The organism is Agrobacterium radiobacter (genome assembly GCF_040801995.1).
Taxonomy (GTDB): Bacteria; Pseudomonadota; Alphaproteobacteria; order Rhizobiales; family Rhizobiaceae; genus Agrobacterium; species Agrobacterium radiobacter.
Map to the genome: position 1 here is coordinate 551,731 of NZ_JBEGHX010000001.1, position 109,875 is coordinate 661,605.

General features: G+C 60.9%; 109 protein-coding genes and 1 pseudogene (2 of these 110 cut by a window edge). 75 read left to right on the forward strand and 35 right to left on the reverse strand.

Annotation, left to right across the window (positions count from 1 at the left end; genetic code table 11):
* Both MRBLRC7O_RS02730 and MRBLRC7O_RS02735 read right to left on the reverse strand, forming a co-directional pair.
* A protein-coding gene (locus tag MRBLRC7O_RS02730; RefSeq protein WP_080865994.1) for an ABC transporter permease crosses the window boundary here: on the reverse strand, positions 1-85 show its 5' portion. The gene continues 824 nt to the left of window position 1, outside the view; 85 of the gene's 909 nt are visible here — the first part of the coding sequence; its start codon is at positions 83-85; the stop codon falls past the left edge of the window.
* A gap of 253 nt (positions 86-338) precedes the next feature.
* A complete protein-coding gene (locus MRBLRC7O_RS02735) occupies positions 339-1,349 on the reverse strand; it encodes an ABC transporter substrate-binding protein (protein ID WP_080865995.1) in 1,011 nt (336 codons plus the stop codon).
* Positions 1,350-1,367: 18 nt separating this feature from the next.
* Between MRBLRC7O_RS02735 and MRBLRC7O_RS02740 the strand changes: the two genes are divergently transcribed.
* The gene (locus MRBLRC7O_RS02740) at positions 1,368-1,628 is read left to right on the forward strand and encodes a hypothetical protein (RefSeq protein ID WP_162706271.1); all 261 of its coding nucleotides are present in this window, start codon (positions 1,368-1,370) and stop codon (positions 1,626-1,628) included.
* 214 nt (positions 1,629-1,842) lie between these two features.
* Here MRBLRC7O_RS02740 and MRBLRC7O_RS02745 read toward each other — a convergent pair whose 3' ends face one another.
* Positions 1,843-3,942, reverse strand: a complete 2,100-nt coding sequence (locus MRBLRC7O_RS02745) for a S9 family peptidase (protein ID WP_111820528.1) — start codon at positions 3,940-3,942, stop codon at positions 1,843-1,845.
* Positions 3,943-4,165: 223 nt separating this feature from the next.
* Here MRBLRC7O_RS02745 and MRBLRC7O_RS02750 point away from each other — a divergent pair, with 223 nt between their 5' ends.
* From MRBLRC7O_RS02750 to MRBLRC7O_RS02765, 4 genes are all read left to right on the forward strand, one after another.
* Positions 4,166-4,567 (forward strand): DUF930 domain-containing protein, encoded by a 402-nt coding sequence (locus MRBLRC7O_RS02750; RefSeq protein WP_003509289.1) that lies wholly within the window; start codon positions 4,166-4,168, stop codon positions 4,565-4,567.
* Between the two features lie 105 nt (positions 4,568-4,672).
* Positions 4,673-5,581: a dihydrodipicolinate synthase family protein gene (locus MRBLRC7O_RS02755; RefSeq protein WP_020812986.1), complete on the forward strand. Its 909-nt coding sequence runs from the start codon at positions 4,673-4,675 to the stop codon at positions 5,579-5,581.
* A gap of 51 nt (positions 5,582-5,632) precedes the next feature.
* The gene (locus tag MRBLRC7O_RS02760; RefSeq protein ID WP_080865997.1) at positions 5,633-6,358 is read left to right on the forward strand and encodes a polysaccharide deacetylase family protein; all 726 of its coding nucleotides are present in this window, start codon (positions 5,633-5,635) and stop codon (positions 6,356-6,358) included.
* A gap of 198 nt (positions 6,359-6,556) precedes the next feature.
* A complete protein-coding gene (locus tag MRBLRC7O_RS02765) occupies positions 6,557-7,636 on the forward strand; it encodes a bifunctional transcriptional activator/DNA repair enzyme AdaA (protein ID WP_080865998.1) in 1,080 nt (359 codons plus the stop codon).
* A gap of 27 nt (positions 7,637-7,663) precedes the next feature.
* Here MRBLRC7O_RS02765 and MRBLRC7O_RS02770 read toward each other — a convergent pair whose 3' ends face one another.
* A complete protein-coding gene (locus MRBLRC7O_RS02770; RefSeq protein ID WP_080865999.1) occupies positions 7,664-8,860 on the reverse strand; it encodes an AI-2E family transporter in 1,197 nt (398 codons plus the stop codon).
* 84 nt (positions 8,861-8,944) lie between these two features.
* Entirely contained in the window at positions 8,945-9,805 is an 861-nt protein-coding gene (locus tag MRBLRC7O_RS02775; RefSeq protein WP_080866000.1) for a VOC family protein, read from the reverse strand.
* 278 nt (positions 9,806-10,083) lie between these two features.
* On the opposite strand from MRBLRC7O_RS02775, the gene MRBLRC7O_RS02780 reads away from it, so the two are divergent.
* From MRBLRC7O_RS02780 to MRBLRC7O_RS02795, 4 genes are all read left to right on the forward strand, one after another.
* Positions 10,084-10,494 carry a universal stress protein gene (locus MRBLRC7O_RS02780; protein WP_003509277.1) on the forward strand — a complete coding sequence of 137 codons (411 nt, stop codon included), beginning with the start codon at positions 10,084-10,086 and terminating at the stop codon, positions 10,492-10,494.
* Positions 10,495-10,555: 61 nt separating this feature from the next.
* A complete protein-coding gene (locus MRBLRC7O_RS02785) occupies positions 10,556-10,876 on the forward strand; it encodes a TraR/DksA family transcriptional regulator (RefSeq protein ID WP_003509276.1) in 321 nt (106 codons plus the stop codon).
* Positions 10,877-11,158: 282 nt separating this feature from the next.
* Positions 11,159-11,827 (forward strand): PAQR family membrane homeostasis protein TrhA, encoded by a 669-nt coding sequence (gene trhA, locus MRBLRC7O_RS02790; protein WP_003509275.1) that lies wholly within the window; start codon positions 11,159-11,161, stop codon positions 11,825-11,827.
* A gap of 118 nt (positions 11,828-11,945) precedes the next feature.
* A complete protein-coding gene (locus MRBLRC7O_RS02795) occupies positions 11,946-12,443 on the forward strand; it encodes a GNAT family N-acetyltransferase (protein WP_003509274.1) in 498 nt (165 codons plus the stop codon).
* 19 nt (positions 12,444-12,462) lie between these two features.
* Here MRBLRC7O_RS02795 and MRBLRC7O_RS02800 read toward each other — a convergent pair whose 3' ends face one another.
* Together MRBLRC7O_RS02800 and msrB are read right to left on the reverse strand one after the other, a co-directional pair.
* On the reverse strand, positions 12,463-13,089 hold the full coding sequence (locus MRBLRC7O_RS02800; protein WP_080866002.1) for a LysE family translocator: 627 nt from the start codon (positions 13,087-13,089) through the stop codon (positions 12,463-12,465).
* A 117-nt stretch (positions 13,090-13,206) separates the two neighbouring features.
* Positions 13,207-13,614 carry a peptide-methionine (R)-S-oxide reductase MsrB gene (gene msrB, locus MRBLRC7O_RS02805; RefSeq protein ID WP_003509266.1) on the reverse strand — a complete coding sequence of 136 codons (408 nt, stop codon included), beginning with the start codon at positions 13,612-13,614 and terminating at the stop codon, positions 13,207-13,209.
* Positions 13,615-13,817: 203 nt separating this feature from the next.
* Between msrB and MRBLRC7O_RS02810 the strand changes: the two genes are divergently transcribed.
* The 10 genes and pseudogenes from MRBLRC7O_RS02810 (at position 13,818) to MRBLRC7O_RS02855 (ending at position 22,172) form a co-directional block, all read left to right on the forward strand.
* A complete protein-coding gene (locus MRBLRC7O_RS02810) occupies positions 13,818-16,187 on the forward strand; it encodes a putative monovalent cation/H+ antiporter subunit A (RefSeq protein ID WP_080866003.1) in 2,370 nt (789 codons plus the stop codon).
* Entirely contained in the window at positions 16,184-16,603 is a 420-nt protein-coding gene (locus tag MRBLRC7O_RS02815; protein ID WP_003509264.1) for a Na(+)/H(+) antiporter subunit B, read from the forward strand. Before MRBLRC7O_RS02810 ends, MRBLRC7O_RS02815 begins: the two co-directional genes overlap by 4 nt.
* Positions 16,603-16,980 carry a Na+/H+ antiporter subunit C gene (locus MRBLRC7O_RS02820; protein ID WP_003509263.1) on the forward strand — a complete coding sequence of 126 codons (378 nt, stop codon included), beginning with the start codon at positions 16,603-16,605 and terminating at the stop codon, positions 16,978-16,980. Before MRBLRC7O_RS02815 ends, MRBLRC7O_RS02820 begins: the two co-directional genes overlap by 1 nt.
* A gap of 19 nt (positions 16,981-16,999) precedes the next feature.
* Positions 17,000-18,577 carry a Na+/H+ antiporter subunit D gene (locus tag MRBLRC7O_RS02825; protein ID WP_080866004.1) on the forward strand — a complete coding sequence of 526 codons (1,578 nt, stop codon included), beginning with the start codon at positions 17,000-17,002 and terminating at the stop codon, positions 18,575-18,577.
* Positions 18,574-19,053, forward strand: a complete 480-nt coding sequence (locus tag MRBLRC7O_RS02830; RefSeq protein ID WP_020812977.1) for a Na+/H+ antiporter subunit E — start codon at positions 18,574-18,576, stop codon at positions 19,051-19,053. The genes MRBLRC7O_RS02825 and MRBLRC7O_RS02830 overlap by 4 nt, the downstream gene beginning before the upstream one ends.
* Positions 19,050-19,436, forward strand: coding sequence for a cation:proton antiporter (locus MRBLRC7O_RS02835; RefSeq protein WP_003509260.1), 387 nt, complete (start codon positions 19,050-19,052; stop codon positions 19,434-19,436). The genes MRBLRC7O_RS02830 and MRBLRC7O_RS02835 overlap by 4 nt, the downstream gene beginning before the upstream one ends.
* Positions 19,433-19,765 carry a monovalent cation/H(+) antiporter subunit G gene (mnhG, locus tag MRBLRC7O_RS02840; RefSeq protein WP_020812975.1) on the forward strand — a complete coding sequence of 111 codons (333 nt, stop codon included), beginning with the start codon at positions 19,433-19,435 and terminating at the stop codon, positions 19,763-19,765. Before MRBLRC7O_RS02835 ends, mnhG begins: the two co-directional genes overlap by 4 nt.
* A 433-nt stretch (positions 19,766-20,198) precedes the next feature.
* On the forward strand, positions 20,199-20,627 hold the full coding sequence (gene ros / locus MRBLRC7O_RS02845) for a MucR family transcriptional regulator Ros (RefSeq protein ID WP_003509257.1): 429 nt from the start codon (positions 20,199-20,201) through the stop codon (positions 20,625-20,627).
* Between the two features lie 334 nt (positions 20,628-20,961).
* Positions 20,962-21,384 (forward strand): helix-turn-helix domain-containing protein, encoded by a 423-nt coding sequence (locus MRBLRC7O_RS02850; RefSeq protein WP_080866005.1) that lies wholly within the window; start codon positions 20,962-20,964, stop codon positions 21,382-21,384.
* A pseudogene (locus MRBLRC7O_RS02855) lies at positions 21,377-22,172 on the forward strand (DUF6456 domain-containing protein). The gene MRBLRC7O_RS02850 and the pseudogene MRBLRC7O_RS02855 overlap by 8 nt, the downstream one beginning before the upstream one ends.
* A gap of 3 nt (positions 22,173-22,175) precedes the next feature.
* Here MRBLRC7O_RS02855 and MRBLRC7O_RS02860 read toward each other — a convergent pair.
* Positions 22,176-22,592 carry a SufE family protein gene (locus MRBLRC7O_RS02860; RefSeq protein ID WP_065694910.1) on the reverse strand — a complete coding sequence of 139 codons (417 nt, stop codon included), beginning with the start codon at positions 22,590-22,592 and terminating at the stop codon, positions 22,176-22,178.
* 197 nt (positions 22,593-22,789) lie between these two features.
* Complete coding sequence (locus MRBLRC7O_RS02865; protein WP_003509252.1) at positions 22,790-23,215, reverse strand: DUF5330 domain-containing protein; 426 nt, start codon at positions 23,213-23,215, stop codon at positions 22,790-22,792.
* 488 nt (positions 23,216-23,703) lie between these two features.
* Between MRBLRC7O_RS02865 and MRBLRC7O_RS02870 the strand changes: the two genes are divergently transcribed.
* The 3 genes from MRBLRC7O_RS02870 to MRBLRC7O_RS02880 all read left to right on the forward strand — a co-directional run bounded on the left by MRBLRC7O_RS02870 (position 23,704) and on the right by MRBLRC7O_RS02880 (position 26,729).
* The gene (locus tag MRBLRC7O_RS02870; RefSeq protein ID WP_080866007.1) at positions 23,704-25,236 is read left to right on the forward strand and encodes a sensor histidine kinase; all 1,533 of its coding nucleotides are present in this window, start codon (positions 23,704-23,706) and stop codon (positions 25,234-25,236) included.
* Positions 25,208-26,116: a peptidoglycan-binding domain-containing protein gene (locus tag MRBLRC7O_RS02875; RefSeq protein WP_003509248.1), complete on the forward strand. Its 909-nt coding sequence runs from the start codon at positions 25,208-25,210 to the stop codon at positions 26,114-26,116. Before MRBLRC7O_RS02870 ends, MRBLRC7O_RS02875 begins: the two co-directional genes overlap by 29 nt.
* A gap of 259 nt (positions 26,117-26,375) precedes the next feature.
* The gene (locus tag MRBLRC7O_RS02880) at positions 26,376-26,729 is read left to right on the forward strand and encodes a DUF1491 family protein (protein ID WP_003509247.1); all 354 of its coding nucleotides are present in this window, start codon (positions 26,376-26,378) and stop codon (positions 26,727-26,729) included.
* Positions 26,730-26,804: 75 nt separating this feature from the next.
* On the opposite strand, the gene MRBLRC7O_RS02885 is transcribed toward MRBLRC7O_RS02880, so the two are convergent.
* Positions 26,805-27,740 carry a DUF2336 domain-containing protein gene (locus MRBLRC7O_RS02885; RefSeq protein WP_223567265.1) on the reverse strand — a complete coding sequence of 312 codons (936 nt, stop codon included), beginning with the start codon at positions 27,738-27,740 and terminating at the stop codon, positions 26,805-26,807.
* A gap of 561 nt (positions 27,741-28,301) precedes the next feature.
* Between MRBLRC7O_RS02885 and MRBLRC7O_RS02890 the strand changes: the two genes are divergently transcribed.
* The gene (locus MRBLRC7O_RS02890; protein ID WP_003509245.1) at positions 28,302-28,490 is read left to right on the forward strand and encodes a hypothetical protein; all 189 of its coding nucleotides are present in this window, start codon (positions 28,302-28,304) and stop codon (positions 28,488-28,490) included.
* A 19-nt stretch (positions 28,491-28,509) separates the two neighbouring features.
* Here the strand turns inward: MRBLRC7O_RS02890 and MRBLRC7O_RS02895 are convergent, their stop codons facing one another.
* The 3 genes from MRBLRC7O_RS02895 to MRBLRC7O_RS02905 form a co-directional block, all read right to left on the reverse strand.
* Positions 28,510-29,058, reverse strand: coding sequence for a DUF1254 domain-containing protein (locus MRBLRC7O_RS02895; protein ID WP_003509243.1), 549 nt, complete (start codon positions 29,056-29,058; stop codon positions 28,510-28,512).
* On the reverse strand, positions 29,051-29,638 hold the full coding sequence (locus tag MRBLRC7O_RS02900; RefSeq protein WP_003509240.1) for a DUF1214 domain-containing protein: 588 nt from the start codon (positions 29,636-29,638) through the stop codon (positions 29,051-29,053). Before MRBLRC7O_RS02900 ends, MRBLRC7O_RS02895 begins: the two co-directional genes overlap by 8 nt.
* Positions 29,639-29,747: 109 nt before the next feature.
* Entirely contained in the window at positions 29,748-30,356 is a 609-nt protein-coding gene (locus MRBLRC7O_RS02905) for a LysE/ArgO family amino acid transporter (RefSeq protein ID WP_020810355.1), read from the reverse strand.
* Between the two features lie 373 nt (positions 30,357-30,729).
* Between MRBLRC7O_RS02905 and MRBLRC7O_RS02910 the strand changes: the two genes are divergently transcribed.
* Positions 30,730-31,629 (forward strand): LysR family transcriptional regulator ArgP, encoded by a 900-nt coding sequence (locus tag MRBLRC7O_RS02910; protein ID WP_080866009.1) that lies wholly within the window; start codon positions 30,730-30,732, stop codon positions 31,627-31,629.
* 236 nt (positions 31,630-31,865) lie between these two features.
* Here MRBLRC7O_RS02910 and MRBLRC7O_RS02915 read toward each other — a convergent pair whose 3' ends face one another.
* Positions 31,866-34,058 carry a transglycosylase domain-containing protein gene (locus tag MRBLRC7O_RS02915; RefSeq protein ID WP_003509229.1) on the reverse strand — a complete coding sequence of 731 codons (2,193 nt, stop codon included), beginning with the start codon at positions 34,056-34,058 and terminating at the stop codon, positions 31,866-31,868.
* Between the two features lie 254 nt (positions 34,059-34,312).
* Between MRBLRC7O_RS02915 and MRBLRC7O_RS02920 the strand changes: the two genes are divergently transcribed.
* Both MRBLRC7O_RS02920 and blaOXA read left to right on the forward strand, forming a co-directional pair.
* On the forward strand, positions 34,313-34,792 hold the full coding sequence (locus MRBLRC7O_RS02920) for a YcgN family cysteine cluster protein (RefSeq protein WP_003509227.1): 480 nt from the start codon (positions 34,313-34,315) through the stop codon (positions 34,790-34,792).
* 168 nt (positions 34,793-34,960) lie between these two features.
* Entirely contained in the window at positions 34,961-35,785 is an 825-nt protein-coding gene (blaOXA, locus tag MRBLRC7O_RS02925; protein WP_003509224.1) for a class D beta-lactamase, read from the forward strand.
* Between the two features lie 27 nt (positions 35,786-35,812).
* Here the strand turns inward: blaOXA and MRBLRC7O_RS02930 are convergent, their stop codons facing one another.
* Both MRBLRC7O_RS02930 and MRBLRC7O_RS02935 read right to left on the reverse strand, forming a co-directional pair.
* Positions 35,813-36,148: a type II toxin-antitoxin system YafQ family toxin gene (locus MRBLRC7O_RS02930; RefSeq protein ID WP_031234113.1), complete on the reverse strand. Its 336-nt coding sequence runs from the start codon at positions 36,146-36,148 to the stop codon at positions 35,813-35,815.
* The gene (locus tag MRBLRC7O_RS02935) at positions 36,145-36,420 is read right to left on the reverse strand and encodes a type II toxin-antitoxin system RelB/DinJ family antitoxin (protein ID WP_020811442.1); all 276 of its coding nucleotides are present in this window, start codon (positions 36,418-36,420) and stop codon (positions 36,145-36,147) included. Before MRBLRC7O_RS02935 ends, MRBLRC7O_RS02930 begins: the two co-directional genes overlap by 4 nt.
* Positions 36,421-36,632: 212 nt before the next feature.
* Between MRBLRC7O_RS02935 and MRBLRC7O_RS02940 the strand changes: the two genes are divergently transcribed.
* The 5 genes from MRBLRC7O_RS02940 (at position 36,633) to MRBLRC7O_RS02960 (ending at position 40,585) form a co-directional block, all read left to right on the forward strand.
* Positions 36,633-39,212 carry a heavy metal translocating P-type ATPase gene (locus MRBLRC7O_RS02940; RefSeq protein ID WP_162690758.1) on the forward strand — a complete coding sequence of 860 codons (2,580 nt, stop codon included), beginning with the start codon at positions 36,633-36,635 and terminating at the stop codon, positions 39,210-39,212.
* Positions 39,209-39,631, forward strand: a complete 423-nt coding sequence (gene cueR / locus MRBLRC7O_RS02945; RefSeq protein ID WP_003509219.1) for a Cu(I)-responsive transcriptional regulator — start codon at positions 39,209-39,211, stop codon at positions 39,629-39,631. The genes MRBLRC7O_RS02940 and cueR overlap by 4 nt, the downstream gene beginning before the upstream one ends.
* Before the next feature lie 52 nt (positions 39,632-39,683).
* Entirely contained in the window at positions 39,684-39,884 is a 201-nt protein-coding gene (locus tag MRBLRC7O_RS02950) for a heavy-metal-associated domain-containing protein (RefSeq protein ID WP_060723954.1), read from the forward strand.
* A gap of 76 nt (positions 39,885-39,960) precedes the next feature.
* Positions 39,961-40,230: a ribbon-helix-helix domain-containing protein gene (locus MRBLRC7O_RS02955; protein ID WP_003509217.1), complete on the forward strand. Its 270-nt coding sequence runs from the start codon at positions 39,961-39,963 to the stop codon at positions 40,228-40,230.
* On the forward strand, positions 40,220-40,585 hold the full coding sequence (locus tag MRBLRC7O_RS02960; RefSeq protein ID WP_060726102.1) for a hypothetical protein: 366 nt from the start codon (positions 40,220-40,222) through the stop codon (positions 40,583-40,585). Before MRBLRC7O_RS02955 ends, MRBLRC7O_RS02960 begins: the two co-directional genes overlap by 11 nt.
* Here MRBLRC7O_RS02960 and MRBLRC7O_RS02965 read toward each other — a convergent pair.
* Positions 40,582-40,830 carry a hypothetical protein gene (locus MRBLRC7O_RS02965; RefSeq protein ID WP_003509215.1) on the reverse strand — a complete coding sequence of 83 codons (249 nt, stop codon included), beginning with the start codon at positions 40,828-40,830 and terminating at the stop codon, positions 40,582-40,584. The genes MRBLRC7O_RS02960 and MRBLRC7O_RS02965 overlap by 4 nt on opposite strands.
* Positions 40,831-41,006: 176 nt before the next feature.
* Here MRBLRC7O_RS02965 and MRBLRC7O_RS02970 point away from each other — a divergent pair, with 176 nt between their 5' ends.
* The gene (locus MRBLRC7O_RS02970) at positions 41,007-42,395 is read left to right on the forward strand and encodes an MFS transporter (protein WP_233284497.1); all 1,389 of its coding nucleotides are present in this window, start codon (positions 41,007-41,009) and stop codon (positions 42,393-42,395) included.
* Positions 42,396-42,475: 80 nt separating this feature from the next.
* Here MRBLRC7O_RS02970 and MRBLRC7O_RS02975 read toward each other — a convergent pair whose 3' ends face one another.
* Together MRBLRC7O_RS02975 and MRBLRC7O_RS02980 are read right to left on the reverse strand one after the other, a co-directional pair.
* Complete coding sequence (locus MRBLRC7O_RS02975) at positions 42,476-42,649, reverse strand: hypothetical protein (protein WP_020009686.1); 174 nt, start codon at positions 42,647-42,649, stop codon at positions 42,476-42,478.
* Positions 42,650-42,716: 67 nt separating this feature from the next.
* Positions 42,717-44,432, reverse strand: a complete 1,716-nt coding sequence (locus MRBLRC7O_RS02980) for a glycoside hydrolase family 32 protein (protein WP_107675294.1) — start codon at positions 44,430-44,432, stop codon at positions 42,717-42,719.
* 169 nt (positions 44,433-44,601) lie between these two features.
* Between MRBLRC7O_RS02980 and MRBLRC7O_RS02985 the strand changes: the two genes are divergently transcribed.
* The gene (locus tag MRBLRC7O_RS02985; protein WP_060726105.1) at positions 44,602-46,062 is read left to right on the forward strand and encodes a protein adenylyltransferase SelO; all 1,461 of its coding nucleotides are present in this window, start codon (positions 44,602-44,604) and stop codon (positions 46,060-46,062) included.
* Positions 46,063-46,233: 171 nt separating this feature from the next.
* Here MRBLRC7O_RS02985 and MRBLRC7O_RS02990 read toward each other — a convergent pair whose 3' ends face one another.
* Positions 46,234-47,334, reverse strand: a complete 1,101-nt coding sequence (locus MRBLRC7O_RS02990; protein WP_080866011.1) for a saccharopine dehydrogenase family protein — start codon at positions 47,332-47,334, stop codon at positions 46,234-46,236.
* A gap of 145 nt (positions 47,335-47,479) precedes the next feature.
* Between MRBLRC7O_RS02990 and MRBLRC7O_RS02995 the strand changes: the two genes are divergently transcribed.
* Complete coding sequence (locus MRBLRC7O_RS02995) at positions 47,480-47,911, forward strand: Lrp/AsnC family transcriptional regulator (RefSeq protein ID WP_003509206.1); 432 nt, start codon at positions 47,480-47,482, stop codon at positions 47,909-47,911.
* Positions 47,912-48,028: 117 nt separating this feature from the next.
* On the opposite strand, the gene MRBLRC7O_RS03000 is transcribed toward MRBLRC7O_RS02995, so the two are convergent.
* Positions 48,029-48,397, reverse strand: coding sequence for a winged helix-turn-helix transcriptional regulator (locus tag MRBLRC7O_RS03000; protein WP_080866551.1), 369 nt, complete (start codon positions 48,395-48,397; stop codon positions 48,029-48,031).
* 142 nt (positions 48,398-48,539) lie between these two features.
* On the opposite strand from MRBLRC7O_RS03000, the gene MRBLRC7O_RS03005 reads away from it, so the two are divergent.
* Entirely contained in the window at positions 48,540-49,379 is an 840-nt protein-coding gene (locus MRBLRC7O_RS03005) for an SDR family oxidoreductase (protein ID WP_060726107.1), read from the forward strand.
* A gap of 23 nt (positions 49,380-49,402) precedes the next feature.
* On the opposite strand, the gene MRBLRC7O_RS03010 is transcribed toward MRBLRC7O_RS03005, so the two are convergent.
* Positions 49,403-51,043 carry an alpha/beta hydrolase gene (locus tag MRBLRC7O_RS03010; protein WP_162690773.1) on the reverse strand — a complete coding sequence of 547 codons (1,641 nt, stop codon included), beginning with the start codon at positions 51,041-51,043 and terminating at the stop codon, positions 49,403-49,405.
* Positions 51,044-51,491: 448 nt separating this feature from the next.
* On the opposite strand from MRBLRC7O_RS03010, the gene MRBLRC7O_RS03015 reads away from it, so the two are divergent.
* The 11 genes from MRBLRC7O_RS03015 to MRBLRC7O_RS03065 all read left to right on the forward strand — a co-directional run bounded on the left by MRBLRC7O_RS03015 (position 51,492) and on the right by MRBLRC7O_RS03065 (position 60,086).
* Positions 51,492-52,004 carry a hypothetical protein gene (locus MRBLRC7O_RS03015; RefSeq protein WP_080866012.1) on the forward strand — a complete coding sequence of 171 codons (513 nt, stop codon included), beginning with the start codon at positions 51,492-51,494 and terminating at the stop codon, positions 52,002-52,004.
* Between the two features lie 3 nt (positions 52,005-52,007).
* Positions 52,008-53,267 carry a DNA-packaging protein gene (locus MRBLRC7O_RS03020; RefSeq protein WP_162690759.1) on the forward strand — a complete coding sequence of 420 codons (1,260 nt, stop codon included), beginning with the start codon at positions 52,008-52,010 and terminating at the stop codon, positions 53,265-53,267.
* Positions 53,268-53,712: 445 nt separating this feature from the next.
* Positions 53,713-54,351, forward strand: coding sequence for a lysozyme family protein (locus tag MRBLRC7O_RS03025; protein WP_060723964.1), 639 nt, complete (start codon positions 53,713-53,715; stop codon positions 54,349-54,351).
* Positions 54,352-54,410: 59 nt separating this feature from the next.
* The gene (locus tag MRBLRC7O_RS03030) at positions 54,411-54,719 is read left to right on the forward strand and encodes a Dabb family protein (protein ID WP_031233658.1); all 309 of its coding nucleotides are present in this window, start codon (positions 54,411-54,413) and stop codon (positions 54,717-54,719) included.
* Positions 54,720-54,974: 255 nt separating this feature from the next.
* Positions 54,975-56,141 carry a phage portal protein gene (locus tag MRBLRC7O_RS03035; RefSeq protein ID WP_003509188.1) on the forward strand — a complete coding sequence of 389 codons (1,167 nt, stop codon included), beginning with the start codon at positions 54,975-54,977 and terminating at the stop codon, positions 56,139-56,141.
* 195 nt (positions 56,142-56,336) lie between these two features.
* Positions 56,337-56,657, forward strand: coding sequence for a DUF6107 family protein (locus MRBLRC7O_RS03040; protein ID WP_003509186.1), 321 nt, complete (start codon positions 56,337-56,339; stop codon positions 56,655-56,657).
* Positions 56,658-56,685: 28 nt separating this feature from the next.
* A complete protein-coding gene (locus MRBLRC7O_RS03045) occupies positions 56,686-57,294 on the forward strand; it encodes an HK97 family phage prohead protease (RefSeq protein ID WP_003509185.1) in 609 nt (202 codons plus the stop codon).
* A 30-nt stretch (positions 57,295-57,324) separates the two neighbouring features.
* On the forward strand, positions 57,325-58,593 hold the full coding sequence (locus MRBLRC7O_RS03050) for a phage major capsid protein (RefSeq protein ID WP_003509184.1): 1,269 nt from the start codon (positions 57,325-57,327) through the stop codon (positions 58,591-58,593).
* A gap of 192 nt (positions 58,594-58,785) precedes the next feature.
* Entirely contained in the window at positions 58,786-59,355 is a 570-nt protein-coding gene (locus MRBLRC7O_RS03055) for a head-tail connector protein (RefSeq protein ID WP_080866013.1), read from the forward strand.
* Between the two features lie 3 nt (positions 59,356-59,358).
* Positions 59,359-59,694: a phage head closure protein gene (locus tag MRBLRC7O_RS03060; protein WP_003509836.1), complete on the forward strand. Its 336-nt coding sequence runs from the start codon at positions 59,359-59,361 to the stop codon at positions 59,692-59,694.
* Positions 59,691-60,086 (forward strand): DUF3168 domain-containing protein, encoded by a 396-nt coding sequence (locus tag MRBLRC7O_RS03065; protein ID WP_003509835.1) that lies wholly within the window; start codon positions 59,691-59,693, stop codon positions 60,084-60,086. The genes MRBLRC7O_RS03060 and MRBLRC7O_RS03065 overlap by 4 nt, the downstream gene beginning before the upstream one ends.
* 7 nt (positions 60,087-60,093) lie before the next feature.
* Here MRBLRC7O_RS03065 and MRBLRC7O_RS03070 read toward each other — a convergent pair whose 3' ends face one another.
* Positions 60,094-61,293 (reverse strand): MFS transporter, encoded by a 1,200-nt coding sequence (locus MRBLRC7O_RS03070; protein WP_003509834.1) that lies wholly within the window; start codon positions 61,291-61,293, stop codon positions 60,094-60,096.
* A 90-nt stretch (positions 61,294-61,383) separates the two neighbouring features.
* Here MRBLRC7O_RS03070 and MRBLRC7O_RS03075 point away from each other — a divergent pair, with 90 nt between their 5' ends.
* The 21 genes from MRBLRC7O_RS03075 (at position 61,384) to MRBLRC7O_RS03175 (ending at position 81,142) form a co-directional block, all read left to right on the forward strand.
* A complete protein-coding gene (locus MRBLRC7O_RS03075; RefSeq protein ID WP_003509831.1) occupies positions 61,384-61,791 on the forward strand; it encodes a phage major tail protein, TP901-1 family in 408 nt (135 codons plus the stop codon).
* Positions 61,791-62,150, forward strand: coding sequence for a gene transfer agent family protein (locus MRBLRC7O_RS03080; protein WP_003509829.1), 360 nt, complete (start codon positions 61,791-61,793; stop codon positions 62,148-62,150). Before MRBLRC7O_RS03075 ends, MRBLRC7O_RS03080 begins: the two co-directional genes overlap by 1 nt.
* Positions 62,147-62,356, forward strand: a complete 210-nt coding sequence (locus MRBLRC7O_RS03085; RefSeq protein ID WP_003509827.1) for a rcc01693 family protein — start codon at positions 62,147-62,149, stop codon at positions 62,354-62,356. Before MRBLRC7O_RS03080 ends, MRBLRC7O_RS03085 begins: the two co-directional genes overlap by 4 nt.
* A 68-nt stretch (positions 62,357-62,424) precedes the next feature.
* Entirely contained in the window at positions 62,425-63,006 is a 582-nt protein-coding gene (locus tag MRBLRC7O_RS03090; protein WP_020809574.1) for a phage tail tape measure protein, read from the forward strand.
* Between the two features lie 48 nt (positions 63,007-63,054).
* The gene (locus MRBLRC7O_RS03095) at positions 63,055-63,693 is read left to right on the forward strand and encodes a TIGR02217 family protein (RefSeq protein WP_080866014.1); all 639 of its coding nucleotides are present in this window, start codon (positions 63,055-63,057) and stop codon (positions 63,691-63,693) included.
* The gene (locus MRBLRC7O_RS03100; RefSeq protein WP_080866015.1) at positions 63,690-64,574 is read left to right on the forward strand and encodes a phage/gene transfer agent baseplate hub protein; all 885 of its coding nucleotides are present in this window, start codon (positions 63,690-63,692) and stop codon (positions 64,572-64,574) included. The genes MRBLRC7O_RS03095 and MRBLRC7O_RS03100 overlap by 4 nt, the downstream gene beginning before the upstream one ends.
* On the forward strand, positions 64,571-65,005 hold the full coding sequence (locus MRBLRC7O_RS03105; protein WP_080866016.1) for a C40 family peptidase: 435 nt from the start codon (positions 64,571-64,573) through the stop codon (positions 65,003-65,005). Before MRBLRC7O_RS03100 ends, MRBLRC7O_RS03105 begins: the two co-directional genes overlap by 4 nt.
* Before the next feature lie 16 nt (positions 65,006-65,021).
* Entirely contained in the window at positions 65,022-68,819 is a 3,798-nt protein-coding gene (locus MRBLRC7O_RS03110) for a baseplate multidomain protein megatron (RefSeq protein ID WP_080866017.1), read from the forward strand.
* Positions 68,820-68,853: 34 nt separating this feature from the next.
* A complete protein-coding gene (locus MRBLRC7O_RS03115) occupies positions 68,854-69,060 on the forward strand; it encodes a hypothetical protein (protein ID WP_161974039.1) in 207 nt (68 codons plus the stop codon).
* A gap of 137 nt (positions 69,061-69,197) precedes the next feature.
* The gene (locus MRBLRC7O_RS03120; protein WP_003497070.1) at positions 69,198-69,452 is read left to right on the forward strand and encodes a hypothetical protein; all 255 of its coding nucleotides are present in this window, start codon (positions 69,198-69,200) and stop codon (positions 69,450-69,452) included.
* A gap of 93 nt (positions 69,453-69,545) precedes the next feature.
* Positions 69,546-70,217, forward strand: coding sequence for a response regulator transcription factor (locus MRBLRC7O_RS03125; RefSeq protein WP_003509815.1), 672 nt, complete (start codon positions 69,546-69,548; stop codon positions 70,215-70,217).
* The gene (locus MRBLRC7O_RS03130; RefSeq protein WP_003509813.1) at positions 70,207-71,607 is read left to right on the forward strand and encodes an ATP-binding protein; all 1,401 of its coding nucleotides are present in this window, start codon (positions 70,207-70,209) and stop codon (positions 71,605-71,607) included. Before MRBLRC7O_RS03125 ends, MRBLRC7O_RS03130 begins: the two co-directional genes overlap by 11 nt.
* A gap of 105 nt (positions 71,608-71,712) precedes the next feature.
* Complete coding sequence (locus MRBLRC7O_RS03135) at positions 71,713-72,141, forward strand: RT0821/Lpp0805 family surface protein (protein ID WP_031233662.1); 429 nt, start codon at positions 71,713-71,715, stop codon at positions 72,139-72,141.
* A gap of 160 nt (positions 72,142-72,301) precedes the next feature.
* Entirely contained in the window at positions 72,302-73,465 is a 1,164-nt protein-coding gene (gene ccmI, locus MRBLRC7O_RS03140) for a c-type cytochrome biogenesis protein CcmI (protein ID WP_162690760.1), read from the forward strand.
* Positions 73,462-73,974, forward strand: coding sequence for a cytochrome c maturation protein CcmE (gene ccmE / locus MRBLRC7O_RS03145; protein ID WP_020809581.1), 513 nt, complete (start codon positions 73,462-73,464; stop codon positions 73,972-73,974). Before ccmI ends, ccmE begins: the two co-directional genes overlap by 4 nt.
* Positions 73,971-75,962, forward strand: coding sequence for a heme lyase CcmF/NrfE family subunit (locus tag MRBLRC7O_RS03150; protein WP_080866020.1), 1,992 nt, complete (start codon positions 73,971-73,973; stop codon positions 75,960-75,962). Before ccmE ends, MRBLRC7O_RS03150 begins: the two co-directional genes overlap by 4 nt.
* The gene (locus tag MRBLRC7O_RS03155) at positions 75,959-76,426 is read left to right on the forward strand and encodes a cytochrome c-type biogenesis protein (protein WP_080866021.1); all 468 of its coding nucleotides are present in this window, start codon (positions 75,959-75,961) and stop codon (positions 76,424-76,426) included. The genes MRBLRC7O_RS03150 and MRBLRC7O_RS03155 overlap by 4 nt, the downstream gene beginning before the upstream one ends.
* A gap of 156 nt (positions 76,427-76,582) precedes the next feature.
* Entirely contained in the window at positions 76,583-78,151 is a 1,569-nt protein-coding gene (locus tag MRBLRC7O_RS03160; protein WP_020809582.1) for a Do family serine endopeptidase, read from the forward strand.
* 204 nt (positions 78,152-78,355) lie between these two features.
* Positions 78,356-79,114 (forward strand): response regulator transcription factor, encoded by a 759-nt coding sequence (locus tag MRBLRC7O_RS03165; RefSeq protein ID WP_020009721.1) that lies wholly within the window; start codon positions 78,356-78,358, stop codon positions 79,112-79,114.
* A gap of 9 nt (positions 79,115-79,123) precedes the next feature.
* The gene (locus tag MRBLRC7O_RS03170; protein ID WP_003509796.1) at positions 79,124-80,533 is read left to right on the forward strand and encodes a sensor histidine kinase; all 1,410 of its coding nucleotides are present in this window, start codon (positions 79,124-79,126) and stop codon (positions 80,531-80,533) included.
* Positions 80,534-80,716: 183 nt separating this feature from the next.
* On the forward strand, positions 80,717-81,142 hold the full coding sequence (locus MRBLRC7O_RS03175; RefSeq protein WP_003509795.1) for a thiol-disulfide oxidoreductase DCC family protein: 426 nt from the start codon (positions 80,717-80,719) through the stop codon (positions 81,140-81,142).
* A 121-nt stretch (positions 81,143-81,263) separates the two neighbouring features.
* Here the strand turns inward: MRBLRC7O_RS03175 and MRBLRC7O_RS03180 are convergent, their stop codons facing one another.
* Complete coding sequence (locus MRBLRC7O_RS03180; protein WP_035213545.1) at positions 81,264-82,127, reverse strand: MipA/OmpV family protein; 864 nt, start codon at positions 82,125-82,127, stop codon at positions 81,264-81,266.
* A gap of 291 nt (positions 82,128-82,418) precedes the next feature.
* Here MRBLRC7O_RS03180 and MRBLRC7O_RS03185 point away from each other — a divergent pair, with 291 nt between their 5' ends.
* Complete coding sequence (locus tag MRBLRC7O_RS03185; protein WP_080866022.1) at positions 82,419-85,388, forward strand: bifunctional [glutamine synthetase] adenylyltransferase/[glutamine synthetase]-adenylyl-L-tyrosine phosphorylase; 2,970 nt, start codon at positions 82,419-82,421, stop codon at positions 85,386-85,388.
* A gap of 394 nt (positions 85,389-85,782) precedes the next feature.
* Here MRBLRC7O_RS03185 and MRBLRC7O_RS03190 read toward each other — a convergent pair whose 3' ends face one another.
* From MRBLRC7O_RS03190 to MRBLRC7O_RS03205, 4 genes are all read right to left on the reverse strand, one after another.
* Complete coding sequence (locus MRBLRC7O_RS03190; protein ID WP_080866023.1) at positions 85,783-88,119, reverse strand: PAS domain-containing sensor histidine kinase; 2,337 nt, start codon at positions 88,117-88,119, stop codon at positions 85,783-85,785.
* A gap of 239 nt (positions 88,120-88,358) precedes the next feature.
* Complete coding sequence (locus tag MRBLRC7O_RS03195; RefSeq protein WP_080866024.1) at positions 88,359-88,679, reverse strand: carboxymuconolactone decarboxylase family protein; 321 nt, start codon at positions 88,677-88,679, stop codon at positions 88,359-88,361.
* A 135-nt stretch (positions 88,680-88,814) separates the two neighbouring features.
* Complete coding sequence (gene pepN, locus MRBLRC7O_RS03200; RefSeq protein ID WP_080866025.1) at positions 88,815-91,463, reverse strand: aminopeptidase N; 2,649 nt, start codon at positions 91,461-91,463, stop codon at positions 88,815-88,817.
* A gap of 485 nt (positions 91,464-91,948) precedes the next feature.
* The gene (locus MRBLRC7O_RS03205) at positions 91,949-94,780 is read right to left on the reverse strand and encodes a beta strand repeat-containing protein (RefSeq protein ID WP_080866030.1); all 2,832 of its coding nucleotides are present in this window, start codon (positions 94,778-94,780) and stop codon (positions 91,949-91,951) included.
* A 407-nt stretch (positions 94,781-95,187) separates the two neighbouring features.
* Here MRBLRC7O_RS03205 and MRBLRC7O_RS03210 point away from each other — a divergent pair, with 407 nt between their 5' ends.
* Positions 95,188-96,123: a DMT family transporter gene (locus tag MRBLRC7O_RS03210; protein ID WP_020809591.1), complete on the forward strand. Its 936-nt coding sequence runs from the start codon at positions 95,188-95,190 to the stop codon at positions 96,121-96,123.
* Positions 96,124-96,387: 264 nt separating this feature from the next.
* On the opposite strand, the gene MRBLRC7O_RS03215 is transcribed toward MRBLRC7O_RS03210, so the two are convergent.
* The 3 genes from MRBLRC7O_RS03215 to MRBLRC7O_RS03225 all read right to left on the reverse strand — a co-directional run bounded on the left by MRBLRC7O_RS03215 (position 96,388) and on the right by MRBLRC7O_RS03225 (position 98,973).
* Positions 96,388-96,579: a hypothetical protein gene (locus MRBLRC7O_RS03215; RefSeq protein ID WP_003509784.1), complete on the reverse strand. Its 192-nt coding sequence runs from the start codon at positions 96,577-96,579 to the stop codon at positions 96,388-96,390.
* 152 nt (positions 96,580-96,731) lie between these two features.
* Complete coding sequence (locus tag MRBLRC7O_RS03220; protein ID WP_080866031.1) at positions 96,732-97,631, reverse strand: uracil-DNA glycosylase; 900 nt, start codon at positions 97,629-97,631, stop codon at positions 96,732-96,734.
* A gap of 43 nt (positions 97,632-97,674) precedes the next feature.
* Positions 97,675-98,973, reverse strand: a complete 1,299-nt coding sequence (locus MRBLRC7O_RS03225) for an Hsp70 family protein (protein ID WP_031233668.1) — start codon at positions 98,971-98,973, stop codon at positions 97,675-97,677.
* 303 nt (positions 98,974-99,276) lie between these two features.
* On the opposite strand from MRBLRC7O_RS03225, the gene MRBLRC7O_RS03230 reads away from it, so the two are divergent.
* Positions 99,277-100,254 carry a GGDEF domain-containing protein gene (locus tag MRBLRC7O_RS03230; RefSeq protein ID WP_003509778.1) on the forward strand — a complete coding sequence of 326 codons (978 nt, stop codon included), beginning with the start codon at positions 99,277-99,279 and terminating at the stop codon, positions 100,252-100,254.
* Positions 100,255-100,276: 22 nt separating this feature from the next.
* Here the strand turns inward: MRBLRC7O_RS03230 and MRBLRC7O_RS03235 are convergent, their stop codons facing one another.
* Positions 100,277-101,065 (reverse strand): SDR family oxidoreductase, encoded by a 789-nt coding sequence (locus tag MRBLRC7O_RS03235; protein ID WP_003509776.1) that lies wholly within the window; start codon positions 101,063-101,065, stop codon positions 100,277-100,279.
* 182 nt (positions 101,066-101,247) lie between these two features.
* Between MRBLRC7O_RS03235 and MRBLRC7O_RS03240 the strand changes: the two genes are divergently transcribed.
* Entirely contained in the window at positions 101,248-102,168 is a 921-nt protein-coding gene (locus tag MRBLRC7O_RS03240; protein ID WP_080866555.1) for a cation diffusion facilitator family transporter, read from the forward strand.
* Positions 102,169-102,418: 250 nt separating this feature from the next.
* On the opposite strand, the gene MRBLRC7O_RS03245 is transcribed toward MRBLRC7O_RS03240, so the two are convergent.
* A complete protein-coding gene (locus MRBLRC7O_RS03245) occupies positions 102,419-102,931 on the reverse strand; it encodes a YcxB family protein (protein ID WP_003509772.1) in 513 nt (170 codons plus the stop codon).
* Positions 102,932-103,460: 529 nt separating this feature from the next.
* Between MRBLRC7O_RS03245 and MRBLRC7O_RS03250 the strand changes: the two genes are divergently transcribed.
* The gene (locus MRBLRC7O_RS03250) at positions 103,461-105,125 is read left to right on the forward strand and encodes an electron transfer flavoprotein-ubiquinone oxidoreductase (RefSeq protein WP_020809596.1); all 1,665 of its coding nucleotides are present in this window, start codon (positions 103,461-103,463) and stop codon (positions 105,123-105,125) included.
* Between the two features lie 357 nt (positions 105,126-105,482).
* Entirely contained in the window at positions 105,483-106,223 is a 741-nt protein-coding gene (locus MRBLRC7O_RS03255; RefSeq protein ID WP_367727294.1) for a pentapeptide repeat-containing protein, read from the forward strand.
* A gap of 86 nt (positions 106,224-106,309) precedes the next feature.
* On the opposite strand, the gene MRBLRC7O_RS03260 is transcribed toward MRBLRC7O_RS03255, so the two are convergent.
* Positions 106,310-107,326 (reverse strand): zinc-binding alcohol dehydrogenase family protein, encoded by a 1,017-nt coding sequence (locus MRBLRC7O_RS03260; RefSeq protein ID WP_080866032.1) that lies wholly within the window; start codon positions 107,324-107,326, stop codon positions 106,310-106,312.
* A 103-nt stretch (positions 107,327-107,429) separates the two neighbouring features.
* On the opposite strand from MRBLRC7O_RS03260, the gene MRBLRC7O_RS03265 reads away from it, so the two are divergent.
* On the forward strand, positions 107,430-107,819 hold the full coding sequence (locus MRBLRC7O_RS03265) for a winged helix-turn-helix transcriptional regulator (RefSeq protein WP_080866033.1): 390 nt from the start codon (positions 107,430-107,432) through the stop codon (positions 107,817-107,819).
* 122 nt (positions 107,820-107,941) lie between these two features.
* Positions 107,942-108,778 carry an undecaprenyl-diphosphate phosphatase gene (locus MRBLRC7O_RS03270; protein WP_003509996.1) on the forward strand — a complete coding sequence of 279 codons (837 nt, stop codon included), beginning with the start codon at positions 107,942-107,944 and terminating at the stop codon, positions 108,776-108,778.
* Between the two features lie 67 nt (positions 108,779-108,845).
* Here the strand turns inward: MRBLRC7O_RS03270 and mgtE are convergent, their stop codons facing one another.
* Positions 108,846-109,875, reverse strand: partial view of a magnesium transporter gene (gene mgtE / locus MRBLRC7O_RS03275; RefSeq protein WP_020809600.1) — the 3' portion only. 344 nt of this gene lie beyond the right edge of the window; 1,030 of the gene's 1,374 nt are visible here — the last part of the coding sequence; its start codon lies beyond the right edge, outside the window; the stop codon is at positions 108,846-108,848.

The window sequence follows — 109,875 nt, forward strand, 5'->3', positions numbered from 1 at the left end:
TGGTCTTGCGTGCCACACGCATCGTACTGTTGTCGATAGCCGGGAACTTGCAGAGCAGGTCCGGCAGGTAGTTGCAGAGGGCCATTATTGTTGTTTTCCCTTTGGGTTGGGGGGGGGGGCGGCGGGCAACGGAGGCTGGGGTACCCCCCTCTGTCCTGCCGGACATCTCCCCCTCAAGGGGGGAGATCGACCTGCGGCAAGGTCTCGCCCATCACACACGTTGCGGATTTGGGAGAAGGGTGCGCCCAGCTGATCTCCCCCCTTGAGGGGGAGATGTCCGGCAGGACAGAGGGGGGTAAAGCCACGGATAAAAACCGAAGCTTCCCCCCATCAACCAATCACATCGAAGCCTTGATCTTCTCCGCCACCTCGGCCGGAACCCATTTCGTCCAGATGTCCTCATGGTTTTCGAGGAAATACTCCGCGCCGTCCTCGTTGGTGCCCTGGTTTTCATCCATCCAGGCAAGGATCTCGGCGACCATCTTGTTGTCCCAGCTGCGGGCCTTGATGTAATCCATCGTCACCCCGGCCTTGCCTTCGAAGTCCTTGGTGATGACCGTAAAGACATCCGCCACCGGATAGGCGTTGACCTTGGGATCGGCGCAATCGACCTTCGCCGTGCATTCGTCGAAATGGGCGCGGTCGAGTTCGACGCCGTCGTCCAGCTTCACCATCTCGTATTTGCCGAGAATGGCGGTGGGCGACCAGTAATAGCCGAGCCAGCCCTGCTTCTTTTCAAACGCATTGGCGATGGAGCCATCAAGACCGGCGGCAGAGCCGGTGTCGACCAGCGTGAAGCCCTTTTTGTCACCCTCGCGCGCCTTGTAGAGATTGGCGGTCGTTACCTGGCAGTTCCAGCCGGACGGGCAATTATGCACGGCGCCCTTGCTGGCGTCTTCCGGGGCGGGGAAGAGTTCGGGATGTTTCAGCGCGTCTTCGACGGTCTTGATGTCGGGGTGTGCGTCGGCGATGAATTTCGGGATCCACCAGCCTTCGATGCCGCCTTCGCTCAGGATTTTCGACGCTTCGATCATGCGGCCGTCTTTGACGGCGGCGCTAAGCGGTTCGCGCACGGCGTTCACCCATAATTCGGGGGCCATGTCCGGCTGGCCCTTTTCGTTCATGGAAGCGAAGGTCGGCATGGTGTCGCCGGTGACGACATTGACCGTGCAGTCATAGCCGTTTTCCATAATGAACTTGTCGACGTAAGCCGCGACACCCGCGGATGCCCAGTTCATTTCGGCGATGGTGATGCTGCCGCAGCTATCGGCGGCATTGGCGGAATGTGCTGCACCGGCAGCGATGGTAAAGCCCGTTACGAGAATGGTCGAGGCCAGGAGTTTCTTCATAGGAGACCTCCAAGTCTGATGCAGTGTTTTCAGTTGGCAAAGCGGGAGCACTGCAAAGCCCGGATTGCCAAGGGCGAACTGACATGGCGCGTGGAAAAGCCGAAAAATTACGGCGAGAAGAATATCCGCAGAACACGCTGCGGCATTGCCGCAGGAAAAGCGGCGAAAAGGCGCATGAATATGTCAACGACCGGCATAATACGGCCAAAAAGTGATATTGCAACGCGAAATGACGCATTGCAGCCATGCATTCGATTTTTGGAACATTTCTTTATTTAAAATAATACATGAGAGTTATTCTGATTTAAGTTGGATATATTATTAGTTGCAATAACTAGAAATAAAAATCCAATGATGTGACAAGTGAAATTTAAAGAAAAGATACAATCGATATTTTCTGGAATAAATGTTCGAAAAGATGATTTTTGTGGGTATTTTTATCTCTCATGGGTCGGGCGGCGACGGAATCGCCGCCCGTTTTAATGTCAGGCCGTCACACGGCGTCCTTGCCGGCCACCTTCAGCGCGAAGGCGTATTCGAAGGCAATTTCTTCAAGCCGCTGGAAACGGCCCGATTTGCCGCCATGGCCGGCCGCCATGTTGGTCTTCAGCAGGATGGGCGCTTCTCCCGTTGTCCTTTCGCGCAGCTTCGCCACCCATTTGGTCGGCTCCCAATAGGTCACGCGCGGATCGGTAAGGCCGGAAAGCGCGAGGATCGGCGGATAGGCCTTGGCGCCGACATTGTCATAGGGGCTGTAGGCGGCGATCCAGCCGTATTCCTCCGCCGATTCCAGCGGATTGCCCCATTCCGGCCATTCCGGCGGGGTCAGGGGCAGCGTGTCATCGAGCATTGTCGTCAGCACGTCCACGAAGGGTACGGCGGCGATGATGCCGGCGAATTTCTCCGGCGCCATATTGGCGACAGCCCCCATGAGCATGCCGCCGGCCGAACCGCCTTCCGCGATGATGCCCTCATAGGAGGTGAAACCTTCCTGAACCAGATGGTCAGCCGCGGCGATGAAATCCTTGAAGGTGTTCTGTTTGGCTTCCATCTTGCCGGTTTCGTACCATTCGAAACCCTTGTCCTTGCCGCCGCGGATGTGAGCGATGGCATAGATGAAACCACGGTCGGCCAAGGACAGCGTGGTGGTGGAGAAGGAGGCGGGAATGGTGATGCCGTAAGCGCCGTAGCCATAAAGCAGGCAGGGGGCGGAACCGTTGAGCGCCACATCCTTGCGATAGAGCAGGGAGACCGGCACCAGTTCGCCATCATGCGCAGGCGCCATGATGCGGCGGGTGATGTAGTCATCCGGATTGTGGCCTGATGGTACTTCCTGCGTCTTCAGAAGCGTGCGCTCACGCGTCACCATGTCGTAATCGAACAGCTGGCTCGGCGTCGTCATCGAGGAATAGGAGAAACGGATGACGTCGGTGTCATATTCCGCCGCGCCATGCAGGCCGAGCGAATAGGCCTCTTCGGCAAAGGCGATGGAATGTTCCTCGCCGGTGCGGCGGTCGCGGATGACGATGCGGGGCAGGCCGTCGCGGCGTTCCAGCCAGATCAGGTGGCGGGCATAGGCGTCGACGGAGAGGATCAAGCGGCCCGGCTCATGCGGCACGACCTCTTTCCAGTTTTCCTTGCCGGGCGCGGTGACCGGCGCTTCCACGATGCGGAAATCCTTGGCGTCGCCGTCATTGGTGAGGATGAAGAAGACGTCGCCGCCTTCGCACATCGAATATTCGATGCCCTCTTCGCGCTCCGCCACGATAGCAGGCTCAGCCATCAGGTCCTTGGTGGAGAGAATGCGGTATTCGCTGGTCTCATGGTCGTGAATGTCGATGAAGATGAAATCATCGAGCACCGACGCGCCGACGCCCATGAAGAAGCCGGGATCCTTTTCCTCATAAACCAGCCGGTCGGCCGATTGCGGCTCGCCGATGATATGGTGGAAAACCTTCGAAGGACGGTGGTTTTCGTCCTGCAGCGTATAGAAAAAGCTCTTGCCATCGGGCGCCCATGCGCCGCCGCCGCCGGTGTTCTCCACGACGTCGGCAAGGTCCTCGCCGCTTTCGAGATTGCGGATGCGCAGGGTGAAATATTCCGAACCCTTGTCGTCATAACCCCAGATGCCGTGACTGTGATCGGAGGACTGGTCGAGACCGGCGAGACGGAAATAATCCTTGCCTTCCGCTTCCTTGTCACCATCAAGCAGAACATGTTTTTCGCCGCCATCACGCGGGGTTCGGAAATAATGCGGCTGCTCGCCGCCGGTCACGAACAGCGTGCCATAGGCATAAGGCCCGTCATTAACGGGAACGGAGGAATCATCCTGCTTGATGCGGCCCTTCATTTCCTCGAACAGCTTTTCCTGAAGCGCCTTGGTGTCGCCCATGGCCGCTTCCATATAGGCGTTTTCCGCCTCCAGATGGGCGCGGATGGCCGGGTCGAGCAGGGTGGGGTCCTTGAACATGGCCTGCCAGTTATCGGCCCGGAACCATGCGTAATCGTCGGTGCGGGTAATGCCGTGATGCGTATCCTGGACGGGCCGTTTTTCGGCGGTCGGGGCAATGGGCAGGTTCTTGAAAATCGGCAAGGGAAACTCGCTTTCCTGTAAAAATTCCTGGGCGGCACCAAGATGTAGAGTGCGGCTTGCGGCCGATCAAGTTTCAAATCTCCACAGGCGGAATGCGGCTCGGGCACAATTTCGTCAGCTTTCGATCACATTTTGGCAATATCCGGCAAATCGGCGATGATGCGCGTCGGCCGTCCGGCCTGCCGCGATCGACAAGAACAAACGAAAAAACTGACAGGACCCCATGCGAAAGCTTCTTCCCGCTGCCCTCTCTGCCTTTTTCCTCAGCCTGCAGGCCTTCACCCCCGCTTTCGCGATCGATGCCAGCGTCATGCGGCAACTGAATGCGCTGGCCCCCGAAGAACGCCTGGAGCAGCGCTGCGATATAGAGGCGATGGAAAGGATAGCGACGGAACAGAAGGGCATGCGGCCGGACAAGGTCATCGCCTATACGTTCGGCGACCCGGAAGTGGGCAAGAACTCCATCAAGGCGCCGGGTGCGGTCTTCAGAAGCGCGGGCGAATGGTACAAGCTCAAATACAAGTGCCAGCTGAAGAGCGACAGCCTCAGCATCCAGTCCTTCGACTACCGTGTGGGGGACAAGATTCCCGAAGAGCAGTGGAAGAAGTTGTATCTTTATGACTGAGCACGGAATTTTTCGATTTCAGGCCAGCGTTTAGCCGCCGCTTTTGTTGCGGCCGCGCGGTCGGCTCTGTAACCCTGACTTCCGATCGAAGTGAGGGGCATAGACATGACGAGACGATTCAAGGGACTTTCGGCTTTTCCGATTACGCCGGCCGACGAGGCGGGGCGGGTCGATGTTGAAGCCTTCTCGGCCCTGATCGAGCGGCTGGATACGGCGGCGGTCGATTCCATCGGCATTCTCGGCAGCACCGGCATCTACATGTATCTCACGCGGGAACAGAGACGTCGCGCCATCGAGGCCGCCGCCGCCATCCTTAAGGGCAGGCGCATATTGATGGCGGGTGTCGGCGCTTTGCGCACCGATGAGGCCGTTGCGCTTGCCACGGATGCGGAAGCCGCCGGCGCCGATGCGCTGCTGCTGGCACCCGTGTCCTACACGCCGCTGACGCAGGAAGAGGCCTATCACCATTTCGCCGCCGTGGCTGGCGCGACGGCCCTGCCGCTCGCCATCTACAACAACCCGACGACCACCCGGTTCACCTTCAGCGACGAGCTTCTGGTGCGGCTCGCCTATATCCCGAATATCCGCGCCATCAAGATGCCGCTGCCGGCGGATTCCGATTATGCCGGCGAACTTGCGCGGCTGCGCCCCAAGCTGTCGGAGGATTTCGCCATCGGTTACAGCGGCGACTGGGGCTGTGCGGACGCCACACTTGCCGGCGGCGACACATGGTACAGCGTCGTTGCCGGCCTGCTGCCGGTTCCGGCCCTGCGGCTGATGCGGGCGGCTCAGGCCGGCAATGCGGAAGAGGTGAAACGGATCGATGCGGCCTTCCAGCCGCTCTGGGCGCTGTTCAGGGAATTCGGCAGCATCCGCGTTGTTTACGCCGCCGCCAATATCCTGTCGCTGACGGTGAGTGAACCGCCGCGGCCGATCCTGCCGCTCACCAGCGCGGAACGCCAGCGGGTGGAAGAGGCGCTGGAAGCCCTGTCCGTGCTGGAAACCGCGCCATAATTCGGGCGCTTTGCAGGCGGATTGCCACCTCTTCACACTCCGGAACATAAAATGCTGCGTCGCCTCTTCATTGCCGCCCTGTTTCTCTCCGCCTCTTCAGCCGCTTTTGCGGGAACCGGCCTTGTCGAGCCGTCGCTGAAAATGACGCCGCAGCATGACGGCAGGGTGCGGGTGGCGATGACGCTGGATGCCTGCATGGGCAAGACCGATCACCGCATCCTCGATACGCTGGTGCGCGAGCGCATTCCCGCGACGATCTTCGTCACCGCCCGCTGGCTGAAACATAACAGCGAGGCGCTTGCAGTCCTCATGGCGCATCCGGATCTGTTCGAGATCGAAAATCACGGTGAAAACCATGTGCCGGCGGTGGAGAAGCCCGTTTCCATCTACGGCATTGCCGCCGCCGGTTCGCAAGCCGCGGTCGAGCAGGAAGTGGAGGGTGGCCGTCAGGCGATCGTCGCCGCTACCGGCATCCAGCCGCAATGGTTCCGGGGGGCGACGGCGAAATACACAGGCTCGTCCATGGCTACCATCAACCGGCTCGGCATGCGGGTGGCGGGTTATTCCGTGAATGGCGATGGCGGCTCGCTGCTGGGTGCGGCGGCGACGGCGAAACACATCGCTTCCGCCAGGGACGGCGATGTCATCATCTCCCACATCAACCAGCCCACCCATGAAGCGGGCGAGGGCGTGGTGAAAGGCCTGCTGGCGCTGAAGGCGCGGGGCGTGATTTTCACAAGGCTGGACGACCCGTCCTTTGCGCCGCCGGGGAATTGAAGGGGAAGCTCCTTCCTCATTCCTGTGCTCATCACAGCAAGCCAGCCAGCCCAAGTCCTTGGACTGAAAGGATTTTCCTCGCCGCGCAGACGCGCGCCGACTGGATTCCTGTGACGAGCGCAGGAATGAGGGAAATGAGCCACATCCACGCCCGTTTTTCGGCGGCATGCCGCTTAAATTTGCGTTAGCATCCTCCCCATGATGCTGTTCAAACGCCCCGACACCGAAACCCTGTATTCAGCCCTTGTGAACAAGGACCCCGCCTATGAGGGCGTGGCCTACGTCTGCGTGACCTCGACGAAGATCTTCTGCCGTTTCACCTGCACGGCGCGCAAACCGAAGATCGAGAACTGCCGGTTCCGCGAGACCATCGCCGAATGCCTGGAGGCGGGTTTCCGCCCCTGCAAACGCTGCAAGCCGATGTTGTCCTACGGCACCGCCGATGAGACCGTCACCTCGCTGCTGACGGCGCTGGAAAACGAACCGGCGCGGCGCTGGCGCGAGGAGGATGTGGTGGCGCTCGGCCATGATCCTTCCACCGTGCGCCGCACTTTCAAGCGCCGTTTCGGCATGAGCTTCCTGGAAATCGCGAGATTGCGCCGGCTGGGCGATGCGGCGGAGAGCATTGCTTCCGGCGAAGCGGTGATCGGTGCGCAGATCGATGCCGGTTACGATTCCGGCAGCGGTTTCCGCGCCGCCATCAACCAGTTCTTCGGCGCTTCACCCACGGCCATGAAGGGCAAGGGGTTCCTGAAGGGCGACTGGATCGATACGCCGATCGGCCCGATGCTCGTCGCCGCCGACGATCATGCCCTGCATCTCCTCGAATTCGCCGACCGGCCGACCCTTCCGGCCGAGTTGAAACGGCTGAAGACGCGCACCGGCGCGGATATGGTGCTTGGCCGGACGGCTGTGACCGGCCAGATCGAAGCGGAACTCAAGGCCTATTTCGCCGGGCATTCGGCCGCCTTCGAAACCCGGCTTGCCGGCCACGGCACACCCTTCGAGCGCGACGTCTGGCGCAGCCTGCGGGAAATCCCGGCGGGTGAGATCGTCAGCTATTCCTCGCTCGCAACCGCGATGGACAGGTCGTCCGCCGTGCGTGCGGTCGCCCGCGCCAATGGCGCGAACCAGATCGCCATCGTCGTGCCGTGCCACCGTGTGCTGGGCGCGGATGGCAGCCTGACCGGTTACGGCGGCGGGCTGTGGCGCAAGAAATGGCTGATCGAGCACGAGCGCCGCATGGCAACCCGCGAAGGTCTGCCGCTCGCTTCCTGAGCGGCCCTGATCGCCTTTCGGAAAAGGCTAGGCAGGCAGGTTCGGCACAACCCGGCGCGAGGGGAATAGCTCCCGCGTCACCGTCATCGCGATCAGCGACAGCGGCAGGGCGAGCATGGCGCCGGCCGCCCCCCACATCCACGTCCAGAAGATGATCATCACGAAGACGAGGAAGGGGTTGATCTCCATGTTGCGGCCGACGACCGCCGGAAAGGCGAGGTTTTCCATCAGCAGGTGAATGGTGAAGAAGATCGCCGCCGGCAGAAGCGCCAGGACGATGTTGTCATGGGTGATGATGCCTGCCACCGTCAGCGAAATCGTCATGGCGGTGATGCCGAGAAACGGCACGAAGCTGGAGAGGAAGGCAAACAGCCCCCAGAGCAGCGGCATGGCCAGCCCGCCAAAATAGGCGATGACCACCATCGTCACCCCAAGCCCGGCATAGATCAGCGCCGCCGTGGCGAAATAGGTGCCGAGCACCTCTTCCACCGAGCCGATGATGCGGATGGTGCGAAGCCGCTGGTGGCGGGCCGGAAAGGCCATGATGATCGCCTTGCGCAGCCGCAGCCGGCTATAGAGAAACATCAGCAGCGCAGCGAGGAAGATCAGGCCCTGAATGACCGCGGGGGTGATGTTGGAGCCGAGCACGGAGATGATCTCGCCGCTGCGCGAAATCAGCGATTCCATCGACATTGACCCCATGCTGAAACTGGCCGCCGAAATATTCAGCCATCGCAGGCTTTGCAGATAGGGCAGGAAACGATCGATGCTGCGTTCAATCAGCGCCGGGCCTTCGGAAGCGAGGAGCGAGAGCGGCTCGGTCAGCGAATTGATGACGAAAAACATCACCGCCGCCACGAGGCTCGACAGGATAAGCGCAACGCCGAAACCGGGAATGCCGTAGGAGCCGAGTTTTTCAGCGGCGATGCCGAGGATCATGCCGACCACGATGGCCATCACCACCGGAATGAGGATGAGCGACAATTCGTGGATGACCGCCATCAGCATGATGAGGAAGATGCCGATCACCGACCAGGCGACGACCACATCCAGCGCTTCGCGGCCAAGCGGCTGCTGGCTGCGCGCATCGTCACGGCGTGGGGCGGAAGCCGGTACTTCCAGCGGGTCCGCTCTTGTTGCCGGAATGCTTCCGGCGGTGGCGCCGGCGTTTGCGCCGGTGCTGACCAAGCTGCCGGTCTTCTCCGGCCTGGCATTTTCATTCATCGAACGGTCCCCCAATAAGGTGACAAACGTTCGAAAAATGTGGCGGTTCCGGGGCGGCAGAAATTTCTGCCGCCCCTTTTTGCTTTAGGCGGAAAGCTTTAGCCCAATTCCCCAGGGATCTCTGAGGACGATGCCGTCGCTTTGCCTTTCGGTGGCGATTTCCAGCCGGTCGAGTGCGGCAACAGCCGTGTCGAGCGCGGCCTGTTCGTTGAATTTCAGCGAATAGCCGGAAAGGCCGGTCATATTGTCCTTGCGGGCCGCAGCGCCGCGGCTGTTCCAGATATTGGCGGCCACATGGTGGTGATAGGCCCCGGAGCCGAAGAAACTCGCACCCGGATACCGCGCCATGATCTTCAGCCCCAGCACACCCTGATAAAACTCATCCGCCTGCGGAATATTGCCGACCTGCAGATGGATATGGCCGATGGCGGTGCCATCAGCAGCACCGGTGAATGCGGTCTTCGGCGCGCTGTCATAAAGCGCCTGCAGGTTGAGGCCGAGCGTGGCCATCTCAACGGTGCCATCAGGCTGGTAGGTCCATTCATCCGGCGAACGGTCGCGATAGACCTCGATGCCGTTGCCTTCCGGGTCGGCGAGATAGATCGCCTCGCTCACCAGATGGTCGGATGCGCCCTGAAACTGGATATTGTTATGGGCGGCATGCGCCAGCCAATGGGCCAGGTCGTTCCGGCTCGGCATCAGGAAGGCCGTGTGGAACAGGCCTGCCGCATTGCGCGGCGCGCGTTCCGCCGTGCTGGAGGTGGAAAGTGTCAGAAGCGGCTGGCCGCCGATACCAAGCACTTCGCCGCTCGGGTTCTTTTCAAGAACGGAAAGACCGATGATCTTCTGGTAGAAATCCGAAACGCGCGGCAGATCGTGAACGACGAGATGCGCCTGGCCGACATAGGCCGGCCGCGTCAGGGCGAATTGTTTGATTTCACTCATCATGATCTCCATATTGAATCCGAAGCGCCCCGGGGCGGATCGGTCGCCGAAACTATCGGCCGACGCCGCTTTGCGGCGTTTGTCGAAGGCGAATATGGGCTGGTTTCGTCGTTCAGCAAAGATCACCGTCTGGCGATTGACTGTCCACTATTCGTTGACAATGCCCCGTTCGGGCCCGGCTCCGGCTTTGACTTCGATCAAGGTGAAGGCTGCGCGGGCGGGGAAATATAAGTCTAGCCCGACACGCCAAACGGCGGATCAAGCCAAAGGAGACAGCCATGTACAAGAAGATCATCGTACCGGTAGACCTCAGCGCCACCGACAAGGGGGAAAAGATTCTCGAAAAGGCCAAGGCGCTGCTGGATCCGGACGGCGAGATCGTTCTCATCAACGTTGTCGAGGAACTGCCGGGCTATATGGCGATCGATCTGCCTGTCGACCTGATCGAAAACGCCATCAAGGACGCCAAGACCAAGCTTTCGGACCTCAAGACCAGGGCCGGTTTCAAGGGCAGCCAGGAAATCAGAAGCGGCGCACCCGCGCGCGAGATCATCGCCGCCGCCGAGGAACATAAGGCTGACCTCATCATCATCGCGTCGCACACGCCTGATTTCAGCAATTATTTCATCGGCGCCACCGCCGACCGCGTCGTGCGCCACGCCAAATGCTCGGTGCTGGTGGATCGATAAAGGCTTGACGTTTTTGGGTTGCGGGCGGGTTTTCCGCCCGCACCGGCTGGAGGAAAAGACCATGAATGTCGAAACTTACGAGAAAATCCTGCGTGACCGCCAGCGCGAGCTTTATCGCCGCCTGCACAAGATCGAGGCCGATTTCGAAGAGCCTCGCAATCCCGATGACGAGGATCGCGCCAGCGAACGCAGCAATGACGAGGTGCTGGACGAGCTGGGGCAGGTGGGACAGGACGAGCTGCGCGCCATCGACGCCGCACTCGACCGCATCGCGAGCGGCACCTTCGGCACCTGCGTCAAATGCGGCAAGAAGATTTCGGAGGATCGGCTGAAGGCGGTGCCCTATACGCCGTTTTGCCAGGAATGCGCCGCAGCTTTGTGAAATATTTTCGTGGTGACATGTTGCGTCCGCCCTTTCTCACCCTCATCCCTGTGCTTGTCACAGGGATCCAGCCAGACCAAGTCCTTGGGCTGAGAAGAGTCCTTTCGCCGCGCAGACGCGCGTCGGCTGGATTCCTGTGAAAGCACAGGAATAGGAAAACGGCGGACCTCTCTTTTCGCAACAGTCTCGAACGCAATTTGATTGCCGTTAACCGGCCGCTGTCTTGTTCCTGTCTAATATTGTCGCCATGCTTTGATGAAAGCACGCAGACGGGAATGGACCATGAGCGAAATGTGGCGGTTCGGGCGCCAGTATGATTTTCACGAGATTGTCGCCGATGGCATCGTCCATGGGGTCGGCATCGTGTTTGCGCTTATCGGCGCGACGGCGCTGATTTTTTACGCGATGGCGTGGGGCAGCCTCAGCGCGATCGCCGCCGCGTGGATTTACGGTCTCGGCCTTGTCGCCTGTCTTTCCGTCTCCTTCACCTATAATATCTGGCCGCACTCCAGGGTGAAATGGTTCCTGCGCCGGCTGGATCATTCGGCGATCTTCATCCTCATCGCCGCCACCTATACGCCCTTTCTGATGCGCGGTATCGACGATCCGCTGATTGCCGTCATGCTGGGGTTGATCTGGCTTGCGGCACTCTGCGGCATCCTGCTCAAATGCCTGTTTCCCGGCCGTTACGACCGGGTCGCCATCGGCCTTTATCTCGCCATGGGCTGGAGCGGCATCATGGTGGTCGAGCCCCTGTCGACACATCTTTCGCCGGTCACGCTCTGGCTCATCGTTGCCGGCGGCGTCATCTATTCGCTCGGCGTGATTTTCCATGTCTGGGAAAAGTTGCGGTTCCAGAATGCCATCTGGCACGGTTTCGTGGTTTCCGCCGCCGCGGTTCACTATTTCGCCGTGGTCACCTCGTTCAGCCTCGTTCCGCTGGCATCCTGAAGCCCACGTTTTCGACAGGCGAGCGAGGCGCTGGACATTGCGCCACCTCATCGCTTAAGGGTCGTGGGGATCGCGTCAGGCAGTGACGCTTTCGGGAACGACGAGGGCGAAAGATAAAATGACGGTGGAACTGCGCGATGCGACCGTGGACGATCTCTCCGGCATCATGGAGATTTATAACGACGCGGTGCTGAATACGACGGCGATCTGGAATGACGTGCTGGTCGATCTGGAAAACCGCAAGGAATGGTTCGCCGCCCGCAAGTCACGCGGCTTTCCCGTCATCGTCGCCATCCTCGACGGCAAGGTCGCAGGCTACGCTTCCTACGGTGACTGGCGCGCTTTCGACGGTTATCGCCATACCCGCGAACATTCGGTCTATGTGCAAAAGGATGCGCGCGGCCACGGCATCGGCAAAAAGCTGATGCAGGCGTTGATCGATCATGCCGCGGGCAACGACGTGCATGTGCTGATCGCCGCCATCGAGGCGGAAAACATCGCCTCCATCCGCCTGCATGAAAGCCTTGGTTTCAGGGTCGTCGGCCGGTTTTCGGAAGTCGGCATCAAGTTCGGCCGCTGGCTGGACCTGACCTGCATGGAGCTGAAATTAGGCTAGCAGGCTAGGCGGTTTCCCTTCAGGCCGGACGCCGGGCGAAGGCGAGCATGACGCCGAAGGCCATCATCATGGAACCGCTGATCCGGTTGACGCGCTTCAGGGCGCGCGCATTGCGCATGAGACCGGACAGGCGGGAACCGACAAAGGCATAAACGGCAATCGCCACCACCTCCAGCAGCAGGAAAATCACGCCAAGCGTGGCGAAACTCTGCCAATAGGCGTCCTGCTGGATGAATTGCGGAAAAAAGGCCGTGAAAATCAAAATAGCCTTGGGGTTGCCGGAGGCGACGAAAAACTCCTGCCGCAGATAGGTTTTGAAAACATTGCCGTTTCCCGTGGATACATCAGGGGCGGTAACCTCAGCCTTTGAGCGGATGAGCTTGAAGCCGATCCACAGCAGATAGACAACACCGATCCATTTGATCAGCGAGAACATCATCTCGGAGGCCATCAAAAGTGCGCCGAGGCCCAGTGCTGCGATTGCGATCATGCCCGCGAAAGCGACCAGCCTGCCGCTTGCCGCCATCACCGCCGTCGCCATGCCGTAGCGCGCACCCACTGTCATCGACAGCAGATTGTTCGGCCCGAACGCCATGTTCAGGGCAAAACAGGCGGGAATGAAAATGAGGATGGTTTCTAGCGTCATGATGGTGTTCCGGAAGGAGTGAGACGGCGATGATCTCACTCTCCGGTCCGGCTGTCGAGACAGCCTTTTCAGGGTGAAAGGCCGGCAAGGGCAGCCGGCCTTTCACCCTGAGCTTTATCAGACCGGCTCGAACACCATCGAATGGCCATTGATGCAATAACGCAGACCGGTGGGCGGCGGGCCGTCCGGGAAGACGTGGCCGAGGTGGCCGCCACAATTGGCGCAGCGGATTTCCGTGCGCACCATGCCGTGGCTCGCGTCGCGATGTTCCGTCACCGCGCCGGGCTTCACCGGCTCGAAATAGCTCGGCCAGCCGCAGCCGGCATCGAATTTCGTATCCGAGAGGAACAGCGGCTCGTCACAGGCCGCACAGCGGTAGAGGCCTTTCTGGAATGTATCCCAATAGGGACCGGTGAAGGCGCGCTCGGTGCCGTGTTCGCGCAGGATGCGATATTGCTCCGGCGTCAGCTGCTCACGCCACTCGGCATCGGTCTTGGTCAATTTGGGGGATGTCAGATCGCTCATGGAATGATCCTTTCTGTTCCCGCCTCAAATAATCATCACTGAGGCGGATTGAAAGGGGATGGGCGTCATAACGCGTTCGTTATGGGCCGGGCGTACCGATTTGGGTTGAGATGCCGGTGTCTATGCCTTAACTGAAAAGCCGATTTGAAAGAAGAACGCCATTCAGTGGCGCGCAGGGATGGGGGACATCCCGGGAGATGTGAATGACATCAGATGTCACGTCGCTGACATTCCTGTCGCTGTTTCTGCCGTTTCTGGCAGCGCTTGCCGCGCCGGCCCTGGTGAAAAGGTTCGGTCACAATGCGGCATGGGTTCTGGCGATCGCGCCGGCTCTCGCCTTCGTGCATTTTGCGCTGATGCTGCCCGAGATCGCGGCAGGCGGCGTGGTGACCGGCGGTTATGCCTGGGTGCCGAGCTTCAATCTCAGCTTCTCCTGGTTCATCGACGGCCTGTCGCTCACCTTTGCGCTGCTCATCACCGGTATCGGGCTGCTGATCGTGCTTTATGCGGGCGGTTATATGAAAGGCCATCCGCAGCAGGGCCGTTTCCTGTGCTTCCTGCTTCTGTTTATGGGAGCGATGCTGGGCGTCGTCGTTTCCGACAGCCTGCTGATGCTGTTCGTCTTCTGGGAACTCACCTCCATCACCTCCTTCCTGCTGATCGGTTTCGACCATGAGCGCGCAGCCTCGCGACGCGCCGCGCTGCAGGCGCTGGTGGTGACGGGCGGCGGCGGTCTCCTGCTGCTCGCCGGGCTGATCTTCATCTGGGATATCAGCGGCATCACGCAACTGTCGATGCTGGTGCGCGGCGGCGATGTATTGCGTGACAGCCCGTTTTATCTGGCCGCGCTGCTTCTGGTTCTCGGCGGCGCCTTTACCAAATCGGCGCAGTTTCCCTTCCATTTCTGGCTGCCCAACGCCATGGAAGCGCCAACGCCAGTCTCCGCCTATCTGCATTCGGCAACCATGGTGAAGGCCGGCGTCTATCTGCTGATGCGCCTCAATCCGGTACTTGGCGATACAGCCGCCTGGCAGATCCTGCTGCCCTTCTTCGGCGGGCTGACCATGCTCACCGGCGCACTTCTCGCCGTGCGCCAGACCGATCTCAAGCTGATGCTTGCCTATACGACGGTGTCGTCGCTCGGCCTGCTGGTCATGCTGACGGGCTTTGGCTCTGACCATGCCATAGAGGCGGCCGTGCTTTATCTGGTGGCGCATTCGCTGTTCAAGGGCGCGCTCTTCATGGTCGCCGGCATCATCGACCATGAGACCGGCACCCGCGACATAACGAAGCTCGGCGGCTTGCGAAAAGCCATGCCCATCACCTTTGCGGCAGCGCTGGCGGCTGCGATTTCCATGGCCGGCCTGCCGCCCTTCTTCGGTTTTATCGCCAAGGAGGAGATTTATTATGCGCTGGCGCATGGCAACCCGCGTGCCGTGCTGTTTGCCGGCATCGCCATCCTCGGCAATGGGCTGATGTTCGCCGTCGCCTTTGCCGTGGGGCTGAAACCCTTCCTCGGCAAGCCGGTGAAAACGCCGAAACCCGCGCATGAAGGTCCGCTGCTGCTCTGGCTCGGCCCGGCGCTGCTGGCTCTGAAGGGGCTGACGATCGCTCTATTTTCCGGCATTGCGCATTTCTACATTTCGACACCCATGGCGAGCGCCATCGCCGGCGAGGCGCGCCCGGTGGAAATCTCGCTCATTCCCCATATGGGCGTGCCGCTCGGCCTGTCGCTGCTCACCATCGCGCTCGGTATCGTCCTCTATACGCAGCTTTCCGCTGTCCGCAGCCTGATGGTCCGCACCTTCACGGCGCTGGGGGCCGGACCTGACAGGGGCTTTGACGTCTTCATCGAAATGCTGGTGAAAGTCTCGTTCCACATCACTCGGCTCATCCAGCCCGGTCGGCTGGAGTTCTACGTCACCGCCACCTTCGCCGTCATCGCCGCCGTGCTGCTGGTGCCGCTGTTCCTCTATGGCGAATTGCCGTCCATGCCGTCATGGCCGCGTGACATGCCGGTCCATGAGCTGACCTTCATCGCCATTGCTGTGGCGGGCCTTGTCGCTGTCCTGACGGCGTCGAGCCGGCTGACTGCGATCATCGCGCTCGGGATTCAGGGCTTTGCGGTGGCGGTCATCTTCCTGCTATTCGGCGCGCCCGATCTGTCGTTCACGCAATTCATGGTCGAGACGCTGTCGGTGGTCATCCTGACGCTGGTGATGACGCGGCTTCGCCTGTCACCGTCAGACCATCGCGGCCTTGGCCAGAAGCTTCTCGACAGCACCATCGCCATTGCCTGCGGAACCGGCTTTGCCCTGTTCCTGATGCGCGCGACGCAAGCGAGCTTCGACAACCGCCTGACGGACTTCTACAACACTTATTCCAAGGTCATCGCCCACGGCGCCAATGTGGTCAACGTCATCATCGTTGATTTCCGCGGCACGGATACGCTCGGCGAAATCGCTGTCGTGATGATAACGGGTCTTGCCATTCTCGCGCTGATCCGCATCCGTCCGGCCGCCGCGGTCAAGGGACCGGCCAAAACCGCGAAGAAGAAAGGAGCACGGGCATGAACACGCTCATTCTGCGCACCGTCACTCCTGTCGTCACCAGCCTCATGGTGCTGTTTTCCATCTTCGTGCTGCTGCGCGGCCATAACGAGCCGGGCGGCGGTTTCATCGGCGGATTGATCGCGGTCTCGGCGCTGGCGATCTACGGCATCGCTTATGGCGTCACGGCAGTCAGGCGCGCCATCATGTTTCATCCCCTGTCGATTGCCGGGGCGGGGCTGCTGCTATCCATGCTTTCCGGCCTCGTCTCGATGGCCGCCGGCGTGCCGTTCATGACCGGGCTCTGGGTCTATCCGAGCCTGTTCGGTGTCGAAATGCCGCTCTCCACCGTCATGTCCTTCGATATCGGTGTCTATCTCGTGGTGGTCGGCGCCATCACCTCCATTGCGCTGGCGCTGGAAGAAAGGGAAAGCGACTGATGGAAGCGGTATTCTCGATTCTCGTCGGCATCTTCTTTTCGGTGGCGATCTATCTCATGCTGTCGCGCCACAGCATCCGCATGCTGCTCGGCATCGCCATTCTCGGCAATGCGGTGAACCTCCTGCTGTTCACCGCCGGCCGGCTGACGCGCGAGGTGCCGCCGATCATTCCGCCCGGCATGGATACGCTGCCCGCAGGGGCGGCCAATCCTTTGCCGCAGGCGCTCATTCTCACGGCAATCGTCATTTCCTTTTCCTTCTTCTGTTTCCTTCTGGTGCTGACCTGGCGTGCGTTTCAGGAACTGCAGACCGACGACACGGACGAGATGCGCACCGCAGAACCCGCAGGCGAGCCCTTGCCGCCGCTCGGTTATTGAGCGGCGAGGCTGAGACAACATGGCATCCACCACCACAACAGCAGTCACTGATCTCTCGGCAGCGCTCGTCACGACGCCTGTGCCTCTTGCCGACTGGCTGATCATTCTCCCCATCGCGCTCTGCATCGGCGCTGGCGCGGTGCTGATGATGATGCGCCACGCCATCCGCCATCATGCGACCGTTGCCATCGCGGCGCTGTTCCTGCTGGTCCTGCTCGATGCAGCACTTTTATGGAAGGTCGCCACTGAAGGCCCGTTCACCATGGTGATGGGCCGCTGGCTGCCGCCCTTCGGCATCGCCTTTACCGCCGACCTGACGGGGGCGCTGCTGTCGCTTGCGGCCGCCATCGTCGCACTTGCGGGCGCCATCCACGCCGGTGCGGATATCGACGCCAGCGGCAGGCGATACGGTTTTTATCCTTTCCTGCTGCTGTTGATGGCCGGCGTCACCGGCGCGTTCCTGACCGGCGACATCTTCAATCTCTATGTCTGGTTCGAAGTGCTGCTGATCTCGTCCTTCGGCCTGATCGTGCTCGGTTCGACGCGCGAGCAGATCGACGGCGCGCTGAAATACGCCATTCTGAACCTCATCGGCACGACGCTGTTTTTGATCACGGTCGGGTATCTCTACGCCATCTTCGGCACGCTCAACATGGCCGATATCGCGCAGAAGGCGACGGCTCTGCGGGAGACCGCGCCGCTGATGACGCTTGCGAGCCTCTTTACACTCGCCTTCGCCATGAAGGCCGCGGCCTTCCCGGTGAATTTCTGGCTGCCCGCCTCCTATCACACACCGCGCATCGTCGTTTCCGCGCTTTTCGGCGGATTGCTCACCAAGGTCGGCATCTATTCGCTGCTGCGGGTCATGGTCATGCTGTTCCCGGTCGAGCGGGAAGAACTCAGCATCGTCATCGCCATCTCCGCGGCGCTCACCATGGTGCTGGGGGCCATGGGCGCGCTCGCCCAGAACGATATCCGTCGCATGCTCGGTTACATCGTCATATCAGGCATCGGTTACATGATGGCCGGCATCGCCATCGGCACCCCATCCGGTGTCACAGGCGCCATTTTCTACGCGCTGCATTCCATGGTGCTGATGACGGCGCTTTATCTCGCCGCCGGCCATGCCGCCCGTCTCGGCGGCAGCTTCAGCCTCACCTCACTCAGGGGGCTTTACCGGCAGGCTCCGTGGTTTTCGGCGCTGGCGCTCGCCCTGTTTTTCGCCGGTTCCGGCCTGCCGCCCTTTTCCGGCTTCTGGCCGAAGGCGGTGCTGGTCAAGTCGGCGATCGATATCGGCGCCTGGTGGCTCGCCGGCGCCATCCTCGCCTCCGGCTTCATCGCCACGATCGCTTTCGGGCGGATCTTCCTTTTGTGTTTCTGGCGTCCCGCTGCGGCATCCCCCGGTCAGCCTTCCTTCCCGCACGCGTCGCCGTCGGCGGCTCCGTCTTTCGCGCCGCTGGTGGGGCTGACCTTACTCGTGTTCTTCTTCGGCCTGTTTCCGGAAAGCCTGCTCAATCTCAGCCAGCAGGCGGCCGCAGGCCTCGGTAACCCGCAGGCCTATATCCAGTCGGTCTTTTCCGAAGGAGGCAAACCATGAGCCTCTATCTCGTGCAACTGCTGTTCGTTGCCGTATGGCTCGCCGTGACGGGCAGCGTCACCCTGGCGAACATCATCTTCGCCCTGATCGTTTCGACACTGGCGCTCGGCCTCATCCGCCACCAGCTGCCCGGCGGACGTAACCACTGGCTGCGGCTTACCCGCGTCTTGTCGCTGGTGCTGCTGTTCTTCAAGGAGCTGGCGCTCTCGGCCTGGAAGGTCGCCGTGCTGGTGACGCGGCCCAAGCTCGACGTGCAGCCCGGCATTTTCGCCTATCCGCTGACGGTGACGACGGACTTCGAGATCACACTGCTCGCCAACCTCATCACGCTCACCCCCGGCACGCTCTCCGTCGATGTTTCCGCGGACAGGAAAACGCTTTACGTGCACGCGATCGACTGCAGCGATATCGAAGCCACGAAAAACGACATCAGAAATGGCTTCGAAAGAAAGATCATGGAGGCGTTTCAGATATGACGCCAGAACAGACAGTTTCATTTGCAACTATACTTGCATCGGTTGTTCTGTCGGCCGCTTTTTTGCTGACAGTATATCGCGTCGTCGTCGGCCCCACCTTGCCGGACCGCATCGTCGCGCTCGACATGCTGGTGGGCATCGCCATCGGCTTTATCGCTGTTATCGCCATCCGCACCGGCTTCAATCTTTACGTCGATATCGCCATTGCGCTCGGGCTGGTCGGGTTTCTGGCAACGGTGGCCTTTGCCCGCTTTGTCCTGTCGCGCGGCCCGGACGGCCGGCGCAGGCCGACGGCGGTTCTCGATGGCGAGAGGGCATCTGAAGCCATTGAAAAAACAATGGAAACAGGTGCCGACGGCAAAAAAGGAAAGGGCAGGCGATGATGGCTTGGATCGTGGCTATTCTCGTTGCGGCGCTGACGATATCAGGCGCCATTTTCTCGCTGATCGCGGCAATCGGGCTGAATAGGCTGCCCGATGTCTATACACGCATGCATGCGGCCTCCAAGGCGGGAACGGTGGGCTCCGGCCTGCTGCTTCTCGCGGTCGGCATTCATTCCATGGAAATCCCGACGCTGGCGCGGGCGCTGGCCGGCTTTTTCTTTTTTGTCCTCACCGCGCCGGTCTCTGCACATCTTCTTGCCATGGCCGCTCACAAGGCAGGTTATCCGCTTGCCGTTAAATCGGTAGTTGATGACATCAAGAAAATTTGAAGTTGAAAATCCCCCTAATAAATGGGGGTCTTCATTTTCAATTACTACTAGGCATAGTATTTTATTACCCGTAATTTTTTGTATTCCAATTAGACTGTTTTGAACTGAAAAATTGACACTAGGAATTTGACTTTTGCTGTTTTGCTGTTATCCAAATTAAGTGTAAAGTTGCTAATCGCGATTTGCATCTAGCCTCTTCATAGTCGGCATAGGCATTTTATTAATGTCTAATCTATGGCCCGTCGGACCATTGCTGCCCATGTCGCGGGCCATAAGTTGAATCTCGGACCAATTCGTTTCCGGTTTTCGCTCGAAATCTAGGGGTAGGTTTCATGTTGGTTTCAACAAGGCGAAGGTGGGGCACCGGGTAACTTCACATCGCTCGACGCGGCGTTCGCCCGCTTCAGGGGATTAATAAACAGGAGATACTTAAATGACGGAAACTGCATACGGTAACGCCCAGGATCTGCTGGTCGAACTGACTGCGGATATTGTGGCTGCCTATGTTAGCAACCACGTCGTTCCGGTAACTGAGCTTCCCGGCCTTATTTCGGATGTTCACACGGCACTTAGCGGAACATCGGCACCGGCATCGGTGGCGGTCAATGTCGAAAAGCAGAAGCCTGCCGTCTCTGTCCGCAAGTCGGTTCAGGACGATCATATCGTCTGTTTGGAATGCGGCGGCTCGTTCAAGTCGCTGAAGCGGCATCTCACGACGCATCACAGCATGACGCCGGAAGAATATCGCGAAAAATGGGACCTGCCGGTCGATTATCCGATGGTTGCGCCCGCCTATGCCGAAGCCCGTTCGCGGCTCGCCAAGGAAATGGGTCTCGGCCAGCGCCGCAAGGCCAGCCGCTGATTGTAACGACGGGTCGGCGGGGCTTTTCTTCCCTCGCCACTCAACCCGCTGCCGCACCTTCTCCTCGCCGGGGAGAAGGCGGCAAGGCGAACTTGCCCGCTCCCTATGCTGCTTTGAAACTTTTTCTACCTTCACATGAATGTTCAGCCGGTCCGCAGACCGGCTTTTTTATTGTCGCGTGCAATTTCCGTTGAGGAAAAAAATCCTTTATTGTGTTCGTCATTTCTGCAAATATATAGCCATATCAAGCGCATATTCTTCTCCGCAAAATTTACGCTTCCCCATAGCTGTTCTCAGATGTACGAATTAATTCCTATTCGTAGAGGAGTTGCATATGCCGTCGGATACTGTGTTTCTGTCTGCCGCCGCGCGGCCTTGCGTGCGGGTCGGTGATCGTCCTTTTCGTCGTTGGCCGTCTGCGGCCGGGCGGGATGAGATTCCCCGTCTTTGCCGTCTGGTACGGCAGCTCACCGGTGAGATGGTGCAATTGACGGGTGACCGAACGCTGGTGCGCCGCGACATCAGGCGCACGGAGTGCCATATCCGCCAGATCGCCATGTATGTGTGCCATGTGCAGCTCGGTATTCCCATGACTGATATCGGGCCCTGCTTCGGCCGGGACAGGACGACGGTGGGCCATGCCTGCCAGGTGGTGGAGGACCGGCGTGACGAACCGGCATTCGATGAGTTCATCGCCACGCTCGAGCGGCTCACCGGCAGTATTTTCAACGTGATGAAAGGGGGCCGGGATGAATGAGGTGAAACGCGTCCCGGCTGCCTCTTCAAATCCTCACCTCCTGCGCTTGCTGCGTTGCATCGCTGCGGGCGCGGGCAGGGCATCCCCCGCTGCGGTTTCCGGCGGCGACGGTGCAGCTTGCCGTTTCTTCCGGACTGGTGGAACAGCGGGAAAACACCCTTTCCGCCGCGCCACCGCTCGCCTCTTATCTGAAGCGCGCAATGGCAAAAGACCGCGACGAGGTTTTTCAGGAACAGCATCGGGATATGCAGACTGTTGTTGTGGATGTCGATGACGCGAAGCAACCGGCCCGGCGCAACCTCAACACCTCACCGCTGACCAGCCTTTCGAGGCTGAAGGAGCGGGATGGCGCGGTGTTTTTCCCGGCGGATGCTTTGGCGGCAGGCGAGCGCCTCGCCGCCGATTTTCATCGCGGTCACCTCAATCCGAAGGTGACGGCGACATGGGAGCCGAAAGTAGCCAGCCGCACCAAGGGGGAGGCGGGGGGCCTGCTCAATCTTACCGAGGCGGCGATGGCGGCGCGGGTGCGGTTTTCCCGCGCGGCGGATGCGATGGGACCCGAACTGTCGGGCGTCGCCATCGATGTCTGCTGCTTCGAAAAGGGGTTGGAGACGGTGGAGCGGGAGAGGCAATGGCCGGCGCGCTCGGCAAAACTGCTGCTGCGCGCAGCATTGCTGGCGCTTGCCCGCCATTATGCGCCGCCAGCCGTTCGGGCCCGTGGCAACAATCACCATTGGGGCGATGCGGATTATCGCCCTTCGATGACAACGGCGGTGACGGCGGGATAGCGCTCAGGCGGCCAGCAGCCGGGCTTCCTCGCGGATACGCTTGATCATCGAGCGCAGGCCGTTGGCGCGCTGCGACGACAGATGTTCCACCAGCCCGATCTTGTCGAACACCTCGATGGCGTCGAGATCGGCGATGTCGGAGGCTTTTTTGCCGGAATAGACGGCGAGCACGATGGCGACGAGGCCGCGCACGATATGCGCATCCGAATCGCCCTCGAAGGTCAGCAGGGGGTCTTCCGCGCCGTCGCTATGGCTGACGAGCCAGACCTGGCTGGCGCAGCCATGCACCTTGTTTTCGGCCGTGCGCTCGTCCTCCGGCAGATCGGGCAGCGCCTTGCCGAGTTCGATGACATAACGATAGCGGTCCTCCCAGTCGTCGAGGAAAGCGAAATCGTCAAGGATCGTTTCGAGAGAGGCCATTTGCGCGCCGTATCATCCGTTATTGCAGGTCTTTGCTAGGATATAGGGCAAGTGCGGCCGATTTTGAACCATGGGCCACGAAAAAGCCCACGGAAAACAGGTTTCCGCGGGCAAGTTTGGCAGGCAGTCGGCGGACGGAAATCTCCGTCCGCAAAAAAGTTGCGGCGCGGTGCTTGCAAGATCAGGGGCTTGCAAGATCAGGGAGCAGGGCGCTTCTGCGGCAGGGGAATGACGGTGCCGGTCTTCAGCATGTCGGTATTGCCGGGAAATTCGACGCTGACGACAGGAGCGTCAGCCAGCTTTTCGATCTCCGCTGCGACTTCAGCGGCGGGAGCGGATTTTTCACCGGAGGCAAGCTGCTTGTCCAGCAGTTCATAGGCGACCTTCGCGCCTTCCTTTGCCCGTTCACCAAGCGCATGGAAGGTTTCGGCGCCCTTGACGCAGACATCGGGCTTTTCGATGCAGATGGCGCTGACATAACGATAGGCTTCACCGGCTGCCGAAACGGCGCTGGGAAGATCAAATGCCGAAGGTTCCTTGGTCGGATCGTTGCTGCTGCCGAAATAGGACAGCGCCACCAGCACCAGTGAAAACCAGAATGTTCCTTTGATCAGAAACCACATTGTCAGACTACCCTGCCAGATGATCTTTGTTTTCTAAAGCCCCGCCCGGTTCCGGGTCATCGGCCTTTGTCCCGTTTTTCGGGCTTGTGAAGAAGCTACACGCGACCGGCGAACAGCCGATTGCAAAAAGCGACGCAATTTAATTCAAATTGTATCTATTCTCCTCGTATCGGGACGCCCGCCATCAATTCATTCGCATTTTAACAGTCCATGTTAAGCATAATTGCGACAGAGGCCGCGCGTTCCGGGCGAAAGCTGTGGTCCGCCTTGCCACAAAAGTTAACATGATGGCAAAAATGAAGCGAAATCCGTCGCTTACCCGTCATTAACCATGATTGGCAAAGCTTGGAATAAATGCCCCGTAATGGGACTGCGACGCCTTTGGCAGGCCTTTGACGCCATTCTTTTTATCCATTCCTTAAGCCGCCGCCTTCTATTGTCGGAGCCGTTAGAACCGCCTCAGGGATTCGGTGTTGGTATTGCGTAATATGAGAGAAAAAGCGGTCGCATTGGTCGACCATGCCGCAGGCAGATGGCTTGCGCGCATGGAAGAGGACGCCGAAAGGCGCGCCGGAACCGTTGCGCGCCTGCGCCGGCTGATTGCCTTCAGCACTGTTGGTCTTTTCGTGGTGCCCGCCCTCTTCAGCCTTGTCATCAGCCCCGCCATCGCGCTGCCCATTGGCGCCGCTCTGGTGCTGGCGCTGTTTCTGGCCGCCGCAGCGCTGCTGATCGCCTTTTCCCGTCCCGAGCGCGGCGCGTCCTCCTTTTCCGCCTCGTCTGGCGATAACGACCTGATCGCCGCTACGCAGGTGCCGGGCCTCGTGCTCATGATCGGTGATACCGGCTTCGTCGAACACGTCTCCGGCCGCGATCTCGCGACCTTCCCGGCCGATCTACAGGCCAGCCAGGGCCATGCCCTCGTTGAATATGTCTATGTCTCCGACCGTATCGAGCTGATGCAGGCCTTCGACCTGCTGCGGCAGGGCGAGGATAGGGCAACCGCCGAACTCCGCTTCGAGACCGGTGCAAAGTCGCGTCAGGCGCAGTTCATGCATGCGCGTATCGAGATGACGGCGATCCGCAGCGCCAGCGGCCGGCTGCGCCGCATCGTCGCCCAGCTCTCCGATGTTACCGAGATGGAACGCCTGCGCCGCGATGTCGCCCGCAAGGCGGCGGAGGCGGAATCGGCCAATGACGCCAAGTCGCGTTTCCTTGCCGCTGTCAGCCACGAGCTGCGCACGCCGCTCAATGCCGTCCTCGGTTTTTCCGATATTCTCGCCGGCGAATATTTCGGCCGGCTGGAGAACGATCGCCAGCGGGAATATGTCGGCCTCATCCGCCAGTCCGGCGCCCATCTCCTGTCAGTCGTCAACACGATGCTTGACATGAGCAAGCTGGAAGCCGGCCGTTACGAGCTGATGATGGAAAGCTTCCCGATTGCCGAGACCATCTCGTCCTGCGAGGCCATGCTCGGCCTGCAGGCGAAGGAAAAAGGCCTGACTTTGACCAGCCGCATCCAGCGGGGCATCGGCGAAATCTCGGCCGATCAGCGCGCCATCCGGCAGGTTCTCATCAATCTCGCCGGCAACGCCATAAAATTCACCGATACGGGTGGTGTGGTGTCGATCGACGCCGCGCGCGAAGGCGCGATGCTGAAGCTGACCGTGAGCGATACCGGCATCGGCATCGCTTCCGACAAGATTGAACTCCTGGGCCAGCCCTTCATGCAGGTTCAGAATGAATATACCCGTCGCTATGAGGGCACGGGTCTGGGATTGTCCCTGGTCAAGGGGCTTGTGGCACTGCATGGCGGCACTTTCGCCATCACCAGCAAGCCCGGCGAGGGAACGGTCGTAACGATCACTTTGCCTGCCGACGGTTCCGGCATGGCGGGTGAGGGCGAAGGTGCCGAAGCCGAAAGCATGGTGGAATTTCCGCCGCGCATCCGGCAGCTCGGTGACATGGCCGCAATGATGAAAAAGGATGGTGACGATGGCCCCGCGAAAGCGAAAATCGCCTAAGAAAACAACGGCCCAGATTGGCGCCGGGATTGTTTCCTTGGTGGTTTCGGCCATCGGGCGCGAAATCCTGCGCCATCCGAAAATGGTCGGCAGCTGCGGCGCCTTCGCGGTCGTTTTCGGTTTTGTCGCCGCCAATGCGCTCTGGTATCAGCCGGGCGTGCACCCGTCACCCTTCCTGCGCACGCGCGATGCGGAAAACCCGAACGGCATTGCCGGTTATCGCCCGGCCGAGCCGCTCGGCACGCACGGCAACGTCACCACCTTTCGCATAGAACGACCGGCAGAGACGGAAACGGCGCAACAGCCAGCGGCCGAAACGCCGGCGCAACCCGCCGCCGAAAGCCAGAAACCGCAGCAGATCGTTGCCGATATTCAGGCCGAACTGAAGAAACGCGGACTTTACGAAGGCGAGGCGGATGGCCGCATGGGTCCACGCACCGCCGCCGCCATCATGTTCTTCGAAGAAACGCTCGGCATGGAGCAGACCGGCGAGCCGACGACCCGCGTGCTGGCGGCACTCCGGATCGATGGCGCAACGGTTGCCGCGATCCCCAGGGATCGGCCTGCCGATAGCACCGGCGGCGTCGAGATCGACCCCGTCGCCGCCGCCATCCGCAAGGCGGAAGCGCCGCGCCCGAAGGCCGAACCGGCCTCCCTCAACAGTTCGGCCAATGCCGCCAAGCCGGCAAACCGCGAGCTGATCGCCAGGATCCAGCAGGGGCTGATCAATATCGCCTATGCCGATGTGAAGGTGGACGGCGTTGCCGGCCAGCAGACCCGCAATGCCATCCGCGCGTTTGAGAAACATTACCGCCTGCCGGAAACCGGTGAGCCGAGCGAGGCTGTGCTGAAGAAGCTGAAGTCGATCGGGGCGCTTTGAGGTTTTGACAGCAGCCGAGGGTGCATGGGGCTTACCCCCTCTGCCCTGCCGGGCATCTCCCCCACAAGGAGGGAGATCGGCAAGAGGCTCTTTCACTGCTCCATTCTCAAGCGTTGAGGTGGGCGAGCGCCTGCGGCGGATCGATCTCCCCCCTTGAGGGGGAGATGCCCGGCAGGGCAGAGGGGGGTAAGCCCCATGCACCTTCGTCCGCGTAACCCAGCAGTGAGAACCCGCCCACCGTCTCCATCGAAAGCACCCCATGCGCCTCAAATCCGAAATGTTCGTCTCAGCCCTCATCCGCCGCGTCTTCGCTGCGGGCGGATTTGCCGCCGTCGAAAAGAAGGGGGCGGAGGAGGCGGGGGCGATCTTTGTTCGCCAGCGTCTGCGCGATGGCCGCGAGAACCTCTATGGGCCCGCGCCACAGAGCTTCGCCGATGACGAGGAAATCCGTGCCGAGCGCCGTTTCGAAACGCGTCTTGCGGGTGCGGATGGCGAGGAAAGTGCCGCTCTTCTGGAAAGGGAACGGCGTTTCGACAGCGACCTTTGGGTGGTGGAGATCGAAACCGACGAGATCGGAACTCTGCTGACGCTGGTGGACCAGCCCAAGGCCTAGAGGCAGGAAAAGCAGACCCCGGCTTTCGGTCCGCGAAGGGCCTCGCGTCGCAAAAGACGCAAGGCCATGCCTTGCTTACCCTTGCGTGCCAGTTCTCTGCACAGCCGGTGCGCTGCGGCTCGGCCGCTCGCGGCCATGCGTATAGCTGTCGGCACGCCGCCAGCTTTCCAGCCGCTCTTCGCATTCCACGATGTCGAGGCGGTCGAGCAGGGCTTCGGCGCGGCTCATGTCGCCTTCGGCGGCGGCAAGATGCGGATAGAAGCATTGCAGCACGAAGGCCGCCTCGGAAAATTCCATGCCAAGACCGGTGAGCGTTGTCGCCAGCTGCGCGCCTGATATATCGAGCATGATGCGCTCCGACAGCCAGTAGCTGGAGGACAGCGAATCCGCCAGCGCCACCGCGAATTGCCGGGCGTTGCGCTCGCGGGCGAAACGCACCAGCAGCGCCTCCTGCACCTCGCTCAGGCGGCGAAGACCGAGGACGTCGCTTTCCGGGCGGTTGAGGTGATGCGCCATCTGCTTGATCCGCTGGCGCATTTCTTCTTCGAGTGCGGAAGCGGCGGCGATGTTGTCAGTCTTTTCTTCCGTTTTCGGTTCTTCTGGGCTTGCCGCCACCTGCGGTTCGGCGGGAGATTTTTCCTCTTCCGGCCGTTTCAGATCTTCCGCGTGGCGCAGGCCGACAAGCGCGTCGATGACGGTGGGGGAGAGATCCTCGCGCCGGACGATGGCGCGCGCATGCGCCGCGCCTTGCGTGCGGGCAATGGTGATCAGCGTGTCGTCATCGAGGCATTTCGAGGAAATGAGAAAGGGCGCTGCAAGCGAAATCGGCTGGCAGGCGATGAAGAAGGCGACGGCTGACGGCACGCTCGGATGCTGCGAGAGTGCGGCGATCGCCTCTCGCTTGGCTTCGTCGGTAGAGGCGTTGAAAAGCGGCATGAAAAGTTCGGCGAACTGCCGAAGGTCCGTTTTTGACGGATGCGAAACAGTCTCGAAATTCGTCACGGTGGCCATCAGCACCACATCTTTCTTCCTCACGGCTCTTGGCCTCTCAAGTTCTCGAAACCGGTCGGTCAACGCACTACCCAACAAACGCAAACACAATATCGGTTCAAATTAGAGCAAATGCGTTGACGTCCTGTTAACTATGGGGGGTAGCAAGAGGGAATCTGTCTCTATCAACAAGGAAATTTTAAAACCTTCACAACGGACGAAATGCCGTGGAACTTTACCGCATGGCCTTTGTTTTCAAGGGGTGTGGTGCCGGGAGGAATAAGTGACGGCCCGGCAATTAGGGTTAACGGATCATTAACCTCTGTCTGTTTGTAATTTCATGGGCAGTATTAGGATTCCATGTTATTCTTATCGACGGAATAAATGCAAAAATGGCATGCGAAGCCTGAATCTGCGCACGATCCCCTTATAAGAATCTTTTTGGATTTTTGGATCGTGCGAAAACCAGTCTGTGGGCTGGCCTATGCGCAATGTGATGGTGATGAAATTCCCGACGCAAGATGAGGCTTGCGCGGTTCCCATGGGCAACATTGACAATCATGTCCCGAAGAGGAGATGAGCATGGCAGAGATTATTCCAATCAGCGACGCCCGACGAAGCCTGCGTCCCGCCGGCGTTGTCGGAAAGCTGATCGGCCCGGCGAAGGTCGTGCTGTTTACCGGCGTGCGTTATGAAAAACGTGATACCGAGCCGACCGGCAAAGTCGCGCGCAAGGGCAAATCCGCAGTGGAAACCGCCCTCAAATCCTGATTGCCGATGATGCCAGACGCTATTTCCACGGCGTCGGCTGGCATTTCGCCTCGTTCAGGAACCGTTCCGCCTCTTCGCCGAAACTCGGCTGCGGCACCATGGTCCGCAAAACCACATATCCTTCCGTCTGATCCGATTCCGCCAGAATGGCCTGCGAAAGCGAGGGCGGCTGCGCCTTGCGGATGGCGGCTATCTGCACCGCATCAGCTACCAGAATATCCATCACCCCGGCGGCGGATGTGCGGTCATTCATGCTGAACACCTCATTCGAGGCCTTGTCGTAAACCGCGACCGACCAGAAGGGCACGGCACCGACGGCGGTCAAGCGGATCGGCTGTTCCTCGATGTTAAAGGTGCACACGGCCACCCGCATGAAGGGATCACCGCTGCCAAGCGTCTTTTTCTCCGTCGTCTCCTCGAGAAGATGAAACAGATGCGGTTTTCCTTCCGCAACCGCGCGCGTATTGGCGTCGCGATTGCTGAAATGCGGGATCGCGAGAAGGATGATGACGTGCAGCACGGCTGCGCCGACGAGACCGGTGAGGATGGCGAGCAGGACCCTAAGCATTGCCACACCCCAGCTTGCGGATTTGCGGCATGGATATGTCGATCAGGCCGGAACTGCCGGCAACCGGTGTGTCGAGCAGGGTCATGACGAGCTTGAAGGTCTGGCCCTGCGGTACCGACAGCCAGTTATAGGTCTGGGCGTCAGGGGCGATGGTGATGTCGATGCCGCCATCGGCGCTGCGCAGAAGCGTGCGGGAATTCAGCGCGAAGGGCCGCCCGGCATCTTCAGCCAGAACATTTCCCTGCTGGTCGGCGGTGTAAATCGTCCAGAAACGGGCGGGCGGCACGGCGCCGGCCAGCCGGTATCGGCACTCGCCGCTCAGGCGTTGTCCATCGCTGTCGACGGAGGCGGTGAAGGCCAGCCCCTCGGCCGTTCCGTAAAGCAGCTTGCCGGCATCGGCGCGGTGCGATTTGGCGTAAGGGTCGGCCTCGATCGTCTGCGCTTCGGGAAAGGCATCCCACGAGCCGATGCGGATCGATCCAAAGCCGGATGTCGCCTCAAGTGCTGCGAGTGTTGCGGCAATACCGCCGCCAAAGGCGATCAGAAGGGCGATGCCGACAAGGAATGGAACTCGGAACACGCTGTTTTCCCGTTTTGAACAGGTCGAGGACTATCACTGATTCCCCGTTTGGAAAATGGCGCAGCCTGTTTAGTCCTCGTGAAAGTGACTGGAGCGCGAAATTCCTTGCCTATGCGCCCATGACGAGCTTGAAGGCGATGGCCCACATGGTGACGGCGATGACGCCTTCGAGAATGCGCCAGGCGGAGGGTTTTTCGAAAATCGGCCGCAGCCAGCGCGCGCCGTAACCCAGCGAAAAGAAGAATACCAGCGAGCCGGTGGCCGCGCCCGCCGCAAAGGTTTTCTCAAAGCCGGGGAACTGCGTGGAAATGGTGCCGAGCAGCACGACGGTATCGAGATAGACATGCGGGTTGAGGAAGGTCAGCGCCAGACAAATAGCGAGCGTCTGCCACAGGCTTGCCTCCTGCCGCTCAGTCACCGAAAGCGTTTCGGAGGAACGCAGCGCCGAATGCAGGCTTTTCGCGCCATACCAGATGAGGAAGGCGGCGCCCGCATAACGCATGATGGGATCGAGCGCCGGCATGATGGCGCTGATCCGCTGGAAGCCAAACACGCCGACGGTGATGAGCAGCGCATCTGATATCGCGCAGGTGGCGCAGACGGCAAACACATGCGAGCGCGCCAGACCCTGCTTCAGGACGAAGGCATTCTGCGCGCCGATGGCGACGATGAGGCTGAGGCCCATCGTCAGGCCGGTGAAGAAGATCTGGATGTCCATGCGCGTCGCGGCCCCTGCCTCTGTCCATGTGGAATGGCCGAAGGCGTTGCTTCCGGACCGAGTGCTTGGATATTTCCGCCAGATGATTTAATCCAGTTAAATAAACTCAACTCGGATAAGCTCAGCTAATGGCGCACTTCTCTCTTCAACCTTTCGATTTTCCACGACGTTGCCATCTCTCAACCCTCATTCCTGTGCTTGTCACAGGAATCCAGCCAGCCCAAGTCCTTGGGTTGAAAAGACTCTCCCGCCGCGCAGACGCGCGTCGACTGGATCCCTGTGACAAGCACAGGAATGAGGGCGGGAGAGGGTGTCGCCCATCGCCTCGAAGAGCCTCGTGCCACCCCCACCACCCCCTACATCAGGTGCCATAATGCTCGACTACCCTGCCATGCGCGCCGTGGCGCTCGTTGCCCAGACCGGCAGTTTCGAAAAGGCGGCGCAGGTGCTGTGTGTCACACCTTCGGCCGTCTCCCAGCGTATCAAGCAGCTGGAGGAGCGGCTGGGTGTGGTGCTGATCGTGCGCGGTAACCCCTGCGTCGCGACAGAAAAGGGGGAGTGGCTCTGCCGGCACATGGATCATGTCGGCATGCTGGAAAGCGAATTGTTCCGACAGCTTCCGACGCTCGCAGAGACAGGTGCGGCGGCGGAGCGTGTGACGCTCAATATCGCCACCAATGCCGACAGCCTCGGCACATGGTTTCTGGATGCGGTTTCAAGATTCACCGGCGGCAGCGATTATCTCGTCAATATCGCAGTGGACGATCAGGATCATACGGTGGAATGGCTGCGCGCGGGCAGGGTGCTTGCCGCCGTGACCGCCCACGCCAAGCCGGTGCAGGGCTGCCGGGTAACGCCGCTCGGCGTGCTCCGCTATCACGCCACCGCCAGCCCGGATTTCATGGCCCGCCATTTCGCGGATGGCGTGACGCCCGTAACACTCGCCCGGGCGCCGGGGCTGACCTTTAACCAGAAGGACCGGTTGCAGGCGAGCTGGATCAGGGAGGCGCTGGGCGAGGATGTCTCCTATCCCACCCACTGGCTGCCTTCGACGGACGGTTTCGTGAAGGCAAGCCTTGCCGGCATGGGCTGGGGGCTCAATCCGGTGCAGCTTGTGGGGGAGCATCTTGAGGCGGGGAGGCTGGTGGAGGTCGTTCCCGGCACGCCGCTTGATATTCCGCTTTACTGGCAGGTCAATCGTTTGGCCGCCGACCGTTTGGGCGCGCTGACATCACATATGGTGGAAACGGCGAGGGCGGTGTTGTTGCGGTGAGATGACTGACGCCGGATTTGGAGAGACGGGAGCCGTAGAGTGAGTGGCTTACCCCCCTCTGCCCTGCCGGGCATCTCCCCCTCAAGGGGGGAGATCGGCGAGCGGTGCTACCACCACTTCATTCGCTAACGTTGAGACGGGCGAGACCTCGCCGCATATCGATCTCCCCCCTTGAGGGGGAGATGCCCGGCAGGGCAGAGGGGGGTAAGCCGCACGCTCCGACAAAAATCCCAACCTCACCGCCGCGCCGCATCCTCCGCGCCGTCACGCAAAGACGCATCCGCCACCTTCTGCGTCGTCACACTCAAGGCCGAAGCATCCTTCATCTTCTTGGCGATGGAGCGAATGACGCGGGTGGCCTCGGCAGAAAGCGAGCGTGGGCGGGTAAGGGCCGGCAGGGCCGGGGTGCTGGTGGCTGCGGCTGCCACTTCCGCCGAAGGTTGCGGGCGCGCGCCTGTCGGCAACGGGTTCTGGATGCCGGGGATCGGGCGCAGCTCCATGCCCTGATGGGCGTAATCCATCAGCCGTTTGAAGGCCATGGCGGGCAGCGCGCCGCCGGTCATGTTGTTCATCGGTGTGAATTCGTCATTCCCGAACCAGACGGCGGTCGTATAATTGCCGGTGAAACCCACATACCAGGCGTCGCGGTAAGCCTGCGAGGTGCCGGTCTTGCCGCCGGAGACGATGCCATTGTCAAGCGCGCCGCGGCGGGCCGTGCCCATGACGGGAATGGTCACCAGCATCTGGTTCATCTTGGAATTGGCGTCTTCGGAGAGCACGCGCTTGGCAGGCGGCTCGTTGTGGCTGAAATCGTAGAGAACATTGCCCTCGTAATCCAGCACCTGCTCGATGCCATGGCGGCGTGACTGCATGCCATCGGCCGGGAACACGGCATAGGCGGTGGCCTGGTCGAGAACCGTCACTTCGGAAGTGCCGAGCGGAATGGTCTTGTCGCTGCGAAGCGGTGTGGCGACACCCATGGCCTTGGCCGTGTCGACGATGACCTGCGTGCCGAGTACATCCTTGGCGAGCCGGACCGGCACGGTATTGTAGGATTTGGCGAGCGCCATCTGCAGCGTCACCTTGCCGGCATAGGAGCGGCCATAATTCTGCGGCGACCAGCCGCGCCAGGTCACCGGCGCATCGGAAATCAGCGTCTCCGGCTTCATGCCCTTTTCCATGGCGGCCGAGTAGGTATAGACCTTGAAGGAGGAGCCGGGCTGGCGCAGCGCCGCCGTGGCGCGGTTGAACTGGCTTTCGCCATAATCACGCCCGCCGACCATGGCGCGCACGCCGCCGCCGTTTTCGATCATCACCATCGCGCCCTGCTTGACGCGGTAACCTTCGCCATATTCACGCAGGCCCATTTCCATCGCCTGTTCGGCCGCCTGCTGCAGGCCGGTATCGATGGTCGTGCGCACGACCACCGTATGGTCCTTGAATTTACCTTCGGCGGCCAGCCGCTGCACTTCGTCGAAAGCCCAGTCAAGGAAATAATCCGGCGCCTTCACATCGGCGCGGTCGATGACGGTGGCCGGATTGCGCCGCGCGCCGATCACCTGGCCCTCGGTCATCAATCCGCTCTGCACCAGGTTGGAAAGCACGGTGTTGGCACGGGCACGCGCGGCGGGCAGGTTGACATGCGGCGCATATTTGGCCGGCGCCTTGAACAGGCCGGCCAGAATGGCGGATTCGGCCAGTGTCACATCGGTCAGGTTCTTGCCGAAATAAAACTGCGCCGCCGCCGCCGCCCCGAAGGTGCCGCCGCCCATATAGGCGCGGTCGAGATAAAGGCTGAGGATTTCCTTCTTCGACATGTTGGTCTCGAGCCACAGCGCGAGGAAGGCTTCCTTGATCTTGCGCTCCAGCGAGCGCTCATTGGTAAGGAACAGGTTCTTGGCGAGCTGCTGCGTCAGCGTCGAACCGCCCTGCACCACGCCGCCGGCGCGGGCGTTTTCGCTCATGGCGCGGGCAAGGCCGATGAAGTCGATGCCGAAATGGTCGAAGAAACGCCGGTCTTCGGTCGCCAGCACCGCCTTGATGAAATGGTCAGGCATCTGGTCGATCGGGACGGAATCTTCATGAATGATGCCGCGATGGCCGATGGTATTGCCGTAACGATCAAGGAAAGTGACGGCGAAATCGCCGCGGTAACGCCAGTCCTTCTTGGTTTCCTCGAAGGCCGGCATGGCGAGCGCCAGAAGCACGACGCAACCCGCCGTTCCGAAGGTCAGCGCGTCGCAGGTGAGGTTGACGAGAAGCTTCTTCCATCCGCGCACATGCAATTTGCGCGAGGCGATGGTGACGTCTTCCCAGAAATCCACCAGCCTTGCCGCAGCCGTCCACAGGCCGGAGTCGATGAAGCTATCGATCCGGAGCAGGATGTGCCGTTTTTTACGGCCGTTCTTATCGTCTTTTTCTTCCTGCACGTGCCGATGTGTTCCTGTTCAACGCAACGCGATCGTCGATATTCTGCGCTTCAACCCATTCCCGACGCAAAACCGTGGCATGGTTATGTCGGAATTGCTTGACGTGGCGGCAGTTCGCGGGCCAATGACCCCTCTGCCGCCTGCCAATATGCTAAAATATCGTACAAACCAGCCCTTGGCGATACGATATAAAGGATTAGGGACCGGTTAAACACTCCTGTCCAAGTGATCAAAATGAAACGGAAATGTTAACGATGAATGACGCGCCGTTCTGGAAAACCAAATCGCTGACCGAGATGACCGGTGAGGAATGGGAAAGCCTGTGCGACGGCTGTGGCCTCTGCTGTCTCAACAAGCTGGAGGACTGGGACACCGGCGAAGTGGCGTTCACCTCGGTCCGCTGTGTGCTGCTCGATGGCGAGAGCTGTCGATGCTCCGACTACGAAAACCGCCGCGCCACCGTGCCGGATTGTATCCAGCTGGACCTCAAGAAGGTCCATGAGATCGGCTGGCTGCCGCCCACCTGCGCCTATGCGCTGGTGCGTGATGGCAAGGATCTCTACTGGTGGCACTATCTTGTTTCCGGCGATACGGAAACGGTGCATGAGGCGGGCATTTCCGCACGCGGCCGCACCGTCAGCGAAGCCGATGTGGATGTTGACGACTTCGAGGATTATGTGGTCGACTGGCCGCTGACGGTCGGCGAGAGGGCGGGCGAAAAGGAGCGGATGTGACGGAAAACGTCGATTTTCGTTTTGGTCCTATTCCTGCCCCATCAGTCTCCTAAAGGCATGTCGTCCGAAAGCGTGTCACGGTTTCGGGATCGACTTGTCTGAAATCAAAGACAGCTTCCGGCCATTCCGGCAAATGATCCGCAAAGCGGACGAGGGACATCAAAACGCATGCGCTACCGGCTGCCCGCCATCGTTCTTTCATGCCTTGCCCTTCCGGGGCTCCTGCCGTTTTCCGCTGATGCCCAGCAACAGCCCCAGGCCTTCGAATGCACGCTGGTCACCTCAATCGAGACCGGCGCGATCATCAACCAGCAGGGCGCCTGCGACCAGCGCGTGGCGCCGGCTTCCACCTTCAAGGTGCCGCTGGCGCTGATCGGTTACGATGCCGGCATTCTTCAGGATGAAAAGACGCCCGCCTGGGACTGGAAACCCGGCACGGAGGCGCGCGCCTCCGACCGCAAGACGGTCGATCCCTCGATATGGGAACAGGATTCGGTCCTGTGGTATTCGCGTGAAATCACCCGTCGCCTTGGACCGGATAAATTCGCCGCCTATGTGAAGCGTCTCGGTTACGGCAATGCCGATGTGTCCGGTGAGCCGGGCAAGAATAACGGCCTGACCCATTCCTGGCTCGGATCGTCGCTGACGGTTTCGCCGGTGGAGCAGGTCGGCTTCCTCCGCCGCCTCCTGGCCGGCAATCTGCCGGTCTCGCGTGATGCGCAGGCGAAGACAAGGGCAATCGTTCCGGTCTTTGATGCGCCGGAAAGCTGGGCCGTGCATGGCAAGACCGGCACCGGCTACATGCGTGACGAAAAGGGCAACCCCGACCGCAACCGTCCCTTCGGCTGGTTTGTCGGCTGGGCGGAGCGCGAAGGCCAGCACATCGTCTTCGCAAGGCTGCGCGTTTCCGACAAACCGTCCGACGAGCCGCTCGGCCCCGCCGTGCGCGATGCATTCCTGCGCGATATTCCGCGGCTGGCCGTGCACCGGTAGCGAGATCGTATCTTTCAGATCGCGTCTCTACCTGAAAAGCTCGGCGTGCGTTCCTGCGCGGGTGAAGATGAGAAGGTTCTGCTTCTCATCAAGTTTGTAGATCAACAGAAAGTCCCCGCCGACATGGCATTCGCGATGATCGTGCCATTCTCCGGTCAATTCATGGTCACGAAACTGCGCCGGTAATGGCGCTTCGTTGGCAATGAGAAGGAGCATGATCTCCTTCAGTTTCACCATGTCATAACGCCCGGAATTGTTCAGCCGTTGCCAGTCCTTGATAAATTGCCTGGTGAAATCCGAACTGCGCGGCAGCACCGTTCGCTTCGATGCCGCCTCTTTTCCGTGACCTTTCTTATCCGTCACCGCTTGTTACCATCAAGGGCGTCAAACAAGGCTTGCGCCGTGCCGAAACGATTGCGCCTGGCAGCCGCGATGGCGCGCGCTTCTTCAATCGCGGCGAGCGTTTCAGCGTTCGGTTGCGTCAGTTCTATCGGCAGTGCTTTTTCTCGGGCAATGCGCGTCAGCATCATTCGCATGACGTCGGAAACAGTCAGTCCCAGACTGTCGAGCACGGCAGTCGCGTCGTCCTTGAGTGCCTGATCGATGCGCGCTCTCACATAAGCATTTGCGGTCATGATCAATCTCCTTTTTAGAGATTTGTTTGTAGCTCAAATGAGCATCAAATTCAACGCGTGTATTGCCGCCCCCTCCATACTCTTTCTTGTCGAGCGGGCGGCGGCGATAAGCGTGGCTGCGCTCACGATTGTGTGTTCAACAAAAACCTTTCCCTTCCCTTGACCTTCCCATCATGGGAATCTCTACATAGGGTCTCGAAAGGGGATTTCCCATGAACGAGACAGTCAAACACGCCCATCGAAATGAACCGGTTTCCATTCCCGTGGAGGGCATGACCTGCGCTTCCTGCGTGCGGCGGGTGGAAACGGCTGCCGCCAAGGTGCCCGGTGTCATGTCGAGTTCCGTGAACTTCGCCACGAAGAAGCTTACCGTCGAACCCGCCGAGGGTTTTTCGGCGCGCACGCTTGGCGCCGCCATCAAGAAGGTCGGTTATGATATCGCGCCGGAGCGGCAGGAATTTACGGTGGAAGGCTTGCAGGACGAGGCGCAGGCCGGGCGGCTGAAGGCCGTTCTGGAAGCGGTCGCCACCACAATCGCCGTCAAGGTAGACGCGGCTTCAGGCAAGGTCTCGGTGGAAACGATCGGCGGCCGGCGCGAACGGGACGCATTGGTGGAAACGGCAAAGCTTGCCGGGTTCGCGCTGAAGACACCGAAACCGCACGATCATTCCGCCCATCACAATCATAACCAGCACCAGGGACATCATGAGGGCCATGGTCAGATGGCGGGCGAAACCGGCGGCCATGACCATATGCAGCATGCGGGTGAGGAGGGCGCGCTGAAACGCGATCTGACGATTGCCGCGATCCTGACCGCGCCGCTTTTCGTGCTGGAAATGGGCGGCCATCTCTATGAGCCGATGCATCACTGGCTGATGGGTCTCATCGAGACGCAGAACCTCTATTACATCTATTTCGTGCTCGCGACGGCGGTGATTTTCGGACCGGGCCTGCGCTTTCTCAAGACCGGTTTTCCCGCTTTGCTGCGCGGCGCGCCGGAAATGAATTCGCTGGTGGCGCTGGGCGTGACGGCGGCCTACGCCTATTCCGTCGTGGCGACCTTCGCGCCCGATCTACTGCCGGAAGAGGCGCAGTTCGTCTATTATGAAGCGGCAACCGTCATCGTCACACTGATCCTGACCGGGCGGCTTCTCGAAGCCCGCGCCAGCGGCCGCACAGGAGACGCCATCCGCAAGCTGATGAGCCTGCAGGCGAAGACCGCCCGTGTGGAGCGCGACGGCGCCACCATCGATATTTCCCCCGATGATCTGGTGGCCGGCGATATCGTCGTCATCCGTCCCGGCGAAAGGCTGGCGGTGGATGGCGAAGTCGTCGAAGGCTCGTCCTATGTCGATGAATCGATGATTTCAGGCGAGCCGGTGCCGGTGGAAAAGACGGTCGGCGCAACGGTCGTCGGCGGCACCATCAACAAGACTGGCGCCTTCAAGTTCAAGGCGACCAAGGTGGGCGCGGATACCATGCTGTCGCAGATCATCCGCATGGTGGAGGAGGCTCAAGGGTCCAAGCTGCCGATCCAGCTGCTGGTGGACCGCGTCACTGCGCTCTTCGTGCCCGTTGTCATTGCCATTGCGGTGCTGACCTTCATCGTCTGGGCGATATTCGGCCCGGAACCCGCCTATACATTCGCTCTGGTCAATGCGGTCGCGGTGCTCATCATCGCCTGCCCCTGCGCCATGGGTCTCGCCACGCCCACCTCTATCATGGTTGGCACCGGCCGGGCGGCGGAGCTGGGCGTGCTGTTCCGCAAGGGACAGGCCCTGCAGGAGCTGCGTTCGGCTGAAATCGTTGTGGTCGACAAGACCGGCACTGTGACCAAGGGCCGCCCGGAACTGACGGACCTCGTGGTGGCGGAAGGGTTTGCCGACAACGAGGTTCTGGCGCTCGTCGCCGCCGTCGAGGGCCGCTCGGAGCATCCGATTGCCGAAGCCATCGTCCGGGCTGCGGAAGAAAAGAATGTGGCGACCCCTGCAGGACTCGAACCTGCGACCATCGAAAACTTCGAAAGCGTGACGGGTTACGGTATCGCCGCCAACGTCAATGGCCGCAGGGTCGAAGTTGGCGCGGATCGCTTCATGGCGAAACTCGGCCATTCCGTCGATATCTTCGCGGATGCGGCGGCAAGGCTGGGCGACGAGGGCAAGACGCCGCTTTATGCCGCCATCGACGGCAGGCTGGCGGCTGCGATTGCCGTCGCCGATCCGCTGAAACCATCGAGTGTCGCCGCCATCAGGGCGTTGCAGGCGATGGGCATCGAAGTGGCCATGGTGACGGGCGACAATGCCCGCACGGCCAATGCAATCGCCCGGCAGGTCGGCATTTCCCGCGTGGTGGCCGAAGTGCTGCCCGAGGGCAAGGTGAAGGCGATCCACGAGATGCGCGCAGGCGGCAAGGTGCTGGCCTTTGTCGGCGACGGCATCAACGATGCGCCAGCGCTGGCCGAGGCTGATATCGGTATCGCCGTCGGCACGGGAACGGATGTCGCCATCGAAAGCGCCGATGTGGTGCTGGTCGGCGGCGATCTCATGGGCGCAGTCAACGCCATCGAGATGAGTCGCGCAACCATCCGCAACATCAAGGAAAACCTGTTCTGGGCTTTCGGCTACAACGTGGCGCTGATACCGGTTGCGGCGGGCGTGCTTTATCCGGCCTTCGGCATCACGCTGTCGCCGATGATTGGCGCGGGGGCAATGGCGCTGTCCAGCGTCTTCGTCCTCGCCAATGCGCTGAGATTGAAACGGGCGAAGGTGGTCCATCGGGAGGTGACGTCATGAATATCGGCCAGGCATCGGAAGCATCGGGCGTTTCCGCCAAGATGATCCGTTATTATGAGCAGATCGGCCTCATCACGCCGGCCGCCCGCACCGGCAATAATTACCGGGTTTATGGCGAGCAGGATGTGCACAATCTGCGCTTCATCAAGCGGGCGCGCACGCTCGGTTTCTCGCTGGAGGAGACCGAGACGCTGCTGAAACTCTGGCAGGACAAAAGCCGTGAGAGTTCGGCGGTGAAGGAAATTGCGCTCGTCCACATCGCTGATCTCGAACAGAAGATCGCCGAGATGAAGAGCATGGTGAAGACGCTGTCCCATCTCGCCCATTGCTGCGGCGGCGACCACCGGCCCGACTGCCCCATCCTCGATGATCTCGCCGGCGCTGAGAAGAACGACGCCAGGCCTGTGCGAACCCACTGAACTTTATGACAACCGGCGCGAAAATATCGCTACCGGCCAGAAGGAGAAAACCATGGGTGCAACCACCTTCCTCATTCCAGACATGACCTGCGGCCATTGCGAAAAGACGCTGCGCGGCGCTCTCACTGAGGTGCTTCCCGATGCCGCCGTCAGCATTGATCTTTCCGCCCACCGGCTCACGGTAACGGGCGACGCCGCAACTGCGGAAGCGGCGATCCGCGAAGCCGGTTATTCGCCGGAAAGGGCGGGTTGAAGCATCTCGTTGCTGGAATGAACAGGAAAGATGTGCTACTGAGTAGCATGATCTGTCCTGTCGAGGGAGTGCCACAATGTCCGTCAAGGCGTCAGTTTCCATCTCCGATCAACAGGACAGCTTCGCGCGCAGGCTGGTGGAGGAAGGGCGTTACGCCAGCCTCAGTGCCGTCGTCCAGCGTGGGCTGGAATTGCTTCGGCAGGAGACCGAGTTGAGGGACGCCGAGCTTGCTGCGCTTCGCGACCTGCTGGCAGATCGTAAGCAGGACGACTTCGTCTCCGTTGAGGAAGGTAAACAAAGAACAGCAGCCATGATAGCGGCCAGAAAGGCCGGCTATGGCCTATAAGGTCCTGCGTTCAACACAGACAGATCAAGACCTCGGCCTCATTCTCGACCATCTCATCCAGTCCTATCTCGACCTCGGCGACGCCTTGCCAGCAGCTTTCACGCGCGCTGTACGACGCGTGGGGTCGATTGAAGCGGATATGGAAGCGCTTCATAAAGCGCCCTTCCAGGGAACATTGTTGCCCGAAATATTACCCGGCCTTCGCCGGGTAACGAAAAATCAGGCTGTCTTTTATTTCGATATCGATGAGGGTGAAAAGACCGTGCGTATTCTCGCGGTCTTTTTCGGCGGGCAGGATCATCTACGCTATATGCTCACGCGCCTCGTGTCCGGTCGCACCGTCAGTCTTCCCTAAACCTCGTCGAAAGCCCCGCCTTCCCGCGAGGGATTGCGGTTGATCACCCGTTCTTCCGCATCGTCGGGCAGGGCCTCGTCGCTTTCCTGATAGGGATCGTCCTCGCTCTCGGCCTCTTCTTCCTCGATTTCCTGTTCGATGGATTGCGGAATCTCTCCCTTGGCGGGAAGGGCGTCGATGTCGAGATCGAGCAGATCCTCGTTCATGGCGTCTTCGTTAAGGGGCAGGATTTTCTTGCGGTCCATGACGGTGTCCTTTCTATCGGTTCTTCGGCAAACGGCCGGGCGCGCGGAGGGTTCCTGCCGCGCGAGAATTCCTTCAGAACAAATGACCTGAAAAAGCCGTCTTGACCTCAATGGCGCTTGAGGTTCTAGTTTGCCCGCCGTATCGCAAAAATGGAAAGGATACGGCTTTGTCGAGTATCGAAATGGCGGAGAAAAACGGCTGGAGCGAATTGCTGAGCGGGGCGAATCTCTCGCTTCTGACCGTCATCTCCTCCGGTATCGGCCTGCACGCTTTTAATCAGTTCGCTGTCGTGACGGCCTTGCCCGTGGCCGTGAACGAAATCGGCGGCGCGGGTTTTTACAGCTGGGCCTATAGTCTTTATTTCGTCGGTTCCGTGGCGGGCGGTGTCACCGCCGTGCTGTTTCGCGAACGTTTTGGCGCGCGCACCGTCCTGCTTCTGTGCTGCCTGATCTTTTCCTTCGGTTCGGTTCTCTCGGCAATTGCAGGTGACTTTTTGTGGGTCGTCGTCGGCCGGGCCTTGCAGGGACTGGCGGACGGGCTGATCGTCGCCGTGTGCTACAGTCTCATTCCCGCTGGTTTCCGCTCCGGCCTGTTGCCGAAGGTCTTCGCCATCGAGGCGGCGATCTGGGCGGTCGCCTCCTTCATCGGCCCGCTGACCGGCGGTTTTGCCACCGAACACATCTCCTGGCGCGCCACCTTCCTGCTGTCGGCGCCGCTGATCCTGCTGCTTCTGGCCTATACCACCATTGCCGTCTCCGCCGAGCGGCCGGTGGCGGCGACGCGCAAACCGCTGGTGCCGCTGGTTTTCTGCCTTGTCGGCGCATTGGCCTTTTCCGCTCCTTCCGCCTTCGAGGATGCGAGCCTGCGGGCGATTTCCCTGCTGGCGGGGGCGGCGCTGTTGTGGGCGTCGCTGCGGGCGGGCACCCGGCCTTCCGTCGGACTGTTCCCGAAGAATTCCTTCCGGCTGAAGACGGTGCTCGGCAGCGGTTTCTGGGTGCTGTTCCTGATGTCCTATGCCCATGCGCTGGGCAGCGTCTATCTCGCTTATGTCGCCATCAATCTCTGGCAGCATGAGCCCACCTTTGCCGGTTTCATCGTGGTGACGATGCCGCTTGCCTGGAGCTTCGTGGCAATGCTGATCGGCAGCCTGCGCTCTAGCCGCCTGCGGGAACTGTGCCTGCATTACGGTCCCTACCAGATGGTGCCGGGCTGCGCCCTGCTGGGGCTGGGGTTGGCGACCGGCAACTGGGGAGAAATGCTGCTCGGGCAAATCCTGATCGGATCGGCCTTCGGCATGTCCTGGGCCGGCATCAGCCAGGCGGCAATGGAAGCAGCGCCGGAAGAGGAACGCAAGATGACGGGTGCGCTCTTGCCGACGGTCGCGACGCTCGGCTCTGCGGCCGGTGCTGGCGCAAGCGGCACTGCCGCCGCCGCCAGCGATCTCGTGGCGCAGATCGAGCGTGCGGATGTGACGATGCCGATGGTTTATCTTTATGGGCTGGGTGTGGTCGTATCGCTGCTGGCGATCATGACCGCCAGCGGGTTGCGGGGTGAAAGGCGCTAGAACATTTCCAAAAAAAGTGGAACCGGGTTTTCCGTCCGGAAATGCGACCCAACAAAGTGAAAGGCCCTTCGCGGCCTTGATCAGGACTGGGTGGCGGCGATGGTGATCGCCGCCAGATAAACGACGAAGGACATAATGGCGATTGCGCCGATAATGATGATGATGCCCTTGCCGGCGCGTTTCTTCTCTGCCTTGTTTTCATTGGCTTCGGTTGGAAACAGGATCGGATCGCTGGTGTCGCGGATTTTGGTCATGCCGTTTCTCCTTTCGGCGGATTGGGCGGTTTCGGTCTATCAACCGCCCAATCCGTTAAAAGGTTCCTCACGGTTTCAGCGCCCAGCTGGTGGCATGCACCACCGCGCCGGGGGCGGCCTTCAGCAGCGCCGAGCGCACGGGTTCGAAACCTTCGATGCGCTTGGTGCCCACATATCGCCCGCGATTGGCGAAGACCTCAATCGAGCCATAATCGAGAAAGATGCGGATGCGGGATGCCTTGGCTCCCCTGGCGATATAATGCGGTGAGGGGCCGTCGCGCCCGTCTTCATGGCAGATCCACAGCCCCGTTTCATCGGAAACGACGCCAAGCTTGACGGTGGGATGATCGAGCACCAGTTCGAAGGGCGCGCCGGGTGAGGCAAGCTCGAACAATATTTCCACCGCCCCGTTGATGAAGGTGACGCGTTCGCCGGCGGCAAGCCGCGTGCGGTCGAGAATATGGCTGCGCAGGCTTTCCGCCGCGCCGATGGGCGGGGTCAGAAGCTCGCCATTCACATAATGAATCCGGCGCGGCAGCGTCATCGAGGTCGGGAAATCGATCTCCGGATTGGCATCCGCCCAGTTTGCCAGCCAGCCCATGCCGATGATGCTGTCGCCATCGAGAAAGGCCTGGAAGGCGTAGTTGTCGGTGCCGAAATCCAGTTCCTGCCCGGATTCCTTGGTGAAGGCCTTGCCGTCAAACCAGCCGACATCGGCCATAGTCAGGTTCTTGCGGCCGGTCTCCGGGTCCTCCGAATGCATCAGCCCGTAAATTAGCACCCAGCGGGTGGAGCGGGCATTGACCGGACCATCGAGCGGCAGCAGGCAGGGGCATTCGATAGCCGTTGTCTTGTAGCGTGTTTCCACCCACAGTTTGCCGACATAGGTCCAGCCCGATGCCGCCGTGGGGTCGAGCGTTTCGTAGAGCAGAATGACGCCGCCGCCATCGCTCTGGCTGCCAAGCACCATTTTCCACAGGCCATCCGGGCCACGAAAGACGTAAGGGTCGCGGAAATCCGGTGTCAGCCCCTGTCCGTCCGGCCGGGTGCCGAGAATGACCTCGGCCTGCCCAGCCATGATGAGATCGGAGGAGGTGGCGGTCAGCTGTATCTGCTGCTCGGGAATGCGGTCCTGCACCTGCTCGGTGAAGAAGACGCGGATGCCGGTGCCTTCCACCAGCGGAATCGTCGAGCCGGAATAGGCGCCGCCGCGCTTATCCGGCCGCGTCGTCAGATCCTCTGAAGGGAAGAGGAAGATCGGCAGGTGCCGCCAGCGAAGGTAATCGGAGGAGACGGCATGGCCCCAATGCATGGTGTTCCAGCGCAGCCCGTGAGAATAATGCTGATAAAACAGATGCGGGCGGCCCTCGAAGCGGCCAAAGCCGTTCGGGTCGTTCATCCAGCCAAAGGGCGGACGGAAGTGATAGCTGCCGGGAAGTTCGGGTGCGGCATTATCAGGCTTGGTATGGACAACGGTGATGCCGGTCTCGAGCACATCCGACGCGGTGAACCAGTAGATGACGGAAACGGCTGTGGTCACCGTGTCGTAACTCAGCTCCACATGGCCGCCGCCAAAGACCTGATAGATTCGAAAACCGAACTCTTCCGTGTTGACGCTTGAAACTTCAGCGAATTTTCCATTCTGATTGGAAAAGGAGACGGCGCCGGGCTCGGCATCTTTTTTCGCCTTCAGCCAGACATGGAAGGTGGCGTTGACAGGCAGTTCGGTGTGGAGGGTGCGGATGGCGCTTTCCGGTTCGGCTGCGGCTTCAACAACGGTCATTGCTTTTCCTTTCCGTTCGGCATTCTGCTGGTCAAGCATAGGAACGATGATGGCGCGGGAAAGTTCATTGCGCAAAATTGAATGAGGCGATGGAGGAGGCGCGGCATTTATCGCTCGCATCCGCCGCCTTCCGGCCCCATATATGGGCAAAGCAGGGAGTTTATCCGTGATGAAATTCGACAATTCCTATGCCCGACTGCCGGAACGCTTCAGCGCCGCCGTGCTGCCGACGCCGGTGAAGGCGCCGCGCCTCATCGCTTTCAATCGCGGGCTGGCCGACGAACTCCTTCTCGATGTGGCCGGCCTTGATGATGAAAGGCTGGCGGCGATCTTTTCCGGTAATGTCTTGCCGCAGGGGGCCGAGCCGCTGGCCATGGCCTATGCCGGCCACCAGTTCGGCGGCTTCGTGCCGCAGCTGGGCGATGGCCGCGCCATTCTACTTGGTGAAGTGATCGACATTAACGGCAAACGCCGCGATATCCAGCTCAAGGGCTCCGGCCCGACGCCGTTTTCACGCAGGGGAGACGGCCGTGCGGCCCTTGGCCCGGTGCTGCGCGAATATATCGTGTCGGAAGCGATGTTTGCGCTTGGCATTCCCGCCACGCGGGCGCTGGCGGCCGTCCTCTCCGGCGAAAGGGTGCAGCGCGAAGTCGGCCTGCCGGGCGGCGTCTTCACCCGCGTTGCGGCAAGCCATATCCGTGTCGGCACGTTCCAGTTCTTCGCCGCGCGCGAGGATGACGAGGCGATCAAAAACCTCGCGGACTACGTGATCGACCGTCATTATCCCGAGGCGAAAGAGGCAGACAATCCTTACCTCGCCCTGCTGCGCGGCATCGCCGGGAGGCAATGCGAACTCATCGCCCGATGGATGATGGTGGGTTTCATCCATGGCGTGATGAATACCGACAATATGGCGGTCTCCGGCGAAACCATCGATTTCGGCCCCTGCGCTTTCCTCGATGAATATCACCCCAACAAGGTCTTCTCCTCCATCGATGCACAGGGCCGTTACGCCTTCAACAATCAGCCGGGCATCGCGCAATGGAACATCGCAAGGCTGGCGGAATGCCTGCTGCCGCTGCTCGATCCGCAAGTGGAAAAAGCCGCCGAACTCGCCAATGCCGTTCTCGCCGATTTCGCCGCCGCCTTTCCCCAACGCTGGCTTACCGGCATGCGCGAAAAGCTTGGCCTGACGACCGAGGAAGAGGGCGACATGGATCTGGTGCAGGCGCTGCTGGCGCTGATGCAGGCATCTGAAGCGGATTATACGCTGACCTTCCGGCGTCTTTCCCATGCGGCCAATGGCGACGCCGAGCCATTCCGCGGCATGTTCATCGATATCGCGGGGGCGGACGAATTTCTCACCCGTTGGCGGGAAAGAGCCGGTCGTGAGGGTATTTCCGATTCCGAAAGGTCAGGCGCGATGCTCTCTGCCAATCCCGCCATCATCCCGCGCAACCACCGTATCGAGGAACTGATCGAAGCGGCGGTGGAAGAGGATGATTTCGAGCCCTTCCACGCCATGCTGAAGGCGATAGCGACGCCTTTCGAAGAGCGGCCGGATAATTTCGTCTATATGCAGCCGCCGATGAGCCATGAGCGGGTGTTCAGGACATTTTGCGGGACGTAATGGATTCGTCACCTTCGCCGTCATGCAGGACTTGATCCGGCATCCAGCCGCCGCGCGTCTGCGCGGCGAGAAGGGTTTTTCAGCCCAGGGACTTGGGCTGGCTGGATACCGGCTCGAGGCCGGTATGACGGAGGAATGGGAGGAGATATTTTCTCGCCCGGTTTATATTTCTCACCCAACCCGCGCCAGCGGCTCATGCGAGCCATAATACCGGCCAAACCGGTTTTCGAGGAACTTCGGCAGCGCCACTTCCTCCTGTCGAACGAAGCCCTTCTGCGGCAGGGCGCCTTCCGCGAGCAGGTCGAGAACCGTGCAGATGCCGGCGGCGGTAGTGATCTGGATGGCGCTCATCATGCGGCCGGAAACCGGGCCGGCATAGACCTTGTTGGCATAGGTTTCCTGCAGGAAGCGGCCGTTGCGGGTGCCGCAGACGGTGACGAAGACGATGACCACATCCTGCATGGTGCCGGGCAGGGCGTTTTCGAACAGGTCCTTCAGCACATCGCGGCGGTTGCGCAGGTTGAGGTCGTTCAAAAGCGCCTTCATGATCGCCACATGGCCGGGATAACGGATAGTGCGGTAGTTCATGGTCCGCACCTTGCCTTCCAGCGTCGCGCAAAGCGTACCGAGACCGCCCGAGGTGTTGAACGCCTCGTAGGTGATGCCATCGAGCGAGAACTCCTCGCGCTCCTCAAGGGCCGGAACGGCGGTGAGGCGGCCTTCGACGATCGCTTCGCAGGGCTCGATATATTCGTTGATCAGCCCGTCGGTGCTCCAGGTGAGGTTGTAGTTGAGCGCATTGGACGGATATTGCGGCAGAGCGCCGACGCGCATGCGCACGCTGTCCAGCTTGTCGAACTTGGCGGCGAGATCGGCAGCGACGATGGAGATGAAGCCGGGGGCGAGGCCGCATTGCGGAATGAGCGCGGTTTCGGCCGTTTCCGCCAGCGCCTTGACCTTGCGGGTGGATTCCACGTCTTCGGTGAGATCGAGATAATGCGTGCCGACGGCAACGGCCGCTTCGGCAATACCCGCCGTCAGGTGGAAGGGGGCGGCGGAGAGCACGGCGAATTTGCCTTTTAGCAGTGCTTCCAGAGCGGGACGGTCGGTAATGTCGACGATTTCGGTGTCGACCCGTTCATGCGCCGGCACATTGGCCAGCTGATCGGCTGAACGATCGGCGACGGTGATGCGATAATCGCCTGATGCGGCCAGCATCCAGGCGATTGCCGAACCGATATTACCCGCGCCGATAACCACAATGTTTTTCATGTTTTTGTTCCCCGCAGTAAATTCGCATGTCTGCGCACCGGATGCGCTTAAAAGACAGAATGCCAGCTTTTTTTGACGATTCGCAGCTTCACTATGTGCGAATAGAGGATTAATATTGAGCAATTAGACGACAGGATTGGTCACTATGACGATTGCCGACAAGGACCGGGCGCTGCTCGCCCTGCTTTCCGAAAATGCCCGCATGCCGGTGGCGGAACTGGCGCGCAAACTCGGCCTTTCCCGCACCACGGTGCAGGCCCGCATCGAGCGGCTGGAGGCGGACGGGGTGATTGCCGGTTATGGTCTGAGGCTTTCGGAAAGCTATCTTTCCGGGCTGGTGCGCGCCCATGTGCTGATCACTATTGGGCCGAAGGCGCTACCCGCCGTCACCGCCGCGCTTTCCGCCATCAAGGAGGTGACGACGCTGCATTCGGTGAGCGGCACGTTTGATCTGATCGCGATTTTGGCCGCCCCTTCGATCCTCGACCTCGACCGGTTGATCGACAGGATCGGCGCGCTTGATGGTGTAGAGCGGACGCTGTCGTCGATCATTCTGTCGACGCGGATTTCGCGGTAGGGATTTTGGGGAGTGCGGTGGGCGCAAAGGCCAGTGGGTGCGCGTGATACTCTCTTCTTCCCTCATCCCTGTGACAAGCACAGGAATGAGGGGCGCACGGGTATGCCGCGCCTCGATTTAAACCACCGCCCGCTCATCATAAGCCTTCTGCGCCGCCATCACCGCGTCGATATTGCCCTCCGCCCAATGGGCAAGTGCCGCCACCGTGTCGGTCAGCGTCCGCCCCAGCGGCGTCAGCGAATATTCGACCGTCACCGGCACAGTCGGAAAGACCTGCCTCGAAATCAGCCCGTCGCGTTCGAGCTTCTTGAGCGTCTGCGACAGGACCTTTTGCGAAATGCCCTTGATCTCCCGCCGCAGCAGGTTGAAACGCACCGCTTCCACCCGCAGCCGGTCGAGGATCAGCAGCGCCCATTTGTCGGCGATCCTGTTCAGCACCATGCGGGTGGGGCAGCGGTCTTCATAGACGTCATAGATACGTTCCATGGGTTTGTTCCGTTGTTTCAGGGCCATGCCGGTTTCCGCGAGGATACCAGATAACCGAAAAGTGCTCTCTTTTCATGATTTCGAGAACGCAGTACCTGTGTTTTCGAAACATGGTTTCCATTAGATACTACGGAGATTTGAGATGGCAGGCAAGATACTCGTAATCGGTTCCACCGGCACCATCGGCACGCCGCTGGTGAAAGCGCTTCTTTCCAAGGGCGAAAGCGTTAAGGCGGCCTCGCGTAGCGGCAACGCCACGGGCGGCGCGGAAGGCGTGCGTTTCGATTATACCGACGCATCGACTTATGCGGATGCCTTCGACGGCGTTGACCGTCTGTTCCTCATTCTGGCTGGCGGTCGTCTGGATGCCATCGACGCGCTGACGCCTGTTGTCGAGGAGGCCGCGCGCCGCAAGGTGAAGATCGTGTTCCTCAGCGTCCTCGGCGTCGATGCCGATGATTCCATTCCCTATCGCCAGATCGAGCTGAAGATCATCGCTTCGGGCACGCCTCACGTCATCCTGCGCCCCAACTGGTTCGCCGATAATTTCCACAGCTACTGGAAGGCGGGCATCGACCATGGCCAGATCGCCGTTCCGGCGGGCGAGGGCAAGTCGAGCTTTATCGATGTTCGCGATATCGCCGACAGCGCCGCCGCCGCGCTGACCTCTGATGCCTTCAATGGCAAGGCTTTCAACCTGACGGGTCCGAAAGCCCTGGGTTACGGCGAAGCGGCCGCGCTGATTTCGCAGGCGATCGGCAAGCCGGTTTCTTACGCTGCCGTTTCGGATGAGGTCTTCATCGGCATTCTCACCGGCGCGGGCGTGCCGCAGGACTACGCCTCGTTCCTCGCCTCGATCTTTTATCCCGTGCGCGAAGGCTGGACGGCCGTGGTGACTGGCGATGTCGAAACGTTGACCGGCCATGCTCCGCGTTCACTGGAGACCTATATCGCCGACAATCTGGACCGGCTGAAGGGCTGAAGCTCCAGGCGAGCCCGCCGCGCTCACGCCGGATCGGTGGAACCGCGGCGGGCTTTGAAGAGCATCTTCAGCCGCTGAATCTCGTCCGCGTTCCAGCCCTGTGGCTCGGTCACCTCCGTCCATGCATCGATATAATGTTCCGGCGCATAGACATGGCCGTAACCGATCGGTGCGGTGGTGGCGGCGGCGACATCGAGACCGAGCTGCAGCAGGGTCACCACCGGGAACCAGCGGAAGGATGTGGAAACGTCAGGCCCGTGATGCACCATCCATTGCGGCCGCCGGTAAAGTGAGGCGGCCTCGAAGAAGGTTATGGGGTCGCTGGCATATTGCAGATAGACGATCCGCATCGGCCCCCATTCCGCATCGGGCATATGGGCTGTCGTATATTGGTTGGCGAAGCGGATGACGGAGGAATCGCGGAAACGCGGCAGCCATTCCGGCGTGCCCTTCACCCGGCCATTGGTGGCCATGCGCCATGTCGGGCTGGAAAAGGGCGGACCGCTCCACAACGCGCCCTGGAAGGGGTCTGCCAGCACATCGTAGAGATCGGAGGATTTCTGCGAATTGAGCGAACCGAGGCTGAGGCCATGCAGGTAAAGCTTCGGCCGCGTTTCCTTCGGCAGCGTGGTCCAGTAGCCATAGACGGCCTCGAACAAGGCACGCGCGGTCTCGACACCGTAGTCCGGCTCCGTCAGCAAGGCGATCCAGCTGGAAAGATAGGAATATTGCACGGCGACGCTGGCGATATCGCCGTCATGCAGATATTCGACCGTATCGAGCGCTTCCGGATCGATCCAGCCGGTGCCGGTGGGAATGACCACCAGAAGCACCTTGCGTTCGAAACCGCCGACCCGTTTCAATTCCGCCAGCGCCAAGGCCGCTCTTTCTTCCGGCGTCGAAGCCGAGTTGAGGCCCGCATAGACCCTGAGCGGCTCCTTTGCCGGGCGATGGGTAAAGGCGGATATGTCTGCGCCATCAGGGCCTTCGGCGACGAATTCGCGGCCGCGTCGGCCGAGCGATTCCCACGCCATCAGCGAGGCGCTGCTGCCGGTCTTGAGCGGATCGGAAGGGCGCGGCACGTCAGGCTCGATCAGCGCATCCACCTGTTTCAGCGAAGAATCCGCAAATCTGAGACCGATATCGAAGATCAGCCCGTTCAGCAGCATCCATGAGAGGACGATTGCTGCCGCGATGCCGAGCACATTGGCAAGTCTGCGCGGCAGGAAATGACCGCTGCGCGCCGCAAAGAACCGGCGGATAAGCTGGAAAAGCCGGCCTGCGCCGATAAGTACGGCGGCGACCAGCACGGCAAGGCCGCCGGTCTTGGTGGGGTGGGCGCTGGGCAGCGGATCGAGCTCCATCAGAACGCGGATGGAATTCTGCCAGTCCTTCGCCTGCCATAAAAACGCGATTGCTGTGATGGCGGCGGCGAGCGCGATGAGAAAGCGAATGCCGCGCATATTGTGGCGCGAGGGCTCGGGCAGTTCGAGATAGGCCCAGACGGCATGCAGGGCGACACCGATCAAATAACCGATGGCAAAGGAAAAGCCGCACAGCACACCCTGCATCAGCCAGGTTCGCGGCAGGAGCGACGGGGTAAGTGAGGCGCAGAACAGAATAGCGCCAAAGACGATGCCGGTTGCCGAAAGGCCCGCAAACAACCGCCCAACCCATTGTTTCACCAACTTCAATCGCCCCTTCTGCTCACCATCTGGCATCGAGTGTAATATGTGGCGGACGAGGGTGCAAATCCTGTGGTGAGGACAAAAATCACGATAATAGGAAAATAATCCTTTACAGCGTGACGGTGGTTTGATAGTGTTTGGCTACAGTCGGAGATTTGCGGCTGGGTCGCGGTTGGTTCAGAAATATCAGAGCGCTGGATTTTACGAATAACAAGGCTTTGCTCTCTTCCCTCATTCCTGTGCTTGTCACAGGAATCCAGCTAGCCCAAGTCCTTGGGCTGAAAAGCCTCCCTCCGCCGCGCGGACGCGCGTCGACTGGATTCCTGTGACAAGCACAGGAATGAGGGCTGTGGGGAGGCGCCACCCGCAAATGAACCGCGTCGCATGCCCATGTTCATCTCCATTTCCCTCCCAGGCCAATCCGATGACTAATGCTCATAATTGCGACCCGGCGCTCTACGGAGCCTGGCCGGACAGGCCTGCTTATGCGGATGAGGCCGCGCCTGAGATCAAATCGCGGGCAGACAGGCTGGCCGCCGAAGATGCGGCGCGCAACGGCAGTCTGCGGCAATTGCTGAACGAGCTGACGGAGGAGATGCGCGATCAAGTCTGCATGTATCGCAATCTTCGGCAGTCGGGCGAGGCGGGGCTTTTGCCTGATGCCGACGACACGGAAGGCAAGCAGGCCCGTGCCGATGTGAAAGTTGCAACGGATCAGCTGTCGCTCATCGTCCGCACTCTGGAGCGGATCGACGCGCTGCAACGGGTGCTGGCGGAAGAGCGGCAAGCGCTGATGGGCGAGGATGAAAACGATACGCAGGATTATGAGGCGGCGGTGGCGCATTTCCTCAAACGCATCGACGAGCTGGCCGAGCAGAAATGCCGCGAGAGGCTGGAGGTGATGGCAGCGTCCGGCACTCCGGCGGGGTCTGATTGAGGCATGGCGGACGTTTTGACCGAAGTGAGCCTTCAGGCACAGGTCTTCAACCTCCTGCGCGACTGGCGCTTCATCGGCAACCTGCCGCAGCAGCCGCCGGAAGGCGACTGGCGGACATGGCTGCTGATCGGCGGGCGTGGCTCCGGCAAGACCCGCGCCGGGGCGGAATGGGTGCATCATGTCGCCTCCGCCGGCAAGCAGTCGGATTTGCGCATCGCGCTTGTTGCCGAGACGCTGGGCGACGCCCGCGAGGTGATGATCGACGGCATTTCCGGCATCTGCCGCATCGCCCGCCGCCATCGCCCCGCCTTCGAGGTGTCGCGCCGGCGGCTGCTCTGGCCGAATGGCGCGATGGCGCAGGTGTTTTCCTCGGAAGACCCGGAAAGCCTGCGTGGCCCGCAATTCCACATGGCCTGGGCGGATGAGCTCGGCAAATGGAAATATCCGCAGGAAACCTGGGACATGCTGCAATTCGGCCTGCGTCTGGGTGAGGTCCCCCGGCAACTCGTGACCACCACGCCGCGGCCGATTCCGCTGCTGAAGGCGCTTCTCGCCGATCCCTCGACACGGGTGGCGCGGATGCCGACGGCGATGAATGCGCGGAATCTCTCGCCCGGTTTTCTGAAAGCCATGCAGGACCGTTACGGCGGCACGCGGCTGGGGCGTCAGGAAATCGGCGGCGAATTGATCGATGAGCGCGAGGGCGCGCTGTGGAAACGCGCCGGTCTGGAAGCGATCATCGATGCGGGACATGAACCGCTTGCGCGGATCGTGGTGGCTGTCGATCCGCCCGCGGGCATCGGTGAACATTCCTGCTGCGGCATTGTCGTGGCCGGGCTCGGCATATCCGGGCGTCTTAACGTGCTTGCGGATTGTTCGGTGGAGGGCGAAACGCCGGCAGGCTGGGCCCGCGCCGTGGTCGCCGCCTTTCGCGGCCACGAGGCGGACCGGGTCGTTGCAGAAGTCAATCAGGGCGGAGAGATGGTTCGGGCCATGCTGCAGAGCGTGGACGCCAACCTGCCGCTGACACTGGTGCGGGCAAGCCGCGGCAAGTTCACCCGCGCCGAACCGGTTGCGGCACTCTACGAGCAGGGCAGGGTGTGCCACGCCGCACGGTTTGAAAAGCTCGAAGACCAGATGACGGATTTCGGGCCGGATGGTCTTTCTTCAGGACGCTCGCCGGACCGGCTGGATGCGCTCGTCTGGGCGATCACGGCGTTGACGACCATGGTGGTGAGTGAACCGAAGGTGCGGGGGATGTGAGGTCAGCGACGATTGGCTCCCGTGAATGAGAGCAATTACCGGTCGAGCGGATGCCGCCTGTTTCCTCTCCCCGGCGGGGAGAAGAAAAGCGGGGTACCGTCAACGCCCGAATTCGGGCGTCTGGCGGATATTACTTCTTCGGGGATTGTGCCGGTTTCGGCTGGGAGCCGGTTTCGCGCATCTGGCGCCACTCGTTTTCGAGCCGGTCATAAACGGTCTGGGGGATTGTCGCTGTCATGGCATTCCTCCTTGAATGGTTAACGCTGCAGGATTGCGCGGTGAATGGAGTTAGCGCGCTAAGGTTCCGGAATTCAAGGAATTTTTTACCCCAAAACCACGGGGCGCGGATTAAAATCGATTAAGGTTTTTTCAAATCGATTTAGTTCCGGCGACTGTCATGTGGAAAAACCCGGCGTCATATCGCCCATCATTTTCAGGAGCAGTCATGGCCTATGACGAGGCGCGATTCTTCGCGTCGGCGCGGATTTCTATTTTTCGCGGTCGCCTGCGCACCGCCCAGCTTGCCGGCACGAAAACGATGCTGGCAGGGTTCGAAAAGGCGATGCCGGGCGGTGATCCGCGCTGGCTCGCCTATATGCTGGCGACGGCCTTTCACGAGACGGCAGCGACCATGCAGCCCGTGCGCGAAACCCTGGCGGCAAGCGACGCGGAAGCGATGACAAGGCTCGACCGCGCCTTTGCGGCGGGCAGGTTGCCCATGGTGCGCAAGCCCTATTGGCGGCCGGACACCGAGGGTAAGAGCTGGCTGGGGCGCGGCTTCGTGCAGCTGACGCATCGGCGCAATTACGAGGCCATGTCGGCGCTGACTGGCGTTGACCTTCTGGAGCGGCCGGAGCGGGCCATGGAGGCGGAGGTGGCCACCACGATCCTGATTCACGGCATGTCGGGCGGCGGCTTCACCGGCCGCAGGCTCTCAGATTTCTTCAGCGACAGGCGCGAGGATTGGGATGGTGCCCGGGCCATCATCAATGGCAGCGACAGGGCGCGGCTTGTAGGCGGTTACGGGCGCGCATTTCATCACGCGCTTGTCGCTGCCCGGATTGAACCCGGGCGGGCCAGATGATAACCCGTTACCCGGTACCGAAAAGGCCGCCTTTTTAAGTTTGCATGACAGGTGACACCGTGATCCGCCATATCGTCTTTTTCACCGTTCCCGAGGAAAACCGCGACGCCGTGCGCAAGGGGCTTTCCGGCCTCACCGCGATACCGCATTCGCTGAAACTGGAAATCGGCGAGAACGTGAAGAAGGACCAATGGGGCAACTCGGTCGATTTCATCGTCTATGGCGAGTTCGAAAACGAGGCGGCGCTGGCGGCTTACAAGGCCGATCCCGCCTATGATCTTTCGACCCGCACGGTAAAGCCGCTGCGCGAGACCCGCGTTGCCGCAGATTTCGACAGCGATACGGCGGTGAAAGCGCCGATCCGGTAACGTCCGCTTCCGCCTGCGAAGGTGGCTCGCATCCGCACGTAGTCTACTGATAACGGGCGCAAATCTTTCCTTTGTCGTAGGGCTGAGGCCCCATCTCCCTCTTCCCTGTGCTTGTCACAGGAATCCAGTCGGCGCCTCTGCGCGACGAGAGGACTCTTTTCAGCCCAAAGACTTGGGCTGGCTGGATCCCTGCGACGAGCACAGGGATGAGGGCCGACCAGAGGTCTGAGCGGCCATCAAAACAAGGACAACTCCATGCGATTTCCCTTTTCCCTGCCGCGCAAGCGCCCGGCGGATGGCAGAGCCGTGCCTGAAAGCCGGAAAATGGCTGATGGCTTCATGGCGGTGGCGGTGCAGGGCGGGCAGGCCTTCTGGTCCGGCCGGTCCTATGCCGCACTTGCCCGCGAAGGTTTCATGAAAAACCCGGTGGCGCACCGCGCCGCCCGCATGGTGGCGGAAACATCCGCCTCGGTCAGCTGGCTGCTCTATGATGGCGAAGAGGAACTGGCCGATCATCCGCTGCTGGCGCTGCTTTTAAAACCGAGCGCCCATATGGGTGGGCCGGATTTTTTCGAGGCGCTTTATGGCCACCTCATGCTGGCCGGAAATGCCTATATCGAGCCGTTAACGGTGGGTGGGCAGTTGCGTGAACTGCATCTCCTGCGGCCCGACCGGGTGAGCATCGTCGAAGGATCGGACGGCTGGCCGGTGGCCTTTGATTACCGTGCCGAGGGCCGGGCATCCCGGCGCATCGCCGCCGAGCGCGACGGGCTAGGGCTGTTGCACCTGAAACTCTTTCATCCGCTGGATGATCGGGCGGGTTTTGCACCGCTCGCCTCCGCAGGCGCCGCGCTTGATCTGCACAACGCCGCGAGCCAGTGGAACAAACGCCTGCTCGACAATTCCGCCCGGCCTTCCGGGGCGCTGGTCTACCAGCCGAAGGAAGGCGGCAATCTCTCCACCGAGCAATATGAGCGGCTGAAGCGTGAGCTGGAGGAAGGTTATCAGGGGGCGATGAATGCCGGCCGTCCGCTGTTGCTGGAAGGCGGGCTGGACTGGAAGGCCATGGGTCTTTCGCCGCGCGACATGGATTTTCTGGAGGCCCGCAACGGCGCGGCGCGCGATATCGCGCTCTCGCTCGGCGTGCCGCCGATGCTGATCGGCATTCCCGGCGACAATACCTATGCCAATTACCAGGAGGCGAACCGCGCCTTTTATCGTCTGACCGTCCTGCCGCTCGTTTATCGCACGGCGGCGAGGCTCTGCGGCTGGCTTTCTCCGGTCTTCGGCTCGGGGTTGAGGCTCGAACCTGATCTCGACCGGATTGCCGGGCTTGCCGGCGAGCGGGATGCGCTCTGGGCACGCATCGGCGCGGCATCATTCCTGAGCGACGAAGAAAAGCGCGAAGCCGTCGGTTATTGATCACCGACCCGGCGGGATCGAAGCCCCGGCCTCGTGTTCAATCATTTTCTGAAGAAGCGGAATCTCCCTGTGAGGTCTTCCGCACAAGCGATTCCGAAGACTCACAAAATCACCCGGCGCAGGCGCGCAAAAAGCGCCTGCGTGCGACGCGGCGCGTCCGCCCGATAACAACATCCTAGAACGGAATGATTACCCATGTCTGAATTCGCCAATGAGGCCGGCATCTGGGCCGCCCGCATCACCGGCGCCGTGGCGGGCGCGGGTGTGTCGCTCGTCTACCTCCTGCCGAAAAGCAAACGTGAGGCTGCGAGCCGTTTCATCACCGGCGTGTCCTGCGGCATGATCTTCGGCGGGCCGATCGGCCTGTGGATCGTGCAGCAGCTCGATATTGCCGGCGCGCTTTCGGGCCGGGAAATCATGGTGGCGGGGTCCGCCGCCGCCAGCATGGGGGCCTGGTGGGGGCTGGGCGTGCTGGTGCGTATCGCCGACCGTTACAGCGCCCGCCCGCGCGCCTGACACTTCCTTCACATCGCAGGAGTTTTCCATGCACGTTTATCGCGGGCCGCGTCCCGCCACGCGCAAATTCGCCAATCTGGAGCTGCGCGGCATTACCAGCGACGGCACCTTTTCCGGCTATGCCAGCGTCTTCGGCGAGATCGATCTCGGTCAGGATGTCATCGAGCGCGGGGCTTTCCGCCGCTCCATCGAGGAGCGGGGCGCGGCCGGCATCCGCATGCTCTATCAGCACGACCCTGCCGAGCCGATCGGTGCCTGGCGCACCATCCGCGAGGATGAGCGCGGCCTTTATGTGGAGGGCGTCCTCGCGCCCGGCGTCGCCCGCTCCCGCGAGGTGCATTCGCTGATGAAGACCGGCGCGCTGGACGGGCTGTCGATCGGCTTTCGCACCGTACGTTCGAGTAAAGAGGGGCGTTCCAGTAAGGATGGGCGCTCCGGCAAGGCGGCGGGCTCAGGCGTCCGGCGCATTCTGGAGGCCGATCTCTGGGAAATTTCGGTCGTGACCTTCCCGATGCTGCCGTCCGCGCGGGTTTCCGACGTCAAGCACGCCCGCTTCTTCCGCGACCGCGAGACCGAACTGGTGCGCAACATGCGTCGCGCTGCCCGCTCGCTGTTCGACACGGCATTCAAACGCTGACTTCCGGACAATCACCCACAAGGAAACGACATGACAGACCAGATGACGAAACCGGCCCCGATGACTGTTGCACCGCAGGTGAAGGCCGTGCCCGATACGGTGACGACCGCCTTCGATGAGTTCATGGAGGCCTTTGAGGCCTTCCGCGAAACCAACGACCAGCGGCTTGCCGATATCGAGCGCAAGATGGGGGCTGATGTCGTGACCCGCGACAAGCTCGACCGCATCGACAGGACGCTCGACGACAACCGCAGGATCATGGACGATCTGGCGCTCAGGAAAGCGCGCCCCGCACTTGGCCGCAAGGACGCGCTTTCGCACGATGCCGAGGAGCACAAGGCCGCTTTCGAGGCCTATATCCGCCGAGGTGAGGAAGGTGCGCTGCGCGATCTGGAGGCGAAGGCTTTTGCCGGCTCGACCGGAGCCGATGGCGGCTTCCTGCTGCCGAGTGAGACGGATGGCGAGATCGGTCGGCGCATGACGGCGATTTCGCCGATCCGCGCGCTGGCGACCGTGCGGCAGGTTTCCGCCGCCGTGCTGAAAAAACCCTTCTCGCCCGGCGGCATGACGACCGGCTGGGTCTCCGAAACGGCGGCGCGCCCGCAGACGGCAACGCCGCAGCTTGCCGAGCTTTCCTTCCCGACGATGGAGCTTTACGCCATGCCGGCGGCCACGCAGGGCCTGCTGGATGACGCCGCAGTCGATATCGAGGCCTGGATCGCCTCCGAGGTGGACATCGCTTTCGCCGAACAGGAGGCCGCCGCTTTCATCGCCGGCGACGGCGCCAGCAAGCCCAAGGGTTTCCTCTCCTACACCACCGTTGCCAATGATGGCTGGAGCTGGGGCAACATCGGTTATGTCGCGACAGGCGTTTCGGCCGGCTTTGCTTCCGCCGGGCCGATGGATGTGCTGCTCGACGCCGTTTATGCGCTGAAGGCCGGCCACCGCCAGAACGGCGCATTCCTGATGAACCGCAAGACGCAAGGGGCGCTGCGCCGCTTCAAGGATACGAGCGGCGCCTATCTGTGGCACCCGCCCGCCGCCGCCGGCCAGCCGGCCTCGCTGATGGGCTTTCCGGTGACGGAGGCGGAGGACATGCCGAACGTGGCAGCCAACAGCTTTGCCATCGCATTTGGCGATTTCCGCGCCGGCTATCTCGTCGTCGACCGTACCGGCGTGCGCATCCTGCGCGATCCCTATTCGGCCAAACCCTATGTGCTGTTCTACACCACCAAGCGTGTGGGCGGCGGCGTGCAGAATTTCGAGGCGATCAAGCTGGTGAAATTCGGGGTGAATTGACCGCCGACCTTGCGGCCCTTTCTTCTCCCCGCCGGGGAGAAGATGCCCGAAGGGCAGATGAGGGGGCAACATTGCGGAATATCTCTACCGTCGCCCCCTCATTCCGCTGCTGCGACCTTCTCCCCCTCGGGGAGAAGGCAACAAGCCGCCACCGCTCGCTCCCTCTTTGATTGCCGTCCTTCCGGAGACCCCATGACCTATGCCCTCATTCATCCGCCGCAGGCGGAGCCGCTGACGCTTGCCGAGGTCAAGGCGCATCTGCGCCTCGACGGCGACGACGAGGTCGCGCTTCTTGCCGCACTCATCCGCATCGCCCGCGAGCATCTGGAACGCACGAGCGGGCTTTGCCTCCTCCGTCAGACCTGGCGGCTTTATCTCGACCGGTGGCCGCAGACGGGCGTGATTCTGATTGGCAGGACACCGGTGCAAGCCATCGAAACGATTCTGGTTTTTGACGGAGAGGGGCGCTCGGCAGACATCACCGCCGGGGAGAAATTGCTCGACGGTGCGGCGCGGCCGGCGAGGCTGTGGCTGCGCGATCCGCCGGCTCCCGGCCGGGCGATGAACGGCATCGAGATCGATTTCATTGCCGGTTACGGCGAAGCGGGAACGGATGTGCCCGACACGCTGAAACGCGCCATGCTGATGCATGTGGCACAGATGTTCGCCTTTCGCGGTGCTGTCGCCCCGGAAAACCAGCCCGCGGCCGTTCCCGCCGGCTACGAGCGGCTGGTTGCGCCCTTCTGCCGTCTGGGGCTTTGAGACATGAACCTTGTTTTTCTCGATCCCGGCAAGCTGACGGCGCGGCTGGAACTGGACGTGCGGACCGAAACGCCGGACGGGCAGGGTGGTGCTGCGGAAAGCTGGAATTTCCTGCGGTCGCTCTGGGCTGCGATCGAACCCGTTTCGGAGGCATCCCATGAACGGGCCTCGGCCGAGGGCGTGACGATCACCCACCGCGTCTGGCTGGCTTACCGCGCTGACATCATTGCTGGCATGCGCTTTCGCAAGGGCCGCCGCATTCTGGCGATCCGGGCGGTGATGGACCCGGATGAGACATGTCGCTTCATCGTCTGCCGTTGCGAGGAGGAAAGCCGATGAGCGCCGCAAACCCGCTTCTGCAGGCGATTTTCGCGCGACTGACCGGCGATGCGGTGCTGACGGCGCTCATCCCCGGCGGCATCGTCGACCGGCTTCTGCCGCGCGCGGTTCTGCCTTGCATCGTTATCGATGATCTCGAAAGCAGGGATTATTCGACCGCCACGGAAAAGGCCGAGGAACATTTCCTGTCGCTGCAGATATGGAGCGATGCCAATGGCCGCAAGGGTGCGGGAGAGATCACCGCTCGTGTCATGAGCCTGCTCGATGATGCGGCGCTGCCGATTGCCGGGGTCTCTCTCGTCAATCTGCATCTTCTCTCCAGCCGCTCGCGGCGCGAGGCGAAGACCCGGAATTTCATCATCGAGATGCGTTTCAGGGCGGTGACGGAGTAGTGCCGTTTCAGGCGTTCTGCCTGCGCACGGTTTTCCACAGGACGATCAGGAGCACAAACGAAATGGCGATCAGCACGGCGGCGACGCCAAGCATGGCCGCCACCCCGCCGCGATCCAGCGCCAGCGTGAAAATAACAGGTGCAACGGCAATGGCGAGGTTCTGCGGCAGGGAGATACGCGCGGCCTGCAGCCCATATTCCTCCGGGGAAAATACCGCCAGCGGCAGCACGGCCCGGCTGACGGTGAGCACACCGGCGCCGAAACCGAAAAAAATGATGAAACCGATGAAAGCCGGCATGGCCGGGGCAAAGCCAAGCAACAGCAGCAGCGACAGCAGCAGAAGACAGAAGCCGATCATGGCGGTGAGGAAGGGGCTGCCGCGTTTCCCAAGGAGGAAATCCAGCCCGCGCGCCGTAATTGCCAGCAGGCTGCGCGCCGATGCCAGCTGGACGGCAAGCGATTGCGTTGCGCCCGCCTGAACGAGCAGCAGCGGCAGGAGCGGCGACAGGCCGAAGGTCGTAAAGGCGCTGATCGTCGTCATGGCCGCCAGAAGCAGAAAAGCCCGGCGTGTATCGACTGGCGTGGATGAAAGGGCGTCGGCTTTCTGCCGCTTCGCTTCCTTGCGGGGCGGACGGTCGGGAAGGATGAAGAAATAGAGCGGCAGAAGCACGAAGAGCTGCAGACAGGCATAGAGCAGAAGTGTGCCGCGCCAGCCGAGATGTTGTTCCGCCAGCGCGGTGACGGGCAGGAAAACCGCGCCCGAAAGCCCGGTGAACAGCATCAGAAGCGTCAGCAACCGGCCGCTTTCCGCACCCACACGCTCCACCACGGCGGTATGGGCCGCCGTCGTCAACCCGCAGGTTGCGGCCAGACCCATTACGGCCCAGCCGAAAAGATAGCTTGTGACACCGCCCGAAAAGGCGAGCACGGCAAAGCCGGCGGCAAAGAGTACTGAGCCGGCCACCAGCACAGGCGCCGCGCCGCGCTGGACGAGCATTCTTCCCAGCAGCGGGCCGCAAAGCGCGCTGATCAGCATCATGATGGTGAGGCCGGCAAAAACGATCTCGTTGCCGATCGCCAGTTCGCCGCCGATCCGTGGCGCCAGAATGGCCAGCATGTCGAACCCGCTGCCCCAGCTGATGATCTGCCCAAGCGCCAGCACGCCGATAAGGCGCACGCGGGACGTCATGGAGGCGGCGTCGGACATGGTGAGATCGCGGGGTGCGAGGTGCGGGAAACCATTTGGTAGCAGGCCCGCTGCACCCCCGCAACCGCAATTTAAATGAAAGGAAACAACATGGTGGCGCAGAAGGGCAAGGACCTGCTGCTGAAGATCGACAATGCCAGTGTCTTTGCGACGGTGGCGGGGCTCAGAACAAAACGGCTGGCCTTCAATGCGCAGGCGGTCGACGTGACGGATGCCGAAAGCGCCGGGCGCTGGCGCGAGCTTCTCGCCGGCGCGGGCGTGCAGCGGGCATCGCTCACGGCCTCCGGCATCTTCAAGGACCAGGCGAGCGATGCGCTGGTGCGCGACGCATTTTTTGCGGGCAGCATTCCCGGCTGGCAGATCGTCATTCCCGATTTCGGCTCTATTGCCGGCCCCTTCCAGATCGTCGCGCTCGAATATTCCGGCCGCCACGATGGCGAAGTGCAATTCGAGATCGCGCTGGAATCGGCCGGTCTTCTCACATTCGGAGTGCTATGATGCCTGAGCGTTTGCGTTACGGGCGGGCGAACCGCCATCGCGGCGAGATAGAAGCGCTGATAGACGGTGAAAGGCGCATCCTGTGCCTGACGCTCGGGGCTCTTGCCGAACTCGAAACCGCCTTTGAAGCCGATGACCTCACCGCGCTCGCTGAACGTTTCGCGAGCGGGCGCATGAAGGCGGTGGACATGATCCGGGTGATCGGCGCGGGCCTGCGCGGCGCGGGCAACGTCTTTTCCGACGAGGATGTGGCCGCCGCCACGGTGGAAGGCGGCATTGCCGGCCACGCCGCGATCGTTGCCGATCTTCTGACCGCGACTTTCGGCGGTTTGAAAGGCGAGACGCCACCGGACCCTTGAGTGCCGCAGCAGGCGAGGCGACGCCGCGCCCATTCCCCTGGGACGCGGTGATCCATACCGGCCTCTTCCTGCTGCGGCTTTCCTCCGAAACCTTCTGGATGATGACCCCGAGGGAATTTTTCGCGATGACGGGCGGCAGCGCCGTTTCGCGCGGCCCTGACCGTCAGGCCATGGAGGGGATGATGCGGCAGTTTCCGGATGGGTGAGTTGATCTCAAAAACGAATGGCATTTCAAAATTTTGCGGCTCCGGTTTGAATCAGAAAGGCAAGCGCGATGACGGGCGAAAGATCGATTGCGGAGAACCGGGAAGAGGCGGAGGCGCTCTCGGAGGTGATGGGTGATCTCGAGCGGCGTTCCGAGCGGTTCGGTGCGGCCCTGACCTCGGCCCTGCAGGCGGCGGCGACCGGCGGCAAGGGGCTGGACGATGTGTTGCGCGGGCTTGGCCAACGGCTGTCCGGCATCGCGCTTTCGGCCGGGCTGAAACCGCTGGAGAGCATGATTGGCGATGCCGTCGGCGGGTTGTTGAACGGCGGCGGTTCGCTGTTCGCCTTTGCCGATGGCGGGGTGCCGGGGCGCAGCATCACGCCTTTTGCCGATGGCGGCGTGGTCTCCAGCCCCGCCTTTTTTCCGATGGGCGGCGGGCTTGGCCTGATGGGCGAGGCGGGGGCGGAAGCGATTTTGCCGCTGAAGCGCGGTTCGGATGGCGCCCTCGGTGTTGCCGCACCTGCGGGCGGCGGCGGGGCGCAGATCGTTTTTAACGTGACGGCGACGGATGCTGCGAGCTTCCGCAAAAGTGAAGGCCAGATCGCCGCCATGCTGGCGCGCAGCGTCGGGCGCGGCCAGCGCGGATTGTGACGCGCGCTCACTTTCCCAGACCATTGAAAAGAATCCAGGAACAACGACATGGCGGCATTTCATGAAGTGCGCTTTCCGCTGCGGCTCGCGCTCGGCGTCAGCGGCGGGCCGGTGAGGCGGACGGATATCGTCAACCTGTCCAATGGCCGGGAGAGTCGCAACCAGCGCTGGAGGAACGCCAGACGCAGCTATGACGCCGGATCCGGCATCCGCTCCGTCGCCGATCTCTATGAGGTGCTCGCCTTTTTCGAGGCGCGGCGCGGTGAGCTTTACGGCTTTCGTTTTCGCGATCCCGTGGATTTCAAATCCTGCCCGCCGGGAGAGACGCCTGCCTTGACCGATCAGAGGATTGGTACCGGCGATGGGGTGACGGCGGGTTTTCAGTTGCTGAAGACCTATGCCGATGCCGGCGGTTCCTTCACGCGGCGGATCGATAAACCAGCGGAGGGTTCGGTCATTGTTTCGGTCGAGGGGGGGAAGGCGGAAGCGGCCGCTATCTCGGTCGATCACACCACCGGCATGGTGACCTTCCGGGCTGGGTGGGTGCCGCCTGCCGGCGCTGCAATCCGTGCCGGTTTTGAATTCGACGTGCCGGTCCGTTTCGCGATCGACCGTATCGACGTAAACCTGACCGCTTTCGAGGCGGGCCGCATTCCCTCCATTCCACTGATGGAAATCCTGCCATGAAAACCATTCCCGCCGCCCTTGCCGAGCATCTCAAGGGAGATGCGACGACCACATGCCATTGCTGGAAGGTGACACTGAAGGATGGCGTCACGATCGGTTTTACCGATCATGATGAGATGATCGTGTTCGGCGGCACCTCCTACCTTGCCGCCAGCGGCTTTGCGGCCAGCGACAGCGACAGCGAAACGGGGCTGGGCGCGAGTGCCGGGGAGGTGGCGGGCGGTTTTTCGAGCGAGGCGATTGCGGAAGACGATCTGGCCGCCGGGCGTTTCGATGGTGCGAGGGTGGAGCTTTTCCTCGTCAACCGGCAGGCGCCTGACCAGCATATGCTGCTGAACATGCGCGAGATTGGCGAGGTGACACGGGCTGGCGGGGCGTTTCGCGCCGAGCTGCGCAGCCTTGCCCATCGCCTCGGCCAGCCGCAGGGCAGGGTCTATGGGCGTCGCTGCGATGCCGCATTCGGGGACAGGCGTTGCGGTGTCGATCTCGAGCCGCTCAGCGGTCATGGCAGCCTAGCGGCGGTGGATGCCTCGGGCGGCCTGCTCGTGTCAGGGCTCGATGCCTTTGCCGATGGTTTTTTCAGCCGGGGAAAGCTCCGCTTTCTGGCCGGCCTGCTGGCGGCCAAGAGTTTCGACCTCGATGGCCACGAGCGGCGTGACGGCGGCGTGCATCTGTCCTTCTGGCTGCCGCCGGAACAGCTGCCTTCGCCAGGGGACACGTTTTCTGTCACCGCCGGCTGCGACAAGAGTTTCACCACTTGCCGGGCGAAATTCACCAATCATCTGAATTTCCGGGGCTTCCCGCATCTGCCGGGGGCGGATTTCGCCTATTCCTATGCGAGCGGCGGTGAGAGCCATGACGGTGGGGCGCTGTTTCCATGAGCGACACCGGCGAAAGAGTGCTGGCGCTCGCCGGAGGCTGGATCGGCACGCCCTATCGGCATCAGGCCTCGTTGAAGGGTGTCGGCTGCGATTGCCTCGGCCTCATCCGCGGCATCTGGCGCGGCGTTTACGGCCACGAACCGGAATTGCCGCCGCCCTATGCGCCTGATTGGGCTGAACGCGGCGGCGAGGACCGGTTGATGGCGGCGGCGGAACGCCATTTTCTGGTGGTTCCGGGCATGGAAGAGGCAAGGTCGGGAGACCTGCTGCTGTTTCGCTGGCGGGCCGATGCGGCGGCCAAACATCTCGGCATTCTGGCCGGGTCACAGCATTTCATCCATGCCTATGAACAGGCGGCGGTGGTGCGTTCGGCGCTGGTGCCGGGCTGGAGGCGGCGCATCGCCGGTATCTTTCGTTTTCCCGATCCCTGAGTTTTTCGAGGCGAGCATGGCGACAATCGTTTTTCAGGCGGCGGGTGCGGCGCTCGGCGGCATTTTCGGTCCTTTGAGCGCAATGATCGGCCGGGCGGCCGGGGCGCTGGCGGGTAATGCCATCGACCGCACGCTGCTTTCGAACGGGCGGACGGTAACGGGCGCGCGGCTCTCGACGGCGCGCATTCCCGGGACGGATGAGGGGGCGGCGATCAGCCGGCTTTATGGCACCGCAAGGATCGGCGGCACGCTGATCTGGGCGACGCGTTTTGAAGAAAGCATCGAGGTGGAGCGCCGTGGCGGCAAGGGCAACCGTGGCCCGAAGGTCGAAACCTTTCGTTATTTTGCCAATGTCGCCATCGGCCTGTGCGAAGGTGAGGCGGCCATGGTGCGGCGTGTCTGGGCCGATGGGCGGGAGTTGGACCTGAGCGCCATCGAGATGCGTTTTTATTCCGGCAGCGAGACACAATTGCCCGATCCGTTGATCGAGGCGAAGCAGGGGGCGGGCAATGCGCCGGCCTTTCGCGGACTGGCCTATGTGGTGTTCGAACGCCTGCCGCTCGATACTTATGGCAACCGCATTCCGCTGATGCAGTTCGAAGTGGTGCGGCCTGTCGGACGGCTGGAAAAAGCCATCCGCGCCATCACCGTCATCCCCGGCGCAACGGAACATGGTTACGCCACCGTGCAGGTTTCCGAACGAACGGACATCGGCCAAAGCCGCATCATGAACCGCAATGGTTTGACCGCCACGACGGATTGGCAGGCGGCAATCGACGAATTGCAGGCGCTCTGCCCCAATCTTGAAAGCGTGGCGCTGGTGGTGAGCTGGTTCGGCACGGATATGCGGGTGGGTGAATGCCGCATTCTGCCCGGCGTGGAGGTGGACGGCCGGGATGGGGAAACGATGCCATGGTCCGTCGCCGGCCTTTCGCGCGGCGAGGCGCATCTCGTCAGCCATCACGGCGACGGTCCCGCCTGTGGCGGTACACCCAACGACGAAAGCGTGTTGCAGGCCATCGCCGATCTCAAGGCGCGGGGTTTGCGAGTGTGCCTTTATCCCTTCGTGATGATGGATGTTCCCGTCGGTAACGGTCTTGCCGACCCCTATGGCAAAAGCGAGCAGGACGCTTATGCCTGGCGCGGGCGCATCACCTGCTTTCCCGCACCCGGCAGGACCGGTTCTGCGGATCGCAGCGCGGGCGCACGGACGCAGGTTTCCGCCTTCTGCAATCGCGATGAAGGTTACCGCCGCATGGTGCTGTATTATGCGGCGCTGGCGGCTCGGGCGGGCGGGGTGGATGCCTTCCTGATCGGCTCGGAACTGCGCGGGCTGACGGCGCTGAGAGACGAGAATGATGCCTTTCCCTTTGTCGAGGAACTGGTGCGGTTGGCGGGCGACGTACGGGCCGTGATGGGGCCGGCGGTGAAGCTGACCTATGCGGCGGACTGGAGCGAATATTTCGGCCACCAGCCGGCAGATGGTTCGGGCGACGTGTTCTTCCACCTCGACCCGCTCTGGGCGAGCCCTGATATCGATGCTGTTGGTATCGACAATTACATGCCGCTCTCCGACTGGCGTGACGAGGATGCCGCGAACGGCAGTCCCGATGGCATGACCGGCCCGGATGATGCCGCCGCATTCCGTTATGCCATCACGGCAGGTGAGGGCTTCGACTGGTATTATTTCAGTGACGCAGACCGCGCAGCACGGCGGCGCACGCCGATTACGGACGGGCTGAAGGGCAAGCCTTGGGTGTTCCGCTACAAGGATATCAGGAACTGGTGGGGCAACCTCCATCACGACCGGGTGCGGGGAGTGGAGAAATCCACGCCGACCGCATGGGTGCCGGGCTCGAAGCCGATCTGGTTCACCGAACTCGGCTGCCCGGCGGTGGACAAGAGCGCGACACGCCCCAATGTCTTTCCCGATCCGAAATCGGCGGAAAACGCCTTTCCTTATTTCTCCCGCCGAAGCCGCGCCGACAGCCAGCAGCGGCGGTTTCTCGAGGCGCATCTCGACCATTGGCGTGAGGCCGCAGCGATGGTCGATGCAGACAGGGTCTATCTGTGGACCTGGGATGCACGGCCTTTTCCCGCCTTTCCGCAGAATGGCGCGGCATGGAGCGATGGGGCGAACTGGCGCACTGGCCACTGGCTGAATGGCCGGCTGGGAACGGCCACACTCGCCGATACCATCGCCGCCATCCTCACCGATCACGGCTTTTCCGCCTTCGACGTGTCCGCCGTCAGTGGCGATCTGACCGGTTATGTGCAGGGCGACGTGACCTCGGCCCGCAACCTCCTGGAGCCGCTGATGGCGGCTTTCCAGGTGGATGTGGTGGAAGATGGCGGAACCCTGCGCTTCCGCTCCCGTAACACGGCGGTTTTGCCGGTCCGCGATATTGCCGTGCTGGCCGATCTGGAGGACGAGCCGCTCTGGTCGGAAAGTCGCGGCCATGACAGCGATTTTGCGGCAGAGGCCGTGCTGACGTCTTTCAACCCGGCGCTGGATTACGAGCAGGGGAGTGCAAGGTCCCGCCGCATCGACAATGCCGGTAGCCGGGTCATGCGGCTTGATCTCAACGCCGCCCTGCCTGCGGAAACGGCGGAGGCGGCGGTCGAGGCGCTGTTGCGCGACAACCGGCAGGCGCAGCGCAGCCTGCGCTTTGCCCTGCCGCCCTCCGAAATCACCCTCGAACCCGGCGATTGCATCCGCCTGCCGGAAGACGCCTTTCCGCAAGCGCCTTCCGGGCGGTTTCTGGTGAGCCGCATTGAGGACGGCGCGGTGCGGCAGATGGAGGCGCGGGCCTTTTCCGCCGCCTTTTCGGTTTTCGCTGGTGGTGCGGAGGAACGGCGCAGCAACGGCGCAAGCGGTGCGGAAGGGTTCGTGCCCGAGGTACTGTTTCTCGATCTTCCCTGCCATGACGGCACCGCGCCGGAGGATTCGGCGCGGATTGCCGCCCTCGCAAAGCCCTGGCGGCCCATCATCATTTCCGCGTCGCCGGGTACGGAGGGTTACCGGCAGCGCGTTCTGCTTGACCGGCCGGCGATGATCGGCGCGCTGGCAATGCCGCTGATATCAGGCCCTCCCGGCCGTTTCGACCGGAAAAACACCATCCTCGCCGATCTGCCCTTCGGTGAAATGTCGTCGGCCGCGGAGCTTTCGGTGCTGAACGGCGAGAACCGTCTCGCCATCAAGGCCGCAAACGGCGTGTGGGAAATCGTCGCCTTCGCAAAGGCCGAGGAAATCGCACCCTCGCGCTGGCGGCTTTCCTCTCTCCTGCGGGGACTGGCTGGCACGGAAGACGCACTGGCCGCAGGCGCGCCAAAGGGTGCGCCGGTGGTGGTTCTGGATCAGGCGGTGCAGCCGCTGGGTCTTGCCGCGAGCGAGCGCGGACGACGCCTGAGCTGGATCGCGGAAGCTGCGGGAATGGCGGGCGCAATGAGCGGGCCTTTTGCCTTCGAGGGAGGCTTGCGGGCGCTGACGCCGCTCGCGCCGGTCCATCTTTCCGCCGAACGGCGCGGGGATGGTGTGCTGTTCAGGTGGAAACGCCGCGGCCGGGTGGAGGCCGACGGCTGGGATGCCAGCGAGATCCCGCTGGACGAGCCCTTCGAGCTTTATCGCGTCGAGGTGCTGGACGGCGAGACGGTGCGGCGCGTGGCGGAGGTTTCAGAACCCGTGTGGTTTTACCCCGCCGCAGACGAACTCACAGATTTCCCGGCCTTGCGGGATCACATTTCCGTGCGTGTCCGCCAGCTCGGCCGCGCGGTGCCCTCGGGCGTGGCGGCCAAGGCCGTTCTGCCGATCTGACATGTGTCTGAAAAACAACGCAAAGGATGAGATTATGGACAGTACCAAAGCATGGTATCAATCGCGCACGATCTGGGGTGCTCTGGTCGCGGTTTTCGCACCGCTTTTCAGCATTGCCGGCCTTGAGCTGCCCGCCGGTCTGCAAGGCGAACTTGCGGACGGGCTGGTGACGGTTGCGGGCGGAATTGGCGGCCTGATCGCACTTTACGGCCGCCTTTCGGCGACCAGCGCCATTCGCTGACAGCACATGCAAAGACGCCGCTCCCGCGTTACGCCCTTGCGGCGGGGGCGGCATTCATTTGCCATTCAGACGCTTTGCGCTACATATTCGGTCACAATACGGTTCGAGACGCACCCGGTTTTTTGGAAGTTTGTGCAATGGCATCACCTCTCATCATCGCGACGCTTGCAGCCGGGCTTTCCGGTTTCACGGCGCCCGAGGCTGATCTGCAGGGCCATTACATACTGGCGGCGAGCGACTGCGGCGCAGCCGTTGCCCGCGTCGTGCGCGAAACCGGTGGTCAGCTGCTTTCGGTCTATCCTTCCGGCGATGGTCAGTCCTGTGTCGTCACCGTTCTCGTCCAGGGTAATGGCGAGCGCCCGCGCAAGGTGACGATGCGCGTGCCGATGTAGCTTGCCCGCATCGCCGAAATATCGGAAAACAATCCGAAACATTTAGCATGACCGACCCCGCGCGCGGGCCGGGACGGAAGGAAAGGGCTGATAATGCGTATTCTCGTTGTTGAGGACGATGCCAATCTCAATCGGCAGCTGACCGACGCGCTGAAAGAAGCCGGTTATGTTGTCGATCAGGCATTTGACGGCGAGGAAGGGCATTATCTCGGCGATACCGAGCCCTATGACGCGATCGTTCTCGATATCGGCCTGCCGCAGCTGGATGGCATTACCGTCGTCGAAAAATGGCGTGCGGCCGGCAAGGCCATGCCTGTTCTCATCCTCACCGCCCGCGACCGCTGGAGCGACAAGGTCGCCGGCATTGACGCCGGAGCCGATGACTACGTCACCAAGCCTTTCCATGTCGAAGAGGTTCTCGCCCGTGTGCGCGCGCTCATCCGCCGCGCCGCCGGCCATGCCTCCTCCGAACTCGTCTGCGGCCCGGTCCGGCTCGACACCAAATCCTCCAAGGCGACCGTCAACGGTACGACGCTGAAGCTCACCTCGCATGAGTTCCGGCTGTTGTCCTATCTCATGCATCACATGGGCGAGGTCGTGTCGCGCACGGAGCTGGTCGAACATATGTACGATCAGGATTTCGACCGCGATTCCAATACGATCGAGGTGTTTGTCGGACGTTTGCGCAAGAAGCTCGGGGTTGATCTGATCGAGACGATCCGTGGTCTCGGTTACCGGATGCAAGCGCCGGCAGATGCGAAGTAATTCTCTCACCGCCCGCGTTCTGCTGCTCGCCTCGCTATGGTCGGCGCTGGCGCTGGTGGTGATCGCCGTCGTCATCTCGACGCTTTACCGGCAGGGGGTGGAGCGCAGCTTCACCGATCTTCTCAGGGCGCAGCTTTACAACGTCATCAATTCCGTGACGATTTCCAACGAGAATACGCTGGCCGGCAGCCCGCAGCTTGGCGACCTGCGTTTTTCGCAGCCCGATACCGGCTGGTACTGGGTTGTCGAGCCGCTCGGCAATTTCCAGACCGCGCCGCTGGTTTCCTCGTCGCTCGGCGTCTCCACCTTGCCGGTGCCGAGCATTCTCGATGCGCCCTTCGACAACCGCTATGAGCGCTTTTATGCCGTGACCGACGAGGCCGGCAATCAGGTGCGTGTGGCGGAAACCGAAGTCGTGCTGGATGGCGAGGGGCGTGCCGCGCGTTTCCGCGTTTCCGGCAATCTGAATGTCGTGGAAGACGATGTACGGGATTTCTCCAACAGCCTCTATCTGGCGCTCGCCGTTTTCGGTGTGGGCAGTCTGGTCGTCAATGGTCTCGCCATTCTCTACAGTCTGCGGCCGCTCGATCAGGCTCGCGTCGCGCTTGGCAAGATCAGGGGCGGGGAGGCGGAAAGCCTAGAAGGTGAATTCCCGCGCGAAATCCAGCCGTTGGCCAATGAGGTCAACGCGCTCATCGACAGCAATCGCCGCCTCGTGGAGCGCGCCCGCATGCAGGTGGGCAACCTCGCGCATTCGCTGAAGACGCCGATCGCCGTTCTTCTCAACGAGGCGCGCACGCTGGACCCGCAGCATGGCGATCTGGTGCGGGCGCAGGCCGATGCCATGCAGGCGCAGGTGCAATCCTATCTCTCCCGCGCCCGCATCGCCGCCCAGCGCGGTTCTATCCTCGCCCGCGTGGAAGCGGAACCGGCACTGGAACGGCTGGTGCGCGTCATGCGTCGCCTGAACCCCGACAAGCAGTTTGTCCTGAATTTCGAGCAGGCCGGCGCCGTGCTTGGCATGGAGCAGCAGGATCTGGAGGAGGTCGTCGGCAATCTTCTGGAAAATGCCGCGCGTTTTGCGCAGACGCGCGTGGTCATCACGCTTGCGACCGGCACGCACCCATCGTCCGACGCCGAAATCGCCCGTCGCTCCTGGGTGGAGCTGACTGTCGAGGATGACGGGCCGGGGCTGGAGCCGGGACAGATCAGCGAAGCGATGAAGCGCGGCAGGCGGCTGGACGAGAGCCGGCCGGGCACGGGTCTCGGATTGTCGATCGTTTCCGAGGTGGTGTCAGAGTACCATGGCCGCTTTTCGCTGTCGCGCAGCGCCATCGGCGGCCTTAAAGCCGATCTGATTTTGCCGGGCCTTTCGAAAGAGCTTGCGTGAGGCAAGAAAAAAGGCAAGAAATTCAATGCCGGTATATTAGGTGCAATGCGGTAGGAAAGAGGACAGGGTTTGGTTGACGTGTATGATGGCTGCCGCTCCGTGACAATGCGTTCGCTGGTGTCACGCCCGGCACTTCTCTCGATCCTGTGCGTATCGATGCTGAGCGCCTGCACCACCACAGGCACCCGCCCGGCGGGCGGCGGCCTGTTTGGCCGCTCTGCGCAACCCTCGACGCCCTTTCTTGCCAATCTGGAAGGCGGTATTGTCGGGCGAAGCGGCGTTGAGCTTGACAGGGGTGACCAGACCAAGGCGCTGGAAGCCGAATATAAGGCGCTGGAAACGGCTCCGGTCGGCACGCCTGTCACCTGGACGGGCGATGACGCCAAGGGCCAGGTGGTCGCCAATGCGCCCTATCAGGTCGGCAATCAGAATTGCCGGCAATATTCGCATACCTTGACGGTCGACGGACGGGAAACCAGGGCGCGCGGTGCAGCCTGCCGCAATGCCGATGGAAGCTGGTCGCCGCTGACGTAACCAGTTTGACGTAAATCAAGGTCACGGGCCTTTTGCGATGACAAGAAGAGGCATAGCGGTGCAGCCGGGAGAAGGCCTGCGGTGCGGCGTGATGTCTCAAATTCGCGTCATCCCCGCGCTTCATGTTTCCATGTGCCGCGCATTCGAGTAATTGAGCCTTATGTTCTGGATTGTCGTTGCGATATTGACGGCGGCTGTTGCCATCGTCCTGATGTACCCGCTGATGCGGAAGACCGAGGCACCCGAGACGCGCCGCGACGGTGAGGTTGCCGTTTATCGCGACCAGCTGGCCGAGCTGGACCGCGAACGCGCCGCCGGCCTGATCGGGCAAACCGAAGCGGACTATGCCCGCGCCGAAATCGGCCGCCGGCTTCTCGCTGCCGCCGAGACGGAAGAGCAGCCCGGCAGAGAGGCGCGTCCGCTGCGGCACAATCTCGCCGCCAGCCTCATCACCATTCTCTTGCCCGCGCTCGGCCTCTGTCTTTACATCTGGAACGGCAGTCCGGAGGTGCCGGACATGCCGCTCGAGGCACGTCTTGAAAAGCCCGGTAACGACATGAACCTGCTGGTCGCACGGGCCGAAAGGCATCTGGCGCAGAACCCGGATGACGGCGCGGGCTGGGACATTCTCGCGCCGATCTATTTCAAGACATTGCGGCTTGGCGATGCCGAGCTTGCCTATCGCAATGCGCTTCGTATTCTGGGCCCGAGCGCCGAACGATTGACGGGCCTTGGCGAAACGCTGGTTGCCGGCAATGACGGTATCGTCATAGAGGCCGCGCGCGATGCGTTTGCGCAGGCCGAACAGTTGAAACCCGGCAATCCGCGCGCCCGCTTCTATCTGGCGCTTTCGCTGGAGCAGGCGGGCAAGGCGGAGGAAGCACGCGCGGCCTTTGCAGCGCTGGCGGCCGATGCGCCGGCCGGCGCGCCGTGGCTGCCGCTGGTTCAAGAGCATATCGCCCGCACCGGCGGCGCGGCGAACCCTGCCGCGCCCGGCCCGAACGCTGAGGATATGGCGGCGGCCAACGACATGACGGCTTCCGACCGGCAGGCGATGATCGAAGGCATGGTGTCGAGCCTCGATGCCAAGCTCAAGGAAAACCCCGCCGATTTTGAAGGCTGGATGCGGCTTGTACGCGCCTATTCGGTGCTGAAGAACGAAGCCAAGGCTGGAGAGGCCCTGCGGGCGGGGCTGAAGGCTTTCCCGCCGGAGGGTGAACAGGGCAGGCAGCTTCTGGCGCTGGCGAAGGAGCTGGGCGTTTCCGCCGGGCCGATCCGTACGAACGGGCAACAGGATGCTGCGCCGCAGGGAGTGACGCAATGACCCGCAAACAGAAACGTCTCGCGATCATCGGCGGCGGCATGAGCTTCATCGTTGCAGCCGTACTGCTCGTCATGTTCGCCTTTGGCCAGTCGATTGCCTATTTCTACATGCCCGCCGATCTGGAGAAGACGCCCGTCAACCCCGGCACCCGCATCCGCCTTGGCGGGCTGGTGGCGGAAGGCTCGATCAAGCGCGGCGAGGGCCGCACGGTGAGCTTTACGGTGACGGATGGCGAGGCCAATGTGCCGGTCAGCTATACCGGCATTCTGCCCGATCTCTTTCGCGAAGGGCAGGGCGTGGTGACCGAAGGCATGTTCGACGCCGCGACCCACGGCTTCGTGGCCGACAGCGTGCTGGCCAAGCACGATGAGAACTACATGCCGAAAGAAGTGGCAGACCGGCTGAAGGACAAGGGCCTGTGGCAGCATGGCGGAGAGGGTGAGGAACCCGCCGCCGCGACGCCGTCGGCCAGTGCGACTTCGCCCGACAAGACCGGAGCAACCAAATGATCAACGAGATCGGCCATTACGTTCTGGTGCTGGCGCTTGGGGTGGGGCTGATCGTTTCCACGCTGCCGGTTATCGGCGCGCGCCGCAACGACCGGGCGCTGATGGATGTCGCCTCGCTCGGCTCCGTCATGATGTTCCTGCTCGTTGGTTTTTCCTTCGCGGCGCTGACGCGGGCCTATGCCGTCTCGGATTTTTCCGTGCGCAACGTCTGGGAAAACTCCCATTCGCTGATGCCGATGATCTACAAGCTGACCGGCGTGTGGGGCAACCATGAAGGCTCCATGCTGCTGTGGCTGCTCATTCTGGTGTTTTTCAGCGCGCTCGTCGCCGCCTTCGGCCGCAATCTGCCGGAAACGCTCAAAGCCAATGTTCTTGCGGTGCAGGCATGGATTTCGGTCGCCTTCCTGCTGTTCATCCTGCTCACCTCCAATCCCTTCCTGCGGTTGGAGCCGGTGCCGGCCGAGGGACAGGACCTCAACCCGATCCTTCAGGATTTCGGCCTCGCCATCCATCCGCCGCTGCTTTACCTCGGTTATGTCGGCTTTTCCGTCTGCTTTTCCTTCGCCGTCGCAGCGCTGCTGGAAGGGCGCATCGATGCCGCCTGGGCGCGATGGGTGCGGCCGTGGACACTCGCCGCATGGACCTTCCTGACCGCCGGCATTTCGATGGGTTCCTACTGGGCCTATTATGAACTCGGCTGGGGCGGCTGGTGGTTCTGGGATCCGGTGGAAAACGCCTCCTTCATGCCCTGGCTTGCCGGAACCGCGCTGCTTCATTCGGCGCTTGTCATGGAAAAGCGCGAGGCGCTGAAAATCTGGACCGTACTTCTGGCGATCATGACTTTTTCGCTGTCGCTGCTCGGTACCTTCCTTGTCCGCTCCGGCGTTTTGACCTCCGTGCATGCCTTCGCCACCGATCCGAGCCGCGGCATCTTCATTCTTGGCATTCTGACGGTCTTCATCGGCGGCGCCTTCGCGCTCTTTGCATGGCGCGCTCCCTCGCTGAAGGCCGGGGGGCTGTTTGCGCCGATTTCGCGTGAGGGATCGCTGGTTCTCAACAACCTCATCCTCACGGTGTCCACGGCAACCGTTCTGATCGGCACGCTTTACCCGCTCATTCTCGAAACCCTGACGGGCGAAAAAATCTCGGTCGGCGCGCCTTTCTTCAACCTCACCTTCGGCCTCCTGATGATCCCGGTCCTGATCGTCACGCCCTTTGGCCCGATGCTCGCCTGGAAGCGCGGCGATCTGCTCGGCGCATTCCAGCGGCTTTATGTGGCCGCGGCGCTTGCGGTTCTCGCGGGTCTGACGCTCTGGTACATCGAAAATGGCGGTCCGGTGCTGGCGGCACTCGGCATCGCTGCGGGCTTCTGGCTGATCTTCGGGGCGCTTGCCGATCTCTGGTATCGCGCCAATTTCGGCAAGCTGGCCTTCGGCATCGCATTTCGCCGCCTCAAGGGCCTGCCGCGTTCGGCCTTCGGCACGGCGCTGGCGCATATGGGGCTCGGCATCACCGTGCTCGGCATCGTCATTGTCACCACTTTCGAGACGGAAACGGTGCTGGAGATGAAGGAGGGCATGGTGGCGGAAGCGGGCGGCTACAGCCTCACCTTCGACGGCATCCGCCACGCCGTCGGTCCAAACTTCACCGAGGATCGCGGCCATTTCACCATCCGCAAGGCGGGTGTCGAAGTGGCCGATGTGTGGTCCTCCAAGCGGCTCTATACCGCGCGGCGCATGCCGACGACGGAAGCGGGTATCCTGACCTTCGGCCTCAGCCAGCTTTATGTCTCGCTCGGCGATCCCATGACCGATGGCGGCATGGTGGTGCGCATCTGGTGGAAACCCTTCATCCTGTGCATCTGGGGCGGCACGCTGTTCATGATGGCGGGCGGTTTCATCTCGCTCTCGGACAGGCGTCTGCGGGTCGGTGCGCCGAATCGCAAGGCGAAGCCGGTGCGGGCTGCAATGCCGGAGGCGGCGGAATGAGGGAGTTTGTGGTAGCGCTCGGGCTTCTTCTCACCCTCAGCTTCGCTGCGGCCTCTCCAGCCTTCGCGTTCAACCCCGACGAAGTCCTCAAAGACCCGGTGCTGGAACAGCGCGCCCGGAACCTGACGTCTCAGCTCCGCTGCATGGTCTGCCAGAACCAGTCGATCGACGACAGCAATGCCGAACTGGCGCGCGATCTGCGGGTCCTGGTGCGCGAGCGGCTGGTTCAAGGCGACAGCGACAAGGCTGTCATTGACTACGTCGTGTCGCGCTACGGCGAGTTCGTGCTCCTGAAACCGCGCCTCAGCCTTCGCACCGTGCTTCTGTGGGGCGCGCCCATTGGTCTCACCCTTGCGGGGATTTTCGCCGTCTTCGTGTTTTCCCGCCGCCGCGCAAGCCAGGAACAGCCACAGAAGCTGAGCGCGGACGAAGAAGAGCGAATCCGCAATCTCATTGAAAAATAACCGGTTTCCATTTCATTCCCCGGTTCTTTTTCAACATTACGGATTTTTCATTCGTCAGACACTTCGCCGTAAGGTGTCGCCTCCTATATCTTCATCATCCACCGCTTCTCCCCCGGTCAAACGGGGCCCAGTCTGAATGAAGAAAGAAGGTACACCATGTCTCATTCGCAAAACGGCCATTCCTCGCTGAAGACGGCCTCGCTGAAGACGGCTCTGAAGGCCACGACCGTTGGCGGCCTTGCGGCGCTGATGCTTTCCACCGGCATCGCCGCCCCGATCCTCCACTCGTTCGCCGCTCCCGTCGAGGTGAATGCGCCGCAGGTTCCAAGCTTCGCCAACGTGGTCGATGCGGTATCGCCCGCCGTCGTCTCCGTTCGCGTACAGTCGAACGTGCAGCCCGCTTCCGATGACTCCAGCAATTTCTCCTTCAATTTTGGCGGCCGTGGCCTCGACCAGCTGCCTGATGACCATCCGCTGAAGCGCTTCTTCAAGGAATTCGGTGGTCCGAACCAGGATCGCTCCGAGCGTGGTCCGAATCGCCACCGTGACGGCAAGGGTCCGCTTCGTCCCGTCGCTCAGGGCTCCGGCTTCTTCATCTCCGAAGATGGTTACATCGTCACCAACAACCATGTCGTCGATGATGGCTCCGCCTATACGATCGTGATGAATGACGGTACCGAACTCGAAGCCAAGCTCGTCGGCCGTGATCCGCGTACCGATCTTGCGCTCCTGAAGGTCGATGTGAACCGCAAGTTCACCTATGTGAAGTTTGCCGATGACAGCAAGATCCGCGTCGGTGACTGGGTCGTCGCCGTCGGCAACCCCTTCGGCCTCGGCGGCACGGTGACATCAGGCATTATTTCGGCCCGCGGCCGCGATATCGGCTCCGGCCCCTATGATGATTACCTGCAGATCGACGCCGCCGTGAACCGTGGCAACTCGGGTGGCCCGGCCTTCAACCTCAATGGCGAAGTGGTCGGCATCAATACCGCCATCTTCTCGCCGTCGGGCGGCAATGTCGGCATCGCCTTCGCCATTCCGGCATCCGTCGCCAAGGACGTGATTGCCGATCTGCAGAAGGACGGCAAGGTCGAACGCGGCTGGCTCGGCGTGCAGATCCAGCCGGTCAGCAAGGATATCGCCGAATCGCTTGGCCTCGCTGAAGCAAGCGGCGCGCTCGTCGTTTCGCCGCAGTCCGGCTCGCCGGGCGACAAGGCCGGCATCAAGCAGGGTGACATCATCACCGCCGTCAATGGCGAGCCCGTCAAGGATGCCCGCGACCTGTCGCGCCGCATCGGTGGCATGGCGCCCAACGCCAAGGTTGAAATCTCGCTGTGGCGCGGTGGCAAGTCGCAGTCGGTCACAGTGACGCTGGGTGATCTTACAAGCGACGACGCCTCCAAGGCGACGCCGACCCAGAACGACGACAAGGGCGACCAGTCTTCCAGCGAGAAGGTGCTGTCCAGCCTCGGCCTGACGGTTTCTCCCGCCGATGACGGCAATGGCCTTGCCATCACCGATGTCGACCCCGACAGCGATGCCGCTGCCCGTGGCCTGAAGACGGGTGAGAAGATCACCTCGGTCAACAATCAGCAGGTCGCTTCCGCCGCCGATATCGAGAAGATTCTCGAGCAGGCCAAGAAGGACGGACGCTCCAAGGCGCTGTTCCAGATCCAGACGGATGATGGCAGCCGCTTCATCGCTCTGGATATCGACCAGGGTTGATACGCTGAAACGCGATGCCGGCTTCTTTTGGGACCCGGCATCGCATCTCGCTCTTGAGACGGGGCGGTTGAGTATGGCAGGGCGCTATGGCCCTTTGTTCTCCCCGCCGGGGAGAAGAAACAAGCGGCACCCGCCTGATCCATAGGCGATTGTTCCGCCTGGAAGCGCGATGGTGCTTAAGGCCCGATCTTCGGAGGAAATTCCATGGAAAACAAGGTTCAGGAAGTCTCTCCCGCATCTGTTTCCGGTTGTGCGGAAAAGGGCGAGGGCGCTATTGTCCCGCACATGAAGATTCTAGTCATTGAAGACGACCTAGAGGCTGCGGCCTATATGACCAAGGCGTTCCGCGAAGTCGGGATCGTCGCCGATCACGCGAGCGACGGTGAGAGCGGCCTGTTCATGGGCTGCGAGAATGCCTATGACGTGATGGTGATCGACCGCATGCTGCCGCGCCGCGACGGGCTTTCCGTCATCAGCGAGCTGCGCCGCCGCGGTATCGAGACGCCGGTTCTGATCCTTTCCGCGCTGGGGCAGGTGGATGACCGCGTGACCGGCCTGCGCGCCGGCGGCGATGATTATCTGCCGAAGCCTTACGCCTTTTCCGAATTGCTCGCCCGCATCGAGGTGCTGGGCCGCCGCAAGGGCAAGCCCGAGCAGGACATGATCTACCGGGTCGGCGATCTCGAACTCGACCGGCTGTCACATGATGTGCGCCGCAACGGCAAGGAAATCCTGCTGCAGCCGCGCGAATTCCGCCTGCTGGAATATCTGATGAAGAATGCCGGCCAGGTGGTGACCCGCACCATGCTTCTCGAAAATGTCTGGGACTATCACTTCGATCCGCAGACCAATGTCATCGACGTGCATGTTTCCCGCCTGCGCTCGAAGATCGAGAAGGACTTCGAGAAGCCGCTTCTGAAGACCATCCGCGGCGCCGGTTACATGATGAAGGACGAGGGCTGATTGGCGAAGATGGCCCGCCTCAGAATAGTGTTCCGGTCGACGGCGGTGCGCCTTTCGGCGCTCTATATCCTGCTGTTCGCGCTCTGCGCCGCCTTCCTCGTCTTTTATGTCACCGCCCTTTCCGAAAGGCTGCTGAACCAGCAGACGCGTGATGCGGTGCTGCAGGAAGTCTCGGATGTGCAGCGGATCTATAATCGCGGCGGCATCAACCCGCTTCTCAGGATGATGGAGCGCCGCGCCCGCCAGCCGGGTGCGAGCCTTTATGTCATCGCCGGGCCGAATGGCGAAATCCTTGCCGGCAACGTTGCCTCCGTTCAGCCCGGTGTCTTCGACAAGGAGGGCTGGACGGGCTTCCCGTTCCGCTACGAGCGTTATTCCGAAAGCGGCGACAGCGTGCAGCATCTCGCCACCGCCAATATCTTCATGCTGGACAACGGCCTGCGCATCCTGATCGGCCGCGATCTCGGCGAGCCGACCAAGTTCCGGGCGCTGGTGCGCAATGCGCTGATGGTGGCGCTCGCCATCATGGGCGGCGGCGCGCTGCTCATCTGGTTCGGCATCGGCCGCAATGCGCTGAAACGCATCGACCGCATGTCGGCGGCGACCAAGAAGATCATGGCCGGCGACCTTTCCCAGCGTCTGCCGCAGGGCCGATCCGGCGATGAATTCGACCGCCTGTCCGGCTCGCTGAACGCCATGCTCGGCCGCATCGAGAAGCTGAATGAAGGCCTGCGGCAGGTCTCCGACAATATCGCCCACGACCTGAAGACGCCGCTAACGCGGCTGCGGAACAAGGCGGCGGCCGCCCTTGACGACAATGACGAGACGAAACGGCGCGCGGCCCTTGAAGGCATCATCGCCGAGTCAGACCAGCTTATCCGCACCTTCAACGCGCTGTTGATGATTTCCCGCGTCGAGGCCGGTTCGATTGCCGCGGAAATGACCGATGTCGACGTCTCGGCAATTGCCGCCGACAGCGCCGAACTTTACGAGCCTGTCGCCGAGGATGCCGGGCTTGCTCTGGAAGCCGAAATAGAGGCTGACCTTTCGGTAAAGGGCAACCGCGAACTGATCGGCCAGGCGCTCTCCAACCTCATCGACAACGCCATGAAATATGCCTGCGAGGGCGAGGGCGACAAGAAACTCGTCGTCCGTCTGGCAAGAGAGCCGGAGGCCATCGTGCTCTCCGTCGCCGATAGCGGTCCCGGCATTCCCGCCGACAAGCGCGGCGAGGTGCTGAAACGTTTCGTCAGGCTGGATGAAAGCCGCTCCAAGCCGGGAACCGGGCTCGGCCTGTCGCTGGTGGAGGCCGTCATGGAACTGCACGGCGGATCGCTGGTGCTATCGGACACGGATGCCTCGAATGCGGCCTGCCCGGGGCTGACGGTTTCGATGGTGTTTCCCATCCCCAAGGCGTAAGCATCGCTGGGTGGTGATGCCAGTGGGTCTTCACACCGGTGAGTTCTGCGGATGAGCAAGACTTGCCGGGAAATGACTGTTCTTCAAGAATACATTGAAAGATAATCTGGAGAACGGTTCCGTTGATTGACGCAATGGCTCTGTTCGGAGATCGCGTGCGATGGACGAAAGGATGTGTGACGGGTGGCAGCTACGGTTCCCTTGACCGACGACGGGCATGGCCCGATCATTCTGTTCGATGCGGAATGTGTCTTGTGTTCCGTGAATGCGCAATTCGTGCTGCGGCATGACAGGGCCGGATATTTCCGCCTGGCCTCCATGCAGAGCGAGATCGGCGCTGAAATTTACCGTCGTTACGATATGGACCCGAAAGATCCCGTCAGCATGCTGGTCGTGGATGGCGGCAGGGTGCGGCAGGACAGCGATGCTGTGCTGAGCATATATGAGGCGCTGGGCATGCCCTGGCGGCTTGTTACCGTATTGCGCATCATTCCCGCATTTCTGCGCGATCCCGTTTATCGCTTTGTCGCCCGCAATCGCTACCGCTGGTTCGGAAAGCATGAAGAGTGCTGGGTGGCGCCGCCGGAATACAGGGACAGGATTCTTTGAGCATGGCGGCCCAGTGAAACGCCTTGCGGCGTTTCACTGGATGAGGAGGCGTGAGGGCAGGGACGCCTTTCCTCATGGGGATGGTGGGCGGGTTCGCGGTCGCGTACTTCTCCCGCGCGGTTTAGAACGTGTAGGCCACGCCGATCATGGCGAAGGGCTGGATATCCTTTTTCACCACCGGACTGTCCTTGGCGTCGCCCAGCAGGAAGCCGACACCGCCGGTGCCGGTGATCATCCAGTTCTCCGTCATGAGATATGAAACCGAGGCGCTGGCGTCGATGCGCTTGAAGCCTGCCTTGGCGTCATAACGGCGCAGGCCGGAACGGGCGGATTGGGCCGAGGTGACACCGAAATAGGATTTCATGTGGTTGTCATCCGCCCAGGTGGCGGAGATATCCGCACCCAGAATGAACTGGTCGACTTTGTGCGAGACGCTTGCGCCGACAGTGGCGGTGAGGCCTTCGCTGCCGCCGATGGTCTTGTCCACCTTGGCGTAGATTTCAAAGGGGTCGACGCCATAGGCGATGACGCCGCCGACCACGCCGCCGGCCTTGATGTCGCCCAGCCCGCGCAGGTTCTTCTTGTCGTCCTTTTCCTTGCGCCCCGCTTCCCATCCACCCTTGACGCCCAGCCGGAAGCCGTTCTGGTTCAGAAGATTGACGGTAACGCCGCTGAAATCGATGCTCAGCGTTTCCCCATACTGGACGGAAACCAGCGGGACGGCGCCCACTTCCAGCTTGTCCGAACCTTCATATTTCGGGGCATAGGCCGCACCTGCGCCGAGCGTGATCTTCCACTCGCTGGAACTGCTGTAGCGGGCATTGTCGAAATTGCCCTGCGGATCGGCCAACCTGTCCGATTTGCCGATATCGGCGGCGAAGACCGGTGTGCAGATCGCCTGCGCGGCGGGCAGCGTCGTCAGGCAAAGGGCCATCGCGCGCAGGTTCTTTTGCCATTTCACTGTAAAAATCTGTTTCATGATCATATCCGTTGCAGCATCGAGCGTTGGAAAACCGGGGAGTCGGGTTTCGTTGAGGATGACGCTACGCGGGCACAATTGCGGAGACATTACGCGGTGCGGCGCTTTGGAAAACATCGCCACCGGCGGTTTTCTGATCGCAAAGCGGCCCGCATTTGTTACAACGCCACATGCATGCGCCGGGAGGCTTCGGCAAAGGTGCGGCGGCAGGAACGTTTCGGATGCGGTGCATCCGGTCCTGAAAGCCGGGCACGGGCGAAGAGCGGCGAGAGAATAGGCGGAAGAGGGAGAGAGACAGTGACGAAACGGGAAACCGCCGAAAGGCGGCTGAGCGAGGTTCTGCCGGGGATGATCCGCCCCTATACGCAGACGGAACTGAAATCCGTTCTTTCGACGCTGAAGGATATCGGCAAGGGCGAGCCGGCGGTGGCCGCGCTGCTTGCCGGGGAAAGCGCGCTCAAAGACTTTATCGCTGCGGCTTTCACGCTGTCTCCCTATCTGCGCGACATGGCGTCGGCGGATGAAGGGCTTTTGTCGCTGGCGATTTCGAAACCGCTTGAGCCGCTGCTGACCGGTCTCGTCCGCGAGGCGCGCGATTGCTGGAAGCCCGGGAACGAGGGCGGTATACCGAGCGAAAACGAGGTGATGTCGCGGCTGAGAGTAGCCAAGCGGCGGCTTTCCTTTATCGCCGCACTTGCCGATCTCGCCCGCATCTTCACCGCGCGTGATACGACCCGCTGGCTGAGCGACATGGCGGATGCAGCGCTCTCCGCCGCCATCGATCACCTTCTGCTGTCGGCCCATGAGAGCGGCAAGCTGAAACTGAAGGATGTCGCAACCCCGAGCGAAGGATCGGGCCTCATCGTGCTCGGCATGGGCAAGCTCGGTGCGCGCGAACTCAACTATTCCTCCGACATCGACGCCGTGGTGTTCTTCGAACCCTCCGCCGGCATCATGGACGATCCCTATGATGCGACGGAGAATTTCGGACGCATGATGCGCCGTCTGGTGCGCATCATGCAGGAGCGCACCGCCGATGGTTATGTCTTCCGCACCGATCTCCGGCTGCGGCCCGACCCCGGCTCGACGCCGCTCGCCATTCCCGTGGAAGCGGCGCTGCTTTATTACGAGGGCAGGGGGCAGAACTGGGAACGCGCCGCCTATATCAAGGCGCGGCCGGTGGCCGGCGACATGAAGGCGGGCGAGAACTTCCTGCGCGAGCTGACGCCTTTCATCTTCCGCAAATATCTCGATTACGCGGCGATTGCCGATATTCATTCCATCAAGCGGCAGATCCACGCCCATAAGGGCCATGGCGCGATTGCGGTGAAGGGTCATAATGTCAAACTCGGGCGCGGCGGCATCCGCGAGATCGAGTTCTTCGCCCAGACGCAGCAGCTCATCGCCGGCGGCCGCATGCCGGCGCTCCGGGTGCGAGCAACGCAGGAGGCGCTGGCGGCTCTGACCGAGGCGAAATGGATCGACGCAGAAACGCGCGACAGCCTGACCGACGCCTACTGGTTCCTGCGTGAGGTGGAGCATCGCATCCAGATGGTGCGCGATGAACAGACCCATGTGCTGCCCGATACCGAAGCGGAATTGAAGCGCATTGCCTTCATGCTCGGCTTTGACGACACCAAGGCTTTTTCGGAAAAGCTGGAAGAAGTGCTGCGGCTGGTGGAGCGGCGTTATTCCGCGCTGTTTGAGCAGGAAACGAAACTCTCCGGCGAGGCTGGCAATCTGGTCTTCACCGGCCAGAAGGACGATCCCGATACGCTGAAAACACTCTCCGCCCTCGGCTTCGAGCGGCCGGAGGATATCTCCCGCGTCATCCGCACCTGGCACAATGGCCGTTACCGGGCCACCCAATCGGTCGAGGCGCGCGAGCGGTTGACGGAGCTGACGCCGGACCTGCTGCGCGCCTTCGGTGAAAGCAAGCGGGCGGATGAGGCGCTCCTGCGTTTCGATAATTTCCTTTCCGGCCTGCCGGCCGGCATCCAGCTGTTTTCGCTGCTCGGCAACAATCCGGCGCTGCTCGACCTGCTGGTGACCATCATGTCATCAGCACCGCGCCTTGCCGAAATCATCGCCGCCCGCCCGCATGTCTTTGACGGCATGCTGGACCCGGCGCTGATGAGCGACATCCCGACACGCGATTATCTCGCCCACCGCATGGGCAATTTCCTCTCCAACGCCCGCCATTACGAGGATATTCTCGACCGGCTGCGTATCTTTGCCGCCGAACAGCGCTTCCTGATCGGTGTCAGGCTTCTGACCGGCGCAATCCGCGGCGAAGTCGCCGCCCGCGCTTTCACCCACCTGGCCGATCTGGTGATCGAGGCGGCGCTGAATCCGGTTCTGGCGGAGATGGAAGCGGCGCATGGGCTCTATCCTGGCGGCCGTGTCGCCGTCATGGGCATGGGCAAGCTCGGCTCCTTCGAGCTGACGGCCGGTTCGGATGTCGATCTCATCCTGCTTTACGACTATGACGATGCCGCCCATGAATCCACCGGCGCAAAGCCGCTCGATGTGGTGCGCTATTTCACTCGCGTCACCCAGCGGCTGATTGCTGCCTTATCGGCCCCGACGGCCGAAGGCGTGCTTTACGAGGTGGATATGCGGCTTCGCCCCTCCGGCAACAAGGGGCCGGTGGCGACGCGCATCTCTGCTTTCGAGAAATACCAGCGCGAGGAGGCCTGGACCTGGGAACACATGGCGCTCTCCCGCGCCCGCCTGATCTGCGGCGATGCCTCGCTGATGGAAGATGCGCGCCGCATCATCGCTTCCATCCTTTCGCAAAAGCGCGATGCGGCCAAGGTTTCCGTCGACGTGCTGGACATGCGCAACCTCATCGAGCAGGAAAAACCGCCGGAAAACAACTGGGACTTCAAGCTCATCAACGGTGGCCTGATCGACCTCGAATTCATCGCCCAATATCTGGCGCTGGTGGGGCCGGTGAAAGGGCTTGCTGCGCACGAACCGGGTCGCAATACGGCCGAGGCGTTGCAGGCGCTCGCCGCGCCTGTCATGGAGCCGCAGGCTTTCGATGACTGCATGGCGGCGATGGGGCTTTATACCGAAATATCGCAGATCGTGCGGCTGTGCATTGATGGGACGTTCAATCCGAAAGAGGCGCCGGCGGGCCTGATCGACCTCGTGTGCCGGGCGGGGGATTGCCCGGATATTTCAACGCTTGAGGGAGAGGTGAAGCGGCTGGCGAAAGCAGTGCGGAAGGCGTTTGTGGCGGTGGTGAAGAACGGTAATTAGTGAATCGGATCATAGAAAGAAGAAGCTGAGCATGAAGGTGTATTTCTATATACTGCCTGCAATATTATTGTTCTTTTTTTTACCTCTTATTTTAAATATATCGGCGGATATCATTGCATACGCGTATGGATGCCAAATCCATCTCGACGAGATTAAGTGTTCCGCAGGAGACGCCTCCGTCCCCATTGTAGCTGCTTTTGCACTAGATATCTGCTTATTGGCACTGCGATTGTTGTTCTTTGTGCCCCTGATCGCGGCGATGTTTTTCTTCATCTGGCTATTGCTAATATTGCGATATGCCCTGCTAAGAATTGAGACCAAAAGTAAATGATGGAAGAGCCAATTTCCCTATAATTTAGGCCTTTGTCGGTTGGGCGCGAACATCGTCCAACGCTCAATGCACCGTCCCACACACCCCCGCCGTATGCGGAATAATGATCGTCACCACCGTCCCACGACCCTCACATGAGCGTATCTTCATCATGCCGCCATGCAGCTTCACCAGTGAGCGGGAAATCGCAAGTCCGAGGCCGGAGCCGCCCTGGCTCTTGGCATATTGGCTCTGCACCTGCTCGAAAGGCTGGCCGATCTTGTTGAGCGCCTGCGCGGGGATGCCGATGCCGGTATCGGCGATGGTGAGGATCATCGCGGCCTCATGCACATGGGTGCGCAGCGCGATACGGCCGCCGTCGCCGGTGAATTTGACCGCGTTGGAGAGCAGGTTGAGCATGATCTGCTTCATGGCGCGGCGGTCGCCCTGCATGGTCAGCCCGGCGCAGACCTTCTGCTGCACGGTGATGTTCTTCTGCTGGGCCTGAATGGCGGTCAACCGCAGCGTCTCCTCGATCAGCGGCGCAAGATCGATGGTCTCGCGGTTGATGCGCATATGGCCCGCCTCGATCTTCGACATGTCGAGAATATCGTTGATGACGTTGAGCAGGTGTTTGCCGCTGTCATGGATATCGCGGGCATATTCGGAATATTTCGGCGAGCCGACCGGCCCGAACATCTCGTTTTGCAAGATTTCGGAAAAGCCGAGGATGGCGTTGAGCGGCGTGCGCAGCTCGTGGCTCATATTGGCGAGGAATTCGGATTTCGCCCGGTTGGCGGCCTGCGCACGCTCTTTTTCGGCGAGATAATTGGCGTTGGCGTCGGAAAGTTCCGTCTTCTGCCGTTCCAGCTTGTGCTGCGAGGCGGAGAGATCGCCGATCGTTGCCATCAGCCGGCGTTCGGAATCGCGCAGCCGTTCCTGATGGCGCTTCAGAAGGGTGATATCGGTGCCGACGGAGACGAGGCCGCCGTCACGGGTGCGGCGCTCGTTGATCTGCAGCCAGCGGTCATCGGCAAGCTGCACTTCCATGGTGCGCGACAGGCCGGATTGGTCCGGATCGGCAACGCGGCGTTCAACCACGGGGCGGGCTGCTGCGGCATGGACCGTGCTTTTTTCCGTGCCGGCCACCAGCACGCTGTCAGGCAGGCCATAGGCCTTCTGGTAGTGGGTGTTGCACATCACGAGGCGATCGTTCTTGTCCCACAGCACGAAGGCTTCCGAGGTGGATTCGATGGCGTCGGCAAGGCGCTGGTCCGCCTCGGCATAACGCTGGGCGAGGCGGTGCTGTTCAGTGACATCCATGGCGATGCCGATGACGCGCGGGCCGTTATTGGTGCGGATGACCTGGGCGCGGGCGCGCAGCCAGACATAATGACCCTTGGAATGGCGCATGCGGAAAATCTGGTCGATCTGGCGCAGGTTGCCGCAGCCGACGGCGCGGGCAAGCTCATAGAGATTGCCGTCTTCGGAATGCATCATGCGGGCCGCGTCGGAAAAGGAGAGCGGTGCTGCCTTCGGCGGAAGCCCAAGAATTTCATAAAGCGAACCGGACCAGAACATGCGCCGGCTGGAAAGATCGAAATCCCAGAGGCCGCAGCGCCCGCGCGACAGCGCCGTTTCCACCCGCAGGTTGGATTCGGCGAAGATGTCGTCGGCGTCGCGGGCGCGCTTCACCTGCATATAATAGGCGTAGAGCACGACGAGCAGGATGGAGGAGATGCCGGCGAACAGCGTCACGTTCATGGCGATTTCGCTACGCCAGAAGGAGCGGATCGGCTGCAGCGAGCGCGCCGCGATCACCATGGCGCCATCATCACCGAAGGGGATCATCGTCGCATAATGCTGCTGGCCATCGATGTTGGTCTCGATGGTGCCGGGCGAGCCGGGGAAACGCTGCACGATGGCGATTTCGGGAAGCAGGGCGGGCAGCGAGGTGCCGATATAAAGCATCGCCTCCTTGCCCGCGCCCGCGAAGATGCGGCCATTGCTGCCTGACAGCAGCACCATCGTGCCATCGGCAAGGCTGCCCGACGGCAATGCGGCGACAAGGCTCGCCTCGGCGCGGGTCCGGTCCTGCGCGGTGAAAACGATACCGTTGTTAACAAGGGCCGCTTTCGCCGTCAGCGCCGTCAGCGCGGTTGAGTGGCGGGCAGCCTCTTCCATGCGGCTGTATTCGGCAACGATGCCAAGCATGCGCGAGGCGGCGACAACGACAAGGAAGGCGAGGATGAGAATGGGGATGAGGCGTTTCAGCAGGGTCTCGACCTGCGGCGCCGGGCGGTCGGAGCCATTCATCAAACCCATCAGGTCGCTGGAAAGCCTTTCGCCCCAGGCCGCAAGATCAGAAAATTTGGCATACGGCCGCTCATCGCCCGCAGTCGCCCGCCGCACGTTCGTCATTGTCCCGCCTTTTAGATGTCCCCAGTGATTCGAAGCGCCGCCGCTTGAATATCTCTAATGAATCAAATGCGATTCGCCGTGTCCAGAGGCAAAAGTTAAAAGAATTTTAACCCCTTGAACCGACTCCGTATTTTTTCGGGACAATCTGTTGCCGCTTCGGGAAAAGCGGGATTCATGAAGAAAAACAGTGAACCGGCACTTCAATTCCGGCGGTTTCGAGATGCCGCGTGGAATGGGTTTCAGCTTCCATCGAAGGCATCGAGAGCAGGGCCAAGCGCGCTGATCACGCCATTGCCGGCGGCGGGAAGACCGGTCAGTACCGCGCTGATGATATCCTCCCGGCTTGCACCGTGCACCTTGGCTTCCGTTACATGAAAAGCGATGCCGCTTTCCAGACGCAGGGCGGCCAGAATACCGATATAGATCAGGCTCTGCGTCTTCACATCGAGTGTGGAGGCCGCGCCCAGACCCTGCACGGCCTGAAGCCATGCTGCCTTGTGAGCCGGGGCGTCGGTCATGAAGCGTTGAAACGAGGCGCTGGTTCTGGACATGTCCGTCATCTGAAGTTCCCATCTGATCCCGAGCCAACGTCGGCCCTTCGCACACAAAGATGCTGCGCAATGCGCGACGCCGCCTTGATGGAAATCAAGACGGCGTCGCGGCATGGATCAGAATGGTGGAGCTTCGGCGGACGATCAGCCCTTGAGGATACGCCCGACGATGTCGCTTACATCCGTCGACAGGTCCTTCGCCTCGGCAATGGTTGAAAGCGCGGCTTTCGCATGTTCGGCACGGCTTGCCTCCAGCGATCGCCAGGAGCGCATGGAGGTCAAAATGCGGGCGGCCAGCTGCGGATTGCGCTTGTCGATGGCGATGATCTGTTCCGCAAGGAAACGATAGGCCGCGCCATCGGCTCGGTGGAAGCCGGTGGGGTTGGAGAAGGCAAGCGTGCCGACCAGCGAGCGCACCCGGTTCGGATTGGTGGCGATGAAATGTTTCGATTTCATCAGCCCCTTGATACGCTCCAGCGCGCCTTCGCCCGGAATGGCTGCCTGCAGCGAGAACCATTTGTCGAGAACGAGTGCATTGTCGGCAAAGCGTTTTTCGAAGGCGGCAAGCGCTTCCTTTGTTTCCGTGCTTTCCGGGAAACGCTGGGTCAGGACACTGAGCGCATGGGCGAGATCGGTCATATTGGTGGCGTCGGCAAAGGCCTTCGCCGCCCGCTCCGGTGTTCCCTCGGCAAAGGCGAGGAAGCTCAGGGCGCCATTGCGCAGTGAACGGCGTCCGGCGCTGTCGGCGTCGGGGCTGTAAGCCTCGCCATTGGCAGCACTATCGGCAAGCCGCCGCAGCGTTTCTAGGCCGGACGTGGCAATCGCCTTGATCGTGGCATTGCGCGCCTTGTGGATGGCATCGGGATCGGTGTTGCCGCCGAGTTCGCGGGCGATATCCGTTTCGCTCGGCAAGGCCAGCGCCTGCGCCCGGAATGCCGGCTCAAGCGCGTCGTTGCCGATGATTTCGATGAGCGTGGCGGAGAGAGCCGCATCCGTCTGTGTTTCTTCGCCCTTCTGCACCGCCTTGGTGGCGGCAATCAGCGCCGGCAGGGCGAGATCGGTCAGCGCCTGGAAACGGGCGAACATGTCAGTCTCATGCCGGGCGATCTGCACCAGATCGGCCGCATTCTGCTCGAAATCCAGATTGATCGGTGCCGAGAAGCTGCGGTTGATAGACAGCACCGGCCTCGACGAGATGCCGGTAAAGGAGAAGGTCTGGTTGCGTTCGGTCAGATGCAGCACGCCATTGCGATACTCGCCGCCTTCGACGGCTTGCGGTTCGGCGATCTGGCCATTGTCGAGGATCAGCGCCAGCGACAGCGGAATATGGCGCGGCTGCTTCACCGGCTGGCCGGGCGTCGGCGCCACGGTCTGTTCCAGCGTCAGTCTGAAGGTGGCATTGCCCGCATCATAAGCCGATGAGACGGAGACGAGCGGTGTGCCCGCTTCCGTGTACCAGAGCGAAAATTGCGAGAGGTCGCGGCCGCTCGCATCGGCGAAGCTCTTGACGAAATCCTCGACGGTTGCGGCTTCGCCGTCATGGCGCTCGAAATAGAGGTCCATGCCCTTCTTGAAATCATCAGCGCCGAGGATCGTGGCGATCATCCTCGTGACTTCGGCACCTTTTTCATAAACGGTCGTTGTGTAGAAATTGTTGATTTCGCGATAGGTATCCGGGCGCGGCGGGTGCGCCAGCGGGCCGGAATCCTCGGGAAACTGCTCCGATTTCAGGTGGCGCACATCGGCGATGCGCTTGACCGGCCGCGAGCGCATGTCGGCGGAAAATTCCTGATCGCGATAGACCGTCAGGCCTTCTTTCAGGCAGAGCTGGAACCAGTCGCGGCAGGTAATGCGGTTGCCCGTCCAGTTGTGGAAATATTCATGGGCGATGATGCGCTCGATATTGGCGTAGTCAGCATCGGAAGCGGTTTCGGGGTCGGCCAGCACGAATTTGTCGTTGAAGACGTTGAGACCCTTGTTCTCCATCGCGCCCATGTTGAAATCGGACACGGCGACGATCATGAAGATATCGAGATCGTATTCGCGGCCGAAACGCTCTTCGTCCCATTTCATCGAACGTTTCAGCGCATCCATGGCGTAGGCCGCGCGCGGCTCTTTGCCGTGCTCGACATAAATCTTCAGCGCCACTTCGCGGCCGGACATGGTGGTGAAGGTATCTTCCACCACGCCGAGATCGCCGGCGACAAGCGCGAAGAGATAGCTGGGTTTCGGATGCGGATCGAACCAGGCTGCGAAGTGACGGCCTTCATCGTAATTGCCGCCGCCGAGGAAATTGCCGTTCGAGAGCAGCAGCGGATTGCCTTCCTTCGCCGCGATGATCGTCACCGTATAGGGCGCCAGAACATCCGGCCGGTCGGGGAAATAGGTGATACGGCGGAAACCTTCCGCCTCGCATTGCGTGCAATAAACGCCATTGGTGCGGTAAAGCCCCATCAGCTGCGTATTGATCTGCGGATTGATGTAATTGGTGACGCAGATCTCGAAGGGAGATTCGGTCGGCAAATCGCGGATGGTCAGGCTGTCGGGCGTCGCCTCATATTGGCCGGCAGGAAGCTCCACCTGGTCGAGCAGCAGGCTGGAAAGCTTCAGCTCGTCGCCATCAAGGACGAGCGGCGCCTGCCGCTCAGCGCCTTCGCGCCGGTGAAAGATCAAACGGGCTTCGACCTTGGTATTCTTGGGGTCGAGTTCGAAGGTGAGATCCACCCGCTCCAGAACGAAATCGGTGGGGCGGTAATCTGCCAGGTGAACGATCTGGCCCGTGTCTGTTCGCATGACTGTCCCTGAATAACTTGGCGTGGTCTTCCCGGCATCATGTCGCCATAAGTCCCGGATGTAAAATGGGTAGAGTATTCGTCACGTTCATGTGCGCGTCGGAGGACGTTCTGTCCCGCGATGGAAAGCTTTGCCGGCCATGCAGACAATCCTCCCGCCGCCGGACCCGTGGACCATGGCAGCAAATGTTGAACGATTGCTGAAGTGTTTCTAATTTTATTGAAGATTTATTTAGCTAGCTGGCATCTGCCTGGGAAAAATGGGGAACTCTCCATCGGCCAGTGCAGTCAAAGGCAATTCAGATATGCGAGCTGTATATTGCCGTTGATAGCGTGACCACCAAGGCCCGAGGGTGTCGAGCTTAAATTTTCACTATCGTATACACAAAAAACGACCACAGCATGCACAGAGACACGCTGTGGTGTTGCAGAATATTTTGAAACAAAAAGCTTTTTAAAAGCTGCTCATTTCGATCGCCACTTGCATCACAACAGCAGACTGTTTTCCGAAATGAAAATTGTTCCTGCCAGGAAGATTTGGAAGTCGACGAGACTGTCCCCATCAACGTCTCCCGATATGAAAGTCGCATTCTCAGCAGCCTCGAAACGTACCTCTCCAGCCGTAGAGCTAAAAGAATTCGTGCCAATGAAGGCAGACAAAGACAGAGCGGTGAGATCTATCCTATCGTTCTGGAGATTTGAGAAATCTTGGATGACATCAATCGCAAATAAAGAGGGGCTGTCTGCGATACTATCAAAGACAAATGTATCGCTCCCTGCTCCTCCGAAAAGCGTGTCTATCCCAGCGCCGCCATTCAGTACATCGTTCGAATTTCCACCGACGATGATATTGTCGCCATCATTGCCAATTCCTGTGAACGAAGCATTTCCAGTATATACTAGGTTCTCCACATGCACGGTCAACCGATAGTTGGTGAGAGATGTTTGAACCACATCGATACCATTGTCTGCAAGCTCAACAATAGTACTCTCAGTCGAGTCAATTATGTAAGTATCATTTCCCGCTCCGCCAGAAAATTGAAATAATCCGCTTCCGCCAACAAACGTATCGTCGTGGTTTGATCCCAGCACACCCTCTATACTGCCAAAAGAATCACCTGTTGCATCACCGGTGTGGTTGCCGTTGGCCATGTTGATAGTCACCCCACTGATGGCATCACTGTAGCTTGCAATATCGATACCCGTGCCGCCGTTCAGAATGTCCATGCCCGCTCCACCTCGCAAGGTGTCGTTTCCATTACCTCCATTCAGGACATTGTCCATCGAGTTGCCAGTCCCAAAGAAGATACCACTTCCTGTGAAAGTCAAATTTTCGACATTACTAGGTAGAGTATAAGATGATAGTGACGTTCTTACCGTGTCGATCCCATTGTTAACGGTCTCGGTTATTGTGACGAATCGAGTGTCGACGACATAAGTATCATCTCCCATTTCTCCTTGAAGAAACTGTCCTGATTTGGAAGAGGTCAGATGATCAGCGAAAGCTGAGCCTATAATGCGATCGATCGAGGTAAGCACATCACCAGTGGCGTCTCCCCCAGTGTTAACCCCATTCAGCAGGTTGACAGTGATTGCGGATAAGGAATTGGCGTAACTTATCGTGTCTGTTCCATCGCCACCGTCGAAGTTGTCCGCGGTATTGGTAGAATAGAAAGTATCGTCGAATTTAGATCCAACGTATTTCTCAATACTGTTGAAAACATCTCCGGCTGCATCACCTGTGAACGTTCCGGAGCGAAAATTAAATACGATCCCTGTGCTGGAAGTAGCGTATGAAGCCGCGTCGAATCCGTCGCCGCCATTTAGTATGTCGGCACCTGCGCCGCCGACCAAAATATCGTTGCCGTCTTTTCCATCCAAGATGTCGTTGCCTGCATAGCCCTCCAAACGATTCTTGTCTGAGTTTCCGGTCAAAACATCAACATATTGGGATCCTAGTAGACTCTCAATTCCTCTCAGCACGTCGCCAGTGGCATGACCACCGCTCGATGTGTTCGAAGCTAAGTTGACCGCGACGCCATCATTTGAGTTAATATAAGAAACGGCGTCAAAGCCTTCTCCTCCATCGAGTAGGTCGCCACCCCCATTTCCGACTAGTACGTCGTCGCCTGTATAACCGTATAACTGATCATTACTTTGCCCACCGGTGATGACATTGTCGAGGGCGTTGCCGATAAGGCGAGCATTCCCGGTACCGATATAGGTCAGACGCTCGATATTATCCTTGACGATGATTGAATAACTATTGTTTGTGGTGCGGATTTCATCATTACCGCCGTTTTGTGCTTCGATGATCACCGTGGAGAATGGGACGATATAAATATCGTCGCCTGCGCCGCCTTCGAAGGTGAAGCCGGCATCGCCCGTGATGGTGTCGTTGAAGGCCGAGCCGATGACTTTGTTAATTCTGTAATATTTGTCACCTTCAGCATCACCGCCCGTGCCGGTCCCCATTTTGGTCGCCACAAGGTTGATATTAACGGCTGCCGGTGAACCGGAATAATCAACGGTGCCACCACCGTCTCCTCCACTGAATGTAGAGGCTTCACTCCCACTAATAAAGGTGTTTGGATAACTGCTACCAGCGAATATTTCGATGCCGTCGAACGTATCGCCAGCGGCATATCCTGAGTGAATTCCCGTTTTAAAGTTCAATGTAATGCCCACCGGAGATGAGCCGTAACTTACGGTGTCAATCCCGGCCCCCCCAACAATATGGTCCGCGCCACCGGCTCCATCCAGTTGGTCGTCGCCGCTGCTGCCGGTGATGACATTGTCGAGGGCGTTGCCGATAAGGCGAGCATTCCCGGTACCGATATAGGTCAGACGCTCGATATTATCCTTGACGATGATTGAATAACTATTGTTTGTGGTGCGGATTTCATCATTACCGCCGTTTTGTGCTTCGATGATCACCGTGGAGAATGGGACGATATAAATATCGTCGCCTGCGCCGCCTTCGAAGGTGAAACCGGCATCGCCTGTGATGGTGTCGTTGAAGGCCGAGCCGATAATCTTATGAATCCCCGTCAAGGTGTCACCTTGTGCATCACCGCCCGTGCCGGTCCCCGTTTTGGTTGCCACAAGGTTGATATTGACCGCCGCGCCGGACCCTGAATAATCCGCCTCAGCCCCTCCGTCTCCTCCAATCAACTGATCCGCTCCAGGGCCACCTATTAACCTGTCGAAGCCTGATCCGCCAATTAAGACGTCATCGCCCTCTAAGCCGTAGATGATGTCGGCTTCGCTTGTTCCGATAAGGCGGTCTATTGCGGATGTTCCGGTAATAGTTGGCATGTTATCCTCCTGAGAGTTGGAAATTATCCATCGACGGTGTGATTAGTATAGTTTGGTATTATGTCGAATGTATTTCCAGATTTCATTTGTATTTTAATATTTTTTATTATAGTAAAATTTGTTATTTTACTAATTATTGCTAAGGTATTGATTTTTGTATTCCGTTGCTTGCAATGATTTTGGGGGTTGCGGCCAGAGCAATTAAGACTTCGGGCAACTTGTGTTGTAGTGGATTTTGGGAATCTGGCAGTTGGCCATAAGGGTGGATGCAAATGCGTGCCAAAATGTCAAATCCAATCCACTAGCCTTGTGAAAACTCACTTCTTCTTATAATTTCTGTGCGTCGTCCTCTCCCGCATGAAAATCTCCCGATGGCGTGTTTGCGCAGCCGATATGAGTAACTGCCAATGAACGCCGAACCGATGAATCCCTTTCGCGGGATTAGCATGAAGCTGATTTCGGTCGGCTTTTTTCTTGTCATGCAGACCTGCATCAAGGCCGCAGGTGACGTGCCGGCCGGCCAGATCACCTTCTTTCGTTCCGCCTTCGCCATCATCCCGATCGTCGTTTATCTCGCCTGGCTGCATGCGCTGGCGAGCGCGCTGCACACCAATAATCTCCTCGGTCATTTCAAGCGCGGTTTTCTGGGCATCCTCTCGATGGCTTGCGGTTTTTATGGGCTGACCATGCTGCCGCTGCCGGAATTCATCGCCATCGGTTATGCCTCGCCGCTTCTCGCCGTCGTTTTCGCCGCCTTCATCCTGCATGAAAAGGTGCGCATCTATCGCTGGAGTGCGGTGTTTGTCGGCATGATGGGCGTGCTGGTGATTCTGTGGCCGAAGATGACGCTTCTGAGTGAGGGCGGCTTTGCCGCGGGTGAGGGGCTGGGGGCCATTGCCGTGCTATGCGGCGCGGCGCTGGGCGGTCTGGCCATGATCCAGGTGCGGCAATTGGTGGAAACGGAAAAGACGCCGACCATCGTGCTCTATTTTTCGCTCACCGCCACTTTGTTATCGCTCATCAGCGTGCCCTTCGGCTGGAATTCGCTGAGCGTGACGCAGGCGATGCTCTTGATCACCAGCGGCATCTGCGGCGGCGTCGCGCAAATCTTCCTGACGGAGAGTTACCGCCATGCGGAAGTCTCCGTTATCGCGCCCTTCGAATACAGCTCCATCGTCTTCGGCATCGCGGTGTCCTACATTCTGTTTGGAGATATTCCGACGGTGACAATGCTGATCGGTACGGCGATCGTGATCCTCGCCGGTATCTTCATCATTTTCCGCGAACATCAGCTGGGATTGGCGAGACGGGCGGCGCGCAAGGCTTCGACGCCGCAGGGGTGAGGGATGTTTCCTCGGCCGCTATACACTGGCCGTTTTGTGTGTCCGTCATTCCGGCCATGAGCCGGAATCCAGTCGACACGCGTCTGCGTGTTGGAAAGACTCCTTTCAGCCCAAGGACTTGGGCTGGCTGGATGCCGGATCAGGTCCAGCATGACGGAGGTCTATAATCGTGAAAACACGCAAAAGCAAAAGGCGCCTTCCCGAAGAAAGACGCCAGCGCGCAATCATATCTATGAGCCAGTGCTAGGCTGGCCTGAGTGCTTCTCAGCGCTCGCGGAAATCCGCGAAGACTGCCGAGGGACGCGTCACGCGGACCTGCTGCATGGCAGCGCGTGCGGTCATCTGTTCGTTTGCGGCTGCGCCGAAACGATGGTAGCCCTGACTGGAGCGAGGGCCGAGGCCCGCCAGACGGAGCGTTTCAAAGCCGGAATGTACCGGACGGAAGCGAGTGGTCATTGCCTTGGTTCCTTAAACCGAATTCCTCCCAAGACATGATCGCTATATCGCAGCGCAGCATGGATTCGGCAAGCCGGCCAAATGCGCCGCTGTTATGCGTAATGCGCATGGCTTTTTTCATAATTCATTTACATTGAGTAGGAATGAGGCAGTCAGCCCTCGGTGATCTTTGCCTGAAAAGCCAATAAGTCCTGCCATGCCAAGGACTTACTCGCTGGCGCGTTCAACAGTTCCTGCGGATGCAGGCTGGCCAAGGCAGGCAAAACCAGGTGTCCGGCTGCGACATCACGCCACTGTCCGCGCAGCGTATGGATGGTGCCGGTGCCGCCAAAGAAGAAACGTGCGGTAAAGTTGCCAAGAAGCAACAGGTGTTTCGGCTCGGCAAGGGCGATCTGTCGCTCGATGAAGGGGCGGCAGATATCCATCTCGGCCTGCGTCGGCGGGCGGTTGCCCGGCGGCCGCCAGGGCACGACATTACCGAGCATGATGGTGCTGCGCTCAAGCCCGATGGCCGCCAGCATGCGGTCGAGCAAAAGCCCGGTCTTGCCGGCGAAGGGAAGGCCCTCGCGGTCGTCATCAGCATCCGGCATCGGGCCGATGACCATGATGGCGGAGGCGGCATCACCTGCGGTGAAAATCGTATTGCGCGCGCTGTTCTTGAGGTTGCAGCCGCTGAAACCCTCAAGCGCGGTTTTCAGCTCGGCAAGCGATCTCGCGCTTTCCGCCGCAAAACGCGCCGCCGCCACGGCCTGCTCGTCCGGCATGGCGACATTCTGCTGAATGGCGGGGGCGGCTGGCGAGCCACGCGCCGGGGCGCTGCGCGTTGCCGCCTGCCGTTGAGGCGCGTCGGCACGGCGATCCGCCGGCCTTTCAGTCTGGCGTGCCGATGTCACCGCATCCTGTGCCGGCGCGGATCGGGCAGGGCGGGCGGCGGCGAATTCAGCGAAACGGTCGACCGGGGTCTCTTCCAGCATCCAGTCCACGCCCGCATCCGCATGGAAATGCAGGAGGGCGGCGAGTTCGGCCGGGGAGAGGTCGTGAGCGGCGATCATGGGCGGAAATTACCCCATGTTCCCCGCCCGGGGAACCCGTAAATCACGCTGTCCAGCGCTGAATATCGCCGCTTTCGCCGATCATGGCGAGACCATGGGCAATCGAGAGCAGCTCGCCGCCGCTTTCGATACGGTCGGCGTCGAAACGGCGGGTGAAAAGCTCGCGCACCGCCGGCACGAAGGAGGTGCCGCCGGTCAGGAACACCTTGTCGATCGCCTCGGGCGCAACCTTCGTCTTTTCCAGAACCTCGTCGAGCGCTTCTTCTATCTTGGCGAGGTCGTCAGCGATCCAGTTGTTGAAATCGCTGCGCTTCACCATCTTGCGGCCGGCCTTGCCGAGCGGCGAGAAGTTGAATTCCGCTTCCTCCGCCGAGGATAGCGCCATCTTGGTGGCGGAAATCGCCTGATAGAGCGGGTAGCCCTCGTCGTGGTCGACCAGATCGATGAAGAGTTCGAGTTTTTCTGGCTCCAGCGCCGAGCGCACCAGCGATTTCAGCGCGGTGAATTCCTTCGAGGTCTTGAAGATCGACAGCTGGTTCCAGCGGCCGAAATTCACGTAATAACCCGAGGGTACATCCAGCACCTTGTCGAAGCTTTTGAACTTGCTGCCCTTGCCGATCTCGGGCGAGACCAGATTGTCGATCATGCGGAAATCGAAATGGTCGCCTGCCACGCCGACGCCGGAATGGCCGATGGGGGTGGCGGAAAGCTTGCCGGCATGGGTTTCGAAACGGATCAGCGAATAGTCCGTGGTGCCGCCGCCGAAATCCGCCACCAGCACATTGGCGTCCTTCTTCAGGCTCTGGGCGAAATAATAGGCGGCCGCCACCGGCTCGTAGACATAGTGGATATCAGGGAAGCCTGCCCGGGTGAGCGCCTCGTTGTAACGGGCAAGCGCCAGCGTCTCATCCGGATTGCTGCCGGCGAAACGCACCGGCCGGCCGGCGATGACGGTGGAAACGTCACCTGGCCATTCCTCGCCGGCATAGGTCCTCAGCTTGCGCAGGAACACGTCCATCAGGTCCTCGAAGCTCTGGCGCTTGGCGAAGATCAGCGTGCCCTGAAACAGCGGCGAGGCCGCAAATGTCTTGATCGACTGCAGGAAACGGCAGTCGCCGGCATTGTCGATGAATTGGCGGATGGCGGCATGGCCCGCTTCCACATGCAGGGCGGCCGCACCCAGGCCGGCATCCTTCATGAAGGAGAGCGCGGTGCGCATGCTGTCATCCGTGCCTGCGCTACTGGTAAAACGCATGGAACGGCTTTCGCCGCCGCCGTCGGAAAGAGCCATGACCGTGTTGGTCGTGCCGAAATCGAGGCCGAGAGCCCGCTTTTGCGTCATCGCCATATCCTTGTCGCCGATAGAAAAACCCGCCCGGCCTGAAAGGCGGCCCAGCGCGAAAATAAGGGATGCCTTTGGCACCCCGATGTCAGAGGAGGGCGGTTGATTGCACAGGGCCGACGGAATGGCAAGCACCTGCACCCGGGTTTATTGTGAAATTTGCATGAAGTAATCGCCATGGGTGGAAGGCCGCCCTGCCGCCCGCATTAAATATTTTTTCGCATAAAGCGAGTATAAGGCTGAACTATAGCGTTAAAGAGCAGATTTATTTTTGTATTTGTTGTGTTTGCAGACGGAGCCCCGATGTCCCGAAAGCCGGCCCGTTCCACCCTCGAAGACGTGTCGCCGGCGCGAAACGCCCGCGTTCGCGGCGATGCGGACAGCTTCAACCGCCATCTCATGGACCTGATGGAGGCGTCGCAGCAGGGTTATGCGCTTTTCGACGGCGGCGATGAACTGCGTTTCGCCAACACGGCATTCCGCACGGCGCTCGGCCTCGGTCCGGACGAGTTTCCGACATGGGTTGAGCTCATGCGCAGCGGTTACCGCAACTCCGCCGGCACGGCCATCGAGACCTCCGATTTCGAACTGTGGCTGCGCTCCGCGAGAACGAGGCGCGGCAAGCTGCCGTTCCGCACCATCGAGACCGGCCTCAATGACGGGCGCTGGATGCTCACGACCGAGACGACGCTGCCGGGTGGCTGGATGTTGTGCGTCGTCACCGATATTTCCGAACTCGGCGTTGAACTGCGCGATCTTCGCCAGGAGCGGGACAGGGCGTTGAAATCCGCCCTGAGCGACGAGCTGACCGGTCTCGGCAACCGCCGCTACGTCATGGATGTTCTCAATCACCGGCTTGGCCCCAACAAGGCCGAGGCGCTCGCCGTCATCATCATCGATATAGACCACTTCAAGTCGGTGAACGACCGCTTTGGCCATGCCTGCGGCGATCTGGTTCTGAAAGACTTCGCCGCCCGGCTTTCCGCTGCGGTCGCCCGCGACGATCTCGTCGGGCGAATCGGCGGCGAGGAGTTCCTGCTGATGCTCGGCGGTTCACGCGTTTTGAGCGCGGAGATCATCATGCAGAAGCTGCTGTTGTCTTTGACCGCGGCATCGCCGCTGAGCGACGTGCCGGATTTCCGCTATAGCTGCTCGGCTGGCATTGCCTTTGCAAATCCGGGCGAGAGCGCGAGCGATGTCCTGCGCCGCGCCGACACGGCGCTTTACGAAGCCAAGAATACCGGCCGGAACCGCTACGTGATTTACGGAGCGGCCTCCTGACCGGATTTTTGTTTATTCGGCGTCAGTTCGACTTCGCCGCGCCGCCATCCACTCTCAGCATCGTGCCGGTGATGTAGCTTGCCGGAACCGAGCAGAGGAAAGCGCCGGCGGCGGCGAATTCCTCCACCGTGCCGAGGCGGCCGGCCGGGATGCTCTTGACGGAGGCCTCGCGGATTTCCTCGACGCTCTTGCCGAGACGCTTGGCGTTGGCGCCATCAAGCTCATCGATGCGGTCGGTATGGATACGGCCGGGCAGGAGCAGGTTGGAGGTGATGCCGAAGGAGGCCACTTCGGAGGACAGCGTCTTGCTCCAGCCGACCAGCGCGCCGCGCAGCGTATTGGAAAGGGCGAGATTGGCGATCGGTTCGAAAACGCCTGACGAAGCGACGGTGAGGATGCGGCCGAAACCCTGCTCCTTCATGTCAGGCAGAAGCGCATTGGTGAGCGTGATGACGCGCAGCACCATGGACTGGAAGAAGGTATCGAGCTTTTCGACCGTCATCTCCTGCGCAAGGCCCGGGGTCGGACCGCCGGTATTGTTGACGAGAATATCGATGCCGCCGAGCTTGTCCTTGACCGCCTGAACCATGGCGGCGACGAAATTGTCATCGGCAAGATCGCCCCAGACCCAGTCGGCCTTGCCCTTGCCGAGCGCATTGATCGCCTTGCAGTTTGCCTCCAGCTTATCGCCGCTTCTGCCGACGAGAAGGACATGCGCGCCTTCTTTCGCCAGCGCCGTCGCAATGCCCAGCCCAAGGCCGCGAGAGGAGGCGAGAACGAGGGCGCGTTTGCCGGAAATGCCGAAATCCATGGGTTTTATCCTGTCTTGTGAGTGCGCTATGTGCTGTTTATAGAGCATTTCCAGGAAAAGTGGACCCCGGTTTTCCGTCCGGAAATGCGACAAAACAAAGAGTTAGAGCGTTTTCGCGATTCTAAGAATGGCGAAAATCCTCTATGAAGGTGGCGCCCGGTTTTGAAGGAAAAATACACGTCATGACAGAACAATCCCTGCTGAAATTCTCCATTGCCGTCACGGTTCTCCTGGCGCTCTTCGGTATCGGCGCGGGCCTGTTCTCCGGCTCCTTCGCGGTGGTTTTCGATGGTGTCTATGCGCTGACCGACGCTTTCATGACGGTGCTGGCGCTGCTGGTCGCGCGGCTGATCGCCGCCTCCGCAGCGCCAAGGCCGGGCGGCCGACTGGTGGAGCGTTTCACCATGGGTTTCTGGCATCTGGAGCCGATGGTGCTCGGCCTCAACGGCACGCTGTTGATGGGCGCTGCGATCTATGCGCTCATCAATGCCATCGACAGCCTGATGGATGGCGGCAGATCGATCGAGTTCGACTACGCGATCATCGTCACCTTCCTCAGCTTTGCCGTCTCGCTCGCCATGGCGTGGTTCGTCAAAAGGCAGAACCGCCGGCTGAAATCCGCCTTCGTGGCGCTGGATGCCAAAAGCTGGTTGATGAGCGCGCTTTTGAGCATCGCGCTCTTTATCGCCTTCGCCGTGGGTTACGGGCTGACGGGAACGTCGCAGGCATGGCTTTCGCCCTATATCGACCCGGCCGTGCTGGCGCTGGTCTGCCTCGTCATCATCCCCATGCCGCTCGGCAATGTGAAGCAGGCGCTGGCCGACATCCTTCTGGTGACCCCGCTGGAATTCAAGCAGCATGTGGACAGGGTGGCCGCCGAGACGGTGGAAAAATTCGGCTTCGCTTCGCACTATTCCTATGTCGCCCGCGTCGGCCGCGGCCGTCAGATCGAACTCTTCTTCATCGTGCCGAAGAACTGGCCGGCCCGGCGTCTGGAGGAATGGGATGCGATCCGCGACGAGATCGGCGACGCGCTGGGCGGCGAGGGCAGTGACCGCTGGCTGACGATCGTGTTCACGACGGATGAGGAGTGGGCGGTTTGAGCGGGGTGTGATTTTAGCTAAGTGGCCCAAACCGGTCATTGCAGCACTGATCTGGACAGGCCTGATGGGGATGGAGAGCGGATTGGCAGGTTTCAGTCTGACAGATAGCAGAAGTGGTCTTCCAGTGTCGCTCAAGCCGGAGTTTTGCACCAAACTCTTGCTACAGAAATTCCTTAGAAGTCAGCAGTGGCGATTTTGTCGCGAACTTGGGAGTTTGCGATAAGAATGGCTCCATCTTAGCGGGGCTATTTCACGCGCGCTTGATGTTGGCGGCCACCAATTGCCTGAAGTCGTCGATCTGTGCTGGCGTCAGGACGCGCTTAGGCAGCATGTTGAACACGCGCGCCCCCTGGTAGAGGAGGATCACCTTGCTGTCTTCGGTCCATTTGAGATAGTCGTTCCAAGGAACATTCCAGTCGCCCTGCTGTGCCTTGCTCCTAAAGCCTTCCTCAGACCATGTAACCGTGATCGGGTGCTGAAGGGTTTTCTGGTCTGCGTAGGCCTTGCGGGCAAACACGGCAGCGCCGAAAAAATATTGGTAGAGCGGTATTGCGATCACAACCACCACGCAGATGTAGAAGAGCGACATGAAAGGCGCATCGGGGAATCGCAGCGCCAACGTGAAGAGCGAGGCAAGCAGCAAAGCAACGAAGATCAGCCAGCAAACGAGCGGCCAGCCTGAGGTTGAATATTTCAGTATGAACAGCTTGTTGGCAGCAACATAGTCGTCGGCGGTCAAAGTGAAGGTGACGCTGCGGTTCATATCTCTCATTGTCTCCCTGGTGAGATACCACACCTGTCGCATAATTCCCGAAACCTGCGACACGTTTTGCTGTCGTACTATGTCCGGGTTGCAGCATCGCAATCAAGCCAGTGAACGTCTTCAATGGGGGCGACAGCGGACAATCATCGATACGTAAAGGTATGTCCGCTTGCGGCGCAAACGGAAACGCCGCCATTGATGAAGCGAGCCGAATGGGCGTTTCAGCCACGGTAAACGCGAGAGCGGCACAAATGCCGACTACCCTTGACGCCTACACTCCCAGCTTCTATTTTAAATCTTACGTGAACGTAAAAGTAATAAACCAATCATCAGGTTGTCTGACAATTGACTGGCGTGCGACATGTTTTGCCGCTATAGAAGCTCGACAAAGGCGTCCTGCTTTGCGAAGACAGACGCTGGTAAATGCGGTGTCGCGGATGGCTTTTTGTCCGGCGCAGGCGATGCGCCGAGGATGCCGGTAAGCGGATATAACAACAGCCGGATGGGACCGGCGATGTGAGAGGACAAGATGACGGAAGCGATGGAACTGCCCGAACGCGAAGCGATGGAATTCGACGTTGTGATCGTTGGCGCGGGTCCTGCGGGTCTCGCCGCCGCGATCCGCCTGAAGCAGGTGGAGCCCGAGCTCTCGGTCGTCGTTCTGGAAAAAGGCGCGGAAGTCGGTGCGCACATCCTCTCGGGCGCGGTGGTCGATCCCATCGGCATCGACCGTCTTCTGCCCGGCTGGCGCGAAGAGGAGGGGCATCCCTTCAAGACCGAGGTCAAGGACGACCAGTTCATGTTCTTAGGCCCGGCCGGCTCCATCCGCCTGCCGAATTTCATGATGCCGCCCTTGATGAACAATCATGGCAACTACATCGTCTCGCTCGGGCTGGTCTGTCGATGGCTGGCGGAAAAGGCGGAAGGGCTCGGCGTCGAGATCTATCCGGGCTTTGCCGCCACGGAAGTGCTCTATAATGACGAAGGCGCCGTCATCGGCGTCGCCACCGGCGATATGGGCATCGAGAAGAACGGCGAGCCGGGTCCGAACTTCACCCGCGGCATGGAACTGCACGGCAAATATGTGCTTGTTGGAGAGGGCGTGCGTGGATCGCTCGCCAAGCAGCTGATTTCCAGATTCGACCTCTCGAAAGATCGCGAGCCGCAGAAATTCGGCATCGGCATCAAGGAGCTCTGGCAGGTCAAGCCGGAACACCACAAACAGGGCCTCGTGCAGCATTCCTTCGGTTGGCCGCTCGGTTTCAAGACCGGCGGCGGCTCGTTCCTGTATCATCTGGAGGACAATCTCGTTGCCGTCGGCTTCGTGGTGCACCTCAATTACAAGAACCCCTATCTTTATCCTTTCGAGGAATTCCAGCGTTTCAAGACACATCCGGCCATCCGCGACACCTTCGAGGGCGGCAAGCGCATTTCCTATGGTGCGCGCGCAATTACCGAAGGTGGCTACCAGTCGGTGCCGAAGCTCACCTTCCCGGGCGGCGCGCTGATCGGCTGTTCCGCCGGTTTCGTCAACGTGCCGCGCATCAAGGGCAGCCACAATGCGGTGCTGTCGGGCATGCTGGCTGCGGAGAAGATCGCCGTGGCGATTGCCGCCGGCCGCGCCCATGATGAGGTGGCCGAGATCGAGGCCGAATGGCGCGAAGGCGATATCGGCAAGGACCTGAAGCGGGTCCGCAACGTCAAGCCGCTGTGGTCGAAATTCGGCACGCTCGTCGGTGTCGGCCTTGGCGGTCTCGACATGTGGACGAACCAGCTGTTCGGCTTCTCCTTCTTCGGCACGCTGAAGCACGGCAAGACGGATGCGCAGAGCCTCGAGCCCGCTTCGAAGCACAAGCCGATCGCCTATCCGAAGCCTGATGGCGTCCTGACCTTCGACCGCCTGTCCTCGGTGTTCCTGTCCTCCACCAACCATGAGGAAGACCAGCCGGTCCACCTTCAGGTGAAGGACATGGAGCTGCAGAAGCGCTCCGAACACGACGTCTTTGCCGGCCCCTCCACGCGTTATTGTCCGGCCGGTGTTTATGAGTGGGTGGAGAAGGACGGCCAGGAGGTCTACGTCATCAACGCGCAGAACTGCGTGCACTGCAAGACCTGCGATATCAAGGACCCCAACCAGAACATCAACTGGGTGCCGCCGCAGGGTGGCGAAGGGCCGGTTTACGCCAATATGTGATGGTGGGTCCGAACCGTCTGGATCGTTGACGTCGTTTAGCGACGCCGTGGCGTTTGAACGCCGTCACCCCGGATTTGATTCGGGGGGCGGCGCGATCAAGTCTTTGATCGTAAAAGACTCTCCTCACGGCGCAGACGCGCCGTGACTGGATGCCGAATCTAGTCCGGCATGACGAAAGAGCAGCGTTGATGGCCCGTCCCCCGTCAGTATTTGTGGATTGCTCTTCGATTTCTTACATATAGGATGTTGGGGTGTTGCATGGTCGCGTGGCCCGTGGATTGTGGTTAAGCGATGCGGTAACGCCTTGAACGTGCATATGGTCCTAGGTGCCGTCGCAAGACGACAGGGAGTGAAAGAATGTCCGGCTTTCAAAGGCTGAATATCGTGCGGAAGACAGGGTGCGTTGCCGGTGTGGCGGCGCTTGCGATGATTGCCGTTTCTTTCAGCGGCGGCCCGCTGGTGGCCGCAAGCTGCCGTACCGATGCCATGGCCGGCATCGACTGGCGCGAATGCAACAAGCGTCTGCTGATGCTGGGCGGCAGCAATCTCGATTCGGCGATGCTCTACGGCACGGATTTCACCTATACGGATCTGCGCGGTTCTTCGCTGAAGGGCGCCAATCTCGAAAAGGCCAAGCTCATCCGTACCGCCCTTGGCGAGGCGAACCTTCAGGGCGCCAACCTGACCAAGGTGGAAGCTTATCGCAGCGATTTTTCCGCCGCCGACGCCACCAATGCCAAATTCGTCAATGCCGAAATGCAGCGGACCAAATTCGAAAACACCAAGCTGGACGGCACGGATTTCACCAAGGCTGAACTCGGCCGTGCTGATTTTGAGGGTGCGACGCTGAACGGCTCGAAATTCTCGCTCACCAACCTGTCACGCGCCCGCTTCGGCGGTGCGAAGCTTGGCGGTCCTGTCGATTTCACCAGCGCCTTCCTGCTCCTGACCCGGATTGAAGGGGTCGATCTTTCCACCGCCACCGGGCTCGACCAGAAACAGATCGATATTGCCTGCGGTGACGCCAAGACCAAATTACCGAACGGCCTCACCGCGCCGGCCTCCTGGCCGTGCCCGGAAGACCCGGACGGCGATTGACAGGAATGGCCGCGCGGTTTTGCGCACGGCCCCAACACCTCCGTAAGCGGAGAGAAGCGCCCGCGATGCGGACGCCTCGTTGATGATCAGAAGCCCGAAAGCACGATCTTGCCCTTGGCCTTGTTGCTTTCGATCAGCGCATGCGCCTTGATGAGATTTGCGGCATTGATGGTGCCGAAAACCTCGGTCAGCGTCGTCTTGATCTTGCCGGCATCGACAAGCTCGGCCACGTGTTTGAGCAGCCGGTGCTGCTCGATCATGTCAGGCGTCTGGAAGACGGCGCGGGCGAACATCATTTCCCAATGGATCGATACGCATTTGCGCTTGAAGGCCATGACGTCGAAACCGCCGGCCGGATCGTCGATCAGCGCGAAACGGCCCTGCGGCGCGATGGTCGCCACACTGTCGGCGGCATGAATGTCGCTATGGGTGGTGGAAAAGACGAAGCCCGGCGCACCGAGCCCGAGCGCTTCCACCTGCGGCGCGATCGGCTTGCTGTGATCGATGACGTGATGCGCGCCGAGTTCTTTCACCCAGGCAATCGTTTCCGGCCGCGAAGCGGTGGCGATGACGGTGAGGTCGGTCAGCGCCCGCAGGAGCTGGACGGCGATGGAGCCGACGCCACCAGCGCCGCCGATGACCAGAACGGCGTTGGCTGCGCCCGGAACCGGTTCCTTCACCCGCAGCCGGTCGAACAGCGTCTCATAAGCGGTGATCGCGGTCAGCGGCAGGGCGGCCGCTTCCTCGAAATTCAATGATTTGGGCTTTGTTCCGACAATGCGCTCATCGACGAGATGGAATTCGCTGTTGGAGCCGGGGCGGTTGATGACACCGGCGTAGAATACCTCGTCGCCGGGCTTGAACAGCGAGACCTTGTCGCCGACGGTCTTCACCACGCCGGCAGCATCGAAGCCGAGCACGCGCGGTTCGCCGTTTTCCGGCGTCTGGTTGCGGCGCACCTTGGTGTCGACGGGGTTTACCGAAACGGCCTTCACTTCCACCAGAATGTCGTGCCCTTTCGCTTCCGGCTGGGGCAGGTCGATATCGACGAGGGCGTCTTTCGCCGTGATGGGCTGGCTGGTCCTGTAACCGATGGCGCGCATGAACAGTCTCCTTTGCTTGTTTGCGTGCCTCTTACTTGATACATATGAACATCGATCGCAAGAATGCACATTTTGTGATGATACATACAAAAAGGATACTGTGATGTCGCGACCGCGCGCCAAGCTCACCGGCAACTTTCCCGGCTGCCCGGTGGAATCGACCCTGAGTTTTCTCGACGGCAAATGGAAGGGCGTGATCCTTTATCACCTCATCAATGAAGGCACGCTGCGCTTCAACGAGCTGCGCCGCCATATTCCCAGCGTCACCCAGCGCATGCTGACCAAGCAGCTGCGGGAACTGGAGGAAGCGGGCCTGATTTCGCGCACCGTCTTCCCGGTGGTGCCGCCGCGGGTGGATTATGCGCTGACGCCGCTTGGCGAGACGATGCGGCCGGTCATCTCGGCGCTGAAAAGCTGGGGGGACGCCCATGTCGTCTGCAAGAACGGCGCGAAATACACCCAGTTTCCGCAGGCTGCGGAGAAGGCGGCCTGAGAGAAATCACGGGTAAAAGCACGTCCCGTGAGGGCCATTTTTCATGGTGCGATGCAACACGGATTTGCCCCGATTGATGCATAATGCTGCAAACTCGATTCGCAGCAGGGACATCAAAGCACATGAGCATGGGTTGGATGGAGGCCGGATTTCTCGGCCTTTTGCAAGGACTTACGGAGTTTCTTCCGATTTCTTCAAGCGCGCATCTGAGGATTGCCGGGGAGTTCCTGCCCTCCGGCGCGGATCCCGGGGCCGCCTTCACCGCAATTACCCAGATCGGCACGGAAATGGCGGTGCTGGTCTATTTCTGGTCCGATATCATGCGGATTGCAGCTGCCTGGCTGCGGCAGAACCTGCGCCTTGGCGAATATAACAAGGCTGATGCCCGGCTGGGCTGGCTGATCATCGTCGGTTCGGTGCCGATCGTGTTTCTGGGCCTGTTCTTCAAGGATGCCATCGAACATTCGCTGCGCAACCTCTATATCACCGCTGTGATGTTGATCGTCTTTGGCATCGTTCTCGGTCTTGCCGACAGGATCGGGGAGAAGCGTTACAAGCTCAACCAGCTGATCTGGCGCGATGGCATCCTGTTCGGTTTCGCGCAGGCCATGGCGCTCATCCCCGGTGTTTCGCGTTCGGGCGGCACCATCAGCGCCGGCCTGCTTCTGGGCTACACCCGCGAGGCGGCGGCGCGTTATTCCTTCCTGCTCGCCGTTCCCGCCGTCTTCGGCTCCGGCTTCTACCAGCTCTTCAAGAGCATCGGTGAGGACAATCCGGTCGGCTGGGGGCAGACCGGGCTTGCGACCCTCATCGCCTTCGTGGTCGGTTACGCCGTGATCGTGGTTTTCCTCAAGCTGGTCTCGACCAAGAGCTACATGCCCTTTGTCTGGTACCGCGTGGTCATCGGTTTCATCCTGCTCGCCCTACTGGGAACGGGCGTCATCAATGCCGGCGGCTAAGGGCAGGGCTTTTCGCTTTTCCCATCGCAAATGAAAAGGCCCGCTCTTTCGAGCGGGCCTTTTGTCTTTAGAGCAATGTGCCGCTGAGGATCGCCAGCGCCACCGAGAAGTAGATGATGAGGCCGGTGACATCCACCAGCGTGGCAACGAAGGGGGCAGAGGCGCTGGCGGGGTCGAGCCGCAGGCGCTGCAGGATGAAGGGCAGCATGGAACCGGCCAGCGAACCGAAGGTGACGATGCCGACAAGCGCCGCAAAGACGGTTGCACCGACCAGCAGCCAGTGTTCGCCGTAATCGTAGAAACCTGCCTGCTGCCAGACCGTCAGACGCAGGAAGCCGATGGCGCCCAGAATGCAGCCGAGCGTCAGGCCCGTCGGGATTTCGCGCAGCAGCACGCGCCACCAGTCCGAAAGCTTCAGTTCGCCGAGCGCCAGCGCCCGGATGATGAGCGAGGTGGCCTGCGAACCGGAGTTGCCGCCTGACGACATGATGAGCGGAATGAACAGCGTCAGCACCACGGCCTTTTCCAGTTCGCCCTCGAAATGCTGCATGGCGCTGGCCGTCAGCATTTCACCGAGGAACAGGGCTGCGAGCCAGCCGGCGCGCTTGCGGATCATGTCCGGAAAACCGATCGTCATATAGGGCTTGCCGAGCGCCTCCATACCACCGAATTTGTGGGCGTCTTCCGTGGTGTCGGCGATCATGGTGTCGATCACGTCGTCAACGGTGACGATGCCGAGGATATGCGAATGGTCATCGACAACGGGAAGGGCCAGAAGGTCGTGCTTGCGGATCAGCCGGGCGACATCCTCCTGCGACATCAGGGGGCTCGCATAGGCAATGCCCTCCTTCGAAGCGACGGAGAGGATGGAAGCGCCCGGTTCGCCGGTCAGCAGGCGACGCAGCGTCACCACCGTGGAGAGTGTCCCGTCCTGCGCCAGCACATAGATGGCATAGACCGTTTCACGCGACCGCTCGACGACGCGGATGTGCGAAAGGGTCTGTTCCACCGTCCAGCTGTCGGGCACGCTGACGAATTCCGTGGTCATGATGGAGCCGGCGGTGCGCGGCGGATAGCCCATCAGATGCTGGATGGAG

What these genes read in the sequence shown, in the direction of transcription:
- MRBLRC7O_RS02735 (WP_080865995.1), bottom strand. Translation starts at nt 1,349, where the DNA reads ATGAAGAAACTCCTGGCCTCGACCATTCTCGTAACGGGCTTTACCATC.
- MRBLRC7O_RS02740 (WP_162706271.1), top strand. Translation starts at nt 1,368, where the DNA reads ATGCAGTGTTTTCAGTTGGCAAAGCGGGAGCACTGCAAAGCCCGGATT.
- MRBLRC7O_RS02750 (WP_003509289.1), top strand. Translation starts at nt 4,166, where the DNA reads ATGCGAAAGCTTCTTCCCGCTGCCCTCTCTGCCTTTTTCCTCAGCCTG.
- MRBLRC7O_RS02755 (WP_020812986.1), top strand. Translation starts at nt 4,673, where the DNA reads ATGACGAGACGATTCAAGGGACTTTCGGCTTTTCCGATTACGCCGGCC.
- MRBLRC7O_RS02760 (WP_080865997.1), top strand. Translation starts at nt 5,633, where the DNA reads ATGCTGCGTCGCCTCTTCATTGCCGCCCTGTTTCTCTCCGCCTCTTCA.
- MRBLRC7O_RS02765 (WP_080865998.1), top strand. Translation starts at nt 6,557, where the DNA reads ATGATGCTGTTCAAACGCCCCGACACCGAAACCCTGTATTCAGCCCTT.
- MRBLRC7O_RS02770 (WP_080865999.1), bottom strand. Translation starts at nt 8,860, where the DNA reads ATGAATGAAAATGCCAGGCCGGAGAAGACCGGCAGCTTGGTCAGCACC.
- MRBLRC7O_RS02775 (WP_080866000.1), bottom strand. Translation starts at nt 9,805, where the DNA reads ATGAGTGAAATCAAACAATTCGCCCTGACGCGGCCGGCCTATGTCGGC.
- MRBLRC7O_RS02780 (WP_003509277.1), top strand. Translation starts at nt 10,084, where the DNA reads ATGTACAAGAAGATCATCGTACCGGTAGACCTCAGCGCCACCGACAAG.
- MRBLRC7O_RS02785 (WP_003509276.1), top strand. Translation starts at nt 10,556, where the DNA reads ATGAATGTCGAAACTTACGAGAAAATCCTGCGTGACCGCCAGCGCGAG.
- trhA (WP_003509275.1), top strand. Translation starts at nt 11,159, where the DNA reads ATGAGCGAAATGTGGCGGTTCGGGCGCCAGTATGATTTTCACGAGATT.
- MRBLRC7O_RS02795 (WP_003509274.1), top strand. Translation starts at nt 11,946, where the DNA reads ATGACGGTGGAACTGCGCGATGCGACCGTGGACGATCTCTCCGGCATC.
- MRBLRC7O_RS02800 (WP_080866002.1), bottom strand. Translation starts at nt 13,089, where the DNA reads ATGACGCTAGAAACCATCCTCATTTTCATTCCCGCCTGTTTTGCCCTG.
- msrB (WP_003509266.1), bottom strand. Translation starts at nt 13,614, where the DNA reads ATGAGCGATCTGACATCCCCCAAATTGACCAAGACCGATGCCGAGTGG.
- MRBLRC7O_RS02810 (WP_080866003.1), top strand. Translation starts at nt 13,818, where the DNA reads ATGACATCAGATGTCACGTCGCTGACATTCCTGTCGCTGTTTCTGCCG.
- MRBLRC7O_RS02815 (WP_003509264.1), top strand. Translation starts at nt 16,184, where the DNA reads ATGAACACGCTCATTCTGCGCACCGTCACTCCTGTCGTCACCAGCCTC.
- MRBLRC7O_RS02820 (WP_003509263.1), top strand. Translation starts at nt 16,603, where the DNA reads ATGGAAGCGGTATTCTCGATTCTCGTCGGCATCTTCTTTTCGGTGGCG.
- MRBLRC7O_RS02825 (WP_080866004.1), top strand. Translation starts at nt 17,000, where the DNA reads ATGGCATCCACCACCACAACAGCAGTCACTGATCTCTCGGCAGCGCTC.
- MRBLRC7O_RS02830 (WP_020812977.1), top strand. Translation starts at nt 18,574, where the DNA reads ATGAGCCTCTATCTCGTGCAACTGCTGTTCGTTGCCGTATGGCTCGCC.
- MRBLRC7O_RS02835 (WP_003509260.1), top strand. Translation starts at nt 19,050, where the DNA reads ATGACGCCAGAACAGACAGTTTCATTTGCAACTATACTTGCATCGGTT.
- mnhG (WP_020812975.1), top strand. Translation starts at nt 19,433, where the DNA reads ATGATGGCTTGGATCGTGGCTATTCTCGTTGCGGCGCTGACGATATCA.
- ros (WP_003509257.1), top strand. Translation starts at nt 20,199, where the DNA reads ATGACGGAAACTGCATACGGTAACGCCCAGGATCTGCTGGTCGAACTG.
- MRBLRC7O_RS02850 (WP_080866005.1), top strand. Translation starts at nt 20,962, where the DNA reads ATGCCGTCGGATACTGTGTTTCTGTCTGCCGCCGCGCGGCCTTGCGTG.
- MRBLRC7O_RS02860 (WP_065694910.1), bottom strand. Translation starts at nt 22,592, where the DNA reads ATGGCCTCTCTCGAAACGATCCTTGACGATTTCGCTTTCCTCGACGAC.
- MRBLRC7O_RS02865 (WP_003509252.1), bottom strand. Translation starts at nt 23,215, where the DNA reads ATGTGGTTTCTGATCAAAGGAACATTCTGGTTTTCACTGGTGCTGGTG.
- MRBLRC7O_RS02870 (WP_080866007.1), top strand. Translation starts at nt 23,704, where the DNA reads ATGAGAGAAAAAGCGGTCGCATTGGTCGACCATGCCGCAGGCAGATGG.
- MRBLRC7O_RS02875 (WP_003509248.1), top strand. Translation starts at nt 25,208, where the DNA reads ATGGCCCCGCGAAAGCGAAAATCGCCTAAGAAAACAACGGCCCAGATT.
- MRBLRC7O_RS02880 (WP_003509247.1), top strand. Translation starts at nt 26,376, where the DNA reads ATGCGCCTCAAATCCGAAATGTTCGTCTCAGCCCTCATCCGCCGCGTC.
- MRBLRC7O_RS02885 (WP_223567265.1), bottom strand. Translation starts at nt 27,740, where the DNA reads ATGGCCACCGTGACGAATTTCGAGACTGTTTCGCATCCGTCAAAAACG.
- MRBLRC7O_RS02890 (WP_003509245.1), top strand. Translation starts at nt 28,302, where the DNA reads ATGGCAGAGATTATTCCAATCAGCGACGCCCGACGAAGCCTGCGTCCC.
- MRBLRC7O_RS02895 (WP_003509243.1), bottom strand. Translation starts at nt 29,058, where the DNA reads ATGCTTAGGGTCCTGCTCGCCATCCTCACCGGTCTCGTCGGCGCAGCC.
- MRBLRC7O_RS02905 (WP_020810355.1), bottom strand. Translation starts at nt 30,356, where the DNA reads ATGGACATCCAGATCTTCTTCACCGGCCTGACGATGGGCCTCAGCCTC.
- MRBLRC7O_RS02910 (WP_080866009.1), top strand. Translation starts at nt 30,730, where the DNA reads ATGCTCGACTACCCTGCCATGCGCGCCGTGGCGCTCGTTGCCCAGACC.
- MRBLRC7O_RS02920 (WP_003509227.1), top strand. Translation starts at nt 34,313, where the DNA reads ATGAATGACGCGCCGTTCTGGAAAACCAAATCGCTGACCGAGATGACC.
- blaOXA (WP_003509224.1), top strand. Translation starts at nt 34,961, where the DNA reads ATGCGCTACCGGCTGCCCGCCATCGTTCTTTCATGCCTTGCCCTTCCG.
- MRBLRC7O_RS02935 (WP_020811442.1), bottom strand. Translation starts at nt 36,420, where the DNA reads ATGACCGCAAATGCTTATGTGAGAGCGCGCATCGATCAGGCACTCAAG.
- MRBLRC7O_RS02940 (WP_162690758.1), top strand. Translation starts at nt 36,633, where the DNA reads ATGAACGAGACAGTCAAACACGCCCATCGAAATGAACCGGTTTCCATT.
- cueR (WP_003509219.1), top strand. Translation starts at nt 39,209, where the DNA reads ATGAATATCGGCCAGGCATCGGAAGCATCGGGCGTTTCCGCCAAGATG.
- MRBLRC7O_RS02950 (WP_060723954.1), top strand. Translation starts at nt 39,684, where the DNA reads ATGGGTGCAACCACCTTCCTCATTCCAGACATGACCTGCGGCCATTGC.
- MRBLRC7O_RS02955 (WP_003509217.1), top strand. Translation starts at nt 39,961, where the DNA reads ATGTCCGTCAAGGCGTCAGTTTCCATCTCCGATCAACAGGACAGCTTC.
- MRBLRC7O_RS02960 (WP_060726102.1), top strand. Translation starts at nt 40,220, where the DNA reads ATGGCCTATAAGGTCCTGCGTTCAACACAGACAGATCAAGACCTCGGC.
- MRBLRC7O_RS02965 (WP_003509215.1), bottom strand. Translation starts at nt 40,830, where the DNA reads ATGGACCGCAAGAAAATCCTGCCCCTTAACGAAGACGCCATGAACGAG.
- MRBLRC7O_RS02975 (WP_020009686.1), bottom strand. Translation starts at nt 42,649, where the DNA reads ATGACCAAAATCCGCGACACCAGCGATCCGATCCTGTTTCCAACCGAA.
- MRBLRC7O_RS02980 (WP_107675294.1), bottom strand. Translation starts at nt 44,432, where the DNA reads ATGACCGTTGTTGAAGCCGCAGCCGAACCGGAAAGCGCCATCCGCACC.
- MRBLRC7O_RS02985 (WP_060726105.1), top strand. Translation starts at nt 44,602, where the DNA reads ATGAAATTCGACAATTCCTATGCCCGACTGCCGGAACGCTTCAGCGCC.
- MRBLRC7O_RS02990 (WP_080866011.1), bottom strand. Translation starts at nt 47,334, where the DNA reads ATGAAAAACATTGTGGTTATCGGCGCGGGTAATATCGGTTCGGCAATC.
- MRBLRC7O_RS02995 (WP_003509206.1), top strand. Translation starts at nt 47,480, where the DNA reads ATGACGATTGCCGACAAGGACCGGGCGCTGCTCGCCCTGCTTTCCGAA.
- MRBLRC7O_RS03000 (WP_080866551.1), bottom strand. Translation starts at nt 48,397, where the DNA reads ATGGAACGTATCTATGACGTCTATGAAGACCGCTGCCCCACCCGCATG.
- MRBLRC7O_RS03005 (WP_060726107.1), top strand. Translation starts at nt 48,540, where the DNA reads ATGGCAGGCAAGATACTCGTAATCGGTTCCACCGGCACCATCGGCACG.
- MRBLRC7O_RS03015 (WP_080866012.1), top strand. Translation starts at nt 51,492, where the DNA reads ATGACTAATGCTCATAATTGCGACCCGGCGCTCTACGGAGCCTGGCCG.
- MRBLRC7O_RS03020 (WP_162690759.1), top strand. Translation starts at nt 52,008, where the DNA reads ATGGCGGACGTTTTGACCGAAGTGAGCCTTCAGGCACAGGTCTTCAAC.
- MRBLRC7O_RS03025 (WP_060723964.1), top strand. Translation starts at nt 53,713, where the DNA reads ATGGCCTATGACGAGGCGCGATTCTTCGCGTCGGCGCGGATTTCTATT.
- MRBLRC7O_RS03035 (WP_003509188.1), top strand. Translation starts at nt 54,975, where the DNA reads ATGCGATTTCCCTTTTCCCTGCCGCGCAAGCGCCCGGCGGATGGCAGA.
- MRBLRC7O_RS03040 (WP_003509186.1), top strand. Translation starts at nt 56,337, where the DNA reads ATGTCTGAATTCGCCAATGAGGCCGGCATCTGGGCCGCCCGCATCACC.
- MRBLRC7O_RS03045 (WP_003509185.1), top strand. Translation starts at nt 56,686, where the DNA reads ATGCACGTTTATCGCGGGCCGCGTCCCGCCACGCGCAAATTCGCCAAT.
- MRBLRC7O_RS03050 (WP_003509184.1), top strand. Translation starts at nt 57,325, where the DNA reads ATGACAGACCAGATGACGAAACCGGCCCCGATGACTGTTGCACCGCAG.
- MRBLRC7O_RS03055 (WP_080866013.1), top strand. Translation starts at nt 58,786, where the DNA reads ATGACCTATGCCCTCATTCATCCGCCGCAGGCGGAGCCGCTGACGCTT.
- MRBLRC7O_RS03060 (WP_003509836.1), top strand. Translation starts at nt 59,359, where the DNA reads ATGAACCTTGTTTTTCTCGATCCCGGCAAGCTGACGGCGCGGCTGGAA.
- MRBLRC7O_RS03065 (WP_003509835.1), top strand. Translation starts at nt 59,691, where the DNA reads ATGAGCGCCGCAAACCCGCTTCTGCAGGCGATTTTCGCGCGACTGACC.
- MRBLRC7O_RS03070 (WP_003509834.1), bottom strand. Translation starts at nt 61,293, where the DNA reads ATGTCCGACGCCGCCTCCATGACGTCCCGCGTGCGCCTTATCGGCGTG.
- MRBLRC7O_RS03075 (WP_003509831.1), top strand. Translation starts at nt 61,384, where the DNA reads ATGGTGGCGCAGAAGGGCAAGGACCTGCTGCTGAAGATCGACAATGCC.
- MRBLRC7O_RS03080 (WP_003509829.1), top strand. Translation starts at nt 61,791, where the DNA reads ATGCCTGAGCGTTTGCGTTACGGGCGGGCGAACCGCCATCGCGGCGAG.
- MRBLRC7O_RS03090 (WP_020809574.1), top strand. Translation starts at nt 62,425, where the DNA reads ATGACGGGCGAAAGATCGATTGCGGAGAACCGGGAAGAGGCGGAGGCG.
- MRBLRC7O_RS03095 (WP_080866014.1), top strand. Translation starts at nt 63,055, where the DNA reads ATGGCGGCATTTCATGAAGTGCGCTTTCCGCTGCGGCTCGCGCTCGGC.
- MRBLRC7O_RS03100 (WP_080866015.1), top strand. Translation starts at nt 63,690, where the DNA reads ATGAAAACCATTCCCGCCGCCCTTGCCGAGCATCTCAAGGGAGATGCG.
- MRBLRC7O_RS03105 (WP_080866016.1), top strand. Translation starts at nt 64,571, where the DNA reads ATGAGCGACACCGGCGAAAGAGTGCTGGCGCTCGCCGGAGGCTGGATC.
- MRBLRC7O_RS03110 (WP_080866017.1), top strand. Translation starts at nt 65,022, where the DNA reads ATGGCGACAATCGTTTTTCAGGCGGCGGGTGCGGCGCTCGGCGGCATT.
- MRBLRC7O_RS03115 (WP_161974039.1), top strand. Translation starts at nt 68,854, where the DNA reads ATGGACAGTACCAAAGCATGGTATCAATCGCGCACGATCTGGGGTGCT.
- MRBLRC7O_RS03120 (WP_003497070.1), top strand. Translation starts at nt 69,198, where the DNA reads ATGGCATCACCTCTCATCATCGCGACGCTTGCAGCCGGGCTTTCCGGT.
- MRBLRC7O_RS03125 (WP_003509815.1), top strand. Translation starts at nt 69,546, where the DNA reads ATGCGTATTCTCGTTGTTGAGGACGATGCCAATCTCAATCGGCAGCTG.
- MRBLRC7O_RS03130 (WP_003509813.1), top strand. Translation starts at nt 70,207, where the DNA reads ATGCGAAGTAATTCTCTCACCGCCCGCGTTCTGCTGCTCGCCTCGCTA.
- MRBLRC7O_RS03135 (WP_031233662.1), top strand. Translation starts at nt 71,713, where the DNA reads ATGCGTTCGCTGGTGTCACGCCCGGCACTTCTCTCGATCCTGTGCGTA.
- ccmI (WP_162690760.1), top strand. Translation starts at nt 72,302, where the DNA reads ATGTTCTGGATTGTCGTTGCGATATTGACGGCGGCTGTTGCCATCGTC.
- ccmE (WP_020809581.1), top strand. Translation starts at nt 73,462, where the DNA reads ATGACCCGCAAACAGAAACGTCTCGCGATCATCGGCGGCGGCATGAGC.
- MRBLRC7O_RS03150 (WP_080866020.1), top strand. Translation starts at nt 73,971, where the DNA reads ATGATCAACGAGATCGGCCATTACGTTCTGGTGCTGGCGCTTGGGGTG.
- MRBLRC7O_RS03155 (WP_080866021.1), top strand. Translation starts at nt 75,959, where the DNA reads ATGAGGGAGTTTGTGGTAGCGCTCGGGCTTCTTCTCACCCTCAGCTTC.
- MRBLRC7O_RS03160 (WP_020809582.1), top strand. Translation starts at nt 76,583, where the DNA reads ATGTCTCATTCGCAAAACGGCCATTCCTCGCTGAAGACGGCCTCGCTG.
- MRBLRC7O_RS03165 (WP_020009721.1), top strand. Translation starts at nt 78,356, where the DNA reads ATGGAAAACAAGGTTCAGGAAGTCTCTCCCGCATCTGTTTCCGGTTGT.
- MRBLRC7O_RS03170 (WP_003509796.1), top strand. Translation starts at nt 79,124, where the DNA reads ATGGCCCGCCTCAGAATAGTGTTCCGGTCGACGGCGGTGCGCCTTTCG.
- MRBLRC7O_RS03180 (WP_035213545.1), bottom strand. Translation starts at nt 82,127, where the DNA reads ATGATCATGAAACAGATTTTTACAGTGAAATGGCAAAAGAACCTGCGC.
- MRBLRC7O_RS03190 (WP_080866023.1), bottom strand. Translation starts at nt 88,119, where the DNA reads ATGACGAACGTGCGGCGGGCGACTGCGGGCGATGAGCGGCCGTATGCC.
- MRBLRC7O_RS03195 (WP_080866024.1), bottom strand. Translation starts at nt 88,679, where the DNA reads ATGACGGACATGTCCAGAACCAGCGCCTCGTTTCAACGCTTCATGACC.
- pepN (WP_080866025.1), bottom strand. Translation starts at nt 91,463, where the DNA reads ATGCGAACAGACACGGGCCAGATCGTTCACCTGGCAGATTACCGCCCC.
- MRBLRC7O_RS03205 (WP_080866030.1), bottom strand. Translation starts at nt 94,780, where the DNA reads ATGCCAACTATTACCGGAACATCCGCAATAGACCGCCTTATCGGAACA.
- MRBLRC7O_RS03210 (WP_020809591.1), top strand. Translation starts at nt 95,188, where the DNA reads ATGAACGCCGAACCGATGAATCCCTTTCGCGGGATTAGCATGAAGCTG.
- MRBLRC7O_RS03215 (WP_003509784.1), bottom strand. Translation starts at nt 96,579, where the DNA reads ATGACCACTCGCTTCCGTCCGGTACATTCCGGCTTTGAAACGCTCCGT.
- MRBLRC7O_RS03220 (WP_080866031.1), bottom strand. Translation starts at nt 97,631, where the DNA reads ATGATCGCCGCTCACGACCTCTCCCCGGCCGAACTCGCCGCCCTCCTG.
- MRBLRC7O_RS03225 (WP_031233668.1), bottom strand. Translation starts at nt 98,973, where the DNA reads ATGACGCAAAAGCGGGCTCTCGGCCTCGATTTCGGCACGACCAACACG.
- MRBLRC7O_RS03230 (WP_003509778.1), top strand. Translation starts at nt 99,277, where the DNA reads ATGTCCCGAAAGCCGGCCCGTTCCACCCTCGAAGACGTGTCGCCGGCG.
- MRBLRC7O_RS03235 (WP_003509776.1), bottom strand. Translation starts at nt 101,065, where the DNA reads ATGGATTTCGGCATTTCCGGCAAACGCGCCCTCGTTCTCGCCTCCTCT.
- MRBLRC7O_RS03240 (WP_080866555.1), top strand. Translation starts at nt 101,248, where the DNA reads ATGACAGAACAATCCCTGCTGAAATTCTCCATTGCCGTCACGGTTCTC.
- MRBLRC7O_RS03245 (WP_003509772.1), bottom strand. Translation starts at nt 102,931, where the DNA reads ATGAACCGCAGCGTCACCTTCACTTTGACCGCCGACGACTATGTTGCT.
- MRBLRC7O_RS03250 (WP_020809596.1), top strand. Translation starts at nt 103,461, where the DNA reads ATGACGGAAGCGATGGAACTGCCCGAACGCGAAGCGATGGAATTCGAC.
- MRBLRC7O_RS03255 (WP_367727294.1), top strand. Translation starts at nt 105,483, where the DNA reads ATGTCCGGCTTTCAAAGGCTGAATATCGTGCGGAAGACAGGGTGCGTT.
- MRBLRC7O_RS03260 (WP_080866032.1), bottom strand. Translation starts at nt 107,326, where the DNA reads ATGCGCGCCATCGGTTACAGGACCAGCCAGCCCATCACGGCGAAAGAC.
- MRBLRC7O_RS03265 (WP_080866033.1), top strand. Translation starts at nt 107,430, where the DNA reads ATGTCGCGACCGCGCGCCAAGCTCACCGGCAACTTTCCCGGCTGCCCG.
- MRBLRC7O_RS03270 (WP_003509996.1), top strand. Translation starts at nt 107,942, where the DNA reads ATGAGCATGGGTTGGATGGAGGCCGGATTTCTCGGCCTTTTGCAAGGA.